General features: G+C 40.8%; 81 protein-coding genes and 1 pseudogene (1 of these 82 running past the window's edge). 31 read left to right on the forward strand and 51 right to left on the reverse strand.

The window, feature by feature from the left end:
* Positions 1-204 (reverse strand): annotated as a pseudogene (locus tag ACFEL9_RS01270) (30S ribosomal protein S12); the annotation flags it as partial.
* Positions 205-367: 163 nt separating this feature from the next.
* Positions 368-1,432, reverse strand: a complete 1,065-nt coding sequence (locus tag ACFEL9_RS01275) for a branched-chain amino acid aminotransferase (RefSeq protein ID WP_385885413.1) — start codon at positions 1,430-1,432, stop codon at positions 368-370.
* A 70-nt stretch (positions 1,433-1,502) separates the two neighbouring features.
* Here ACFEL9_RS01275 and ACFEL9_RS01280 point away from each other — a divergent pair, with 70 nt between their 5' ends.
* The 5 genes from ACFEL9_RS01280 to ACFEL9_RS01300 are packed head-to-tail and all read left to right on the forward strand — an operon-like array spanning position 1,503 to position 4,555.
* The gene (locus ACFEL9_RS01280) at positions 1,503-2,045 is read left to right on the forward strand and encodes a hypothetical protein (RefSeq protein WP_385885415.1); all 543 of its coding nucleotides are present in this window, start codon (positions 1,503-1,505) and stop codon (positions 2,043-2,045) included.
* Positions 2,046-2,093: 48 nt separating this feature from the next.
* A complete protein-coding gene (gene rdgB / locus ACFEL9_RS01285) occupies positions 2,094-2,672 on the forward strand; it encodes an RdgB/HAM1 family non-canonical purine NTP pyrophosphatase (protein WP_385885416.1) in 579 nt (192 codons plus the stop codon).
* A 10-nt stretch (positions 2,673-2,682) separates the two neighbouring features.
* Positions 2,683-3,252 (forward strand): RNA polymerase sigma factor, encoded by a 570-nt coding sequence (locus ACFEL9_RS01290; protein WP_385885418.1) that lies wholly within the window; start codon positions 2,683-2,685, stop codon positions 3,250-3,252.
* Between the two features lies 1 nt (position 3,253).
* Entirely contained in the window at positions 3,254-4,084 is an 831-nt protein-coding gene (locus ACFEL9_RS01295; protein ID WP_385885419.1) for a hypothetical protein, read from the forward strand.
* A gap of 39 nt (positions 4,085-4,123) precedes the next feature.
* Entirely contained in the window at positions 4,124-4,555 is a 432-nt protein-coding gene (locus tag ACFEL9_RS01300; RefSeq protein WP_385885421.1) for an acyl-CoA thioesterase, read from the forward strand.
* A 51-nt stretch (positions 4,556-4,606) separates the two neighbouring features.
* Here the strand turns inward: ACFEL9_RS01300 and ACFEL9_RS01305 are convergent, their stop codons facing one another.
* The 3 genes from ACFEL9_RS01305 to ACFEL9_RS01315 form a co-directional block, all read right to left on the reverse strand.
* On the reverse strand, positions 4,607-5,341 hold the full coding sequence (locus ACFEL9_RS01305; RefSeq protein WP_385885423.1) for a shikimate dehydrogenase family protein: 735 nt from the start codon (positions 5,339-5,341) through the stop codon (positions 4,607-4,609).
* A complete protein-coding gene (locus tag ACFEL9_RS01310) occupies positions 5,341-6,111 on the reverse strand; it encodes a phosphosulfolactate synthase (protein ID WP_276504267.1) in 771 nt (256 codons plus the stop codon). The genes ACFEL9_RS01305 and ACFEL9_RS01310 overlap by 1 nt, the downstream gene beginning before the upstream one ends.
* A 183-nt stretch (positions 6,112-6,294) precedes the next feature.
* Positions 6,295-7,716, reverse strand: coding sequence for a tetratricopeptide repeat protein (locus ACFEL9_RS01315; protein WP_385885425.1), 1,422 nt, complete (start codon positions 7,714-7,716; stop codon positions 6,295-6,297).
* Between the two features lie 263 nt (positions 7,717-7,979).
* Between ACFEL9_RS01315 and ACFEL9_RS01320 the strand changes: the two genes are divergently transcribed.
* Complete coding sequence (locus tag ACFEL9_RS01320) at positions 7,980-8,339, forward strand: hypothetical protein (protein ID WP_385885427.1); 360 nt, start codon at positions 7,980-7,982, stop codon at positions 8,337-8,339.
* Here the strand turns inward: ACFEL9_RS01320 and ACFEL9_RS01325 are convergent, their stop codons facing one another.
* The 3 genes from ACFEL9_RS01325 to pyrG all read right to left on the reverse strand — a co-directional run bounded on the left by ACFEL9_RS01325 (position 8,340) and on the right by pyrG (position 12,778).
* A complete protein-coding gene (locus tag ACFEL9_RS01325) occupies positions 8,340-8,999 on the reverse strand; it encodes a DUF4412 domain-containing protein (RefSeq protein ID WP_385885429.1) in 660 nt (219 codons plus the stop codon).
* A 123-nt stretch (positions 9,000-9,122) separates the two neighbouring features.
* The gene (yidC, locus tag ACFEL9_RS01330; RefSeq protein WP_385885430.1) at positions 9,123-10,967 is read right to left on the reverse strand and encodes a membrane protein insertase YidC; all 1,845 of its coding nucleotides are present in this window, start codon (positions 10,965-10,967) and stop codon (positions 9,123-9,125) included.
* Positions 10,968-11,128: 161 nt separating this feature from the next.
* The gene (gene pyrG, locus ACFEL9_RS01335; protein ID WP_385885432.1) at positions 11,129-12,778 is read right to left on the reverse strand and encodes a CTP synthase; all 1,650 of its coding nucleotides are present in this window, start codon (positions 12,776-12,778) and stop codon (positions 11,129-11,131) included.
* Positions 12,779-13,109: 331 nt separating this feature from the next.
* On the opposite strand from pyrG, the gene ACFEL9_RS01340 reads away from it, so the two are divergent.
* The gene (locus ACFEL9_RS01340; protein WP_385885434.1) at positions 13,110-14,216 is read left to right on the forward strand and encodes a hypothetical protein; all 1,107 of its coding nucleotides are present in this window, start codon (positions 13,110-13,112) and stop codon (positions 14,214-14,216) included.
* Here the strand turns inward: ACFEL9_RS01340 and ACFEL9_RS01345 are convergent.
* The 3 genes from ACFEL9_RS01345 to purL all read right to left on the reverse strand — a co-directional run bounded on the left by ACFEL9_RS01345 (position 14,182) and on the right by purL (position 18,127).
* Complete coding sequence (locus ACFEL9_RS01345; RefSeq protein ID WP_385885436.1) at positions 14,182-14,895, reverse strand: class I SAM-dependent methyltransferase; 714 nt, start codon at positions 14,893-14,895, stop codon at positions 14,182-14,184. The genes ACFEL9_RS01340 and ACFEL9_RS01345 overlap by 35 nt on opposite strands.
* A 54-nt stretch (positions 14,896-14,949) precedes the next feature.
* The gene (gene proC, locus ACFEL9_RS01350) at positions 14,950-15,744 is read right to left on the reverse strand and encodes a pyrroline-5-carboxylate reductase (protein WP_385885438.1); all 795 of its coding nucleotides are present in this window, start codon (positions 15,742-15,744) and stop codon (positions 14,950-14,952) included.
* 151 nt (positions 15,745-15,895) lie between these two features.
* Positions 15,896-18,127 carry a phosphoribosylformylglycinamidine synthase subunit PurL gene (purL, locus tag ACFEL9_RS01355; protein ID WP_385885440.1) on the reverse strand — a complete coding sequence of 744 codons (2,232 nt, stop codon included), beginning with the start codon at positions 18,125-18,127 and terminating at the stop codon, positions 15,896-15,898.
* 118 nt (positions 18,128-18,245) lie between these two features.
* On the opposite strand from purL, the gene ACFEL9_RS01360 reads away from it, so the two are divergent.
* The 5 genes from ACFEL9_RS01360 to ACFEL9_RS01380 all read left to right on the forward strand — a co-directional run bounded on the left by ACFEL9_RS01360 (position 18,246) and on the right by ACFEL9_RS01380 (position 25,040).
* Positions 18,246-19,640 carry a hypothetical protein gene (locus ACFEL9_RS01360; RefSeq protein ID WP_385885442.1) on the forward strand — a complete coding sequence of 465 codons (1,395 nt, stop codon included), beginning with the start codon at positions 18,246-18,248 and terminating at the stop codon, positions 19,638-19,640.
* Entirely contained in the window at positions 19,637-20,680 is a 1,044-nt protein-coding gene (locus tag ACFEL9_RS01365) for a hypothetical protein (RefSeq protein ID WP_385885444.1), read from the forward strand. Before ACFEL9_RS01360 ends, ACFEL9_RS01365 begins: the two co-directional genes overlap by 4 nt.
* Before the next feature lie 21 nt (positions 20,681-20,701).
* Positions 20,702-21,553, forward strand: a complete 852-nt coding sequence (locus tag ACFEL9_RS01370) for an HAD-IIA family hydrolase (RefSeq protein ID WP_385885446.1) — start codon at positions 20,702-20,704, stop codon at positions 21,551-21,553.
* A 162-nt stretch (positions 21,554-21,715) separates the two neighbouring features.
* The gene (locus tag ACFEL9_RS01375; protein ID WP_385885448.1) at positions 21,716-22,726 is read left to right on the forward strand and encodes a glutamine synthetase beta-grasp domain-containing protein; all 1,011 of its coding nucleotides are present in this window, start codon (positions 21,716-21,718) and stop codon (positions 22,724-22,726) included.
* Positions 22,727-22,850: 124 nt separating this feature from the next.
* Complete coding sequence (locus tag ACFEL9_RS01380) at positions 22,851-25,040, forward strand: glutamine synthetase III family protein (RefSeq protein WP_385885450.1); 2,190 nt, start codon at positions 22,851-22,853, stop codon at positions 25,038-25,040.
* Between the two features lie 74 nt (positions 25,041-25,114).
* On the opposite strand, the gene ACFEL9_RS01385 is transcribed toward ACFEL9_RS01380, so the two are convergent.
* The 6 genes from ACFEL9_RS01385 to ACFEL9_RS01410 all read right to left on the reverse strand — a co-directional run bounded on the left by ACFEL9_RS01385 (position 25,115) and on the right by ACFEL9_RS01410 (position 31,747).
* Complete coding sequence (locus tag ACFEL9_RS01385) at positions 25,115-26,269, reverse strand: dipeptidase (protein WP_385885452.1); 1,155 nt, start codon at positions 26,267-26,269, stop codon at positions 25,115-25,117.
* Positions 26,270-26,361: 92 nt separating this feature from the next.
* Positions 26,362-27,699 (reverse strand): acetyl-CoA carboxylase biotin carboxylase subunit, encoded by a 1,338-nt coding sequence (gene accC, locus ACFEL9_RS01390; RefSeq protein ID WP_385885454.1) that lies wholly within the window; start codon positions 27,697-27,699, stop codon positions 26,362-26,364.
* Positions 27,700-27,833: 134 nt separating this feature from the next.
* Positions 27,834-28,331 carry an acetyl-CoA carboxylase biotin carboxyl carrier protein gene (gene accB / locus ACFEL9_RS01395; protein ID WP_385885456.1) on the reverse strand — a complete coding sequence of 166 codons (498 nt, stop codon included), beginning with the start codon at positions 28,329-28,331 and terminating at the stop codon, positions 27,834-27,836.
* 182 nt (positions 28,332-28,513) lie between these two features.
* Positions 28,514-29,080, reverse strand: a complete 567-nt coding sequence (gene efp, locus ACFEL9_RS01400; RefSeq protein ID WP_385885458.1) for an elongation factor P — start codon at positions 29,078-29,080, stop codon at positions 28,514-28,516.
* A 360-nt stretch (positions 29,081-29,440) separates the two neighbouring features.
* Complete coding sequence (locus tag ACFEL9_RS01405; protein WP_385885460.1) at positions 29,441-31,360, reverse strand: M56 family metallopeptidase; 1,920 nt, start codon at positions 31,358-31,360, stop codon at positions 29,441-29,443.
* A 30-nt stretch (positions 31,361-31,390) separates the two neighbouring features.
* Positions 31,391-31,747: a BlaI/MecI/CopY family transcriptional regulator gene (locus tag ACFEL9_RS01410; RefSeq protein WP_385885462.1), complete on the reverse strand. Its 357-nt coding sequence runs from the start codon at positions 31,745-31,747 to the stop codon at positions 31,391-31,393.
* Between the two features lie 105 nt (positions 31,748-31,852).
* Here ACFEL9_RS01410 and ACFEL9_RS01415 point away from each other — a divergent pair, with 105 nt between their 5' ends.
* Both ACFEL9_RS01415 and mdh read left to right on the forward strand, forming a co-directional pair.
* Entirely contained in the window at positions 31,853-32,356 is a 504-nt protein-coding gene (locus ACFEL9_RS01415; RefSeq protein ID WP_385885464.1) for a thioredoxin, read from the forward strand.
* 181 nt (positions 32,357-32,537) lie between these two features.
* Positions 32,538-33,467, forward strand: a complete 930-nt coding sequence (gene mdh / locus ACFEL9_RS01420) for a malate dehydrogenase (protein WP_385885466.1) — start codon at positions 32,538-32,540, stop codon at positions 33,465-33,467.
* Positions 33,468-33,532: 65 nt separating this feature from the next.
* On the opposite strand, the gene ACFEL9_RS01425 is transcribed toward mdh, so the two are convergent.
* Entirely contained in the window at positions 33,533-35,959 is a 2,427-nt protein-coding gene (locus tag ACFEL9_RS01425) for a S8 family peptidase (protein ID WP_385885468.1), read from the reverse strand.
* A gap of 379 nt (positions 35,960-36,338) precedes the next feature.
* On the opposite strand from ACFEL9_RS01425, the gene ACFEL9_RS01430 reads away from it, so the two are divergent.
* Positions 36,339-37,148, forward strand: coding sequence for a M57 family metalloprotease (locus ACFEL9_RS01430; protein WP_385885470.1), 810 nt, complete (start codon positions 36,339-36,341; stop codon positions 37,146-37,148).
* Positions 37,149-37,199: 51 nt separating this feature from the next.
* Here ACFEL9_RS01430 and ACFEL9_RS01435 read toward each other — a convergent pair whose 3' ends face one another.
* Positions 37,200-38,162, reverse strand: a complete 963-nt coding sequence (locus tag ACFEL9_RS01435) for a class I SAM-dependent methyltransferase (protein ID WP_385885472.1) — start codon at positions 38,160-38,162, stop codon at positions 37,200-37,202.
* A gap of 70 nt (positions 38,163-38,232) precedes the next feature.
* Here ACFEL9_RS01435 and ACFEL9_RS01440 point away from each other — a divergent pair, with 70 nt between their 5' ends.
* The gene (locus ACFEL9_RS01440) at positions 38,233-39,624 is read left to right on the forward strand and encodes an exonuclease domain-containing protein (RefSeq protein WP_385885474.1); all 1,392 of its coding nucleotides are present in this window, start codon (positions 38,233-38,235) and stop codon (positions 39,622-39,624) included.
* Here ACFEL9_RS01440 and ACFEL9_RS01445 read toward each other — a convergent pair.
* Entirely contained in the window at positions 39,609-40,067 is a 459-nt protein-coding gene (locus ACFEL9_RS01445) for an acyl-CoA thioesterase (RefSeq protein ID WP_385885476.1), read from the reverse strand. The genes ACFEL9_RS01440 and ACFEL9_RS01445 overlap by 16 nt on opposite strands.
* A 75-nt stretch (positions 40,068-40,142) precedes the next feature.
* Here ACFEL9_RS01445 and bamJ point away from each other — a divergent pair, with 75 nt between their 5' ends.
* Positions 40,143-40,865: a BamJ family beta-barrel-assembly machinery protein gene (bamJ, locus tag ACFEL9_RS01450; RefSeq protein ID WP_385885478.1), complete on the forward strand. Its 723-nt coding sequence runs from the start codon at positions 40,143-40,145 to the stop codon at positions 40,863-40,865.
* Position 40,866: 1 nt separating this feature from the next.
* Here the strand turns inward: bamJ and cmk are convergent, their stop codons facing one another.
* Together cmk and ACFEL9_RS01460 are read right to left on the reverse strand one after the other, a co-directional pair.
* Positions 40,867-41,553 (reverse strand): (d)CMP kinase, encoded by a 687-nt coding sequence (gene cmk / locus ACFEL9_RS01455; RefSeq protein WP_385885480.1) that lies wholly within the window; start codon positions 41,551-41,553, stop codon positions 40,867-40,869.
* A gap of 151 nt (positions 41,554-41,704) precedes the next feature.
* Positions 41,705-44,230: an ATP-dependent Clp protease ATP-binding subunit gene (locus ACFEL9_RS01460; protein WP_385885482.1), complete on the reverse strand. Its 2,526-nt coding sequence runs from the start codon at positions 44,228-44,230 to the stop codon at positions 41,705-41,707.
* A 91-nt stretch (positions 44,231-44,321) separates the two neighbouring features.
* Between ACFEL9_RS01460 and ACFEL9_RS01465 the strand changes: the two genes are divergently transcribed.
* The gene (locus ACFEL9_RS01465; RefSeq protein WP_385885484.1) at positions 44,322-44,705 is read left to right on the forward strand and encodes an STAS domain-containing protein; all 384 of its coding nucleotides are present in this window, start codon (positions 44,322-44,324) and stop codon (positions 44,703-44,705) included.
* A 105-nt stretch (positions 44,706-44,810) separates the two neighbouring features.
* Positions 44,811-45,713, forward strand: a complete 903-nt coding sequence (locus ACFEL9_RS01470; RefSeq protein WP_385885486.1) for a ribonuclease Z — start codon at positions 44,811-44,813, stop codon at positions 45,711-45,713.
* A gap of 66 nt (positions 45,714-45,779) precedes the next feature.
* On the opposite strand, the gene ACFEL9_RS01475 is transcribed toward ACFEL9_RS01470, so the two are convergent.
* The 9 genes from ACFEL9_RS01475 to ACFEL9_RS01515 all read right to left on the reverse strand — a co-directional run bounded on the left by ACFEL9_RS01475 (position 45,780) and on the right by ACFEL9_RS01515 (position 55,531).
* Positions 45,780-46,091, reverse strand: a complete 312-nt coding sequence (locus ACFEL9_RS01475) for a protease inhibitor I42 family protein (protein ID WP_385885488.1) — start codon at positions 46,089-46,091, stop codon at positions 45,780-45,782.
* A 174-nt stretch (positions 46,092-46,265) separates the two neighbouring features.
* Entirely contained in the window at positions 46,266-46,682 is a 417-nt protein-coding gene (locus ACFEL9_RS01480) for a hypothetical protein (protein ID WP_385885490.1), read from the reverse strand.
* 12 nt (positions 46,683-46,694) lie between these two features.
* The gene (locus ACFEL9_RS01485) at positions 46,695-47,813 is read right to left on the reverse strand and encodes a C1 family peptidase (protein WP_385885492.1); all 1,119 of its coding nucleotides are present in this window, start codon (positions 47,811-47,813) and stop codon (positions 46,695-46,697) included.
* Between the two features lie 622 nt (positions 47,814-48,435).
* Positions 48,436-49,593, reverse strand: a complete 1,158-nt coding sequence (locus tag ACFEL9_RS01490) for an alpha/beta hydrolase-fold protein (RefSeq protein ID WP_385885494.1) — start codon at positions 49,591-49,593, stop codon at positions 48,436-48,438.
* Positions 49,594-49,652: 59 nt separating this feature from the next.
* A complete protein-coding gene (dapA, locus tag ACFEL9_RS01495) occupies positions 49,653-50,543 on the reverse strand; it encodes a 4-hydroxy-tetrahydrodipicolinate synthase (RefSeq protein ID WP_385885496.1) in 891 nt (296 codons plus the stop codon).
* 152 nt (positions 50,544-50,695) lie between these two features.
* Entirely contained in the window at positions 50,696-51,667 is a 972-nt protein-coding gene (locus ACFEL9_RS01500; protein WP_385885498.1) for an acetyl-CoA carboxylase carboxyltransferase subunit alpha, read from the reverse strand.
* A 139-nt stretch (positions 51,668-51,806) separates the two neighbouring features.
* Positions 51,807-52,556, reverse strand: coding sequence for a murein L,D-transpeptidase catalytic domain family protein (locus ACFEL9_RS01505; protein ID WP_385885500.1), 750 nt, complete (start codon positions 52,554-52,556; stop codon positions 51,807-51,809).
* A gap of 399 nt (positions 52,557-52,955) precedes the next feature.
* Positions 52,956-54,410 carry a hybrid sensor histidine kinase/response regulator gene (locus ACFEL9_RS01510; protein ID WP_385885502.1) on the reverse strand — a complete coding sequence of 485 codons (1,455 nt, stop codon included), beginning with the start codon at positions 54,408-54,410 and terminating at the stop codon, positions 52,956-52,958.
* Between the two features lie 8 nt (positions 54,411-54,418).
* Entirely contained in the window at positions 54,419-55,531 is a 1,113-nt protein-coding gene (locus tag ACFEL9_RS01515) for a sensor histidine kinase (protein WP_385885504.1), read from the reverse strand.
* A gap of 24 nt (positions 55,532-55,555) precedes the next feature.
* On the opposite strand from ACFEL9_RS01515, the gene ACFEL9_RS01520 reads away from it, so the two are divergent.
* On the forward strand, positions 55,556-55,897 hold the full coding sequence (locus tag ACFEL9_RS01520; RefSeq protein WP_385885506.1) for a response regulator: 342 nt from the start codon (positions 55,556-55,558) through the stop codon (positions 55,895-55,897).
* A gap of 21 nt (positions 55,898-55,918) precedes the next feature.
* On the opposite strand, the gene ACFEL9_RS01525 is transcribed toward ACFEL9_RS01520, so the two are convergent.
* Positions 55,919-56,353 carry a response regulator gene (locus ACFEL9_RS01525; protein ID WP_385885507.1) on the reverse strand — a complete coding sequence of 145 codons (435 nt, stop codon included), beginning with the start codon at positions 56,351-56,353 and terminating at the stop codon, positions 55,919-55,921.
* A 163-nt stretch (positions 56,354-56,516) separates the two neighbouring features.
* On the opposite strand from ACFEL9_RS01525, the gene ACFEL9_RS01530 reads away from it, so the two are divergent.
* The 3 genes from ACFEL9_RS01530 (at position 56,517) to ACFEL9_RS01540 (ending at position 72,876) form a co-directional block, all read left to right on the forward strand.
* A complete protein-coding gene (locus ACFEL9_RS01530) occupies positions 56,517-62,654 on the forward strand; it encodes a HAMP domain-containing protein (RefSeq protein WP_385885509.1) in 6,138 nt (2,045 codons plus the stop codon).
* Positions 62,655-62,661: 7 nt separating this feature from the next.
* Entirely contained in the window at positions 62,662-63,963 is a 1,302-nt protein-coding gene (locus tag ACFEL9_RS01535) for a response regulator (protein WP_385885511.1), read from the forward strand.
* A gap of 111 nt (positions 63,964-64,074) precedes the next feature.
* Positions 64,075-72,876, forward strand: coding sequence for a GH36-type glycosyl hydrolase domain-containing protein (locus ACFEL9_RS01540; protein ID WP_385885512.1), 8,802 nt, complete (start codon positions 64,075-64,077; stop codon positions 72,874-72,876).
* Between the two features lie 30 nt (positions 72,877-72,906).
* On the opposite strand, the gene ACFEL9_RS01545 is transcribed toward ACFEL9_RS01540, so the two are convergent.
* A complete protein-coding gene (locus ACFEL9_RS01545) occupies positions 72,907-73,143 on the reverse strand; it encodes a hypothetical protein (protein ID WP_385885513.1) in 237 nt (78 codons plus the stop codon).
* Positions 73,144-73,424: 281 nt separating this feature from the next.
* On the reverse strand, positions 73,425-74,306 hold the full coding sequence (locus ACFEL9_RS01550) for an AraC family transcriptional regulator (RefSeq protein ID WP_385886598.1): 882 nt from the start codon (positions 74,304-74,306) through the stop codon (positions 73,425-73,427).
* A gap of 109 nt (positions 74,307-74,415) precedes the next feature.
* On the opposite strand from ACFEL9_RS01550, the gene ACFEL9_RS01555 reads away from it, so the two are divergent.
* The 4 genes from ACFEL9_RS01555 (at position 74,416) to ACFEL9_RS01570 (ending at position 82,357) form a co-directional block, all read left to right on the forward strand.
* Complete coding sequence (locus tag ACFEL9_RS01555) at positions 74,416-75,861, forward strand: alpha-L-fucosidase (RefSeq protein ID WP_385885515.1); 1,446 nt, start codon at positions 74,416-74,418, stop codon at positions 75,859-75,861.
* Between the two features lie 245 nt (positions 75,862-76,106).
* Positions 76,107-77,339 carry an ROK family protein gene (locus tag ACFEL9_RS01560; protein WP_385885517.1) on the forward strand — a complete coding sequence of 411 codons (1,233 nt, stop codon included), beginning with the start codon at positions 76,107-76,109 and terminating at the stop codon, positions 77,337-77,339.
* Between the two features lie 58 nt (positions 77,340-77,397).
* Positions 77,398-80,742 (forward strand): SusC/RagA family TonB-linked outer membrane protein, encoded by a 3,345-nt coding sequence (locus ACFEL9_RS01565; RefSeq protein WP_385885519.1) that lies wholly within the window; start codon positions 77,398-77,400, stop codon positions 80,740-80,742.
* Positions 80,743-80,773: 31 nt separating this feature from the next.
* The gene (locus tag ACFEL9_RS01570) at positions 80,774-82,357 is read left to right on the forward strand and encodes a SusD/RagB family nutrient-binding outer membrane lipoprotein (protein ID WP_385885521.1); all 1,584 of its coding nucleotides are present in this window, start codon (positions 80,774-80,776) and stop codon (positions 82,355-82,357) included.
* 376 nt (positions 82,358-82,733) lie between these two features.
* On the opposite strand, the gene ACFEL9_RS01575 is transcribed toward ACFEL9_RS01570, so the two are convergent.
* The 3 genes from ACFEL9_RS01575 to ACFEL9_RS01585 all read right to left on the reverse strand — a co-directional run bounded on the left by ACFEL9_RS01575 (position 82,734) and on the right by ACFEL9_RS01585 (position 84,629).
* Positions 82,734-83,264, reverse strand: a complete 531-nt coding sequence (locus ACFEL9_RS01575) for an outer membrane beta-barrel protein (RefSeq protein ID WP_385885523.1) — start codon at positions 83,262-83,264, stop codon at positions 82,734-82,736.
* A gap of 486 nt (positions 83,265-83,750) precedes the next feature.
* A complete protein-coding gene (locus ACFEL9_RS01580; protein ID WP_385885524.1) occupies positions 83,751-84,230 on the reverse strand; it encodes a hypothetical protein in 480 nt (159 codons plus the stop codon).
* A gap of 3 nt (positions 84,231-84,233) precedes the next feature.
* Positions 84,234-84,629 carry a DoxX family protein gene (locus ACFEL9_RS01585; RefSeq protein ID WP_385885526.1) on the reverse strand — a complete coding sequence of 132 codons (396 nt, stop codon included), beginning with the start codon at positions 84,627-84,629 and terminating at the stop codon, positions 84,234-84,236.
* Between the two features lie 110 nt (positions 84,630-84,739).
* On the opposite strand from ACFEL9_RS01585, the gene ACFEL9_RS01590 reads away from it, so the two are divergent.
* Positions 84,740-85,399, forward strand: coding sequence for a MarR family winged helix-turn-helix transcriptional regulator (locus tag ACFEL9_RS01590; RefSeq protein WP_385885527.1), 660 nt, complete (start codon positions 84,740-84,742; stop codon positions 85,397-85,399).
* 309 nt (positions 85,400-85,708) lie between these two features.
* Here the strand turns inward: ACFEL9_RS01590 and ACFEL9_RS01595 are convergent, their stop codons facing one another.
* The 8 genes from ACFEL9_RS01595 to ACFEL9_RS01630 form a co-directional block, all read right to left on the reverse strand.
* Entirely contained in the window at positions 85,709-87,010 is a 1,302-nt protein-coding gene (locus ACFEL9_RS01595) for a glucoamylase family protein (RefSeq protein WP_385885529.1), read from the reverse strand.
* 436 nt (positions 87,011-87,446) lie between these two features.
* Positions 87,447-88,991 carry an acyl-CoA carboxylase subunit beta gene (locus ACFEL9_RS01600; protein WP_385885531.1) on the reverse strand — a complete coding sequence of 515 codons (1,545 nt, stop codon included), beginning with the start codon at positions 88,989-88,991 and terminating at the stop codon, positions 87,447-87,449.
* A gap of 11 nt (positions 88,992-89,002) precedes the next feature.
* Positions 89,003-90,481 (reverse strand): acetyl-CoA carboxylase biotin carboxylase subunit, encoded by a 1,479-nt coding sequence (gene accC, locus ACFEL9_RS01605; RefSeq protein ID WP_385885533.1) that lies wholly within the window; start codon positions 90,479-90,481, stop codon positions 89,003-89,005.
* Between the two features lie 155 nt (positions 90,482-90,636).
* Positions 90,637-91,128: an acyl-CoA carboxylase biotin carboxyl carrier protein subunit gene (locus ACFEL9_RS01610; protein WP_385885535.1), complete on the reverse strand. Its 492-nt coding sequence runs from the start codon at positions 91,126-91,128 to the stop codon at positions 90,637-90,639.
* A gap of 787 nt (positions 91,129-91,915) precedes the next feature.
* The gene (locus ACFEL9_RS01615) at positions 91,916-92,176 is read right to left on the reverse strand and encodes a hypothetical protein (protein WP_385885536.1); all 261 of its coding nucleotides are present in this window, start codon (positions 92,174-92,176) and stop codon (positions 91,916-91,918) included.
* A gap of 129 nt (positions 92,177-92,305) precedes the next feature.
* On the reverse strand, positions 92,306-93,148 hold the full coding sequence (locus ACFEL9_RS01620; RefSeq protein WP_385885538.1) for a hypothetical protein: 843 nt from the start codon (positions 93,146-93,148) through the stop codon (positions 92,306-92,308).
* A 471-nt stretch (positions 93,149-93,619) separates the two neighbouring features.
* Complete coding sequence (locus tag ACFEL9_RS01625; RefSeq protein WP_385885539.1) at positions 93,620-94,369, reverse strand: LytR/AlgR family response regulator transcription factor; 750 nt, start codon at positions 94,367-94,369, stop codon at positions 93,620-93,622.
* 136 nt (positions 94,370-94,505) lie between these two features.
* Entirely contained in the window at positions 94,506-98,114 is a 3,609-nt protein-coding gene (locus ACFEL9_RS01630) for a histidine kinase (RefSeq protein WP_385885541.1), read from the reverse strand.
* Positions 98,115-98,439: 325 nt separating this feature from the next.
* Between ACFEL9_RS01630 and ACFEL9_RS01635 the strand changes: the two genes are divergently transcribed.
* The 3 genes from ACFEL9_RS01635 to ACFEL9_RS01645 all read left to right on the forward strand — a co-directional run bounded on the left by ACFEL9_RS01635 (position 98,440) and on the right by ACFEL9_RS01645 (position 103,593).
* A complete protein-coding gene (locus tag ACFEL9_RS01635) occupies positions 98,440-99,846 on the forward strand; it encodes an FG-GAP repeat protein (RefSeq protein ID WP_385885543.1) in 1,407 nt (468 codons plus the stop codon).
* A gap of 295 nt (positions 99,847-100,141) precedes the next feature.
* Positions 100,142-101,326, forward strand: coding sequence for a phage tail-like protein (locus tag ACFEL9_RS01640; RefSeq protein WP_385885544.1), 1,185 nt, complete (start codon positions 100,142-100,144; stop codon positions 101,324-101,326).
* A gap of 2 nt (positions 101,327-101,328) precedes the next feature.
* Complete coding sequence (locus ACFEL9_RS01645) at positions 101,329-103,593, forward strand: hypothetical protein (protein WP_385885546.1); 2,265 nt, start codon at positions 101,329-101,331, stop codon at positions 103,591-103,593.
* A 514-nt stretch (positions 103,594-104,107) separates the two neighbouring features.
* Here the strand turns inward: ACFEL9_RS01645 and ACFEL9_RS01650 are convergent.
* The 6 genes from ACFEL9_RS01650 to ACFEL9_RS01675 all read right to left on the reverse strand — a co-directional run.
* Entirely contained in the window at positions 104,108-104,269 is a 162-nt protein-coding gene (locus ACFEL9_RS01650) for a helix-turn-helix domain-containing protein (RefSeq protein WP_385886600.1), read from the reverse strand.
* Positions 104,270-104,414: 145 nt separating this feature from the next.
* The gene (locus ACFEL9_RS01655; RefSeq protein ID WP_385885548.1) at positions 104,415-106,874 is read right to left on the reverse strand and encodes a glycoside hydrolase family 95 protein; all 2,460 of its coding nucleotides are present in this window, start codon (positions 106,872-106,874) and stop codon (positions 104,415-104,417) included.
* Positions 106,875-106,950: 76 nt separating this feature from the next.
* Complete coding sequence (locus ACFEL9_RS01660; protein ID WP_385885550.1) at positions 106,951-108,885, reverse strand: glycoside hydrolase family 97 protein; 1,935 nt, start codon at positions 108,883-108,885, stop codon at positions 106,951-106,953.
* Between the two features lie 10 nt (positions 108,886-108,895).
* On the reverse strand, positions 108,896-111,535 hold the full coding sequence (locus tag ACFEL9_RS01665; RefSeq protein ID WP_385885552.1) for a glycoside hydrolase family 31 protein: 2,640 nt from the start codon (positions 111,533-111,535) through the stop codon (positions 108,896-108,898).
* A gap of 18 nt (positions 111,536-111,553) precedes the next feature.
* Positions 111,554-113,116 carry a glycoside hydrolase family 43 protein gene (locus ACFEL9_RS01670; protein ID WP_385885554.1) on the reverse strand — a complete coding sequence of 521 codons (1,563 nt, stop codon included), beginning with the start codon at positions 113,114-113,116 and terminating at the stop codon, positions 111,554-111,556.
* Positions 113,117-113,241: 125 nt separating this feature from the next.
* Positions 113,242-115,343 carry the 3' portion of a beta-L-arabinofuranosidase domain-containing protein gene (locus tag ACFEL9_RS01675; protein WP_385885555.1) on the reverse strand. Its footprint extends 244 nt past the window's final position, so the window shows 2,102 of its 2,346 coding nt (coding positions 245-2,346); its start codon lies off the right edge, out of view; it ends in the stop codon at positions 113,242-113,244.

A 115,343-nucleotide genomic window follows, 5' to 3' on the forward strand; every position in this document is an offset into this window, starting at 1 on the left:
CGGAATATAGGCAATAACCTCAATTTTATTGGTCAAACGAACTTTCGCCACTTTACGCAAAGCTGAGTTTGGTTTCTTAGGAGTAGTAGTGTACACACGGGTACAAACTCCACGACGCTGTGGACACTGGTCAAGAGCCCTCGATTTACTCTTAGCCCTGATAATTTCTCTTCCTTTTCTTACTAACTGTTGAATAGTAGGCATTATTAACCTTTATTTTTGGGAGGGCAAAGGTAAAGGCCTGATGGTTAAATACCAAAAAAACGACCTTTTATTTATCAGTATAATTTTTGCCGCCCCGTTTACTAAATGCAAAAAATCCCGAACTTAAGACTTATCGGGATTCAAGGCTTTGTTATTTAAATAATTAGACTTTCCACATCCATCCGTATTTATCTTCTATTCTTCCTTCCCGGATATCTGTCAACCACCTTTTTACAGAGTCGGAGATTTTGTAATTGTCTGTATCGAAGATCATCGAATATCCCTTATAATTTAATTCTTTGATGGGGGCGATTACAGCTGCTGTGCCGGTTCCAAATACCTCTTTGATTTTTCCAGCCTTATACGCCTCAACCACTTCATCAATACTGATTTTTCTTTCCTCAACCGGAATGTTCATTTCAGCCAGGCCCTGCATCACACTTGCCCGGGTCACTCCTTCCAGTATAGTCCCTTCTTCCAATGATGGAGTAATAGCCACATTACCTATTATAAAGAACACATTCATCATACCTACTTCCTGTAGCCATTTGTGCTCAAACGCATCTGTCCACAACACCTGGTCATAGCCTTTTTGTTTGGCCAAACTAGAGGCAAGCATACTTCCCCCATAATTACCGGCATTTTTAGAAAACCCAACACCACCAGGTGCTGCCCGGGTATACTTTTCCTCGATTGAAATTTTCATTGGGGATGCAAAATATGGACCGGTAGGACTAAGGATAATAATAAATTTATATGTTTCAGAAGGTCTTACTCCCAATACTGCATCTGTCGAAAACATAAATGGACGGATATAAAGGGAATGGTCCTTTTGAGCAGGTATCCATTTTTTGTCCAGGGCAATCAACTGGCGCATGCCTTCCATGAATATTTCTTCCGGGATAAGCGGCATATTCATCCTCTCAGCCGACTTGTTAAAACGCCGGAAATTATCCTGTGGCCTGAAGATATACGCATTGTCATTACTATCCTTATATGCTTTTATACCTTCAAAAATGGCCTGGCCATAATGAAGAGCCGCAAGGGAAGGCTCCAGCAGCAAAGGTTGATATGGTTTTATTTCAACATTTGTCCACTCGCCATTTTCATAATCTGCCTCCAGCATGTGATCAGTAAAATATTTTCCAAATGGTACATTTTCCAGACTTATGTCCTGCAATTTGCTTCTTTCAGCTTTTGTAATTGAAATAGGTAACGCCTCCGTCATAATAGTTTACTTTTGAGCCGTCAAAGAAACGAAAAAAAGCTAACACTCATTTGTAACACTTGTAAGTTTTATGGGTTTAAATGATCTGCGATTATCTCCCAACCTGTTATCGGCGCTCTATCCTTCATCCCTAATAAATTCGGAAGAGCCGGTTGGTTCAAAGTCAGTACAAAAAACTGAAAGCAGAGCCGAAATCCCCGCTAAACCAGCAGTGGAAGAACCTTATTGGAAATATTTGGGGAACAATGGTAAAAATATCCTGATTGTAGTAAGCTATCCTGATGCCGTTCATCTACCCGATGATGAGCTGGGATTTTTAACAAACATGCTCACGGCTTGTAAGTTAAACTTGGGTGACGTTGCTATTATAAATAAAAATAGCTATCAGGACAGAGAGTATAAAGAGTTCCTGGAAAATTTTAAAAGCAAAATTGTGCTGCTTTTCGGTGTAGATCCTCTCGCCTTTGGACTACCGGTAGGATTTCCCCAGTTCCAGGTTCAATCAGTTGCAAACTGCAAGTTTCTATTTTCTTCTTCTCTCGAACAAACCAGGAATGATTCTTTGCTAAAAAGTAAGCTTTGGGTCAGCCTTCGGAGTATTTTCGGTATTTAACATTCACTGCTAATACAAGGGTAAATCGAAAACCCTTATCTTGTTTCCATGAAGTTGATTTTTGCTACCAATAACCAATATAAAGTAGATGAAATCCGTCACATTATCGGCTCACATTTTCAATTGCTGACGTTAAAGGAGGCAGGAATTGATATTGACATTCCTGAACCACATGCAACAATAGAAGAAAATGCGTCAGAAAAGTCACGTACAATTTATAAGTTGACTCACACCAATTGCATTAGCGAGGACACAGGCCTTGAAGTTACAGCCTTAAATGGCGAACCCGGAGTTAAAAGTGCCCGGTATGCGGGTGAGGATAAATCCTTCGATAAAAACATCGACAAGCTATTGTATAATCTGGAAGGCAAGACCGATACAACAGCCCGTTTTAAAACAATTATTTCTCTGATCATTGACGGAACGGAGCATCTCTTTGAAGGTGTTTGCGAAGGGAAGATAATTTTTGAGAAAAAAGGCAGCCAGGGTTTTGGTTATGATCCCGTTTTTGTTCCACAAGGATCAGACAAAACTTTTGGCGAAATGTCCCTAGAAGAAAAAACAAAATTCAGCCACCGTAAAAAAGCGACTGAAAAACTGGTAACATTTTTGAACCACCTGGTATAAAATAATAAACTTGAGCCTCCAAAGCAACCAAAATATTACCGAAAGCGACTTAATTAATGGATGTATTAATGGCAACCGGCGTATGCAGGAAGAATTGTACCGCCGTTTCTCTCCCCGCATGTATGCTGTGTGCCTTCGATATGCTGGTAATGCAGAAGAGGCAGAGGATATTTTACAGGAAGGTTTTATCAAGGTTTATAAAAAACTGGAAAGTTTCCGTAGTGAAGGCTCTTTTGAAGGTTGGGTGAGGAGAATTTTTGTCAATACAGCTATTGAACATTTTCGCCGTAAGCGTTATTTGCAACCGGTTACTGAAAAAGAGGAAAACACCCTGGAAGGAAATTACCTTTCCATTCTGGACAATCTTGCGGAAAGAGATATCATGAAATTGGTGCAGGATCTGTCGCCCGGCTACCGTACCGTTTTTAACATGTATGTGATAGAAGGATACACTCACAAGGAGATTGGCGATATGCTTGGCATTAGTGAAGGAACCAGCAAATCACAACTTTCGAGAGCAAAAGTGATTTTGCAGGATATGGTAAAAAAGTTTTTAGAAGAAAAAGAGATGCAACGATAAGATGAGCAGCCTGAAAAATAAGATGATTAGCTATGAAGTGACGCCGCCGGTGGATAGCTGGAAAAAGATCGCCGCTGCATTGGATGAAGCTCACACACCGAATCAGTTTCCATCCCGTATGTATAATATGGAAATCATGCCTCCGGCCACGGCATGGGAAAAAATTGAAGATTCTTTAAACAGCAGCACTGATACTCCTGTTATTGCCCCGGTAAAAAGATTGTCGCCCTGGTCTCGTTATGCAGCAGCGGCTATCCTGATAGGAGTTGTAGCTTTTGGCGTCATTCGGTTTACCATGACAAGCAATGATTCTATTAATAGTACTGCACGGGTTAACGAATCAAAAGATAGTAGTACGCCTCTAAATAATTTGAACATAACCGGCGGGACCGCGGGCACTGATCTGGATTCGGATAAATCGGCAAAACAGGATGTTGCAGTCGGGGAAAATAAGCCAACAATTACTAAGTCTTCATCTACAGTAAAGAAAACTCCAAGAACCATTCATACAGTAGCGACAAGACGCAATAACGTTATGAATGATGTGAGCGAAGATCTTTCACAAACATTATATGCCTACGCCGATCATATACCAACACTTGCGGACAGGTATGTTATGCTCATGACACCAGATGGAAATATTATCCGCATGTCCAAAAAATGGAGTGACCTGCTTTGTTGCGTATCGGGCGAAGAGCAGGACGCTGACTGCAAGGATCAACTAAAAAAATGGCAACAAAAAATTGCTTCTTCTGAATTAGCGCCATCTCCGGGCAACTTTATGGATATTTTGGGTTTGGTAAACTCATTGAATGAGAGCAATGGGTTGTAATCTGGCCTGTTTCACTAATTTTATTGCCAAACATTTTACATGCCAAGAATAAAAATTGACCTGCCTGCAAATTTGAATTTTCGAACTTCTATACCTGTTCGCATCACGGATATTAACTATGGAGGTCATGTTGGTAACGATGCTATTCTGTCCCTCATCCATGAAGCAAGAATGCAATTTTTAAAAAATATTGGGTATTCAGAGCTGGAGTTTTCGGGTGTGGGTTTAATCATGACGGATGCCGGAATAGAATTCAAAAATGAGTTGTTTTACGGCGATATCGTTCTTGCATCCGTCGGTTGTACCAATCTAAGCAAGGTTAGCTTCGATATATTTTACAAATTGGAAAAGACCGTAAACGATTTATCGCAATTGGTGGCAACAGCAAAAACCGGGATGGTTTGTTATGATTACACGAAGAAGAAGGTGAGTTCAATACCTGAAGATGCAAGAGAAAAATTAATTAACTAAAGAATAGTACAGGAACAGATTTTTTTGATGCAAATTGCTTGTCGCTCCCTGTTACTGATCGTTCCATATCCGCCAGCTTTCCTCAGCCTGTAACACCAACATTTCATAACCATTTTTTATGGCAGCGCCCTGCTCCTCTCCTTTCTGTAAAAACAATGTTTTTTCAGGATTATAGATCAGGTCAAATAAGTAGTGTTTGTCAGTCAGAGCATGATAAGGAATTTGAGGCGCTTCGACAATGTTAGGATACATACCAAGTGGTGTGCAGTTAATGATTAAAGTATACTCCTGCATCAATGATGGGGTCAACTGCTCATACGAAAAGCTTTGAGCGGATGGTTTACGTGAAACATAATGATACGAAATATTTAATTGTTGCAAGGAATACTCTACAGCCTTTGCAGCGCCTCCGGTACCCAATATCAGGGCCCTGGTATGATGTGATTTTAGTTTCTCTTTTAACGATTGCACAAAAGCCGGCGCATCGGTATTGTGTCCAATTAACTTACCCCCATTGATTTTTATGCAATTGCAGGCTTTAATTTTCTTTACCAGGGCTGTCTTTTCATGCAGGTACGACAGAACCTGTTCCTTATAAGGTATCGTTACATTAAGCCCGCAAAGTTCCGGGTTGCTTTTTAAAACAGCCGGCAAATCATCAATCGAAGGAATAGAAAATGTGTCATACCGACAATCTTTCAAAAGTTCTTTCTCAAATTTTTTGGTAAAAAATTTCTGAGAGAATGATTGTGACAACGGATATCCTATTAATCCAAATTGCCTCATCAGGCTTCTTTTTTATCAAGGTATAAGTCAAATGTATCGCCGCGAAGACCGATACGCATCGCTTCCAGTGGTATCACTTCGGTAGGCGCTATATTTCCCAGGTTTACATTACAACCGAGCAACTCTATAAAATATAATTGCTGTGCTTTTTGCGGAGCCTCCCAAATGATTTTTTCACCGGGGATCTGCGTCAAAATTTCCTGCACCAATCCTTCTCTCACTTCTCCCGAGCCGCGGTAAATACCTACATTTCCCGCCTCTCTTGCCTCTGCGATCACATAACTCGAACCCGCACTCAATTCAGCCCGCATCAATTCAATCCATTTATATGGGGGAATGATATGGGCGGCATCTTTACTACCCACCTCACTTAAAACCACACCATGCTTCGTCAGCTTTTCGATGTATCCGCACTTTTCAGCATGTGGAATAGTAATAGATCCATCACTTACTTCCATATAACTGATGCCAAAATCTTTACACACCGATATGTATTCGTCAAACTGGTTACGAATCAAAAAGGCTTCAAACAATGTGCCACCGAAATAAATGGGAAGATCATAAGAGCGATACAGTTCCAGCTTTTCCCTAAGATTAGGCGTAACGTAGGATGTACCAAACCCGAGTTTTATAATATCGACATGCGGATAAGAAACGCTAAGAAAGTTTTTTGCTTCATTTATGCTCAGTCCTTTGTCCATTACCATAGTGATACCGGCGGTACGGGGTCTTTGATTACGATCCGGCATCTGAGTGAGGTTAAAATTCATGCTCTCGAATTTTTTTTCTGATTTTGATGATACTTCTTCAGCGCTTTTACAGCTATTCTTGTATGCACTGCAAGAACCCAAACTTTACTACCAGGTAATGAGGCCGAAGCAATATTCATTCAGGCGGGCAAAAATAGGAAAGAATAGGTATAGAATTATTGATATGCCGCAATTAAAGCCCGTTTAAATGGACTTGTTTCGCTTAAATCTCGCCAATACATCGACCACTTGCTGGTTTTGCAAACTGGCTGGATTTAATTCTATAAACTTTTTAAGAAGTTTAGGCGCAGTTTCCATTCCCCGTTCAAGTTGCAGGATCGCTTCTTTTGTCTTCCGTTTCGATAGCAAAATAGCGGCCTTATAGAAATGAAAAATTGGTTTGCCATTGGTCACTTGCAAAGCGGCATTTGCCTGTTCGAGAGCTTCATCGCTAAACTCTGCTTTATATAAACATCTTATCAATGCCTCCCACCCTGCCACATTACGGGGTCTTACCCTCACCACGTTAGAAAAATATTGAACGGCATCTTTGTATAGGCCCAATTGCATTTTACATTCACCCATCAGCAAATTATACTCAGGCTGCGGACGATGAATTTTAATTGCATGCTCCAATTGCTTTATGCAACTCTCCCATTGATGTTCGTTAAAATAAGTGCAGGCGATTTTATAAAATATCTTGCTGTCATCCTGGTTTAGATGTGAAGCTTTTCTATAATAAAACCTGGCTTCAGCAAATTTTTTCAACCGATCATAGCAATGACCAATAGCTTCATAGATCACCACCTCAGGCTTTGATAATTCAGTCACTTTTTCTAATGCCTCTATTGCTTGCTTATATTTTCGCAGACGGATATATGCATCACCCATATTACGATATGCATAGTCAAATTTTTCTTCAATAGCAATCGCATATTGATAAGCATCTACTGCCTTCTCATACAATTTCAATCCCTGATAAGCGGCGGCCAGATTAAACCAGGCTAATTCATTGTATGGGAAATCGTCGATAATTTTCTGGTGAAGCCGGATACTCTCCTCGTTTCTACCGGTAAAATCTGTCCAAAAACAAATCTTATATAAAGCCTCTTCATTATTCGGATCTTCTTCGAGAATAATCTTCAGACAGTCGAAGACTTTTTCAAATTCTTCGTAATCATCATAGACATCTGCCAATTCAAATAACAGCTCAATTCGCTCTTCTCCTTCAAAAGTTGTCAAAGCCTCCTCCAAAAGAGCCACAGCATTTTCCTGTTCATCCAGGGCCAGATAGGCATCTGTTTTTAAGATATAAAGATTGATATCGCTGCTGTCAAATAAGGAAGCTTTGTCCAAAATGTCCAATGCCTCCCGGTAACGACGAATAGCCAATAATATATCTGCTTTGCGAATTAATAACAGTGAGGAAAATGGGTACTGTTCGATAGCAATGTTTGCCGCTTCTAATGCTCTTGATAATTCTTCTTTCTCCTCAAAATAGTTGACGATTTTTTCAAAAGCCTCTTCCTCGATAAAAGAGTGGCTGCGGCCATTTTTTAGATTTTCATATTGTCGGAGCAGTTCCCGCATTTGCTCCCGGTCTTCCTGGTAGGGGTTTTCTCTCATCAAAACTCTGCTTTAGATACAAAATAAAGATCCGTTTTACTCAATAATTCTAAGCGATGTACTGCTTGGTAAGTGATTGCTATCAACAAGTTATCCTAAAAAACGAAAAATTCCACCATTTTGTTTTCCCCATATGTGAAGAATAATCTTAAATTTTCCTGGATTTTGTGTAACAATTTTGTCGCCCGGGCGTTAAATAAGTACTAAAATTCTTGACAAGCGGTTTGACTTTATAGTTTCTTTTATGTTAAATTTGCTCTGAATTGAAAACTAACTATTTTATATCAGCGACATCTTTCAGAAAACTAGCCATCGTAATGTTGTTAGCAGCCTCTACTATCGGGGCATTTGCAACATTAGGAACAGGCAGGGATAAAAAAGGAAAAACAGGAAAATCCTCGCTTCTTTCTATCAAAACATATCAAAACCCTGGTTCATTCTCCTTACAATCTGGCTTTAACTTCCGTGGTAGCCAGGTAATTAGCCATCAGGAAAATAAATATATCAACCTGAATACAATGGTTTCTTACAAACAAGGACACACCACTTATATCATGCCCTTGAAGAAAAAGGTAGCGCTGAATGGCAGAGTTACTTTCAATCCCAATGCTGCAACCCGTTAATCAATTTCCCGCACTTTTTGTTTCCTCGTACGTCATCACCCTGTAACCGGATTTAGGCAGGTCGAATTTTGCTGCAGGCACCAGGTTGAAGTTTATGCTTGACACTGTATAGGTAACTTTTTGTTTTCCCATTGTGGCTTCGTATTGCATTGCCAGGCCGGGTAACTCTTTGTTCAAATATTGAAAGTCTTTGTTTACCGGCACGAGATCTTTTGTGAAATATACAGTGAAGGTGCTTCCATCTGCCAGCTTACCGATAGCTTTCTGGCAATTATAACCTGCAATAGTTTTATACTCATTTTCGTAAGTAAATGTGCTACCCTCATATTTTTTATTGGACGCCTTCCAATTTGCCGGTGTCATATTGATCATGTATTTCTGCTCACCATAATCCTTAAGAATAGTGACGTTGCCGGTCTTTCCATCAATAATGGTCGATTGAGTTCCCAAGGAGCTGATCATTTCGGAACGACTAGAATTTCCTTTTAAGTAGATAACGCTTACAGCACCATCCAGCAAATCTGCAGCTTTAGGTGTAGTATTATTGGTATTAATAACGATATCATAAGAAATAGTGGCCTCAGTCAGCTTCTTTTGCCCATATAGGTTAAAAGAACAAACACAAACGACTAACACAACTATTGAAAAAATCTTTTTCATTTTATTGAATGGTTTATTCACATTTATAAGACGAGCCAATTTATAATAAGTTGCGTTACAAAAAAAACCGGATTTCAATAAACTGAAACCCGGTCTGCATTAAGAGTATTTTAACTATACCAATTATTTTTTGGCTTTCTGTTGCATTTCTTTAAGTTTCTTCTGTTGTTCCTGCATCTGCTCCATTCGCTCCTGCCACTTTGATTTTGTTTTTGGTTTTTTCCGATTCTCTGCAATCTGCGCTATGATCTTGTCATGATCGATAATATAGTTCTGAATGACAAATTGCAAAATCAACGTGATGATGTTTGATACAGTATAATACCAGGTCAATGCCGAAGGAAGTTTGTTGAAGATGAATAAAAGAAACACAGGGAATATATACGGCATGTATTTCATTACCGGGTTGCTTTGATCCGGTGACATGCTCATGCTATAGACGGAGATCAACAAACTTGTCAAAACCGCCGTAATTGTAAACAAGCTTAAATGACTTCCAAGCAACGGAATATTAACGCCAAATTTTATGACATCATCAAAAGCCGAAAGATCCTTTGCCCACAGAAAATCGGCACCGCGAAGATCCACGCTGGAGCTGAAGAAGCTATACAAAGCAAAGAAGATAGGAATTTGCAATAGTGCGGGGATACAACCACCCAAAGGATTTACACCTGCTTCACGAAACAATTTCATCTGCTCCATGCTCATAGCCTGTTGATCGGCACCAAACTTTTCTTTCAAAGCAGCTATCTCCGGACGAAGAGCTTTCATTTTGGCTCCGCTTAAATAACTCTTGTATGAAAGTGGAGAAATAACCAAACGAATAAACAGGGTTAAGAAAGCAATAACCCAACCGTAACTTGTAATAAAGCTTTTGATAAAATCCCAAACCGGCAATACAATATACTTATTCAACGGACGAACAAAGGCATACATGCCTTGTCCCAGGTTAATAAGCTTACCCATTTGCTGATCGTACTTTGTCAGCAAATGATAATCGGCGGGACCATAAAAAATATTGAAATTAACTTTTGCAGCAGACGCAACCGGCACTTCCACCTTCATATCCGATATTGACTGAGCAAGAATCTTTTTTTCATCCGAAGGTATTTCCCAGTTCATTTTACCAGACGAAAAACTATTTTTTGTGATCAGGAAAGTATTAAAAAATCGCTGTCTCACACCGATCCATTTAACCGGCTTTGAAAAATTAACACTGCTGCGGCGACCTATCGTATGATAATCAAATTCACCATCTTCGACATATCCAATTTGTGTATTCTGTTTTTCGAAATCAATATCAGACTCCTGCTGGGCAGCCGTGTATTGCCAGTTCAAATTCATGACTCCGCCTGTTAACAATTTATCCGCTCCGTTCAACTGAACGTCGAAATCAAGCATGTAATCATTGGGCTTTAGCGTAAATTGATGATTGATTGAGTGAGTGCCTGCACTATCCGCTGATTTTAAAAGAAAAGAAACTGTTTGACTGCCGTCGGCATTTTTAACTATTGTTCCTGGCTCGAAGAAAAGATCAGCGGTCTGCGCACTCTGGTTATTGCCGGTGTTAATAGAGTAACTGATCTTATCAAAATCAGATGCGGCCAATCTTACATGGCCACTGTCCATATTTTTAAATTTCTTTAGCTCAACCCATTTCGGTTGAGCTCCTTTATTGGTAAAGGCAATTTTAAAAAGGTCATTGTCTACAATGGTCAATTGTTCCGTACCATTAGCCGCAGTTTGAAAATTGCCGGCTTTGGTTACTCTGCCGATTGAGTCAGCCTTTATTGAATCAATTTTTTGTGCTAATGTATCAGGTTTGGGCTTATTAGCATTTGTAATAGAATCAAGCCTCGCCTGCTCTTTTTTAAATGCAGCCTGTTCTTTGTTGTTATAATAGAAATACCCGAAAAAAAGCGCCGCCAGAACTACAAATCCAATGACGGTATTACGGTCGAAATTCATCAGCTATAAAAATTTAAAGAGCCGCAAAGATAGGGTAAAGCAGGAAGTCAGGGGGCGGAAGTAAGAGGCCGCAAAAAAGAAGTCAGAAGTGAAAGGTCAAAAAATAAGAGTAGGTCAGAAATTCGACTGCTGGCTCATGCTGTTGACCTCTGACTTCCTTTCTAAATCATCTCTTTTTGTAATACAGGTGTTTTTATATCAGCGGCTTTTTCCGCATAGCATTTTGCCGCTTTTATAAACCGCACAAATATCGGCTGTGGGTTTTCAACGGTACTTTTCAGTTCCGGGTGATATTGTACACCTATAAAAAATGGATGATCAGGCAGTTCAACAATTTCTACTAATCCCGTAGCTGGGTTTTTCCCGCTGGCGATCATACCTGATTTCTCAAACTGGGCCAGATATTTATTGTTAAACTCCCAGCGGTGACGATGACGTTCACTTACCATAGTAGTTCCATAAATCGAATGAGCCAGCGAATTTTCTTTTATTTCGCAAGGATAAGCTCCCAACCGCATGGTGCCGCCTTTTGCAGTTATTTGCTTTTGCTCCTCCATCAGGTCGATTACAGGATCCTTTGTTTGTGGATCCATTTCCGTTGAATTGGCCTGGCTAAGTCCAATAACATTTCTGGCAAACTCAATGACAGCCATTTGCATTCCCAGGCAAATACCAAAGAATGGCAATCCCCTTTCCCTGGCGTATTTAACAGCTGTAATTTTCCCTTCCACACCACGTTGTCCAAAGCCCGGTGCTACCAATAATCCATCCATGCCGGCCAGCTTTTCTGACACATTATTTTCTGTGATATACTCACTGTGCACATTAACGACCTGGACCAGGCATTCGTTTATTGCACCTGCATGAACAAACGCTTCAAGTATTGATTTATAAGCATCCTGCAACTCAAGATATTTACCGATCAAACCAATGGTAACCTTGCTTTTCGGGTATTTTAATTTATCCAGGAATTCTTTCCACTTTATCAGTTCAGCTTCCTTATAAGAAGTAATATTGAGCTTTTTAAGACAAATAAGGTCAAGCTTTTCCCTCATCATCATCAAAGGCACTTCGTAAATTGTCGGTGCATCCATTGATTCAATGACGGCTTCAGGTTTTACATTACAGAATAACGCAATTTTTCTGCGTAAATCAATCGTAAGCGGTTTTTCCATGCGGCATACGATGATGTCAGGATGAACCCCTTCCTGGCTGAGCATTCTTACGCTATGTTGTGTGGGTTTTGTTTTAAGCTCCTTTGCAGCTTTCAGATAGGGTATCAACGTAAGATGTATCACTACCGTATCTTCTTCAGGAAGCTCCCACTGCAATTGACGAACGGCTTCAACAAAAGGCAGACTCTCAATATCACCAACCGTACCACCAATTTCTGTGATGACAATATCGTATTTATCTCCCTGGCCCAGCTCCATCATCCGGCGTTTTATCTCATCTGTAATGTGAGGTACTACTTGTACTGTTTTGCCTAAATAAGCTCCTTCTCTTTCCTTATTAATAACTGTCTGGTAGATGCGGCCGGTAGTAACATTATTGGCCTGCGATGTATAGATGTTTAAAAATCTTTCATAATGACCAAGATCAAGATCTGTTTCGGCGCCGTCTTCTGTTACATAACATTCGCCATGCTCATAGGGATTTAACGTACCCGGATCAACATTGATATAAGGGTCAAACTTTTGTATGGTAACACGTAATCCTCTTGCCTGTAATAATTTGGCCAGCGAAGCGGCAATAATACCTTTACCCAAAGAAGAAGAAACACCACCGGTAACAAAAATATACTTAGCCATAAAATGGTCAATTTATCATCGTATTAAAAAAAGATGGAATAGGGCAAATACTAATTTGCTCAGCAACAACACCGTACTTAACCATTTCGTTCTACAAAAAGAAAGAAAAATCAGCCCCACCCAAACTGACCATCGGACATTTCGCTAAATTCAATGTAAAGGAAGAAATTTCCAAGAGGTCATGCAAAGCTAAGGCAATTTTTTTAGGTGCTGAAATTTGAAATTTTTGTTGGGGGAAAATTGAGGGTAATAATATTGGGTGGCTATGATAAATTCAAAATGCTTACTACTTTGTCAACGATTTTAAACCTGATTTAAAGTTCGTACCTATATGTACAACAAACTATTTCAACTAAAATCTACGTTGTTGCTGGTCGTACTAAGCTTACACTTTACCTGCCTTTCCCAAAAAGATGAAACCAAAATAGATATTGACAATTTCGATGTAAGCACTATTTCGATTTCCTTTCCCGACGAGAAGATTAAATTGCCTATTCCTGTTACTTCTATCCAGGTTTATGATAGCCGGTTTGATACATCCTGCCTGGGAATAATTAAGAATGGCGTTAGTAGCCGCCTGCGATTATTGAAATCCAGGAGAAACCTCAGACATGAGCTAAAAGCCTTTTACACTCATCTCGCTGATCCGATTTTAAAAGATAGCGTTGATGTTGAGCTCTGTTGCTTTGTTAAAAAGCTTATTTTATCGGATCATATTGTAACAGACATCAATGAGGGGCAAAAACTTTCCGCCAAAAAATATGATATGGAAGAAAATGGAGGCCTGCTTTTTATGGTAGAATTTTATGCAGGAGTCAATAATTATTATATCCCTTTATGCCGCTTCGATACGATACTGGCTGGTGATAAAAACATCGTAAAAGGTGGTGATCGATATTTGCAGGATGCGTTGAAGGCCAGTTTGCATAAAATAGCTACTGTTAACTGGGAAAAAACAATATCAAAAAACAAGAAGCTAAGCCGGGAGAAAATTTCCGAATACAATAATACCAGGTTTAATCTGGCTATTCTGAATAGTCATCCCACAAAAGGAATTTATCGCAATTTTGAAGACTTCAAAAACAATACTCCACTGCCGATAGAGTACACATTGGATAAAAATAAAACAGGCGATTTTTTATATGTAAAAAATGAGAAAGGAGAAGATACTCTTTATATGAATTTATGGGGTTATAGTGACGGCAAGGACATGTTTATTTTTTCAGCAAGTAATTTTTTTAAGCTGCATCGAAGTCACAACGGGTTCAAAATATATGGCGCAAAAGATTTTACCAGTAAAAGAAACCTTAGAGCCAATTTTGGTTTGATAGATTTGGTTTCACCTAACTCGAATTATTCTAAATCTCAAACACGAAGCAAGTATTACCTTATTAAAAGTTTTTTTATACTGGATATGGAAACAGGTGAGCTTTATTAGGTGAAACTGAATCTTTAGAAAAAATCATTCCTCTCAGGTTCATAATCCTGTAACTGTAGATGAGTTCATAACCCTTTTTTTCCAATGCATTTGCATGCTGCGGACTAGCATAAATGAAATAAGATTTCCTGGGAAATAACCTGCAGGATACTTCCAATTTATTCAAAAAGATATTTAAGGTCTCCTCCACAAAAGGATTGAACATAAAAAATACCGAATCATCCGGTTGAATGGCATAATCGACAACGTCAGCATTTATCACCTGCCAATTGATTCCCGGAATAAGCACTTGCGTTTTATTCATATTTAAAATGGCTTCCTGGCAAAGTTCTTTGGCAAAATCAATCCCGGTAATATGGGTAAACCCGAAATATGCCGACACTGCCATCACTCTCCCTTTACCGCAACCGAGATCAACAATAGAATGAGAGTTCGAAAATTTGCGAAAGGCTTTCAACAGCATTTCCAGCATATAGTAATTCACCGCTTCGTAAGGCGACGACTTGCTGATATCAGCATTTTGAATACTGAGATGTTTTAATGCAACAGGAGAAAAAGTGCGAATCTTGTATTTAATACCTCCGCGAATGTCATGGTACAACGTAAAAAAAGCCAGCCAGATATTCCAACTGATGGCGATATAAAAAAAGAAGCGGATGTATTGAACAACAGTTTTCACGGCAAACATGTTGCTATTTCCTGTTACAGAAATTTGTAACTGACTGGTATCCTATTAGTCTTTCGCAATCTTTTTATAGCTAGCCACGACACCGCGTATTAATGAAGAGCTGAACCCCCGATGCTCCATTTCATTTAACCCGGCAATGGTACAGCCTTTTGGTGTTGTTACTTTATCTATCTCCTGTTCAGGATGAGTTCCTTTTTGTAATAGTAGTTCCGCAGCGCCTTTAACGGTCTGGGCGGCTATCAAAGAAGCAGTGGCAGCGTCAAAACCAATTTCAATTCCTCCCTGGATATTAGCCCGGATATATCGCATAGCATAAGCAGTACCACAAGCGGCCAGGACAGTAGACGCCTCCATCAATTTTTCATCTATCGAAACGACCTTACCAACAGTGCTGAATAAATCATTTACATATTTAGTGGTGGCTCCGTCAGCATCTTTACTGCAAATACAGGTCATGCTTTCCTGGATGGCGATAGCCGTATTGGGCATAGCCCTGAAATAAGAAATATTTTTCTTAACGATCGTTTCCATCTCGTTAATCAGGACGCCAGTCACTACAGAAATCAATATTTTGCCTTTGCTTAACTCTTTTGAAATACCACCCAACACCTCTGCTACCTGAAATGGTTTTACTGCCAATATTATCACTTCACTTTTTTTAACAGCAGCAGCATTATCATCAGTCACCTCCACTCCCTTTTCTTTAAATGATTTAAGTGTAGCTGTGTTGCGTTTTGTGATAATGATATCGGAAGGCTTGCTGAATTTACTTTTTAATAACCCCTCGGCAATAGCTGTTCCAAGGTTGCCTCCGCCTATTATAGCGATCTTCTTTGCCATTTATACAATTTTGATAAAGATACAATTCGTTTGCAATGAAAAAGGGAGCAGGTCGGTTGCTCCCATTGATAATTAAAAATTTTAAATACAGAATCGCTAGTTCGTGTGCCACAGGAATACGGCGACTTTTTTTACTCTCCTCTATTTCCTGCTAAATAGAGCTCAAGGCTGACCCTGCTTCTTCTTTTGCAAGATAATTTTCAATAGCTGTATCATATTTTTCTTTCCACCAGTCGATGGTTCCCCAAAAGTCACCATCGATCACTATCTCGCCGGTTGTAACAACGCCAATCTTTTCATGCGGGAAGCTGCCCAGCAGTTTTTCAAAATCATTTACTTTGTCCAGTGATACGCTCACCAATACCCTGCTTTGCGCTTCGCCAAACAACCAGGCATCTTTTCTGAATTCGTTATTAGTAATAATTGAAAACCCAAGCTCACGATTGAAACCACTTTCGCATAATGTAACAAACAAGCCTCCCTCGCTTACATCATGTGCTGACCCGATCATTTTTTTGCTGATGGCTTCAGCAATTTTTTGCTGAAGAGCATATTCTTCCTCCAACGAAAAATAGGGAGCCGGAGAAAATTTAGCCCCGGCAATTTTATGAAGGTATTCAGACCCATTGATATCATTTTTCGAACTTCCCACCAGGTAAAGAATATCACCTTCTTCTTTCAGGTCCAATGTCATTTTATCCGAAACATTTTCCAGCAACCCTACCATACCGATAGTAGGTGTAGGATTTACCGGACCATCAGGATTTTGATTGTAGAAACTCACGTTACCCCCTGTTACCGGTGTATCAAATTTTCTACAAGCATCTCCCATGCCTTTTATAGCATTTACAAACTGGTAGTATACTTCCGGATCATATGGATTTCCAAAATTCAGGCAGTTAGTGACTCCCAATGGCTGACCTCCGCTGCATACAATATTTCTTGCAGCTTCACTCACTGCAATCATGGCTCCTTTGTAAGGATCGGCATATACATAGCGGCTGTTACAATCTGTAGTGACAGCGAGACCTTTTTTCGATCCTTTTACAACTACAACGGCCGCATCGGTGGGTGTATTGGTTGATGTATTCACGGTACCCACCATACTATCATACTGGGTATATATCCAACGTTTCGATGCAATGGTTGGTAATTGTATGAGTTGTTCTGCTGCAGCTTTTAAATTTTCGGACTCAGCAACTGAAGACAGACTGAACTTTGCGATTTCAGCTAAATAGGCCGGCTCACGGTACTCCCGATCGTATTGAGGAGCACCTCCGCCTAATACTAACTCGTGAGCAGGTATTGAGGCTTCCAGCTCTCCATGCATATAAAAATTCAATATCCCGTCATCGGTCACCTCTCCAATTACTGAGCAGGGCAAATCCCATTTTTCAAACACTTTTCTTACAATGTCTTCCTTGCCTTTTTCCGCTACCATCAACATCCTTTCCTGGCTTTCGCTCAAAAGCAACTCCCAGGCTTTCATATTTTGTTGTCTTGTGGGTACCTTATCAAGATCAATTCGCATACCTACTTCACCTTTGGCACTCATTTCCGCAGTGGAACAAATGATACCAGCTGCCCCCATGTCCTGCATGCCGACCACGGCACCTGTTTGTATTACTTCAAGGCAGGCTTCAAGCAATTTTTTTTCCTGGAAAGGATCACCAACCTGTACAGCTGGCAAATCCTGAGCACTTTCCTCCGTAATATCAGCCGATGCAAAAGACGCCCCGCCTATCCCATCTTTTCCGGTCGCACTTCCTACAAACATTACGGGATTTCCTTTACCAAGCGCTGTTGCTGAAACCGTTTCACCGGCTTTTACAATACCCACACTCATAGCGTTTACCAGTGGGTTGGTATGATAACATTCATCAAAATATATTTCGCCGCCGACCGTAGGCACACCAAAACAGTTTCCATAATGGCCGATACCGTGAACCACTCCTGATAACAGGTGCTGGGTTTTATCTTCCTCCAGGTTTCCAAAACGAAGAGAGTTCAACGATGCAATAGGCCGTGCACCCATGGTGAAAATATCACGATGGATACCGCCAACACCGGTAGCAGCTCCCTGGAAGGGCTCGATCGCAGATGGGTGATTGTGCGATTCAATCTTAAACACTACGCCAAGCCCATCACCAATATCCATCAATCCGGCATTTTCTTCTCCCGCCTTCACCAGCATCTTCCCGCCCTCCCTTGGCAAGGTCTTCAGCCATTTAATAGAATTTTTATAACTGCAATGCTCACTCCACATGGCGGAGAAAGCACAGAGTTCATTAAAATTGGGCGTTCTTCCCAGTTTCTTTTGTATCAGTTCAAATTCTTCTTCGGTAAGCCTGAGCTGCTGAGCTGTTTTAAGCGTTATTTCCATGAAAAATGTAATAGTTGATTGAAGGTGGCAAAACTACGGAAATACAAAGTAAGAGGCCGCTGGGGGAAGTGAAAAGTGAAAAGAAAGAAGTCAAAAAATCGGTTTTGCCTTTTCACCTTTGATTTTTGCAGACCTGCCCAATCGCTTACCGCAGGTTTCGGCCACTTATACTTCTGATAATAATGTCTATTTTGCAACCTCAAAACCCTACCGTTTGGATTATTTCTTTTTTGCAGGCTACCTTGTCCTATTTTCATGGTTAGTAACCAAAACCGGCTTTTTTAACAAATCAGGATTAAGCAAATCACAGCTCGTTATTATTTTTTTACTGAAAGTAATTGCTGGTATTTTTTATGGCTGGATGGGTCATTTTTATGGCGGTTTTGCGCAAATGATAGATACGTGGAACTATCATAATAATGGTCTGGCAGAATTTCACTTGTTGCAAACAAATCCACATCAATATTTCACCAATATTTTCCATGACCCGTATAATAAAGAAGGGGTCGATAGTTTTTTTGGTTCTAAAAACTCTTATTGGAACGATTTAAAAGGAAATGTATTCACCAAAATCGTTTCCATTTTTCACATATTCAGCTTTGGACAATACTATATTAATGTAATATTCTACGCTTTCATTTCACTTTTTGGACCGATAGCCATTTACAGGGTAATGATGGATGTGTTTCCGGATAGAAAAAACCTGCTGCTCTTAGCAATTTTCTTCACCCCCTCTTTTTTCTATTGGTCAAGCGGCATTCATAAGGAAGGCCTGATTTTCACAGGCATCGCATTAATTGTTTATCACGTTTATTATGGTTTTAAAGAAAAAAGATTTGCAATAAAAAGATGGTTAGCGATCTTATTAGGCCTGATCATTCTTTTACTATTAAGAAATTTTGTGCTGGTTATCATTCTTCCGGCTCTTTTTGCCTGGCTACTTGCTAATAAGTGGCCGAAGTATTCGCTGGCTTGTTTTAGTGGGGTCTATCTTTTTTGCCTGCTCTGCTTTTTTGGGTTACGCTTTATAGACTCCAGGCTCGATTTTCCACAAGCGGTTGTAAGCAAACAACAGGCCTTTATTGAAAATGTAGGAAAATCAAGCGTCCCCATCAAGGAGTTGGAGCCTACTGTATTGAGTTTTGTTGAAAACACGCCGCAAGCAATTACACTATCTGTTATAAGACCCTACCCAAGTGACGTTAAGCATTTACTTTCTCTCGCTGCCGCGGTTGAAACAGATGTATTATTATTGATATTTTTATTATACCTGCTATATCGGCGAAGGGAAAAGATCATTTCAAAAAACATTCTTTATTTCTGCGTATTTTTTTCATTGACATTGTTGCTGGCTATTGGCTTTAGCGTAAACAACCTGGGCGCCATAGTTCGTTACCGGAGCATAGTGCTTCCTTTAATAATACCTTTAATTGTGGTACAAACGGACTGGAAAGCTATCGCAACTACTTTTGCCGGAAGAAACAAAAAGGACTTTGCAACGACTAAAATATGACCTACTATACTGAGATAGTAAAAGCAGCATGGAAAGGATATGACGCTTCCCGGAAGATCATGACCATTGAAGATATCAGTCCAATGGTTTCAACCAATCACGTTTATAAGGTCACTTTTACCGACGAAGACTTTATCATCGCAAAGTTGTCAACCTTCGGTAAATACGAGCATTTCAAGGAAGATCACCGAATCATTCATTCACTGGCAAATAACCTGTTGTATCCCTTCGAAAACCTTTTGGCAAAAAGTCTTTTAAAAAACAACCGGGTCTACACGTATCGTCACCGAAAAAGCAATATAGATGCATGGGTCGTTTTTTATAATCCAAGCCGCGTAATGCAGGTCATGCCACGTCGCTTACAGGAAGGACATATCCGCAGTTTTGGAAAACAAATCGGCAAATTTCATCTTGCCTGTAGCAGGATACGCAATGTATTGCCCAAAAGCAGTAAGACACTAAGAACGGACATTAATACATTACTTGATCAATTGGAAACAGATGAAAAAAGATTTAACAACAAAGAACATGTTAAGCTGATAAAGCATCATTGTGAAATGTTTCTGAAAAACAGGAATAAATGCAATGCCGGGAGTTTCGAAACCATACCTGTTTTTATTGATTGGAATATTGGTAATTTTTCTGTGGTTGATAATTTTCAACTATTCAGCCGCTGGGACTACGATTGGTTCAGGATGAGTAGCCGGATGATGGACTTTTATTTTTTTAGCCGGGTAGTGAGTGATGCGGGTGACAGAACCGTTTGGAGCTATGTAATCGGACCGATGATGGAAGACCGGTTCATGATTTTCCTCAGTGAATATCATTCTATAAATCCATTAATGGCCGATGAAATACGTTTTTTACGGGAAGTGTATCGCTTTTTTATTTTGAATTACGTAATCAAGAATGGCGTTTACTTTTTCAGCGAACATTTTTCAAAAAAACTATACAACGAAGCTATTGAAATATATCTGCCATCGGTAGACCGGGATTTCGATCCCGATAAAATCATTGATCACTTAAAGATCAGTAAGTAGCTGGCGGATAAAAAAATTGTTATGACAGATTTCAAATCCCTGCTGGAAAATTATAAAGTCATCTTGTTTGATGCTTACGGCGTCGTAAAAAATTACAAGGGCCTGATCCCAGGCATTGAAAACACCTTTAACTGGCTGGACGAGCAACAAAAAGCCTACTATATCCTTACCAACGATGCCAGCCGCAGCCCCGAACTTTTGGCAGAATCATATTATAAAAGTGGCTTGAATCATATTACACCCGATAAGATTATTTCATCGGGCATGCTGGCAAAAGAATTTCTTGATCTGAAAGTAAAACAGGGGCTTGTAGCTTACCTGGGAACAGAAAATTCGGCCCATTATATCGAGCACCCCGGTTTGGAAACTTTGCCACTGCAAAAAATGACCGAGGATAACATCAATGACATAACAGCCCTTGTATTACTCGACGATGAAGGATTTGACTGGATGGATGGATTAAACAAAGCCGTCAATTTACTTCGCCGGCGAACAATACCGGCCATCGTTGCCAATCCAGATGGAGCTTATCCCATGTCTAAAAGGGAGATCGGTATCGCCATTGGCGGACTGTCTTATATGATCGAAAAAATAACCGGCCGAAAATTCATCCGCTTTGGCAAGCCTGATTCTCAAATATTCATGTTTGCCTGGGAATATATTTTATCGCTTTACCCGGGCATCACTAAAAAGGATATCTTAATGGTGGGTGATACGCTCCACACCGACATCCTGGGTGGGAACAAGTTCGGCCTCGATACCGTGCTGGTACTTACGGGCAATTTGCTGCCGGAGGATTATGAAACCCGGATTATCTCTACGGGCATTGCTCCTACTTTTATCTGTGAAAGCGCCGTTGTATTTGGAATGTAATTATAAAAAATGCTAATCTGAAGGAATCGTTTCGAAATTGGCCATAAATAATGATCGTTAGTGTCAAAATATCCACTTTTTTCAACAGACTGTCCTGATTTTTGCCTTTATTGTTGTAAAATTGCAAATTATTTTATTTATCAATAAACAATCCTTCGTTTTATGGCAGTAAAGTTAGAATACGTTTGGCTTGATGGTTACAAGCCCACCCAAAGTCTCCGCAGCAAAACAAAAATTGAAAAAGAATTTAGTGGCAAACTGGCCGATCTACCAATGTGGAGCTTCGACGGTTCTTCAACTGAACAGGCGCCAGGCGGATCATCTGACTGTTTATTGAAACCAGTATTTGTTGTCCCCGATCCGCAGCGTAAAAACGGTTACCTGGTAATGTGCGAAGTTTTGAATGCTGATGGTACTCCTCATGCATCAAATGGCCGTGCTTTGATCGATGATGATGACAATGATTTTTGGTTTGGATTCGAACAAGAATATTTCCTTTGGGATAATCAAACAAATAAGCCTCTTGGCTTTCCTGCCGGTGGTTTTCCTGGCCCGCAGGGCCCATATTATTGCTCAGTTGGAGCAGCTAATGCTTTTGGCCGTGACATCATTGAAGAGCATTTGGATGCATGTCTCGAAGCAGGTCTGAATGTTGAAGGTATCAATGCCGAAGTAGCAGCTGGCCAGTGGGAGTTTCAAATATTTGCTAAAGGTGCTAAAGAAGCCGGCGACCAAATCTGGCTCGGTCGCTACCTTCTCGAGAGAATTGGCGAGAAACACGGAGTTTCTGTAAACTGGCATTGTAAGCCTTTGGGTGCCCTGGATTGGAACGGAAGCGGTATGCATGCTAACTTCTCAAACAGCTTGTTGAGAAATGGAGGCAGCAAAGAAATATTTGATAAAGTGTGCGAAGCTTTCCGCCCTGTTGTAAAAGAGCATATCGAAGTTTACGGAGCTGACAACCACTTGCGTTTGACTGGTAAACACGAGACAGCAAGCATCCATGACTTCAGCTATGGCGTTTCCGACCGTGGTGCATCTATCCGCATACCTGTGATGGTTCCGGCAAAAGGATGGAAAGGATATTTGGAAGATCGTCGTCCAAACTCTGCCGCTGATCCTTACAAAGTGGCAGCACGCATCATTAAAACAGTAAAATCTGTAAAAGCATAATTTTGGAAAAGGCATGTCTTCGGGACATGCCTTTATTCTTTTCGGTTTTTATTGTCAATAATTATTTGATCCCTTCCGTCTTTGTATGAGAGGGATTTTTTTTCTTTGCCAAAAGTATACAACTATGTCACTAAGGTTTCATGCATTAGAAGAGCTGACAGCCAATGGTCAACTTGACATCGATAGTTCCAAAAAAATCACCGGTGTTTTTGGCAGCAATGTTTTTACCCTAAAAGTTGCCCGTGAATATTTGAGTGATGAGGCATATAAAAGTCTTGCCAATTCAACAAAGTCAGGACAAAAGATTGACAGAACTGTTGCCAATCAAATTGCCACTGGTATGCGGGCCTGGGCCGAAAACAAAGGAGTCACCCATTTTACTCACTGGTTTCAACCCTTAACCGGAACTACTGCCGAAAAACATGATTCGTTTTTCACCATAAAAGGCGATGGTACATCGATTGAACAGTTTGAAGGCGATGCATTGATACAGCAGGAACCCGATGCTTCTTCATTTCCAAGCGGCGGATTACGTGCCACATTTGAAGCAAGAGGTTATACTGCATGGGACCCTTCTTCCCCTGCTTTTGTCATGGAAATTGGTAATGGCAAAACACTTTGTATTCCTACTATCTTTGTTTCTTATACCGGTGAATCATTAGACTATAAAGCCCCCTTGCTGAAAGCGGCAGAAGCTTTGAACAAAGCCGCGGTAGATGTTTGCAATTATTTTGATAAAAACATAAGCCGTGTTACTTCTACGCTGGGATGGGAGCAGGAATACTTTGTTATCGATGAAGCTATGTTCAATGCCCGTCCTGACCTTGTTATGTGTGGCCGTACGGTGTATGGACATAACTCTGCCAGAAACCAGCAACTGGAAGACCACTATTTTGGCTCCATACCTGAAAGAATTTATGCTTACATGCGGGACTTCGAAACCGAATCTTATAAATTAGGTATTCCCTTGCGGACAAGGCACAACGAAGTAGCCCCGGCGCAATTCGAATGTGCTCCTATTTTCGAAGAAGTAAGTGTGGCGGTAGATCACAACTCACTTTTGATGGATGTGATGGATCGTGTAGCACGGCGTCACAGCCTTCGTGTATTACTGCATGAAAAACCGTTTGCAGGTATCAACGGAAGTGGAAAGCATAATAACTGGAGTATGTCAACCGATACGGGAGTAAATCTTTTAGGCCCCGGTAAAACTCCAAAGACGAACCTGATGTTCCTGACTTTTTTTGTTAACACAATAAAAGCGGTGCACGACTACTCCGATCTTTTAAGAGCATCCATTGCATCAGCGCCCAATGATCATCGCCTTGGCGCCAATGAAGCACCGCCTGCTATCATTTCTGTTTTTATCGGTCAATACCTGACCAAAGTATTGCAGGATGTAAAGGAAAGAGTGGGCGACAAGTTTGATGAGCAGGATGAAAGCATGCTGAAAATCGATATTCATAAAAGCATTCCTGAACTGATGATGGACAACACGGACAGAAATCGTACATCGCCATTTGCTTTTACAGGAAACAAATTTGAATTCCGTGCTGTGGGATCGTCGGCGAATTGTGCGAATCCCATGACAGTGCTGAATACCATCATGGCTGATACATTGAAGAAATTTAAAGACGATGTCGATGCATTAATCGAGAAAGGTGAGAAAAAAGAGATCGCTATCATGCATGTGATCCGTGAATATATAGTTGCCAGCGAAAAAGTATTATTTGAAGGTGACGGTTATAGTCAAAGCTGGGAAAAGGAAGCTGAAAAAAGAGGTTTACCTAATGTGAAGACTACTCCCCTGGCCCTGGATGCAATGGTTACCGACAAAGCAAAACGGCTTTTTGAGAGCAATGATATTTTTACACATTCCGAACTGGAAGCCCGTCATGAAATAGAGCTGGAAAAATACATCAAGAAAGTGCAGATCGAAAGCCGCATCATGGGAGAACTGGCTACCAGTCATATTTTGCCACCCGCTATCCGTTATCAAAATTTATTAACTAATAATATCCGCGGATTGAAAGAAGCTGGACTTCCCGAGTCGGCTTACAGCAACCAAAAACAAATTCTCGATAAAATATCAGAGCACATCAACAAGGCAAGCGACCTGGTTGAAAAAATGATCGAAGCCAGAAAGATCTGCAACAACATAGAAGACACAAGAACAAAGGCCATCGCTTATCAAAGCCAGGTAAAGGATGCGTTCTTCGATAAGATCCGTTATCATGCGGATAAATTGGAATTGCTCGTTGATGACAGGGAGTGGTATTTGCCAAAATACAGGGAAATGCTATTTCTCCGGTAATTTCTAAGACCACCTTGAAGAACTGTTATATTTTTTAAACCCTCCCTATCCGGAGGGTTTAAATTTTTGTGGCGCTAAAAATTTTCCTTCATTACCCGCAACACATTTTCACCCAATATTTTTTTTATTGACTTTTTTGAATATCCTCTTCGTAGCAACTCCTCCGTTATTTTTGGATAAGCAGTCACATCATCCATTCCAACCGGCAATGAACTTACTCCGTCATAGTCTGCACCGATGCCCACATGATCGTCGCCGATTAATTTTACAACATAATCAATATGATCAACCAGGTCGGCTACAGTGGGCCGAATCTTTTCCAGCTCAGCCTTTGAATATTCCTGGAGCCTGGATTTCATGGTCGCCGAGTCTTTGTATATTTTAAACAGCGAATCCTGCAAACCATTTTTTGCTGCATTTTTGAAATATTCCGATCGTTCTTCAAAGGCTTTACTTATAAAACCCGAATAAAAATTAATGCAGATCACACCGCCATTTTTTTTCAATGCCCTAAGTTGATCATCTTTTACGTTGCGAAATACCGGGCATATATTCCAAACCGAGCTATGCGATAGCAAAACCGGCTTCGATGAAATGGCAATGGCATCATAAAATGTTTGCTCACCTGTATGAGAAAGATCAACTATTACTCCTAACTCATTCATTCGTTTCACCACTTGTTTACCAAAACTGGTGAGCCCTTTTTGTTTCAAGCTACCGGGATGTAAAGTTTCATCCATGGCACTGGAAGCCCAATCCGTACTGTTGTTCCAGGTGAGTGTCATGTAACGCATTCCCCGCTTATACAAAGCTTCCAGTTTTTGCAAATCATCTTCTATCATATGCCCACCCTCCACTCCCACAAGAGAAACCAGTTTTCCTTGCTTAATTCCTTTTTTTGCATCGGCATATGTTCTTGCCATCAGCATTCTGTCTTTGTTTCTGGCCACAATGCTTTCAAGAGAATCTATTTCCTGGTTAGCATCTTTATATACCCCTTCTTTATTCCTGGGTTCCGGACCGGTGAATACTGAAAAGAACTGCACGTCTACTCCACCCAATTTAAACCTGTCAAGATCGCTATGCCCTTCACCGATCCGGTGTGAAATATCCTTACCGTCCAACACGGCAGAGGAAAGAACATCATTATGCGTATCAATTAAAACAGCTTTTGAATGCAATTTTTTATATCCTTGTGAATATCCAACACTACATGAAATCAACAGCATTGAAAAACAGATCCATTTTTTCATCATTCACTATTTCAGATTAAGAAAAAAAAAATCCCAGCTACGAGCCGGGACCTTTTTTGTAAACACAATTATTTCAATTCAAAACTGTCTAAAAACTTCGTATTAAAATCACCCGCACGGAAGCGTTCGTTTTGCATCAATTGCAAATGAAACGGTATCGTTGTTTTTACTCCTTCTATTACATATTCACTTAAAGCCCTGTACATCGTATCAATCGCTTCATTTCTTGTACGGGCAATGGTAATGAGCTTACCGATCATAGAATCATAATACGGGGGAATGGTATAACCGGCATATACATGGCTATCCACCCGCACGCCATGTCCACCGGGCTGGTGCAAGGTTGTAATTCTTCCAGGCGAAGGACGAAAATCATTGTAGGGATCTTCTGCATTGATCCTGCACTCGATGGAATGCATTTGCGGGAAATAATCATTGCCTGAAATGCGTTCGCCGCCGGCAATTTTTATTTGTTCTTTGATCAGGTCAAAGTTGATCACTTCTTCGGTTACGCAATGTTCTACCTGGATACGGGTATTCATTTCCATAAAATAGAAATTGCGATGCTTGTCCACGAGGAATTCAATAGTTCCAACGCTTTCATAATTGATGGCACCGGCAGCTTTTTTAGCCGCCTCCCCCATTTGCATTCTTAGCTCATCGGTCATAAAGGGCGAAGGTGATTCCTCTACGAGCTTTTGATGCCTGCGCTGAATAGAACAATCTCTTTCACTCATATGGCAAACAGTACCGTATTGATCGCCAGCTACCTGTATTTCGATATGCCGCGGCTCTTCAACAAATTTCTCCATGTAAATGCCGTCATTCTTAAATGAAGCAGCGGCTTCGGCCTTAGCTGTATCATAGGCCTTTTCCATTTCGCTTTCTTCCCAAACAATCCGCATTCCTTTACCACCACCACCGGCAGTCGCTTTTAAAATGATCGGATAGCCCATATTCCTTGCCAGTCCTTTTGCTTCATCAAGGCTTTGCAACAGGCCTTCGCCACCGGGAACTACAGGTACACCGGCTTTGATCATCGTTTCTTTAGCCGTTATCTTATCGCCCATGCTGTTGATCATATCAGGCGTTGGACCAATAAATTTTATCCCATGGTCATTACAAATACCCGCAAACTTTGCGTTTTCAGCCAAAAAACCGTAACCTGGGTGTATGGCGTCGGCATTGGTGATTTCGACTGCCGCCATTAAATGAGGAATATTGAGGTACGAATCACTGCTTTGAGGTTTTCCGATACAAACAGCTTCATCGGCAAACTTTACATGCAAGCTGTCGCGGTCGGCAGTGGAATAAACGGCTACCGTTTTTATACCCATCTCACGACAGGTTCTTATAATACGGAGAGCAATTTCTCCCCTGTTAGCAATTAATATTTTTTTGAACATGGATTTAATTTGAAACTCCCGAATCAAGTCCGGGACTGGTTTGAAAATGTGTTGATTTGAAAATCAAAAACTCAATTAAAGTGAAAATGAAATATTAATTCATTTTCAAATTCTCAAATTGACTTATTTTCAAATTATGCCGGGTCTACCAGGAAAAGAGGTTGATCATACTCCACTGGCGAAGCATCCTCTACCAATACTTTTACTATTTTACCGCTTATCTCACTTTCAATTTCATTGAACAGCTTCATCGCTTCTATTATACAAACCACTTTACCTTTTGTTACCTCATCACCCGGTTCAACAAAATTGGGCTTGTCAGGCGCTGCTTTGCGATAAAATGTTCCAATCATAGGACTCTTGATCGTTACCAGATTGGTTGCTGGTGTTTCTGCCTTTGGTTTTTCGGCTGAAGAAGCAGCGGCAGGTATAGAAATGGGCTGTTGTGGAGCTGCAATTGCCTGGTGTGTGGGTGGTGCGAAAGATGTGGAGGATGGAGATGATAGTACTTGTGTAATATGTTCTTCTTTCTGTTTTATGGTCACTTTAAAATCCTTTTGCTCAATAGTCAACTCGCCAATATTTGATTTGTTGATCATTTTGATCAATTCCTGGATTTGTTTGAAGTCCATGTTTTTCAATTTAATAGACAATTTAATTAGTAAGAAAATGGAGGGCTAAGGTAAGGAAATCAAAATCAGATAATCAAGATTTTTTTGGGCATTTTGGCCAAAAATGGGTCAAATTCAATCAAAAATGGCCTAAAATCGGGGGATTTCGGGCCATTTTCTACATATTTCGCTGTCGCAAAAAATTACTCTTTTACTCTTTCCAGGTATTCGCCTGTTTTAGTATTTATTCTGATGAATTCTCCTTCATTCACAAATAAAGGAACATTGACGGTAGCGCCGGTTTCAACAGTAGCGGGTTTTAATGTACGGGTTGCTGTGTCACCCCTTAATCCTGGCTCTGTGTAAGTAACCTGCATAACAATTTTATCAGGAAGTTCCACACTCATCGGAAGTTCCGTCTCTGTATTGATGAGGAGAGAAACAGTCTGACCTTCTTTTAAAAACTGGGGAGCGTCAACCAGGTTTTCCTGGACAGCAACCTGTTCAAAGGTTTCAGTATCCATAAAATTATAACCAGTGTCGTCCCTATATAAAAACTGGTAATCCTTTCTTTCAACACGTACCGGGTAAATGGTATCGCCAGAGTTCCAGGTTTTTTCGATGGTACGATTGTTATCCACGCCTTTCAGCTTTGCCCATACTTTAGCAGCGGCACGGGCTGTTTTGTTTTCACCAAATTCCACCACAGAATATAAGCTGCCATCTAATTTGATGATAAGGCCACGGCTGATGTCTGCTGTACTTGCCATAAAAATTTGAAAATTTGAAAATATACTAATTTGAAAATGACCCCTGATCGCAAAAGCTCCACAAGGCGGCGGCAAAGATAGGGAAATGTGGAAATGTGGAAATATGACAATATGCTAATTTGAAAATACCGTAACCTGGCGTGACAATGATTTTGATCAAAGTATTTGAGCCGGGGCATTGCAACTATCAGCTTTGGTTGCATTCTTCAGCGTTCCGTCACGATGCGGCAGAGCCGATCGTAATACCGACATTTATCGTCCGCATGCAATAATTCGACATTGCCGAAGTGGTTTATTAAATTCAACCCTTTCTTAATCAAAAAAGATAGGAGGCTTCGCCACCCATCTTTTATTAGCCTATTAACATTGATCCTTTTTCTTTCCGGGTAATACATTTTGTATATCCCAGGGAGCTGGCACGTGTTTCTCACTATAGTTGATCGCTGAAGTAATTGGAATTGTAATTTCAATTACTCCATTTTTTCCTTTTTCACCATATTTCTTTTCGGCACTCTTTCCTTTCAGCACATCAATCGACTGAATTTTGGTTGGATCGATTAACTCAACAGCTTCTTTGGATGATTCCTGTCCATTGATATAATAAAGCATGTTATCCATATCGGCATCAATCCGCCGTATTTCTAATTCAGCGCCAGGCTTCCTGTCTGTTTGCTTCTTAGAAGTAATAATGATAACACCATTTCTTCCTTTATCCCCATACTCTTTAACCGACTCCGCGTCTTTCAATACAGTCAGACTCTCAATTTTCTGGGGGTCAATAATATTCATATCCAGCTTACCCGGCCATTCTACTTTATCAACAATTACCAGGGGTTTACTATCCTTATTTTTGAGATTTCTGATATTCATTGTCGACTCAATGGGGCCATCAAAAGAATTATCAGGCTGAACTTTGACAGAGGGAATTTCTCCATATAAATTCCGGTAATAGGCTTCATTCGAGTTCCATTCTGTCAGCAATAATTCCCTGAGCAGTTTTTGCTCTTTATTCTTAATCACAACCATACAATTACCATTGTTATCCTTAATATCAATGATATATCCTTTCGGATTAGAATAAGGTTTCTTTGATATTTCTATTTTCTTTTCAACAGAACCGTATGGTTTTGGCAATTTCCCATATACCGATTCAAACTTTTTCATGTCAGCGGAAGTGTAAGAAGAAATCCTTCCATTTTTCAGGTAGACCTCGACTCCCCCATCTGCTTTCCATCGCAACAAATTGACATTAGAGTTTCTTTTAAAAAACTGTCGGTGATCGTCATTCATACCGTCATCACGATGAAGAGAATAAGACATCCCAGGCTCTGCCATAACAACTTTTCCTTTAGGAATAGTGTCCAAAAATGACGGACTGATATTGATAGTGGCTTTTTCAGACTTAAGTATACTTCGAAACGATAAAAGCAGGATGGCCAAAAGAGGCAAAATGAAAAGAAACTTCACCATATGTATCCTGGCTGTTTTCATTTTATTCATCATAATTATTCTTTTTTTAAGTGAAGAAAAATTGAATTGACTGGCAATACTGAAATGGTTATTGCCGATGACTTTTAACAAGAGGTATTGATAGCGTTTTTTATCCATCCCCTTTTCTAACACTTTGCTATCAGCAATAAACTCCAGGTTTTGCCGGATCGCTTTCCTGATCAGCCAGGCAAAAGGATTATACCAATTAAGTATGCATAGAACTTCCGCCCATATAATATCGGCTGTATGCCGCTGTTTTACATGAACGAATTCATGCTTTATTATTTCTTTTAGTTCAACCTCAGTATGCAGATGCTGGTTGATAAATATGGAATTACCAAATGAAAACGGAATAATGTTTTTGTTAACCTGGTAAAATCTTATCTCCTCATCTGTGATTAGCCTGGCGTTTTTCACCATTCGTTTGAAAGACACTAGCTGAATACACAAACGCAGCAACATGACCAGGCACCCTGCCGCAATTATAGCCAAAAGCCAATTCCAGGTTGACCAGTTGTTTGGATTCGTCAACACGGATGTTGGAGTTGGCGTGGTAAGCTTTTCAATCGCTGGAAAAAATAACAGGATATCATGCCCCTCCATTTCACTCTTCTCCAATATAGGAGAGATATTGATAGCTGCAACTACAAAACATAAGACCGAGTAGCCAAACAAGTACCAACGGTTGTGATTATAAAAAGTCAGCTGCCGAAGTATCAGCTGGTAAAACAAATACATGATCGCAAAACTTACGGAAAGTTTTATGATGTATTGAAACAGTATTGGCATATAATTTTCGTTTAAGCCCGTTATTAGTTCCTACTTCTTTTTTTCGATAAGGTCAATAATTTCTTTTAACTCTTTTGCTGAAAGCTTTTTTTGTTCTATAAAAAAATTGACCAGCTCTTTGTAGGAGTTATCGAAATACTCTTTCACCACATTGCCCATAAATTTCTTCTTATAGTCAGCTTCAGAAATGACCGGCTTATATAAGTAGGCATTACCTACCAGCCTGCCGGACAGGTATCCTTTCTTTTCAAGATTTTTGATGACAGAAGCTACAGTTGTATAGGGTGAAGGTTCATCCATATTTTCCATGAAGGCTTTAACATTGCCTTCTCCTGTACGCCAGACAGCCTGCATTGTTTCTTCTTCAACATGGGTCAATCTTTCCATTTCTACGAAATTTTCGTAAACCTACGAATTTTTCGTAATTGACAAAATCTTTCTTTAAAATTTTTAATTAGCATCCCGCCGGTTATAAAGTTGTTTCTTTGAACAATGAAAAAAATGATCTTCACTATAGTAGCAATAATTATTTATTTGTCAGGCATGGCACAAACCGATTCAGTTCAATTAGCTCCTTACAAACGTTTTCCGTCGGTGCCTCCATTCAAATTATTGCTTACCGATAGCAGCACTCATTTTACAAAAGATGACCTGGCTAAGAAGAAAGCGGTAATGTTTATGTTGTTCAGCCCCGACTGCGATCATTGCAAACATGAGACAGAAGAGATCATCAAAAATATCAATGCTTTTGACAAAGTACAGATCCTAATGGCTACTACTATGCCCTTTGATAAAATGGTGGATTATTACAACAAATATGATCTGAAACGTTTTGACAATATCATTGTAGGAAGAGACCAGGCCTACTTCCTTCCCGTCTTTTACGATATTCATAATTTACCTTTTCTTGCCTTTTACAATAAAAAGAAAGAATTGATTTCGGTATTTCCAGGCGCATTGCCCATTCAGAAAGTGATTGAAGAACTTAAGAAATAGGCCCGTTTCTCCGTCGCGACGGAAAGGCCGCACCCTCGTTTGAGGGGATAGAAAAGAGAAAATGAGGCCTTGCCCCGCTTCAACCAGTTACAAAAACAATCATTCGTACAACGATAGAGTTTAATGTCAAGCATTATCTTTGCCCCGCAAAATAATTTCCTCATTCCATAAATTTTCGCAAATGAAAGTAACTGTTGTAGGTGCCGGAGCTGTAGGGGCTACCTGTGCTGATAACATTGCCCGTAAAGAATTGGCAACAGAATTAGTCTTACTGGATATCAAAGAAGGTATAGCTGAAGGTAAGGCGCAAGACATGATGCAAACCGCCGCCCTTTTGGGTTTTGACACCAAGATCACCGGCTCTACCAATGATTATGCAAAAACAGCCGGCAGTGATGTCGTAGTGATAACTTCCGGGCTTCCCCGCAAACCTGGTATGACGAGGGAAGAGCTAATCGGTGTAAATGCAGGTATTGTAAAAGCAGTTGCTGAAAATATTTTGAAGCATTCTCCCAATGCCATTCTTATCGTGATCAGCAATCCGATGGACACGATGACTTACCTGGCATTACAATCAACTGGTCTTCCTAAAAACAGGATCATTGGTATGGGCGGAACACTTGACAGTGCCAGGTTTAAATACCAGCTTAGCCAACATTTGGGTTGCAGCCCTGCAGACCTGAATGCCGTGGTTGTTGGTGGTCACGGTGATACTACAATGATACCATTGATTCGTTTGGCAACATGGAACTCCGTGCCAGTCACGAAATTTTTAAGTGCTGATCAACAAAAACAGATCGTAGCAGATACCATGGTTGGTGGTGCTACATTGACGAAACTCATCGGTACTTCAGCCTGGTATGCACCCGGAGCTGCCGGAGCAGCATTGGTAGAAGCGATTGTAAGAGATGAAAAGAAATTATTTACCTGCTGCGTTGCACTTGACGGCGAGTATGGTCAAAAAGATATTTGTCTTGGTGTTCCTGTAATCATTGGAAAAAATGGTTGGGAAAAAATTCTCGACTTTGAACTGAATGAAGCAGAACAGGCAGAGTTCAATAAAAGCGCAGAAGCTGTTAGAAACATGAATGACGTGTTGAAGACGCTTTAATAACAAACACTATAAAATAATAGAAACCGGGTAACACCGGTTTTTTTTATTCCAACCGACGTACTTTAATTGACCAATAATTTGATAACCGTGGCGGTATTATCTTTTTTTACAAAGCGGATAAAGTATAATCCCCTGCTCAATTTTTCCACCGAAACGGTATTAATCAAATCGAAAAGAATTTCCTCATGCACTTTCATACCTGCTGTATTATAAACCTGCATTCGCACTTCTTCCGACTGATTGCTGAGAATAGTAACAGGTTCTGCTCGTTCAACAGGATTTGGGAAAACATGAAAATCAGCTTTACCAAGGTAATAGATATTTACCGGTTCGCTATATACTACTCTGCCTCCACTAAGTTCAATTTTTACCCGGTAAATATTGATGCCGTTGATTGGCAAAGCATCGGTGAATGAATAGAAAGTTCCATTGATAAACGTTACGATTTGAGTAGGCTGAAAGTTATCCTGAAAAAACTTTTCCACGGTAATTTGTTGCACCTGGTATATGGAGCCCAACTGCAATTCCAACTGCACTGCATTAACAGATGACGAACCCAAAAAACTTTTTACATAGCAATCCACACCCTGTGTATGATAGTTGATCGCAAAACTTTTGAGAGCAGCCCTACCATTCACCACGGGTGCAACAGAATAATGCATTGCTGTATTCAAATTTTTTCCAAGTACCAGGGTCGTGTCTCTTGTGATCAACATGGATTCCAGGTAACGATCACCCAGTTTATAAACCTGGAAGCTATCCACACTGGCGGGCCTGTTCCAATACAGCAAAAAGGAGTCGGGGCAATTGAAGCCTACAGAAACATTGATTCGATTTGAAATGGTGAAAGTATCGGAAATATATTGTTGCCCTTGAATAGTCATGCGTAGCAAAGCAGTGGCAAAAGTATCCGGTGCCTGCCACTTATAATAACCTGTACCTAAATCAACTGAACTATTGACCTGTTCCCAGGTGCTGCTGTTATTAATACTATATTCCAACACTCCATTCTCATTTTCAAAACTGTTTTCCCAACGCAGCGTATTGGAAGTACCGCTGATTACATTGTCCAGCCTTGATGGCCAGGCCCAAACAAAATTATCCTTCTTCTCAAACTGGAAAGCGACAGCATAAGACTGCGACGCAAGAACGTTAAACCCTCTTATCCTGATAATATAATTTCCTGCACCAGGATTGTCTATTGATACTTGTTCAATATTGTTTAAGCTATCTCTTTTTCTTACTGGCAGCAAGCTCAATGAATCTTTATTCGGGAAATGATTTAGCACCCAGGGTTGCCAAACCTGGTTTGTTGAAAGCTGCACCAATTCCAGGTCAAGATCATTGATCAATGCTTTCGGTGCGTTTGCTGCTGCTGCAGGGTCGTTCCAAACCAGCGTAACCTTCACCGAGCGGGTATTCGCCGGAATAAAAATGTCATGTTCATTTGTTGACCCTGCTGTAATAATATTTTGAAAATAAGTACCGCCAGCTAACTCCTGCATTGCTTTATGTGCATTGACGGAACCATAGCCAGATACAAAATCAATTCCCTTGGTGTGGACGTCATCTGCGCTGTTTAAAAGAATCGCTTTTACCAAGTCGGAGGAAGGAACTGTTCCTTTTAATTGTTTGTAGGCATCCTGTAATACCAATCCGACACCCGATACAATCGCCGTTGCCCCACTGCTCCCGTCTAATGCAAAGGCTGCCAGTTCAGGCTTCACCCTTCCATCGTAGGCAGGTCCTCTCGAACTGGCAGGCAGCACCGTTCCAAAAGAATCAATATGACCGACAGTAAGAATGTTCTTTGCCATCTTGAAACTTCCGGTGAGATTAGCATATCCGGCTATCCCGGCATATTTGCCCGTATTGCTGGTGAGCGTTCCGGAATTACCAGCAGAAAATACGTGCAGCAACGGAGCCCGAACAGAAACGCTTGCGTCATAAGCAGCAGCGTCAGCACCGTAATAGTTTTCTATCTCTGTCCCGTAGGAATGATTTTGCACGGTTATATTGTATTGCTGGTAATAAGCGCCAGGCTCGGGCAATAAATTGGAAAAATTAGTCGAGCTTATTCCGGCGGCCGTCGCAACCCCTTTGCCTTCATAATAAGTATTGCCAGCTCCTGCAATAATTGTTGCCATGATAGTTGCATGGCCACTCAGAGTTGGAGAGGTTGATGACGTAGAAATATATCTTCCTTTAAAATCGATATCAGCTGTATCGGGTTTGTTCTCTTTTACGGAAACCACAAGCGACTGCCCGTTGTAAAAAGGAAATTCACTGTGAACAAGATTGACCTTATTAGCACTCAGATCCAAATTACTAACTGCCACTTCTTCTTTCGGAGCTCTTTGTTGTTCAATAAATAAAACTTCGGGGCGATCAGCTATCTTCTCAACTATATCTTTCCAACTACTCCGAACTACGATTACCCCTGCCTCATCGTATTCGTAAATCGTAGAAATACGGGAAAACATACTCATGAACTCTTTAAATGATTTTTTATCAGATACAGCTATAGTAAAGGTGGAAAAAGCAGAAGTATCCTTTGAGGCGTATCTTTGAAAAAACTTCGGTGAAAATTTTCTAACGTTCTTTTCCCCTATTTGAGAAAATGCTAATGAAAACGTAAAAAGACTAGATAACAATAAAGAGTACTTACAAATAATTGACCATTTTTTTATACCAAGTACAGACTGCATGCCTTTAATTTGCGATCTCTCAAAAGTATTGAATAAAACTCACGACAAAATTTTTATGCCTACCATATTGCTTTATCAAAATGCTTCGTATATTACTAACGCCTGTTTATAGATATCAGGCTTTTTATTTTTCAACCACACACTAAAACCCTAAAACTGTATGAAACTGGTAAAAACTACTACCGCATTACTCTGTGTAATGTCTCTGACTGTTATCTCCTGTAAGAAAAATGTTAAGGATGTTCAGCAAGAAGAGATATCCCAGGAAACTCTCACCAAAATTTACAACCACGGCTTTGGTACCTCTAATGTACAGCGAACTGAAGACGGTTATCTTGTAGAAGGTGACATCATTTTGACAGAAGAATTCTTAAATGGTAAACCTGGTGGCACATTTTTACGCATTGCCAATAATGAGCAGTACCGTACCAACAACCTGGTAACGGCTCTGCCCCGTACTATCAAAGTTGCCCTGGATAACAAACTGGCTGCAAAAGCCGGATACTCTGCGGCGCTTGCTGAAATGGCTAATCGCTATAATGCCCAAAACCTTCAACTTACTTTTTCAGTTGTTAGCTCCGGTGCTGATATCACTTTTGTAAATGCCAATGGTAGCTACCTCGCTTCTGCCGGCTTTCCAACCAGTGGTGGTCAGCCTTATGGCCAGGTAAAAGTAAATTCAAGAGCAATTGGTACAGGTACTTCATCAACCTTCATTAATTACCTGGCTACTATCCTGGCTCATGAAGCAGGTCATTGCATAGGCTTCCGTCATACAGACTATATGGATCGTTCATTTAGCTGCGGCGGTGCAACCGCTAACGAAGGTGCTTCTACGGTAGGTGCTGTACACATTCCCGGAACTCCAACAACAGCTGACGCTGGTAGCTGGATGCTGGCTTGTATCGGCAGTGGCGTTAACCGTCCGTTTAATAACAATGATAAAACAGCATTGGATTATTTATATTAATTCAAAACAAGTTATTTGGAAAAAACTCCGGGCTTACCCGGAGTTTTTTTATTACTTGACTATTCTAAAACAATAACGAAACAACTTGCCTTCAAAATCGAAAGGTGTTGTCGCCCTGGTAATATCTTTTACCGAATCAGTATTGATTTTTTCCTTATCCAAAACAAACCTGCGAAAATTGGTGCTGAAGTAGAGAATGCCTCCATCCTTCAACGTGTGCAAGCAGTCATTAATAAGTGAAGCATGATCTCTTTGTATGTCGAGAAAATCATCCATTCGTTTGCTATTGCTAAAGGTGGGCGGATCCATAATGATCAAATCAAATTGATCTGGCGGCAACTCTTTCAAAAATTGTAATACATCAGCATGAATAAATTTGCCCCCACCTGCAGTGGAAGTATTATTGACCCGGAATCCATTTAATTCAAAATTTCTCTCAGCCCAATTCAGATAGGTTTTGGAAAGATCTACAGTAACCACCTCCGAAGCGCCACCTGCCGCGGCATAAACCGAAAAAGAACCGGTGTAGGCAAACAAGTTTAAAACCTTTTTGTCCTTTGCTTCCTTTTGAATCCGTTCCCTTGTTAATCGATGATCGAGAAACAGGCCGGTGTCAAGGTAATCGCTAAGATTGACAATAAATTTCAATCCATTTTCCTCTACTACAAATTCATGCTGCACAGCATCAAGCTTTTGATACTGCCCCAGTCTGCCGGGCTTACGCTGGCGAAGTTTTAAAAAAATATTTTCCTTTTCTACCGATAAAACATTGCAGATAATTTCCAGGCATTTTTCCATCCATTCATCATGTTCCTCCTCACTCATGCTATGTCTCCGCTTATACTCTGCTATATATAATTTATCACCATAAAACTCGATGCAAAGGGGAAATTCAGGCAAATCATGATCGTACACCCGGTAACAACTTACTCCTATTCGTTTAGCCTGTTTGCCTACATGTTTGAAAACTTTTGTCAGCCTGTTTTTAAACATTTCCAGTTTTTCTTCACTCATATTTCCGCATAATTTTTACGAAATTCGTATTTCTTCTGGTAGCGGCAGGATCAAAGCCGGATATTAATTTATGTATGCAATTGTAGATATAGAAACGACAGGAGGATATGCATCTGCCAACGGTATCACGGAAATTTCTATCCGGGTATTTGATGGCAGCCGCGTGGTACAAAAATTCGAGACATTAGTCAATCCACTTCATTCGATTCCTTACTACATTCAATCAATGACAGGCATTACGAATGAAATGGTAAAAGACGCTCCTCTTTTCAGCGACGTTGCAGAACAGGTCTATGAGATTTTACACGATAAAATTTTTGTTGCCCACAATGTGAACTTTGATTATTCATTTGTCAAAAGCCATCTCGCCGCCAGCAACTTTGCTCTTAATACCAAAAAACTGTGTACCATCAGGCTGAGCCGAAAAATATTTCCTGGTTTTAACTCTTACAGTCTTGGCAATCTTTGTCATTCCCTGGATATACCCATTAACGACCGGCACAGAGCCGGTGGTGATGCAGAAGCTACGGTGAAAGTTTTTCAATTGCTTTTACAAAACGATAAAGAAAAACTGATTGAAAAAAGCCTGCTTCGTAATTCGAAAGAACAGGTGTTGCCGCCCAATGTTCCAAAAGAACATTTTGACCAACTGCCCTACTCTCCCGGGGTCTATTATTTTCACAATGAAAAGGGCAAGGTCATTTATGTGGGTAAGGCGAAAAATATCCGTTATCGTGTCAATAGCCATTTCAGCAATAACTCAGAAAGCAGGCAAAAACAGAATTTTCTAAAGCATACCTATGGTATATCCTATCAACCGTGTGCTACGGAACTAATGGCTCATATATTGGAGTCAACCGAAATAAAAAAGATATGGCCGGCGTTCAACTATTCGCAAAAAAATGCAGAACGGGTTTATGGCATTTTTTTATATGAAGATCAAAAAGGTTATTACCGGCTCGCTATAGAAAAAAATAAAAAGCAGCTCAGGCCTGTTCATACATTTCACTACCTGGTGGATGGTCATTCTATTTTACGCAGGATGATCAGGGAATATAACCTTTGTCCCAAACTGTGCTTCCTTCAAACCACTCATTCGCATTGTGAGGGAATAGAAGAAAATTATTGCTACGGCGCCTGCGAACTAAAGGAGAAGCCAGCAGAATATAACAATCGTGTATTAAAGGCAATCGAATCTTTTGCCGATCAACCAACTTTTGCCATCATCGATAATGGTCTTTCTGCAGAAGATCAGTCCTGCATATTGGTATGCGAAGGGAAATTTTATGGTATGGGTTATATTCCGTCAGACATACAGGTAACCGAACCGGAAATGTTGAAAGATTTGCTGACCCCGTATAAAGAAAACCTTTTTATCCGCAATCTCGTCAATGGTTATGCAGCAAGATTCCCGGAAAAAGTAAGATTATTTTCCCGTGTTATCGTTCAATCAAGCCATTGAAAATTTTCAGCTTTTGGCATTTGAGCCAGCACTGCAGAAACTTCCTGTGGCGGGATCGCTAGTTTTCTTTTGGCAATATCAAGCCATGCGCCATCCACGGTGATGATAGCTGAAACAGTATCAGTATTTTTTATAACTGTATGCCGGATTGACCAACGTGAGTAATCTTTTTTCGAATGGAGAACTTCCAAATTGATCATCACCTTATCGCCTAATCTAATCTCCCGTTTAAATACACACTCCTCACGAAACAATATCGGGCCAATCTGCAATCGTTGCAGTACTTCCGTTGACAACTGATGTTCATCAAAAAAAGCAATGCGGCAAAAAGCCCCCCAGTCATAATAGACTGAATGCCTTAGATGTACATTCGGGTCAAGATCTGCCCATCTTACCTGTATTTCCTTTATAAATTTTCCCATCCTGCTAATATACTTCAACAAGGGTTGAAATTAACAGCTTCATTGCTCAAAATACCATCAGCACCCATTACTTTTGCTTCTCAATTAAAAAGCATAATGAAAAAAATATTTCTAGTTATCCTGACGGTTGCTGTTGGCGCCACATCATGGGCACAACAACCTGCTAAAACCAAGCCTGCGGGAAAGCCGGCAAAACCCGTTACTCCGGCAACTACTTTGAAAACAGTGAATGACTCTGCGAGCTATGCGATCGGTGTCAGCGTTGCCAGTTTTTATAAACAACAAGGCATTACCAGTATCAATACCGCTATTTTATCGAAAGCTATCAGTGATGTAATGGGCGGTAAAAAAGCGCTACTGGATGACATGACCTGCAATACTGTAGTGACCAAATTGATCAGTACTGCACAGGAGCAAAAATCAAAACCGACTATTGAAGAAGGCAAAGCTTTTCTTGCAAAAAATAAAACAAAACCCGGCGTAAAAACTACCGCCAGTGGATTACAATACGAAGTGATCACAGAAGGAACGGGAGTCAAACCGTTAGCAACAGATAGTGTAACGGTAAATTACAAAGGCACTTTGATTAACGGAACTGAGTTTGATAACTCTTACACTCGTGGTGAACCAATCACGTTTCCCTTGAATCGGGTGATCGCAGGCTGGACCGAAGGTTTACAACTGATGAGCGTAGGTTCAAAGTATAAACTTTATATTCCGTACACACTTGCTTATGGTTCTAACGACCAGGGGCCTATTCCCGGTGGTTCTACCCTGATATTTGAGGTTGATTTGTTAGATGTGAAAAAGGCCCAATAAACTATTTGAAAGCCTTTCTTTCCTTGGCCCATGCCAGGGCTTTTTGAAATTGTTGCTCAGGAGTAAGGTTGGTGTTGTCTAATACTATGGCATCATCAGCCTTTCTTAATGGGCTTACCTCACGGTGTGAGTCGATATAATCCCGCATCTCCAAATTGTTTTTTACTTCTTCAATCGTGATGTTGGGATTCTTTTCATACAATTCTTTGAACCTGCGTTCAACTCTTACCGCATTGTCCGCTGTCATAAATATTTTTAGCTCCGCATTGGGAAAAACAACTGTCCCGATATCCCGCCCATCCATTACAATACCTTTCTTCACGCCCATTTTTTGTTGCTGGGCTACGGCAAATGCCCTCACCTCTTTTATCGCTGCCACCTCACTTACCTTCTCGGCTACTACCAGGTCCCTGATCACATATTCCACGTTTTCATCATTCAGGTATATTTCACTTGTCTCATTTTTTTCGTTGAAATGAAAATCGAGATGAATTTCTTTTAAGGCTGCCTGCACTTCTTTTTTAGAAGTCCAGTCGACATGATTTCGCAGAAAATATAAAGTTATAGCCCGGTACATAGCTCCACTGTCGACATACACATAGCCAAGCTTTTTCGCCAGCCCTTTTGCTAATGTGCTTTTACCACAACTTGACCACCCGTCTATTGTAATTATTATTTTTTTAGCCATAACTGGTATGCCGTCAACAAGCGGGCTGCTAGTAGATTTCGGTATTGAAAAGGTAAGTTCCCGATTTTCCATAAAATTCTACTTCCTGCAAAAATAAAAAGGAGTGCTGTATAAAAGCACTCCTTAGTCAATTATTATTATTGCACTTAATTTACGCCTTTGATTTTGTTTCCACTTTTTTAAAGGAGAAGACAATTTTGGCTTTTTCTTTATCCAGGTCGGCTTCCAGCACATCCCCGGCTTTCACATTCATATTTAATATCTCCTCAGCCAGCGGATCTTCAAGGTATTTCTGGATAGCCCTGTGCAAAGGTCTTGCGCCGAACTGGACATCATATCCTTTTTCGGCAAGGAATGATTTTGCCTCTTCTGTCAATGTAAGATTGAAGCCAAGGTTAGCCAATCTCTTCATGACGCCTTTCATCAAAATATCGATGATACTAAAGATATGTTCTTTGGTCAGGCTGTTGAAGATTACTACATCATCAATACGGTTGAGAAACTCCGGCGAAAATGTTTTCTTCAATGCTTTTTCTATTACCGCTTTATTAGCTTCATCCTCATGCTCAATCCTGGAAGAAGTAGCAAAACCAACACCGGCTCCAAAATCTTTCAATTGACGAACGCCAATATTAGATGTCATGATGATCAGTGTATTCTTAAAGTTCACTTTTCTTCCCAAACCATCTGTCAATTGCCCGTCATCCAGCACCTGTAACAGAATATTATAAATATCCGGGTGTGCCTTTTCAATTTCATCTAGCAGGATAACACTATATGGTTTTCGGCGAACCCTTTCAGTTAATTGACCACCTTCTTCATATCCTACATATCCGGGAGGCGCACCAATCAAACGGCTGACAGTGAATTTTTCCATGTATTCGCTCATATCGATGCGAACCAATGCATCTTCTGAATCGAACATATATCTCGCCAATGCACGGGCCAACTCTGTTTTACCAACACCGGTTGGTCCCAGGAAAATAAATGTGCCAATTGGTTTTTTGGGATCTTTCAATCCAACCCTGTTGCGCTGGATGGCTTTCACCACTTTTTGAATGGCTTCGTCCTGGCCAATTACCATTTCCTTCATATCATCCATCATCTTCCGTAACTTTTCAGTCTCGGCCTGCACCATACGTTTAACAGGAATACCCGTCATCATACTTACCACTTCAGCAATGGCCTCTTCATCTATCGGGTAGCGTTTATGCTTGCTTTCCTCCTCCCAATCTTGTTTTGCTTTTTCCAGGTCTTCAGCCAATCTTTTTTCTGTATCACGCAAAGAAGCAGCTTCCTCAAATTTCTGACTCTTTACAACTTTATTCTTTTCATTTTTTACATCCTCAATCTTTTTTTCGAGATCCACGATGTTTTGAGGAACGTTGATGTTCTTCAAATGCACCCTGGCACCCACTTCATCCATCACGTCGATTGCTTTATCCGGAAGAAGACGATCGGTAATGTAACGATCACTCAACTTAACACAGGCGTCAATTGACTCATCATTATAAGTTACGTTGTGATAATCTTCGTATTTCGACTTGATGTTATTTAAAATCTGAACTGTTTCTTCAACACTTGGAGGATCAACGATCACTTTTTGAAAACGACGATCCAATGCACCATCTTTTTCGATATACATTCTGTACTCATCCAACGTAGAAGCACCGATGCACTGGAGCTCACCTCTTGCCAAAGCAGGTTTGAAGATATTGCTCGCATCCAGTGAACCACTCGCTCCACCTGCTCCTACTATTGTATGCAGCTCATCAATGAACAGGATCACATCACGATTTTTTTCCAGCTCATTCATGATGGCTTTCATTCTCTCCTCAAACTGGCCACGATATTTTGTACCGGCTACCAAAGCAGCCAGATCAAGAGAGATCACTCGTTTATCGAATAAGACTCTCGATACTTTTCTTTGAACAATGCGAAGGGCCAGGCCTTCAACGATCGCTGTTTTACCAACACCGGGTTCACCAATAAGAATTGGGTTATTCTTTTTACGGCGTGAGAGAATTTGTGATACTCTTTCGATTTCTGATTCACGGCCAACTATCGGATCCAATGATCCTGATTCAGCCAGTTTTGTAATGTCCCGTCCAAAATTGTCAAGAACGGGAGTTTTGCTTTTCACGTTAGCTCCTTGTTTGGATCCCTTTTGTTGTGAATACTTTTTCTCATCTTCAAAATCATCATCATTTTCATCGGTGAATTCAGCACGGGGATCACTTGATTTTACAATGCCTAATTCCTGGCGAAAAAGATCGTAGTCCACGTCAAATTGATTTAAGATTTGAGTTGCAATATTTTCTTTATTCTTTAAAATAGAGAGCATAAGGTGCTCTGTTTCTACCGTCGTACTCTTTAAAGCCTTTGCCTCCAATACTGTCACTCTAATCACCTTCTCAGCTTGCTTCGTCAATGGCAGGCTATTGATGTTAGCGATGTTTTTTCCTGTTTTATCTTTTACAGCCAGCTCAATCTCTTTTCGAAGCTCGTACAAATCGACATTGAAGCTTTTTAAAATGCGGACAGCTGTATTATCACCTTCCCGGATTAAACCAAGAAGCAAGTGTTCGGTACCGATAAAATCATTTCCCAATCGTAGCGCTTCTTCCCTGCTGAACGAAATGATCTCTTTTACCTGGGTTGAAAAATTATTATCCATATTAGATAATTGGTTGTGTTACAATATTAACAAATATATTTGGTATCAAGTTCTCCGTAATTATAAACGGATTGTTGATAAACTTAGTTGTATGAAGGTCAAAATAGATACCAAAGAAAGATTTCATGCCATCACGCTGCCGGGCGACTCCCTTTCTGCTACTATGACAGAGGAACTGGGGGCATGTCTACTTCCTTACCTGCAAAATGACGTTAAAAACATTGTACTCAATCTTAAAAACATCCAAACTGTGGATAAGGTTGCAGCCGAAAAGCTTGTTTCCATACAACAAAGCTTCTATGAAAGTAATGCATCTTTTGTGATCTGCGAACTACAAAAAAGCGTCGAAGATTTTTTGGACAAAAATGAACTTTTAGAGCTGATGAATGTTACTCCGACTGAAAGCGAAGCCTGGGACATCGTTCAGATGGAAGATATCGAACGGGAGCTGATGGATGACGAAGAGGGACTGTAACTCAACGATTCACCTTTTTAAGTGCCGGTCAGTTTTCATCGCTGTTAAAATCTTGCCGCACTCACTATCTTTTGTCACAAAACTCATTGTTCGTATTTTTAGAACATGCTCGCTGTAACCATCCTTGGAAATAACTCAGCCGTACCGGCATTTGACCGGCATCCGACCAGCCAGGTAGTCACACTGGATGCCTTTAGCTTTTTGGTGGACTGCGGGGAAGGCACGCAGATACAAATGATCAATTACAAGATCCGCCGCAGCCGTATTTCGCATATTTTTATCTCTCATCTCCACGGCGATCATTATTTTGGACTTATCGGTCTTATTAATTCGTTCAGCTTATTGGGCCGCCAGCAGGAGTTGCACATTATCGGACCCGCGCCGCTTCAACAATTAATCGAACTGCAATTAAAAGTAGCCGACACCACCCTCTGTTTCGATCTGCACTTTCATACGATCAGGAATGAAGGCGTTTTGATTGACAATGATAAGTTTTCGGTAAAATGTTTTCGAACCAATCATCGTATAGAATGCTACGGCTTTGTGTTTGCGGAAAAAAAGAAACCCCGCCGGTTGATTCTCGAAGCTGTCAGGGAAAACAATATTCCCTTACATTTTTATGAACGATTGAAAAACGGTGAGGACTTTGTTTCCAGTGTGGGTGAAATTATTAAAAATGAATGGCTTACTGAGGCAGCCCCCAGGGGAAAATCGTATGCTTTTTGTGCGGATACAAAATATAATGAGGACATGATAGCCCATATCAAAGATGTCGATATGATCTATCATGAAACTACGTACCTGGATAATTTCCGTGACAGGGCGGAACTGCGATTTCACTCCACTACCCGCCAGGCTGCAATGATCGCTCAAAAAGCAGGCAACAGAAAACTGTTAATTGGCCACTTCAGCAGCAAATACGACACTCTCGAAGAGTTTGAACAGGAAGCAAGGGAAGTTTTCCCAAACACAGATTTGGCACTTGAAGGAGTAACTTACAGAGTTTAAGGAGTTTCAGAAGTTCAAAAAGTTTCAGAGGTTGTGTTCTTGAAACCTATTAAACTTTTAAACCCGTCAATCAGCATGCACATTCACCTCAAATTTCTGGTAAATGTCCCCACTCCACCGTTGTGAATTTTTTAATTTGATCCTGCCATTACCTTGTCCATCCACCAGGAAGATCATGGTACGTAACCCACCACCTCCGATCCCCCCTTCGTTATACAACTTGTAGTCGCTTGACTGCAGTTCAAATATATTGGTATCCATATTGTCGATCTCCCAGGAATAACCGGCAGTTGGAGTCTCCTCCAGTTGAATCTCGATAGTGTCCCCTTTATGCACTGCGATGTTCGTATTGCTACCGGCAAAAACTTTATGATGCATATGAAGTGTTTTAAACCCGTTTAAAATTTTAAAATTTACCGGGAGCCGATTATAGAGAGGTTTTAAGCGGTTTGAAAAGTTTCAGAGGTTCAATAGAATGGAACATTCAACTTCTGAAACCTCTTGAACTCCTGGAACTTTTTAAACCCTTCACAGCTCCCGGTAAATTCATGTTTACCACACATACATTTCAGTGATAACACCGTTTTCCTCGGAGAAATCAATCCTGCAGTTTTTTTCCCTGCAGTGAGCGGCCAATTGTGTCATTGCCTCACAAGCTGAATCATTGGCTGTAGTCAATTTCTTCCATCCAACGCCGGCTATACTCATCCAGGAATTACGGGCATGCAAAGTAGTATACAAAGCATTTACCCTTTTATCTGAATTCCATACGGCGGCTTCTGCAGCTGTCACTCCTTCTTCCATTTCAGGAGGGGCGAGCTGTGGAGCATTGGCAGAAGTAACAAGTGTTGTATAAGCGGCAGCTTGCTGCTGCACATTGACAGTGGGGGCATTTGCACCTGTGTTTCCATTAGCAAAGGCTGAACCGGCAGGTGGTATTTTTTCGGGTGATTTCATTTTTCTACTCATTTTAATGATTTTTTAAAATACATAAATAGTGTCGATAAGACCATTGTCAACATGCACATCCACACTGGCATTGGTGGCTTTTGCCGCAGTCAATTGACGAACGGAATTGATGAACCCATCATCATTGTTGTTGCTTATTTTTTGCCATCCTTCATCGCTCAGGTAGGCCCAGGCATTTCTTTCCTGTGCATTGGCCCACAAGCCGACCACTTTTTTTCCACGTATCCAGCGTGTATTCAGGATGCCATTGATACCAAATGATTCTGCATCGATACCAGCCTGGCCATAGCCAATTCTAAAGTAGCCCGATTCGCCCCAAGCGGTACCCCAGCTATTTTTACAAATCCAGCATTGCAAATTGTCGTCATAGCCAACAATCGTTACGCAGTGGCCGCCAATCACTGTAGCATTAGCAGTTTTGCGGTAAACTCCGCTTGAATAGTAATAATAAAAATCGCTATAGACGGTGAAGCATGCCTGAACGGGCCCTTGAGAAGAAACCCAATCCCTGGTGGCCTGTACGCCACCAACTTTAGTATAGCCTGTTGTCCTTATGATCCTGTTTTGCCAATCGGAACAACGGTTGGTGCAGTTTTGATCGCCTGCAGTATAAGGGTAACAAGCTTCATCACAAACGCCAATATCACGGAAGCCAACTTGGGATGGTTCGGGCCACCAACCGCCGGAACTGCCACCGCATGTTCTGCCCTGCGCCCGGGCTATGCAATAGAAAAGATGCGCCTCAGATAAATCGATGGCGTAACCGGCGCCACGCAAAATTTTTACTTTGCTTTCAACGGCGGCAATGGCCCCAAACGCAACGCAGGAGCCGCATCCACCCTGATTTTTTACCGGCGTAACAAAATTCTGACCATTGATATTCCTCCAGTCAATTGCAGCAGGCGCAGCAAAGGCACTGGTATCAGGGCTTGTGGACAAATAAGCTGCATACTGATCAACGGCCGTTTTTTCCCTTGCTTCTAATGAGAGTTCATCCCCTCCGGGTGTATAACCCAGGTATTTTTTTCCTTCCTCTTCCGACAGGTTGGCCAGAAAAGTGGGCGATGCATGCCAGGTATGACCTTCATGGGCAATGGCATCTTTTACGGTTTGAAATTCTTGTTTAGCCATACGATTGAGGTTTAATGTTTGCCTACTCTGTTCAGTTTTCGGCGTCCCTGCTGCATACTTTTTTATTTAATGTCGCTGTTCTGCATACGACGACAACAACTAACCAGGCCGGATATAATAGGTTGGTCCGACATCTGAAAAAATAACCCCGGAGGCGTATGCATAAGTAGATTTTACACAAGTGATTTACTTCTGAAGGTCATACTGCAGGTGGAGTGTTGAACAGACCTTAGAGCAACTCAATACAAATCATTTTGCCAATTAGAATATAAAGAATCAATTAAATCCATGCAGATATACAAAAGCCTCAAAGGGTTCCGCCATTACATAACCAGAGCTTTTAAAGCATAGGGTATTTTGTACGAAATCAGAACCAGATACTAATTGAGCTTTGATAGTTGGAGAAAGAATGCTAATCCCGGAGGTGAATTATCCTGTTTGAAGACAAATCCTGATTGAAGTAATTTTTAGAATCGGACGTTAAAGGTAATGTAGAAACAAACCCAAACAATAGTTTGAGACATTATTTTCGGAAGATTTTCTACGCAAAATTTTTGCAGCAGAAATTACGGATTGAACACCGTTAATTTACGATCGGCATATTCCGCGTTTTATTAAAATTTCAATTCCCGGTATTAATCCATTTATAAAATAATGGGAATTCTTTTCGCCAGGTTGCTTCATTATGTTTACCATCATCACGGATGACTGCCCGTATTTTTGACTTCGATACTTTGCTCATCGCTTCATAGGCCTTCAGCATGTCGGGCACCATCCTTTCCCCTTCCAACTTGCCTGCAAAAAAATAGATTTTGGAATTAACCTTTTTGCCTTTTGCTTTGATATCATCAAAGATTGCTGGCGCTACCCAAAATGCCGGAGAGAATACACCGGCCGCCCCAAAAATCCGTGGATACTTAAGCACCGCATACAGCGAGATCAAGCCACCCATCGAACTACCAGCAATAGCAGTGTTGGCTTTGTTTTTTACGGTTCGATAATTTTTATCAATGAATGGCTTTAATGTCCTGACGATAAAATCAACGTAGGCGTTACCTTCTCCTTTATTTGAAGTACTAAGTGTCCCCAATCCATCAAGATTAAAATCATAGGGAGAATATTCGTTCACTCGACTGGTGCCATTATCAATAGCTACAACAATGCACTCGTTGGCACTCATGCCTGGCGAATCAAGGTATTCATCCACCCCCCATTCTCCGCTATAAGAAGTAGCATCATCAAAAACATTTTGTCCATCCTGCATATAAATAACCGGGAAGCGTTTCGAACAGCTATTGTAACACCCGGGCAGATAGATCCAAATCCTTCTTGTACGCTTGAGTTGAGGTATTAAAAATGCGGTATCAATTACCTGTACATTTTTGCTAGCCGTACTTTTCTTTGGAACAGCTGGAAAACGATCAGCCCATTCTTCAATTTCTAACTTTATGTGTGTATTTTCTTCCACTTTTAATAACCGGTTTTCTATTCCTGCACCTGCTTTTTTGCATTCTACCTTGCTCCACCCACCACGGGTAAGTTTATACTCATATGAGCCCTTATCCAGTTTCAAGGCGAGGTAGTAAGTTCCTTTATCATCCCTTTTAAATTTATAGCCTTCGTCCTGTGGATTCCAGCCATTGAATGAACCGGCAACATAAATACTGCTGCTGGAAGGATGAAATTCGGGCAAAGCTTTTATCTGCAACTGAACTGTATGTTGTGCCATAGCCGCAGCGGTTAAGAACATTCCGGGAATAGCAAAGGCAATCCTATTCATACGTGCAGAGTCGTTGAAATTTAAAATAGGCAGTTCTCCTCTATGGACCGGAGAAATTATTACAGGTCACTGCCCTTCATTAATTCTTTGATTTTTGCATGATGAGCCGCACTCACCGGCCATACCGGTTGCCGGAAAGTATTTTGACAAAGTCCTATTTCCCCTAAATAAGCCTTTACGCCGCTGGGACTTCCTTCTGCAAACATAGAATTGATAATATCTGTATAACGGTAATGAAGTTCTCTTGCTTCGGCAAATTTTCCGTCAAGGCAAAGACGAACCATCGTTGAAAAACCCTTTGGATAAGCGTTGGCAACAACAGAGGTAACGCCTTCAGCTCCTAATGCAATCATTGGTAGCGTAATGCCGTCATCACCACTGATCACCATAAAGTCAGTGGGCTTGTATTTTATGATCTGCATCACCTGGTCAAAGTTTCCACTTGCCTCCTTGGTAGCGAAAATATTCTTGCACTGGTGAGCAATGCGCAACTGGGTTTCTGCTGTAATGTTTTGGCCGGTACGTGAAGGCACATTGTACAGCATGATGGGAAGCGGCGCATGATCATTCAATAATTTATAATGCTGAAATATCCCTTCCTGGTTGGGCCTGTTGTAGTAAGGACCTACAGAAAGTATAGCATCATATCCTTTGAGATCAAATGATTTAAAATGTTTCAGCACTTCACCTGTATCATAGCTACCGATACCTGCTACCAATGGGAGCCGTCCGGCATTTACCTGGTTCACGAAAGAAAACACCTGCTGCTTCTCTTCTCCATGCACGGTTGCACTTTCACCCGTTGTACCCAACACCACCAGGTACTCCACCTTGCCTGCAATCCAGTATTCTATCAGCTTCCTGAAGCTATCCCAATCGATTGTTCCATCTGCATTGAAGGGTGTAACGATAGCAATACCTGTTCCGGTGAATTTCTTTCTGAGTGACATTTTAAATTAAAAATTGAAGATTTAAGACTACTATTTAGAAAATTTGTTTTGTTGAATAATGAACAGAACGATGAAAGGAGCCCTTCGACAAGCTCAGGGTAAACTGCAACGAAGATGCCATGAAAAACAATGGTTCGGCTTCGCTCACCACCCTACACTTCATCCCAGAATCCCATCTTACCAAACTTCTCAATCCGGTCATTCACTCTTTGTTCGGGGGATTTTTGCTTTAATTCCTTTAACACAGGTATGAGGTAACCGCGAAGAATTTTTGCTGATTCATCATAATCCCAATGCGCACCACCAATTGGCTCCGGTATAATGCCATCAATGAGCCCAAAACCCAGCATTTTATCGGCAGTCAGCCGGAGTTGTTCAGCAGCAATTTCCTTATTTTCCCAGCTTCGCCACAAGATAGAAGAGCAGCTTTCGGGGCTAATTACCGTGTACCAGGTGTTCTCCATCATGAATACCTTGTCTCCCACGCCAATCCCTAATGCGCCACCACTTGCACCTTCGCCTATGATAACACAAATGACAGGAACTTTTAACCGGATCATTTCATAAATATTCCTGGCAATGGCTTCACCCTGACCTCTCTCCTCAGCTTCCAGGCCGGGAAAAGCGCCGGGTGTATCAATCAGCGTGATAATAGGTTTATTAAATTTTTCAGCCAGCTTCATCAATCTCAGCGCCTTTCGATAGCCCTCGGGATTAGCCATACCGAAGTTTCTTAACTGGCGCATTTTTGTGTTGATGCCTTTTTGCTGGCCTATAATCATTACCGTTTCACCCTCCAGCGATGCAAAACCGCCAACCATTGCCTTGTCATCCTTGACATTCCTGTCACCAAACAATTCCACAAAATTCGTCGTCATCTTTTCGATGTATTTCATCGTATAAGGTCTGTCCGGATGACGGCTCAACTGCACTCTTTGCCAACTGCTGAGATTTTCCGTAATGGCCTTTCTTTTTTCCAAAATATTCTGATCCAAACGCTGGATCAAATCGCTCATATCAATCTTTGTTTTCTCCTGCCTGTGTTTCGCATTTTCAATTTCTTCGATCAGATCCTTTACGGGTTTTTCAAAATCCAAAAACTGTCTGTTGGCATTCGTTGGCATAGTCAGTAAAATGAGCGGCTAAATTAAGGATTATATAATAATGAATTGGACGGTATTGAAATACCCAAAAACAAGATGTTCAGGTAGTGGTGAATTACCTGAACATTTAAAAAAAACGTTTGTCTGTATATGGCTGGTTTTATCCGTTCACGGTATCAGCCAGCATGGAGGAGCGAGAAAGATATTTTTGATCGGGAGCGTAGATATATAAACAAGCCCCATTTTTTAATGTGTTGATGATAGCCTTTGCATTTTTCAGCGGTATGGCCGGGCAGCCCTGGCTTCTTCCAATATAACCACGGGAAGCAATGTAAGATTCATTTACATAATTAGCTCCATGTATGACGATAGCTCTAGAAAGGGCATTGTCATTTATTCCTTTTTCAATTCCGTCCAGTCGCAAAGAATAGCCATTACTTCCATTGTATGTATCGCCGGTGATGTAGAATCCCGGGCTGCTTTTATAAGATGAAGTTCTATTTGAAAAATAAGTAGCTGTTTTTTTGCCCGAATTTCTTCCATGTGCTACCAGTGTATTGTAAAGCACTTTATAGTTGTTCATATCCAGCACATACAACCTTTTTTGACTGCTTGGCTGACTGAAATCGACGATCGCAATAACAGATTGGTTGAGCAACCTTCCCTGGTCTTTGAGTTTTTCCCACCCGCTTTTAGCAAAATCAAATGCCTGACGGCTGAGACCAGCCAGATCCAGCTTTAAACTGTCGTAAACAGACTTATGATTGCCTGCATTAATTGATGCCAATACGGCATTTTTCTCTTTCACACGTCTTTCTGTCGCCGATTTACCAAAGGCAAACGGTAAATGTAAAAGACTGATAAACAATGATGATAAAATGAGATAAAAAGATTTCAGGTTTCTATTCATAGCTGATAAAGTCGTTATTTAAAATCAGCCGTAGTGCACCAAAATCATGCCTTTTGGGGCATTTTTTACCCAATTAACATTTCTGAAACTCACATCCCAGGTAACTATAAATCAGTACAATAATGTTTGCAGAGATAGTAAAAGGAAAGAAATTTGAAGATTGTCACAGTAGTGCCAGAAAACAGAAACCATAAAAAAGAAAGGGGTGGATGGAAATCCTCCCCTGTTTTTAAAATCCAATATCCTATGAAAATCTAATAAAGAGGTTGCAAAAGCAATACCAATATTTTTAAACGGGAAATCGAAATAAAGTGTGTATTTAATTACTCAACAATCCGTTATTTACAATCGGTCCTAAAAAAGTGTGGAATTTATGCGTCTCCAAACCATCCCAATTAGCTAATCTTCTCTCTTAAATGTGATGATAAAACAGGTTCCCTGGTTTAGTTTGCTTTCCACATGCACCTTGGCTTTGTGCGATTGAAGGATTGTATAAGAAGTTGCCAATCCCAGGCCCATCCCATTCTTCTTTAACGTAAAGAACGGTTCAAATAACTTAGGCAAATATTCCTCCGGAATTCCCTTGCCATTATCGCAGATAGTCACCACATAACTGTCCGGTGTCTCGACAAGTTTAACGGTTAGTTCCCCCTTGCCTTTTTCCATTGCTTCAATGGCATTGATCATAATATTGGTAAAGGCTAAAACAAGTTTTGATTCATTAGCGGCTATTACCAGTGGGCTGTTGGGGAAATATCTCTGTAAGGTAATTTTTTGCAAGTTGATCCGGTCTGCCGCATAATTGATACTCTCGTCGAGTAAATGCTGCAGGGAGTATCTTTTAAATGCCATCTCCAATGGCCGGGTAAGATCAAGCAACTCCGTAATGATGTGGTTGATGCGTACACAATTTCTTTGCATAATATCCACCAGGTTCTGATGACGTTCCTCTTCGTCCTCATCTTCTTCAGGAATCATGAATTGATCAAGCGAAAGCCCGATGTTATTTAATGGATTTCTTATTTCATGTGCCAGGGTCCGCATCAGGCGCTCATTCGAAGCCAGTTTTTGTGCATGCAGGTTGGCCAACTCAGCCCGCTTTATTGCTGTGATATCATGCAATACGGCATGCACAATTTTTTTGTTCTCGCCATCTCCAATAAATGACAGAGAAAGAAGACATGGCTTTACTTCACCTTTTTTATTAACGATCTCCAATTCGAGGTCGTTTATATCCTGATTCTTTTCAAAAAAAACCTGCACCAATTTTTTTTGCGAGTCATCACGGATAAAAGAAAATAAATCACAATTGGCCAATTCTTCGCCGCTGGCAGCGAACAAAAGTGTGGCTGCATGGTTAGCCTCTTTTAACTCCAGGTGATCATTACCGATAAACACTGCGTCTTTTGAATTTTCAAAGAGTGCCCGGTATTTATTCTCCCTTGTTTTTAATTCTTTGAGGTCGGCGGCACGATCAAGCGAATACCGAATGCAGCGTTCCAGCTTTTCTGAATTAAGTTCCGATTTGACCAGGTAATCAGTAGCGCCTCCCTGCATGGCTTTAATGTCAATATCACGGTTACCCTTACCTGTTAATAAAACGACAGGATTGTCGAGCTTCTTACCAGCTGTCTCTTGTAAAAGCTCCAGTCCTGTATGGGTTCCTAAGCGGTAGTCGACAAAGTAAATATCATACTGGCCGGTTTTAATTTTCGTAACTGCCTCGTCATAATTATTGCACCAATCAATAATAAACTTATCCTTTGCAATATTTTGTATGTAATCAGCAATGATGAAATAGTCATCTTCGTCGTCATCAATAACTGCAATTCTGATCTTGCGGCCTGTAAGCATATTCCCTCTTAGGTTTGTGGTAAAATTAAAGTAAAACTTGCCCCATTGTTTTCATGTCCCTCTGCATATATGATGCCGTTATGTTTTTCGGCTATTTTTCTGCAGATCGCCAATCCCATTCCGCTACCGGGATATTCCGATTTACCATTTAGCCTGACAAAAGGCCGAAAGATTTTCTCAGCATCTTCATGAGCAAAACCGATACCATTATCCCGAATGGTGATCTTAAAGAAATCTTTTGCCGATAATGATTTGTATCGCTGCTTTTCCTCCTTGCTCAGCATTTCTGTATTCACTTCCACCACCGGTTCCACTTCTTTGTTACAATAACGAAGGGAATTTTCCAGCAAGGCCTTCAGCAATAGCTTTAATTGCTCCCTGTTACCAATAACTATGGGAAGTGAATTGATGTTAACTGACGCATTTTTTTCCGCAATGATCTGCTTTAATTCTCCTTTAACCTCACCAGCAATTTTGTAGAGGTCGCAGGCATGCATTTCCGAATCATCTGCATCAATACCTGCATAGGTCGAAAGGCTATCAAGCATTGCACGCATGTCCGATAAACAAGCTTGAATGCGGGTTATATGTCCCTGCAAATCTGCTGAACCGCCAATCTTATCAACAACACGATCAATAAGCACGGAAAGCTTTCGCAATGGCGCATCCAGGTCATGAGCAGCTAAATCAATAAATTCGGCATAATCTTTTTGATGATTGCGGGACGAATTACCGGAAGAGGCGTCACCATTTTGTGCAGCTGATTTTTTCCCATGAATAAACAGAAGGAGTGAGTCTGAAAAAACAGGAAGTTTTATTCCCTGGGCATTGATAGTATATGTAGGTGAGCCTGGGGTGCTATCTGTTTTATTAAAAGAAAAACTATGCGACTGATTTTCTTTTAAGCCAAGACATGCTTCCCATTGTTTTTTTATATTTTCCGTATAATCGGAGGAATCGAATATAGCCGCGAAATCATGATTTAGATCAAGTGAAGATGATTCAAAAAAAAGTGGACCAGGCACACTTGAGAATAATATTTTTTTATTTTTAGTATCAAATAAAAAAAATGCATCTGAATACGAATCTTTGTTGCGCTCAATAGATTCTGTTGTGCTCATTATTTTTATTTTTAAACCGATGGAATGTTAAAGTTAAAAGTTTTAATTATTGACGATGAGGTAGATTACTGCCGTATCATGGAAAACTATTTTAAAAGAAAGAATTATGAAACAATTTCAGCTTACACGTTGAAAGAAGGTTTACAATTAATTGAAGATGCTCAACCGGATATACTTCTTTTGGATAACAATTTGCCTGATGGGCAAGGCTGGACACATGTGGACGCAATCGTAGAAAAAAATCCACACTTGCGGGTTTACCTTGCCAGTGCCTATCATCAAAGAGGTGATTTTTTTCCGAATTCACCGCAGGTTACAGTTTGGGAAAAACCAATTTCGATGAAGCTATTGAACAGTACTTTTTAACCAGGCCGTCTTTAGCATATATTAGCATAAAGCAACCAATCGCAGGACAGTCGCCGTCAGATCGTTTATGCTCGAAGGTTTGATAACATATTCCTTTGCTCCCAATTCAAGACATCTTTTTTTGTAAACATCCGACCCCGACGTACTCCAAATCACTTTCGGAATATGATCGTATCGCGGGTTATCTTTTAATATTTTCAATATTTCCGCGCCATTTAGCTCGGGCATATTATAATCCAATACAATCAGTGAAGGTAAATGGCGGGAAGACATAGCTTCCAAAGTGGACAGCACTTTGCGACCGGTATTAATGAACTGAAGTGCTATGCTGTTATCGATGTCTGAAAAAATTTCTTTCAGCAGATCTTCATCGTCGATATCATCCTCACCAAGCAGGATAAATTTAGGGAACAAATCGGGGGCAATGGCTTTTTGATCAGGTGGAGTTAATGGCACAGTTTTATTACTTAAGTTAGTTTGCTGTAAGTTAAGGATAATTCCATTTTGCAAATTTATCAGTAACTTTTTTTGATTTTTTCTTTGTAATTATGTGACTAACCCGGTGCTTTTTCAAATTTTATTAATTAGATACACTTAACTTTCAATATAAGTTCAAGCTATGAAAAAAAAGCCAAGCTCTCTGCGTCCATCGGCTCCGGCAAATTTTACTGAAGACGTAATTTCTCCTGCTGATACTACTACCATTGTGAAAAAAACAAACGGCAAGGCAAAAAAAACATCGCCGAAAAATGTTGAGTTTTCTGATGAGCTCGACAACCGGGAATTACTTAAAATATTATCCGAGGTAAGACAAGGAAATTTCAGTGTACGCATGCCTATTGACAAAATTGGCTTAAGCGGAAAAATATGCGATACGCTCAATGAAATATTTTCTTTAAATGAAGCTTTAGTAGAAGAGCTAACCCAGGCAAGGCATACGATAGGTAAACAAGGGCACCTCAATCATAGGGTTTCTTTACCGAGATATGCAAAAGGGTCCTGGGCTACCAGCGTTGATTCCATTAATAGTCTTATTTCTGACCTGGTACACCCGACCATTGAAATAGCTCACGTAATCAGTTCGGTGGCGAAGGGAAATCTGTCACAACAAATGCCTTTAAAAATTGGCGATCACCTGTTGCAGGGTGAGTTTGCCAATATCGCTGCGGAGGTGAATGACATGGTAAAGCAATTGAATTTGTTTTCCATGGAAGTGACCCGTGTGGCACGTGAAGTAGGTAGTGAAGGTAAGCTAGGCGGGCAGGCGAAAGTAAAGGGTGTTGCAGGTGTATGGAAAGACCTGACAGACTCCGTAAACCAGATGGCGGGTAATCTCACCGCACAGGTAAGAAATATTGCCGAGGTAACTACAGCGGTGGCAAAAGGTGATTTGCGTAAAAAAATCACGGTGGACGTACAGGGTGAGATCCTTGAATTAAAAAATACCATCAATACGATGGTGGACCAGTTGAACTCTTTCTCCTCCGAGGTAACCCGTGTGGCACGTGAAGTAGGTACGGATGGTAAACTGGGTGGACAGGCAGAAGTGCAGGGTGTTGCCGGCACCTGGAAAGACTTAACGGATTCCGTAAACCAAATGGCATCCAACCTTACCGGCCAGGTAAGAAATATTGCGGAAGTAACCACTGCGGTGGCGAGAGGCGACTTGTCAAGAAAGATCACCGTGGATGTAAAAGGTGAAATTCTTGAGCTGAAGAATACAATCAATACGATGGTGGACCAGCTCAACTCGTTTTCAGTCGAAGTAACCCGTGTGGCAAGGGAAGTGGGTAGTGAAGGAAAGTTGGGCGGACAGGCTACAGTAAAGGGTGTGGGCGGTACCTGGAAAGATTTGACCGACTCGGTAAACCAAATGGCGGGTAATCTTACCGCACAGGTAAGAAATATCGCCGAGGTAACTACAGCGGTGGCGAAAGGTGACTTGTCGAGGAAGATTACCGTGGATGTAAAAGGTGAGATCCTCGAGTTAAAAGTAACCATCAATACGATGGTGGACCAGTTGAACTCTTTTGCGTCCGAAGTAACCCGTGTGGCCCTGGAAGTAGGTACGGAAGGGAAACTCGGCGGCCAGGCAAAAGTGCAGGACGTGGGTGGTACCTGGAAAGACTTAACAGAGTCTGTAAACCAAATGGCATCCAACCTTACCGCCCAGGTGCGTAACATCGCCGATGTAACAACAGCCGTGGCAACGGGTGACCTTTCGAAAAAAATTACTGTGAACGTGGCGGGTGAGATCCTCGAATTGAAAAATACAATCAATACGATGGTGGACCAGTTGAACTCCTTTGCATCAGAGGTAACCCGTGTGGCATTGGAAGTAGGTACGGAAGGGAAGCTCGGCGGACAGGCGAAAGTGCAGGGTGTGGGTGGTACCTGGAAAGACCTTACCGATTCAGTAAACCAGATGGGGTCCAATCTTACAGCACAGGTAAGAAACATTGCCGAGGTAACAACCGCGGTGGCAAAAGGTGATCTGTCAAGAAAAATCACGGTGGATGTAAAAGGCGAAATTCTTGAGTTGAAGAATACCATCAATACCATGGTCGATCAATTGAACTCATTTGGTTCGGAGGTATTCCGTGTAGCACGTGAAGTGGGTTCCGAAGGTAAATTAGGTGGGCAGGCTGATGTACCGGGCGTAGAAGGTCTCTGGAAAGACTTGACCGATTCGGTAAACAAGATGGCATCAAACCTTACTTCGCAGGTAAGAAATATCGCCGAAGTAACGACAGCTGTGGCGAATGGTGACCTGTCACGCAAAATTGAAGTGGATGTAAAAGGTGAGATCCTTGAATTAAAGAATACGATCAACACGATGGTGGAACAGCTTCGTGCCTTTGCCTCTGAAGTAACCCGTGTGGCTCGTGAGGTAGGTACGGAAGGTAAGCTCGGCGGACAAGCAAACGTACCGGGTGTAGGTGGAACCTGGAAAGACTTAACAGATTCAGTAAATCAAATGGCCGGTAACCTGACGGCACAGGTACGTAATATCGCCGATGTGGCGATTGCCGTGGCCAATGGTGATATGTCCAGGAAAATCACGGTGGATGTAAGAGGAGAAATTCTCCAGTTGAAAGAAACATTGAACACCATGGTGGACCAGCTTCGTGCCTTTGCCTCCGAGGTTACCCGTGTGGCCCGTGAAGTAGGTACGGATGGTAAACTGGGTGGACAGGCATTCGTACCGGGTGTCGCTGGTACATGGAAAGATTTGACAGACTCCGTAAACCAAATGACCGGTAACCTTACCGGCCAGGTAAGAAATATTGCCGAGGTGACAAAAGCCGTGGCCTCCGGTGACTTAACGAAAAAAGTAACCATCGACGTAAAAGGTGAGATCTTCGAATTGAAGAATACCATCAATACGATGGTGGACCAGTTAAACTCCTTCGCATTCGAGGTAACCCGTGTGGCCCGTGAAGTAGGAACGGAAGGTAAGCTCGGTGGCCAGGCAGAAGTGCAGGGTGTGGCAGGTACCTGGAAGGATTTGACCGATTCCGTAAACATGATGGCGTCCAACCTTACCAACCAGGTAAGGGGTATCGCCAAAGTGGTAACAGCAGTTGCGACTGGTAATCTGAAACAAAAATTATCGATTGTTTCCCGTGGTGAGGTAGCCCAGTTGATTGATACGATCAATGAAATGATTGATACCCTCGCCCTGTTTGCCGACCAGGTGACCAATGTGGCCCGCGAGGTGGGTGTAGAAGGAAGATTAGGTGGCCAGGCTTCGGTACCAGGCGCATCCGGTATCTGGAAAAACCTGACTGAAAACGTAAACCAGCTGGCAGAAAATCTGACCACGCAGGTACGGGCTATTTCTGAGGTGGCATCTGCGGTAACAAAAGGTGATCTTACCCAGATGATCCGTGTAGAAGCAAAAGGTGAAGTAGAAGAACTGAAAGACACGATCAACCAGATGATTGCTAACCTGAAACAAACCACCCTGCGTAACCAGGAACAGGACTGGCTGAAATCCAACCTGGCCAAGTTTACCCAAATGCTCCAGGGTCAAAAGGATCTGAATACGGTAACACGCCGCATCCTTTCAGAGCTGGCACAGGTGGTAAATGCGCAGAAAGGAATGTTCTACATATTGGAACAGGATGATAATTCAAAAGAATCCAAACTGAAATTATTTGCGGCTTATGCCTACGGGGATGAAGTAAAAACATCCAAAGAATTTTCACTGGGTGAAGGCCTGGTGGGACAATGCGCACTGGAAAAACAACGTATCCTGCTATCCAATGTTCCTAAAAACTATATTAAAATTGGTTCTGGCCTGGGTAAAGCCTCCCCTGTTAATCTGGTCGTGTTGCCGGTGCTTTTTGAAAAAGAAATCAAAGCGGTAATTGAACTGGCTTCGTTTGACAATTTTACCGATATACACCTCGACGTATTAAGTCAGCTCACCGAAAGTATCGGGATCGTGTTGAATACGATTGAATCGAATACCCGTACAGAAAGCCTGCTGGTGCAGTCACAATCACTGGCGGATGAGTTAAGACGAACGAACGAAGAACTACAGGATAAAGCACACCTGCTGGTAAAACAAAAAGAAGAAGTGGAAGCCAAGAATAAAGAGGTGGAAGAAGCAAGGCTGTCCCTTGAAGAAAAAGCGGAGCAATTACAGATCACTTCAAAATATAAATCCGAGTTTTTGGCCAACATGTCGCATGAGTTAAGAACGCCATTAAACTCGTTGCTGATCCTTGCGCAACAACTTTACGAAAACCATGATGGCAACCTGAATGAAAAACAGGTAAGCTATGCCAAGACCATTCATAGTTGCGGCGATGATCTTATTCAACTGATCAATGACATCCTCGATCTTTCCAAGATTGAATCCGGCTATATCTCAACAGATTTCGGAAGCCTGCCATTTCACGAAATCACCACGTTCGTTGAAACAACATTTAAACACATTTCTGAAAATAAAAATCTCCGGTTTAGTATTGACCTTGATGAAAAACTTCCATCAAGCATGGAAACTGATGCGCAGCGACTTAACCAGATTCTTAAAAATCTGCTGTCAAACGCCTTCAAGTTTACAGAGAAGGGAGAAGTCAGACTTCATATCTACGAAGCGAAACATAACTGGCGCCAGGCTAATCCAAACCTGGAAGCAGCCAAACGGGTTGTAGCCTTTGAGATCAGGGACACCGGTATTGGTATCTCAAAAGATAAACAGAATATCATCTTTGAAGCATTCCAGCAAGCCGAAGGTTCTACGAGCCGTAAGTATGGAGGTACTGGTTTAGGACTTTCCATCAGCCGTGGTTTGGCCGACCTGTTAGGAGGTTCGATTGAACTGCAAAGTGAAGCAGGGCATGGCAGCACCTTTACACTCTTCCTGCCGATTGATTACAATCCGGCCATGATGAAGAAGGAAAAACAAAGCACATTGCAGCCAAGTGTCTACACATTGGCCGAAGGTTCAGAATCAACTATTGCCTTGCAATCTGTTCCTACTATTAAAGTAAATGAGACCAAGGACCTGGAAGCACTCAATGAGATCATCAACGAAATGGGTGATGACCGGAATAATATCGTCAGCGGTGATAAAGTTGTATTGGTCATCGAAGATGATGTTCGCTTTGGAAAAATTATGATCGAAAAAGCGCATGAATTGAACCTGCGGGTAGTAGTTGCCGCCAATTTTGCCAGTGTGTTTGACCTGGTTAATAAACACAATCCTATTGCTGTAACGCTGGATGTAAAACTACCAGACGCAAGCGGATGGCGTATTCTCGACCTGTTTAAAAATGATATCAACTTCAGGCATATTCCTATTCACCTCATTTCGGGTGAAGAAAACCGCCTGCTCGCCATGCAAAGAGGCGCCCGGAGTTTTCAACTGAAGCCATTAACCAATACTGCCTTGAATGAGTTATTTGCTGACATTGTACATTATAATGGTGTGAAGCAAAAGAAACTGCTGATCATCGAAGACAATGAACTGGATTCATCACAGGTGGCAAAAATCCTGGAGAACGGTGATTTGATCAGGATTGAAATTGTGAATTCGGGACTGCGAGGATTGGAATTAATAAAGAAAAACGACTACGATTGTGTAATAGTTGATTATATGCTGCCCGACATTGGCGGGCTGGAACTGATCACTGAAATAAGCAACATGCGGAAGACATTGACAACGCCGATACTTATTTATTCTGCCAGGGATTTTTCACCGAAAGAAAAAACACAACTTAAACAATATGCCAACCGCATTTTGCTGAAAGATGTTACTTCGCTTGATTTGTTATTAGAAGAAACAGTCATGTTGCTCCATATCGATCACAAAGACCTTTTACCGGAAAAAAGAAAGCTGATAGAAAATTTGCGCTCAAAGAACGATGTTCTTACGAATAAAAAAGTATTGGTGGTAGATGATGATGTTCGTAATTTGTTTGCGCTAACCACGGCTTTTGAAAAGTATAATATCAACACGATAACAGCTGAAAGTGGTAAAGAGGCTATGAATATCCTGGAGGAGAATCATAACATTGATATTGTGTTAATGGATATCATGATGCCGGAGATGGATGGCTATGAAACCACTCAAAAGATCAGGCGGGAGCACAAGAATACCACCTTGCCGATTATTGCTGTTACAGCAAAAGCCATGAAGGGTGACAGGGAAAAATGTATTGAGGCTGGTGCGTCTGATTATATAACCAAACCTGTAAAAATTGATCAGCTATTGTCGCTTATGAGAGTGTGGTTATATAAATAAGAATTGAATGAAGCCAAACAACTCACAATATCCTCTTTCCAAATCGGAGATCAAGATTCTTGTTGTGGATGACAGGACAGATAATCTTTTCTCCATAGAAGCCATTTTGGAAAAAGACAACTATACGGTTGTAAAGGCAAATTCCGGAAGAGCAGCGTTGAAAATTTTATTGACCCAGCATGACTTCTCACTGATTTTAATGGACGTCCAGATGCCGGACCTCAACGGATTTGAAACAGCTGCCATCATCTACGAAAGGGATAAGCTAAGGGATATACCTATCATCTTCATCACTGCGCACAATTATGACGAAGAAATTATCTTCAAAGGCTATAAAACCGGGGGAGTAGATTATATTTATAAACCTATCAACCCCGATATGCTCCGGGTCAAGGTTAGTGTATTCGTTGAACTGTATCGAAAAAATTTGCAGCTTCTTCAACATGAAAAAAAATTATTAGCTGCCAACCGCACATTGCAAAAAGAAATAGAAGAAAGGAAAGCATCAGAAGAAAAAGTCCGGCTCTTAAATGAACAATTGACACAAAACAACGCACACCTTAAAGCGGTAAACGAAGAGCTTGATCAATTTGCCTATGTGGCCTCACATGATTTGCAGGAGCCATTGAGAAAAATACAGGTCTTCAGCGATAAAATCTTATCGAACATCGGCCACGATGAAGAAACCCAAAAATATTTCAAAAAAATCATCAGCTCCTCCAAAAGGATGCAGTCACTCATCAATGACCTGCTTAGTTTTTCAAGACATTCGGTCAATCCTACTGATTTTAAGAAAACTGACCTGAATGTTTTGGTACATGAGGCAATGGGCGAACTGGAAATAGAAATAGAAAAAACAAACGCCCGGATACACGTTCAAAAATTACCGGTAATCAGGGTTATTCCTAACCTGATGCAACAGCTGTTTTACAACCTGATTGGTAACGCCATCAAGTTCAGGAAAAAGAATGTTCCCCCGGTTGTAAATATCTCTGCAAAAAAAATGACCCCGGTGGAAGTAGGTGAGTATACCAATGCACCAGAGGACGCCGATTATTATAAAATTTGCGTCAGCGATAACGGGATTGGCTTTGACAACTCCTATGCCGATGAAATTTTCATGGTCTTTAAGCGATTACACAGTTACCATGAATTTGAAGGAACAGGTGTAGGTCTTTCCATTTGTAAAAAAATTATAGAAAAACATAACGGTTTTATTAAAGCCGAAAGTGAAACGGATAAAGGAGCCACTTTTATTATTGGCCTCCCGGAAAAAAAAGTTGAGGAAGAACAGCCTGTCAATTCTTAAAAATATCCCTCCTCCCCTAAGGTCTGCGATAAACAAATATCTCCCTGATTTTGTTTATTAACTGGGTACTAAAGTGATTGGCCGACACCTTATTTCCCAAGAAGGTAAGGCATGATATTGGCTTATAAAAAGCAAAATAATCCAACCTATGATTCATTAGATAACACTAATTCAATAAAGTTTTTACAAGCAATGAGAGCAGATCAAAGAAAAAGAAAGCAAACTGACCTCTTTGAAATGCTGCCGCAGGCAATTTCTAAGTTCAAAAAAAATATCATTGAGCCATTTTTCACCGATACCCGTAGTTCGAAAAATGCTAATGAGAGTCAACCGCTCCGTTCTGAAATATATACCGAAGAACAGTTAGAACAATTGGCAAGGACGCTTGCTGCCAAACACTCTCTCATCACGCAGGAGCCATCTGAACATCTGTTAAAACGGCTCGCAGAAAACGAAAGTATTTTGTTAGAAGCTCATGCGGTGATCACGCAAACTGTAAAGGAAAATAACCGGATCGTTCCGGCAGCTGAATGGTTACTTGACAATTTTTATTTGATAGAGGAGCAGATCTATACTGCAAAAAAGCATTTACCCAAAGGATATAGTAAAGGATTACCGCAATTAGCCAAGGGAATGTCTGCCGGGTTACCCCGTGTATATGATATTGCTGTAGAAATTATTTCCCACAGCGATGGTCATGTGAATCTCCAAAATCTTTCAAGTTTTGTAAAAGCCTATCAGACCATTACACCGCTGAAGCTAGGTGAGTTGTGGGCCATTCCTATCATGCTGCGGCTGGCACTTCTTGAAAATCTCAGACGTTTATCTATCCAGATATCTATCGACATTGCCAATAAGGCAACCGCAGAAAATTGGGCCGATCAACTGATTAATATAGTAGAAAAAGATCCCAAAAACCTGGTATTGATTATTGCCGATATGGCGAGAGCCGATCTTTCCATGGACAGCTCTTTTGTAGCAGAACTAACAAGAAGGCTGCAGGAAAAAGGAAGCTCACTAACCTTAGCCATTAATTGGCTGGAGCAAACTTTATCGGAACAGGGCGTGAGCAGCATGGAGCTAATCCATCATGAGAATCAAAAGCAGGCGGCTGACCAGGTTTCGATCAGTAACAGCATCAGCAGTCTTCGTTTTTTGGGAACGAGTGATTGGCGTGAGTTTGTCGAATCAACCAGCCTTGTTGAATATACGCTCAGGCAAGATCCTTCGGAAGTTTATCCGAAAATGGATTTTGTTACCAGGGACCATTACCGGCATGTGGTAGAAAAGATTGCCAAATACAGCGATCTCTCAGAACAACAGGTAGCAAAAATTATCATAGATCTCGCAAGAGAAAGCCAGGAAAAAAATGGCGAATTGCGAACAGTACATGTGGGTTATTACTTAAGCGGGCCCGCATTAAAAAAAACGGAAAAGCTGGCGAAGATGCGTGTCACCTATAAAGAAGGCGTACGCAAGCTGGCAAGACGTATCCCTCTCCTGATCTATGCCGGGTCAATACTGTTAATAACTGCATTATTATCCTGGATTATCTATTCAAAAGTCAGCAAAGAAGGGTTTGAAAAATGGCCCATTATTGCAATTACCGCAATAGGAATCTTTGCGACCAGTCAGCTGGCCGTCGCAATTGTAAATTGGCTGTCCACCATTCTTACAAAACCATTTTTATTACCCCGGATGAATTTTTCCAAAGGAATTCCGGATGAGTATCGAAGTATGGTAGTTGTACCCACTATACTGACAAGCAGTGCTGGTATTGCCGACCTGATTGAACACCTGGAGGTTCGGTTTTTGGCCAACAGGGATGCTAATCTCTCTTTTGCATTATTGACCGACTTTAAGGACTCCAACCAGGAGAAGATGGAAGAAGATGATATTTTATTACAATATGCTTCTTCAAAAATTATCGAGCTAAATAAAAAATACGACCGGCCTGGTAATGATACATTTTTTCTTTTTCACCGCCCCCGCTTATGGAATAAGCGGGAGAAAAAATGGATGGGATTTGAGCGTAAAAGAGGAAAGCTTGGTGACTTAAATACCCTGATACTAGACGGAGATAAGAGTCCGTTTTCACTTATTATTGGTGATGAAAATATATACACCAAGGTTAAGTACGTAATCACGTTGGATACCGACACCCAACTACCCCGTGATTCGGCCTGGCAAATGGTAGCCACCATGGCTCACCCGTTAAACCATCCTGTTTATTCAACAAAGAAAAAAAGAATTGCTGAAGGATATACCATTTTACAGCCCAGGGTATCGAATAGTTTAAATACAACGGGCAGTACTTTTTTTTCCAACATTCACGGTAATGAACCTGGTACCGACCCCTATACAAAAGCTACATCTGATGTATACCAGGATATGTTCCAGGAAGGCTCGTTCATAGGGAAAGGCATCTACGATGTTGGAGCTTTTGAAAGAACATTAAAAAACCGGTTTCCTTTAAACCGGATATTAAGTCATGACCTTTTAGAAGGAGCCTATGCAAGAGCCGGGTTAATTACAGATGTACAACTCTATGAAGAATATCCATCCTCTTACCTGATTGACGTTTATCGCCGCCATCGGTGGATAAGAGGTGATTGGCAAATAGCAAGCTGGTTGTTTCCGTTTGTTTCGGGTGTCGGCAAAAAGATATATGGCAACCCCCTTACGCTACTTTCGAAATGGAAAATTTTCGATAATCTCCGCAGAAGCCTTGTCCCCATCGCCTTATTACTATTATTACTGTTTGGCTGGATCTTTTCTTCCAATCCTCTTTTTTGGACAGCCATCGTCTTATCGATACTTTTCCTTCCTTCCATTATCAGCTTTGCCTGGCAATTGAGCCGAAAACCAGCTGACTCTGTTTTTGTTCAGCATTTTATTTATACCGTCCGGTCATTAAAAGACAGTTTGGCCAAGCATACAATTGATTTCATTTGTTTACCCTTCGAAGCATACACCAATGCAGATGCTATTTTAAGAACGATTTGGAGAATAACCATTACCAGGAAAAATCTATTGCAATGGAATCCTTATTCGAATACCAGTTCGGGGCAAAAAACGGTTGGAGCATTATACAAAATCATGTGGTTTGCCCCGCTGTTGGCTATGGCTATTTTCATTTATCTCGCCGTTTTCAACTCTGTTACACTTTTAAAAGTATTGCCGCTACTCATCCTTTGGTTTGCTTCACCACTTGTCGTATGGTATATTAGCCTTCCTTATGAAAAGGAAAAAGTTGATATTTCCAAAGAGCAAACAATTTACCTGCGAATACTGGCAAGAAAAATTTGGGCTTTCTTCGAAACCTTTGTAGGCGAACAGGACAACTGGCTCCCACCCGACAACTACCAGGAGCAACCGGTTGAACGTATCGCTCATCGCACTTCTCCTACCAATATTGGTTTGTCGCTGCTTTCAAATCTCACAGCCTACGATTTCGGTTATGTAACTGCCGGTGAGTTAATAGAACTTACCAACAATACACTGACCACCATGCAACGAATGGAAAAGTATCGGGGGCACCTTTATAATTGGTATGATACGCAAACATTAACGCCATTAGCTCCCCGGTATATTTCAACCGTGGATAGTGGTAACCTGGTCGGGCATCTGATAACGCTGAAACAGGGTCTGCTTTCGATCGTTGACAAAAGAATAGTCAGTGAAAATATGTTTGAAGGAATTATTGATGAGTTAAGAATTCTTTCAAAAAAAATCAAGATTTCTTCCCTGCAAAAATTTCAAACCGAATTGTCGAATAACTATCTTCAAAATATTGACACTCCTGAAAGCATAAAAAAATATCTCGATCAGCTCGAGGTGTCACTAACCAGCATTTTTGTTGAGCTTGATACCGATCCCGAAACAGAAGCCGACTGGTGGATACAAAAGATTTTTGCACATATTAAAAACATAAAGAACGATCTGGGCATCTTCGTGCCCTGGCTGTATTTATCATCACCACCTGCCAGGTTCGAACAACTGATCCCTTCGCTACCCGGCATTCCAACGCTTAGTCAACTGGCAAAGATTGAGCAAATACTATTGCAAAAGATCAATGAACTTTTTTCATCAGAAAATACGGAAGAAGAAAATCGCTGGCTTACCAATTACAGGGCTGCCATTACAGAATCAGGGAGAAGAGCGAAAGGAATGCTCATTATGATCGAGCAGTTAGTATCGAAATGTGATCAGCTTTCCAATATCGACTATGACTTCCTGTATGACAGGTCCCAACATTTGTTTACAATTGGTTATAATGCCGATGATCACCGAAAAGATAATAGCTACTATGATTTGCTCGCCTCCGAAGCAAGGCTCACCACTTTTGTGGCCATAGCACAAGGCAAACTGCCGCAACAAAGTTGGTTCGCATTAGGACGCCAGCTAACCAATATCGGCACCACACCAATACTTCTCTCATGGAGTGGCTCTATGTTCGAATACCTGATGCCCTTGCTTGTAATGCCCAATTATGAAAACACTTTACTGGATCAAACTACCAAAGCCGTTATTCAAAAACAGATTGAGTATGGCCGCAAACGCGGCGTACCCTGGGGCATTTCTGAATCCGGTTATAATATGGTAGACGCAAACCTCAATTACCAATATCATCCTTTTGGTGTTCCTGGTCTTGGCTTTAAAAGAGGACTGAGTGAAGACCTCGTAATATCTCCGTATTCGACCGTCATGGCTTTAATGGTAGCACCACAAGAAGCGTACGACAATTTGCAGGTATTAAAAAAGGAAGGCTTTGAAGGAAAGTTTGGTTTCTATGAAGCAGTAGACTATACAGCGGGTCGGCTGTCCAGGAAACAAAACAAATCGGTGATTAGTTCCTTTATGGCGCATCACCAGGGAATGAGTTTTCTATCGATCGCAAATTTCCTTTTAGCTCAACCGATGCAGCAGCGTTTTGAATCCGATGTACAGGTAAAATCAGCTTTGCTATTGTTGCAGGAAAGAATACCCCGTGTCACTACATTCTATTCACCAAGTGTACATGAAGCAGATACCAGCATCATCCCCGGTGGCGATGGATTTATGCGGGTGCTCGACACTCCTTTCACTCCAATTCCCGAAGTTCAATTACTGTCGAACGGCCGCTATCATGTAATGGTATCAAACTCCGGTGGCGGATATAGCCGTTGGAAAAATTTAGCCCTGACGAGATGGCGCCAGGACAGCACTTGCGACAATTGGGGTACATTTTGTTTTATCAGGGATCTTGATAACAACTCATCGTGGTCCACAGCTTTTCAGCCCACATTGAAAGAGGGAGAAAACTATGAAGCTGTCTTTTCACAGGGACGTGCCGAATTCAGGCGAAGAGATTTTGCACTGGAAACGCATACGGAAATTGTTGTATCACCTGAGGATGATATAGAATTAAGAAGAGTACATATCACCAACAGGTCAAGAAAAAAAAGAACTATAGAAGTTACCAGCTATGCAGAAGTAGTGCTGGCAGCAGCTATTGCAGACGAAATGCATCCGGCGTTCAGCAACCTGTTCATTCAAACAGAGATCAATGAACAACGCAATGCCATTACCTGCACACGCAGACCAAGATCCGAGGAAGAACACAATCCGTGGATGTTTCACCTGATGAAAGCACATGATGTCGATATCAAAAATGTGTCGTATGAAACAGACCGCGACCAATTTATCGGTCGTGGTAATTCTATACACGCTCCAAAGATCATCAACCAATCTACGCCCTTGTCAGGCAGTAGCGGGTCGGTATTAGATCCCGTTGTATCCATACAATATCGCATTGTGCTGGAACCGTATGAGTCAGCAACTATTGACATGATATTTGGAATTGCCGACACAAAAGAGCTTTGTACAACGTTGATCGAAAAATACCAGGATCGTTATCTCATTAACCGTATACTTGAATTAGCCTGGACGCATAGCCAGGTAATACTAAGGCAAATAAATGCAACCGAATCGGATGCACAGCTTTACACCCGTTTGGCAGGCTCCATCATCTATGCCAATGCATCGTTACGCACGGAGCCCGGTATCATCCTGAAAAACACGAGAGGACAATCTGGCCTGTGGAGCTCCTCTATCTCAGGTGATCTGCCCATCGTATTGCTGCAGATAGAAGACTCCTCCAATATTGAATTGGTAAAACAATTAGTACAGGCACATGCTTATTGGCGATTAAAAGGCTTGTTGGTTGATCTTGTTATCTGGAACGAGGACCATGGAGGCTACCGCCAGGTATTGCACAATGAAATACAAGCTTTGGTAACTCCCGGTATTTTGATTGACTCCAACCAACCCGGGGGAATTTTTATCCGTTCCGCTGATCAAATATCCAACGAGGATAGAATATTATTTCAAAGTGTAGCTCATGTTATCATCGCTGACAGACTTGGTTCATTGGAAGAACAGATCGCCGGTCGTACAAAATTGAAAACAACGGTTCCCGCTTTTAGCCCCAGTAAATTCTCATCCTCACTGGATACTACACTTGCACCGCCCAGTGATTTGCAGTTTTTTAACGGGTATGGTGGCTTTTCAAAAGATGGTAAAGAATATGTGATAACAACTACTGCTACCCGATCTACGCCGGCTCCATGGATAAATATCCTGGCTAACCCCGATTTTGGAAGCATCATTTCAGAAAGCGGTCAGTCCTACACCTGGATAGACAATGCACATGAATTTCGCCTGACTCCCTGGAACAACGATCCGGTAACTGACCTGAAAGGTGAAGCATTTTACATTCGTGATGAGGAAAGCGGTCGTTATTGGTCCCCTACTCCACTGCCTTGCCGCGGCAAGTCGATTTATATTACCCGTCACGGTTTTGGCTATAGCATTTTTGAACACAGTGAAGATGGAATTGAAACATCTTTTTGCATTTATACAGACATTGCCGCCCCTATCAAATTCTTTGTTCTAAAAGTGCGCAATAAATCAGGAAGACTTCGTCGCTTGTCGGTGACAGGTTATATTGAGTGGGTGTTGGGTGACCTTCGCTCGAGGTCATTGATGCATGTAATTACCGAAATGGATTTGCGTAGCGGCGCCTTACTTGCCAGAAATTCTTATAATACAGAATTTGAACAACGTGTTGCCTTTTTTGATGTAGACGGCCTCAATAAATCATTTACAGGTGACCGCACAGAATTTATCGGAAGAAACGGAGCAATGAGCAGTCCTGAAGCTATGCACCGGACCAAACTTTCGGGCAAAACGGGTGCAGCTCTTGACCCTTGTGCCGCTATTCAAACAGCGTTTGACATTGCAGATGATGAAGAGCATGAAGTTATTTTTAGGTTGGGAGCCGGTAAAAATATCACGGTCGCTCAAGCGCTGATCAAAGATTTTGAAGGAAGAGGCACTGCACAAAAAGCATTGGAAAAAGTAAAGCAATATTGGGAAGAAACATTAACTGCCGTGCAGGTGCAAACTCCCGATGCAGCCACAAATATTTTAGCTAATGGGTGGCTAAATTATCAGACACAGGCCTGCCGCATTTGGGGACGAAGTGGTTTTTATCAGTCAGGTGGTGCATTTGGATTCCGCGATCAATTGCAGGATGTTCTTTCATTAATGCATACAAAACCAGAGTTCGCCAGGGAACAAATATTGGCAAGTGCTTCCCGGCAATTCAAAGAAGGCGATGTGCAGCATTGGTGGCATCCTCCTGCCGGCCGCGGAGTAAGAACAACTTGCTCCGACGACTTCATGTGGCTGCCACTGGTAACCAGCCGTTATATCGCTACCACCGGCGATGAAAAATTGCTTGACGAACCCATCCATTTCCTGGAAGGCCGGCCATTAAACGCCGGGGAAGAATCATATTATGATCTCCCGATCCGCTCGGATGAAACAGCTACACTGTACCAGCATTGCGTAAAGGCAATTGAACATGGATTCAGATTCGGAGCCAATGGCCTGCCTTTAATGGGCTCGGGCGACTGGAATGATGGGATGGATAAAGTGGGACAACATGGAAAAGGTGAAAGTGTGTGGCTCGCCTTCTTCTTTTACGATATCCTGATTCGTTTTATCGAAGTCGCTAATTTGAAAAATGATATTGCTTTTGCGGATAAATGCCGAAGCCAGGCGGAACAACTAAAAAATAATATTCACCTGCATGCATGGGATGGCGAATGGTATCGGAGGGCTTATTTCGATGATGGCACCCCGCTGGGTTCCGCGATGAATGACGAATGTAAAATCGACTCCATTGCACAAAGCTGGTCGGTGCTGTCCACAGCAGGCGATACGGTTCGATCATTAAAGGCCATGCAATCGGCCGATAAGCACCTGGTGCGTAAAGATGACCATATCATCCAGCTTTTCAATCCCCCATTTGATAAATCAAAACTCAACCCCGGTTATATAAAAGGATATGTGCCTGGTGTCCGGGAAAATGGTGGTCAGTATACCCATGCCGCTATTTGGTTGATTATGGCCTTCGCTAATCTTGGTGATAAAAAGAAAACCTGGGAATTATTGCAAATGGTAAATCCGATTAATCACGGAGCCGATCTTTCATCTATTACACAATACAAAGTGGAGCCTTATGTGATAGCAGCTGACGTATATGGCGTGAAAAGGCACAGGGGCCGTGGTGGATGGACATGGTACACAGGTTCGGCGGGCTGGATGTATCAATTGATCATCGAATCCTTTATTGGCCTCAAAAGAAAGGGCAATTGCCTCAGCTTTGCTCCCTGCATTCCGGCAGACTGGAGCTCCGTCAGGATCAACTATCGGTACCAGCAAACTATGTATAGTATTGAAATCATTCAATCGCAGGAAAAAACCAGTGGTTCAAAAATGACAATTGACGGAGCACCCCGGCAAGATCAGTCTATCCATCTGAAAGATGATGGCAATCCGCATGACATAAAAATATTCATCTAATAATAATAAGGAAGAAAATAAATAAGCTATTTAGCGCATTCTAAGAAATGTGTAGGATTGAAATTCGTAGGAAGGAGTTTTCAAGAGGTGGGAATTTGCACTATCCTTTTCCTGGCGGAACCCGTAAAGGGAAACAGGCTGTTTCTTATTTTGAATTTTATCTTTTATCGCCAGTTTATTTTGATTACCGGAACTTTCTTTTTTATCTTTTTGATATTGATGAAAAATTAACAGGTGTATCGCCAGCAACAAAATGACTTGCTTCATAGAAGTGATTTACTCATAGTAAATAAAGAAATAAACATGCCATTAGCATTGTGGCACATTTATTTAATTATTAACAAGGCCTGCCAATTATACTTCATATTTTATGGAGTGATCTTAACCCGCTATACATATTTTTTAAAAAATCATACTGTAATAGAGCAAAAAACCCGTCCCGGGTTAAGTAAGTGAACACTCCTGTTGAAAATTATAAAACTGAGGAAAAACCCGTGTAGAGAAGTTTACACAACCATGGCTGTTTTTTCCACGACTAAAGAAAAATTTTAATGGTGCATTTCCTTGTATTTCTTCGGTGTTACTGATGTTAGCGATTTAAATATTTTATTGAAATTAGAAATATTATTAAACCCTGAATCGAAGGCAATTTCGCGGATAGTCATTTCCTCATTTTCTATCATCAATTTTTTGGCATGGCTTATTCTGAATTCGTTTAAAAAATCGATAAACGTCTTCTGCGTTCTTTTTTTGAAAAAACGGCAAAACGACTGAGGCGTCATGTTGCAATTTTTGGCTATGTCTTCCAGGCTAATATCGTGACCGAAGTGTTGACTCACATACTGAAACACCGAATCGATCTTATGATTATCTATTGTATCATAGGTATTATGGTAACCAATGCTCGCCAGCAAATCATATTCTCCACCTGAAGAAATGGTTTCCAATATCTGCAACAGGACGATGATGCGGTTCAAATCTTTTGCACCTAGCATTTCCCGCATCAAAGCCGCAACTTTTTCATTGGTACCGCCATTTATCTTCAATCCCCTTTCTGCTTTGTGGTATAATTGTTTTAAATGCTGGGTTTCATGAAGACTATAAAAGTTGCTCCCAAAAATATCTTTATTGAAGTATAAAACGATAGCGCCTGATCGCAGGTTAGGGTTTCCACGGTGATAGATTTCATCACTATACCATACATGTGAAATATTAGAACCTAATAAAACAAGTTCACCGGGATTAAAAGTTGCAACACTATCGCCTACAATTCTTTTTCCATGGCCTTCCAGGATATAGACCATCTCCAACTCTGGATGAAAATGGAAGGGAGTGTTGAAATAAGGGACATTCCTCTCAACAATTATGATTTGCTCATGGGGTGAATGACCAATATGGGTAAAAACTGGCTTGATATTGCTACTATTTATTTATAGGCCCCTAACAATATTAATAAAATATCAGCATGTGGTAAAATAGAAGCATCCCATACAGGAAAGAAAGCGGAATTTCATTTCTTTGTTACAAATCACTAATTCCATGTCAAAAAAAATCCAGCTCATTTTCATTTGTTTGCTCCTGCAGAGCCTTTTAATGGCTCAACAAAATGTTCACCCCCAATCCGCTACCTACGAATGGCCAACGGATCCGGCCGTCAAAGCCAAATTGGAAAAATGGCAGGATCAAAAGTTTGGTATCATCATCCATTGGGGGCTTTATGCTGTTCCAGGCATTATGGAATCATGGAATCTTTGTTCGGAAGAATGGATTGACCGCGATAGTACCATTGCCTATGAGGATTATAAAAAATGGTATTGGGGACAAAGCAAAAACTTCAATCCGGTAAACTTTAATCCGGAAGACTGGGCCAAAGTAGCCAAAGAGGCCGGTATGCGTTACCTGGTGTTTACTACCAAGCACCATGATGGCTTCAATATGTTTGATACCAAACAAAGCGATTTTAAAATTTCCGCAGGACCTTTTAAGGACAATCCAAAAGCTGATGTTGCGAAATATGTATTCGATGCGTTTTCAAAAAATGGATTTATGATCGGTGCTTATTTTTCCAAACCCGATTGGCACTCGGAATATTATTGGTGGCCAAAATATGCAACGGCGGATCGCAATAATAACTATGATATCCGAAAGTTTCCCTGGCGCTGGAACAAGTTTAAAGAGTTTACCTATAATCAACTTAGCGAACTGATGCATAATTACGGCCCCGTTGATATCCTATGGCTGGACGGTGGTTGGGTTCGGCCACGTGAAACTGTGAATGCCGAAGTGCTTTCCTGGGGAGCAAGAATTCCTGAATGGAGCCAGGATATTGATATGCCCCGCATAGCCGAAATGGCCAGGGAGGCCCAGCCCGGCTTATTGATAGTAGACAGGACTGTGCATGGAAAATTTGAAAACTATCAAACCCCCGAACAACGAATTCCTGAGCAACAACTGGATCATCCATGGGAAAGTTGTATGACGCTTGCCAATAACTGGGGTTATGTGCCGGAAGATAAATACAAATCGTCGCGGCAGGTAATTCATTCGTTGATCGAAGTAGTAGCCAAAGGAGGAAGTTTATTGCTGGGTATTGGTCCAAAACCCGATGGCGTTCTGCCCGACGAGGCCGTGGAAAGAATGAAAGAAATAGGCAAATGGATGGACAAAAACAGCAAAGCCATTTATAATACGAGGATTACCAAAAACTATCACGACGGCAATATTTGGTTTACGCAAAATCCCAAAGAGGGTAGCCGGTATGCCCTGGTTTGTCTCAAAGAAAATGAACCGATCTCAAAAGAAATAACCTGGCACAACAACCTGCCCAAAAAAGGTAGCAAAATCAAATTGCTGGAAAGTGGGAAAACAATAAAATGGAAACAAGACGGAGATACGGTAACACTTACACTCCCCTCTTCACTAATACAATCCCAAAAAAATAATCCGGCACTCGCCTTTTCATTTATCCCTGCCGGCGAAAACTAATTATACTATCACTCAACGTGCAGAGCCATGAAGCAAAACTTCATGGCTTTTTTTTTTCTGATATCCATAAGGATTTGGCAGCTTGTATTTTCTTAAAGTATGTTAATATTTCATTATAATCGGGTAAAAGTGTTGGATTTTATTTAAAAGGCTAATCCTAATTTTAAAAATAATATTTAGCTTTTGAATTATTTTAAAAACTAAATTTACATTTCTAACTTTTTGAGAAAGTCAACCAAAGCTGGATGGGTAAAAAATGGTTTTATAAAGGCCTGATTTTAAGAGAGTTTTATTTCTCTAATGTGCTTTCTTGTGCGGAAGTGAGTGAGCGGATCAATAAAAGCCTTCCGTTCACTGCCAAAATTCTTGATGAATTGATTAAAGAAGGGCACCTGACCGAATCAGGTTACGCTCCTTCAAGTGGCGGTCGTCGCCCATTGCTTTATACTATCAATTTTGATACGACTTACATTCTTTCGGTTGCAATGGACCAGTTGATAACCCGTATCTCCATTATGAATGTTCAAAACAAGCACGTTGGGGAGGTACAGGCTTTTGAACTTCCACTCCAAAACAATCCTGAAGCCCTCAGCATTTTAGCTGAAAAAATGAACTATGTCGTCAACAAATCGGGCATCGACAAGAAAAAGATCATTGGCGCCGGCATCGGCATGCCCGGCTTTTTAGATTATGAAAAAGGGATCAATTATTCCTTTTTACAAACAAAGGACATAACAATCGTACAATACCTCACCGAAAAACTGGAACTGCCGGTATATATCGACAATGACTCGAGTCTCATAGCATTGGCTGAATTAAGATTTGGCGCAGCCCGAAACAGAAAAAATGCAATGGTCATCAATATCGGCTGGGGAGTCGGATTAGGAATGGTGTTGAATGGCGGATTATTCAGGGGACACAACGGATTTGCAGGAGAATTCAGCCACATCCCGCTATTTAATAATAATAAATTATGCAGTTGTGGCAAGACCGGTTGTTTGGAAACAGAAACATCCCTACTGGTAATAATAGAAAAAGCGAAAATGGAATTAAAAGAAGGTCGCTTATCAAGTCTCAGCAAAAATTTTCCATCAGGACATTTCGAAAAGGATTATAAAGCTATCATCAGCGCTGCTTTGAAAGGCGATCAGTTCGCGGTGGAATTGCTGTCCGAAGTGGGCTTCAACATTGGAAAAGGTGTCGCTATTCTGATTCATTTAATGAACCCTGAATCGATTATTATCAGCGGTCGTGGCGCCATGGCAGGCAAAATGTTACAGACCCCTATTCAACAGGCGTTGAACAAAGATTGCATACCATGGCTTTCAGCTAATACGGAAATAGAATTATCCACCCTGGGTCACGATGCAGAATTAATTGGTTCTGCCGCATTGGTAATGGAAAGCCAGGTAAAGGAAAAAGCAACGATGATTGAAAAAAGAAAGATGAGAAAAAGGCTTTTGCAGAACATCAATTGAGTTATTCTTAAATAACATATAGTAATTCACTTTTTATTAAAACAAAAAATCAACTGCAATGAAGAAGAGAAACAAACGATTCTTATTGGTACTGTTGGCTCTTGTGGTTAGTAACACTATGTTGCTGGCACAGGTAAAACGTACCATTACCGGTGTTGTTACGGACAGTAATGGAAAACCGGTGCCATCGGCAACGGTGAGTGTGAAAGGCACTACCCAATCAGTGGTCACTGATGAAAATGGCCGGTACAGTATTTCTGTGGACAAAAGCAATCCAGTGCTGGTGATCAGCTCAGTAAGTTTTGCGCAGCAGGAAGTGCCTGTTGGCAATTCCACTTCGTTAACAACAACACTGCAGGGCACGGCCAGTGATCTTACTGAAGTAGTAGTGACTTCACTGGGTATTACCAAAAAACAAAAAGCTTTGGGTTATGCGGCTACAACCATCAAGGCTGAAGAACTTACCCTTACGGGCTCACCCAACTTCGGTGCAGCTTTGTATGGTAAGGCGCCCGGTGTTCGCATTGGTGCTACACCAGGTGGTGCTACCAGTGCTGTTAATATCACCATTCGTGGTATTAACTCTATCACTGGAAAAAATCAGCCATTGATAGTGATGGATGGTGTACCTATCCGCGATGGCGAAGTAAGAAACAACAACTACTGGGATGATCAGCGTCTTAGAGGTAATGGATTACTGGATATAAACCCCGAGGACATCGACAACATCTCCATTCTGAAAGGAGCATCTGCTGCTGCTCTCTACGGATCGGAAGCAGTGAACGGTGTAGTGTTAATTACAACGAAAAGTGGTAAAGGCAAAAAAGGATTTAGTATTGACGTCAATGCCAATACAAGCTTCGACAAAGTAGCCTATTTGCCCCGCTATCAAAACGTGAGAGGTGCGGGTGCACCACTCAATATCAGCAATGGAGGTCAAGATGATGCAGGGTTTGTTTACTACGATGTGGATGGCGATGGTGTAAAAGAAACCAGGGGTATTCTTGGTTATAGTATCAACTTCGGTCCAAAATTCGATGGCAAGCCCACAATGGCCTGGGATGGTATCATCAGACCTTATGAAGCACAGAAAGACAATTATGCCGGTTTATTCCAAACTGCACAAAACTCCAGCATTAACGTTGCCTTGACGCAAGCATCTGAAAATTCTAATGTCCGGTTTTCTTTAACACGCCAGGACAATGAGGGTGTGAGTCTGGGTGCAAAAAACAGCAAGAACATCGCTAACCTGAACAGCACATTCCGGTTAGGTAAAAAATTCTCAACAGACCTTTTGATAAATTATGTGAATCAGCATACGAGCAATCGTCCTTATTCAATAGACAGGATGATGAACAACTTTACCGGTATGATGGGAAGATTTGATAATGCTGATTGGTATTTGAATAAATATAAAACCAGCAAAGGTTATCGTTATGTAACCGGCACTAACCAGAGTTTAACGCCAGCTGAAAACATCAAGTACAATGGCTTTAAAGGTGACATTGCTGATTATGTATGGAGAATAAAAGAACATAATGAAGACGAGTACAGCAACCGGGTAATCGCAAGCCTTACCAATAACTGGCAAATCATTAATAATCTTAAGCTGCGTGCCAGGATTGCTACTGATTTTACATCTCAAAGAACTGAAACACGTCAATCTACAGAGATTCCATTGGCTTTTGGGAATTCAGGATATTATGCATTAGGTACTTTTGTAAATACAATTTTTTATGGTGATGTATTATTAACATATACTAAACAGCTTACTCCTGATTTTGAATTAAATGTAATGGGAGGGTATATGGCAAATAAAGAGGAAGGAACCACTACTAATGTAGGCACGAGTGGAGGATTAAGTGTGGAAAATTTCTTTGATATTGCTGCATCTGTTAACCCAGCAACCTTTAATAGAGCGGCTAAGTATCGGAGTAAACTGATAAAAGACGCATATATAGGCACCATTAACGGAAATTATAAGGATTATCTTTTTGTGGAAGGTACTTTTCGCCGCGATGCTACATCTACTATGCATCCTGATAGAAACGATTTTGTGTATCCTTCAGTAAATTCAGGTTTTGTATTTACGGAGGCCTTTCAATTACCTTCTTTTATCAATTATGGTAAAGTGCGTGCCTCTTGGGGTATTGTAGGTAACTATCCTGAAATTTATCAAGCCAATATTGCTTATGATCAAAACACATTGGGTGTTCAGGAAGTAGGAGGTAAACCGGTTCTTTATACGACACTCCCTTCTGCTTTTGGTAATGATGCAATCAAGCCAGAAGAAAAGCATGAATTTGAGTTTGGTTTGGAAGCGAAATTTCTTAAAAGTCGCATAGGTTTAGATGTGTCCTATTATAATGGTCAGATCAGGGATCAGATATTGCCGTTAACCATTCCGGCAAGTTCCGGCGCTACTTCCGTTTTAACTAACATTGGAACATTAAGAAATAAAGGTATTGAAATTGCTATAACAGGTACTCCGGTTATTACCAATAATTTCAAATGGGAAACTGGTATCAATTTTTCTCAAAACAAAAATGTAGTTGAAAAACTCGCTTCCGGTTCAAATGAACTTTTGCATGCCGATTATGATGGTAACGCTGCTCAGTTAAAATCGATAGTAGGACAACCCATGGGTGATTTTTATGCTCACCCCGTTGCTACAGATTCCAAAGGCCAGATGATAGTTGATCCGAATGGCTTGTACAAAGTTGATCCAAGCAAAATGGTAAAGATTGGCAATGCAATGCCAAAAGTGGTAGGTGGTTTCTTCAATACATTCAGCTTTAAAGGATTCACATTAGATGCCTTGATGGACTTCAGATTGGGTGGCTATGTAATGCCTACTGCTATCAATTGGATGATCAGCCGCGGTCTGTTGGAAGAGAGCACCAACTTTATGGACAAAGCACATGGTGGTCTTACCTATTACGAAGATGCAAGTGGTAACAGAATTCAAACTACTGCTGCGCAAGGTCCTAATGGCGAAAAAGTATATGAGGACGGTATGTTATTGTCTGGTGTAAAAGCTGATGGTACACCTAATGATTATATTGCTTCTTCTGCAGATTATTATTGGACTGTATACAATTGGGGTGGTCCTCAATATAGCCCCAATACACGTTATGAACTGTACATCAAAAAGAACTCGTATGTGAAGTTCAGGGAAGTCTCACTCGGATATGCATTGCCAACGAATATTGCAAGCAAAATTGGCGCTAAAAAAATTCAATTGTCTGTATTCGGAAGAAACCTGTTTTACCTGTACAGAACATTGAAAGACCTGGATGCGGAGCAAACAGTAGCTGGTTCAAGATGGTTCCAGTCGCTTACCAATGTAGGTACTAATCCATCAACAAGAACCTTCGGTGTAATGTTAAGGGCCACTTTCTAAGTATTATTAAGAATTATCTAAAAATTATTTTATGAAGAAAATATTGTTCATACTTAATCTGTTGCTGGCGACGGTTTTTATAGCCTGCACAAAATCAGATTTTAAAAACAGCTATGCTGATCCGTCCAGAATTTCAGGAAGCTCTGTGGAAAAGCAATTCACTGGTTTTCTTGTATCCAATAAAGGTTATGTGTTACCGGATTACTGGAATTATTTTGTTGTGCTGAGAACAACAGTTAATCGTTATACCCAAGCCGTTGGTTGGATCAATTCAAACAATCAATATGTTCCCGGTGCCGCAGGTATTGGTGATCGTTGGAACAGCTATTACAATTTTTTAGCTCAATACAGGGAGTTTGAAATTGTGTATAATAAACTAGCCGCTGATGACCAGGCTGACAGGCGTATTTACAAGATTGCCTCAGCCATTTATTTCTACGATCATACCCAGAAAGTGGTAGATCTGCATGGCGATATTCCCTGGACTGAAGCAGGTAAATTAAGCGCCAATGGAGGCGACTATGCCAACTCCCTGCCAAAGTATGATGGAGCTGATGCGATCTATACTAAGATGCTGGATGACTTAAAAGGCTTTGCTGATGAATTGAGCACCGTTTCTGTAAAATCAGCTATTCAAACAGGTTTTAAAACTCAGGACATTATCAACAAAGGTGATATTGAGCTTTGGAAAAAATATTGTAATTCACTTCGGCTTCGGATACTAATGAGAGTGTCAGATGTTCCGGCATTCCAGGCAAGAGTAACCAGTGAAATTGCAGCGATATTAGCTAATCCTGCAAAATATCCGTTGATCAGTAGTAATGCTGACAACATCCAAATAAATGTACACGATCTTAGTACAGATATCAATTCCAGAGGCTTCAGATCCGGCCTTGAAGATTGGGACGGAAACATAGCTGGTAAAGTGATGATCGATCATATGAAGACAAATGCCGATCCTCGTTTGAGAGCTATGTTTGAAACCGGCGCTAATGCTGGTGGTGTTTACAACGGTTTGGATCCATTGGCAACTTCTTCTGTACAAACGGCACTCATTGCCGGAGGAACTCTTTCCATCTACAACCGGTCAACATTAAGCCGCAATGAATATTTCCCTGGCGTTTTAATTAACGCTCCTGAAGTAAGCTTTTTGTTAGCTGAATATTATTTAAAAGCTGGTAATGATGCTGCTGCTAAAACAGCTTATGAAAAAGGCATTACCCAGTCAATTGAATTTTACTATTGGCTAAGAACAAAAAGCAACGACAATACGGCCATTGCTTTAGTTCCAACGACACCTGCAGAAATCGCGGCGTATACCAGTACAGCTGGAGTAAATTGGGCTACTGCAACTACCACAGCCGACAAATTAAAGTTGATCGCTACGCAAAAATGGATACACTTCAGCGTAGTACAACCGCTGGAAAATTGGGCTGAGCTTAGGAGATTGGATGCGCCTGCGCTGAGTTTTGAAGTGGATAATGCAAATGCTCAAAAACAACCCCCGTATAGATGGTTGTATGCCGGCAGCGAACAAACATATAACACAGAAAACTACCAAACTGTACAATCAAAAGACAATTTGACTACCAAAATCTTTTGGGACGTCAAATAAATTGAGTAAATTCAGGAAAGACAAAATAGACCTTGAAAATCTCTATAGAGCGATAGAATAAGAGGATGGAATTGACAATATAAGTTCTCGTTAAGCAGTTGTTTTCGGCCGGTTGTTTATACAGCCGGCCTTTTTTATTGTGCTTATCAATAACTTCTACCGTCAGAAAACTTTCCTAATATCATTTTCATGTACCCGTGATTTTTGATCATTTTGGCGATCAAAAAGATTATACATGCCGTTCGGAAATGACGCCTATCATTAAATCAAATTTTCACCTCGTCCCATGCATTAATTCCTCCCCTGCAGCAATGAATAATGCAACAAACAAAGGGAGTTCGCAATGAACACCCTTTACTAAAACTAAAACTGCTTTTTAAAAAACGAATGAAACACCCAACTGCAATGGCGAAAGGCCATATCCTATTTCTGCATAAGCGCCAATATTATCGGCAAACATATAACGGGCCGCCGCATGAATGCCTACACTGATATCTCCATCTGTAGCTTTGTATTTTTCGCCACCGGCCTCATACTTCAGCGTAAAGCCACGGTGAAAAACAGCGACGCCACCATATACATCCAGCTTTGGTTCCGTAATTTTTAAAAGTTCATTGAAGTGATATGAGCCTCGTACACCAATGATTCTATAGCTGTACTTCCAGTCATCAGCATACTTTCTGCCAACATAACCTAAATAAAGACCTGCACTAATCTGATCCGTAAAACCATGCTCATAAGAAGCGGTAATGGGCAAGCCGCCTGTGCCATGCAGGCCGTAAGTACCGATACCAATGCCGGCATTTACATAATTCTTTCCTTTTACACTTTGCGCATTTGCCGAAGTGGTTGCGGCTGCTGCAGTCATCACTAAGATCATCGACAGGATCAATTTTCCTTTGTTCATAATATATTTTTTGATTGATTACTGGTTTGCAATAAGAATCGTCAGCGGGATTGTTTTTAAAACGATACACTACTTCAACAGAAAAACCTCAATAACTCACAACTCCTTTTGTGCTTATCCCTGGATCAAAACTAACAAGTGATTATTGCTTCAATTAAAAGCAAGCGCTGAACCGGATTTTCTTTTGCATAAACTGTGATTTTCACTGACTGAATCGCATAAGATTTTTGGTATATGCTAAAAAAAATTCACAGCTATTTTAAATTGAAAACAATAGAAGGTACTTCAAAGTGATCTCCTTCGTCGGCTTATCTTTAAACGCTCTACCCTACCAACAACGCAAACATTTTAATTTGCAAATAATTCTTCCGGAGTTTTTTTCAGATGCTTCAAAAAATAAGTCATGCCATATGTTTGGCATTTTTTAAAGATTTACCATAGAAGAAATTTATATGCCCTCGTCTGTAATTCAATCTCCAGCCCTGATTAATTAAACTTAAAAACACTTAAAGTGAAAATGATCAGAAATAAAAACAGCTGGATAACGTGCACTGTAGTGACATTGGCTTTGAGTTTAATCAGAGTATTATTATACCCGTTTTCTAAAGATGGTTGGAGGAGTAATGTCCTAAGTTTTAAACCCAATCTCCTTCTGATACCCAATCCATTAATGATAATAAGCAACAGCAGAACCATTTTTACCCGAAACCACATTTGCTGACCCCAGACCTCGTGCAGGTAATACATCATGGTTAAACCGGACAAAATAATGATCAGCATTCCAATACCCATGTAACGCTGCAGCGTATTTAATATGTTGTCTAAGACCAGGCTTTTGCTTTTGTCAAGTGATAAATTTTTCCAGAACTGCCTGAAGTAAATAAAATCTATAAAAGTAGCTCCTGCCATCAAAGTCAGCCCAACGATGTGTGTAACCAATGCAGCAAAATAAATTTCTTGATTCATACCCTAGATTTTTATTTTTTCAATGATAGAAAGATCTGCTTTTCGCTGTTCGTACCGATAAACATACTGCACACATACCGTAATCAAAATCAAATCAACAGAAACAAAAATTATTTGTCCAATGGGATCATTGCTGCAGATATGCGCTATTAATGCAGAAATCATCGCGATACCGAAACCCGCATAAATCCACTCTTTAATTCTTCGGGGGACTTGTGGAATTAGTAACAAAATTGCCCCGCATACTTTAGCTACCACCAACTCATACCTGAAATAGTCGGGAAATCCTAGCTTTAAGAGCGCCTCTGCATGTGAATACGAATAGTAGGCGCTGAATAACATAAAAAAACTGATAAAACCTTTTGCGGTCCAATAAAGGGCTGCCTGTTTCTTTTCCATAATTATTTTATTTCGTTTACGATATTTATTATGCAAATATACTACGTTTACGATATTAATAACGGAGCCCGAAGTTTTTTTTTTAATATTGCTTCGAAACCGAAGTATATATGAATAAGACTGTGCAACTTGTCAACTTATGGGGGAATTTTGAAAGCCTGCACCCAACCGGCAGTATCGAAGATTTTTGCAGGTACTTTCTTGCTACGCAGCAAAGGGCAGAACCAGGCGGACCGCTGGTTGGAGGCGTGGTGCCCAATTTTAGTGATGGCTTGCTATTAAAAATTATAGGCAGAATCAGCAAACTGAATATGTCCTATGCGAATATGGCTCTTAAAGGAACGGATCTGAATCAAATCGAAGAGTTTGGAATGTTGGTGACAATCCAACAAGAGAAAAATCCAAAGAAGACCGAAGTCATATTTGCAAATTTATTTGAACTATCGAGCGGAACAGACATGTTAAACCGGCTGAAAAAAAGAGGCCTCATAAAAGAATTCGATGATGAAGAGGACAAGCGTTCAAAACGCTTGTCACTGACCCCCAAGGGTGAAAAAACCGTTTTGATCTGCTATGAACGGGTAAAGAAAAACGCCAGGATGATGTTGCATGGCCTGGCTGAAGATGATAAGTTGCTTTGCATACAGCTATTAAAAAATATTGAAATAAATCTATCCGGTCTATGGCCGCAACACCGGGGTAAATCTTTCGAGGAAGTATACAATAGCCTGGTTACTGAAAAAAATAGAAAAGTAAAAACAAAGGCATAAACTGTGCTGTGGCAGGACGCCGATTTGAGAAAGCATCAATGGTGGAACAGGAGAGTTATTATTAGCAGATAGTTGACATATCACCCATTTTTTAAAAAATTCCCCTGGATTCTCATCCATTCCGTGATCTTAGCTTTTTCATCAATGGTAATTGAACCCCGTTTATTTACTTCTAATACTGGTGCTTTCTTGTTTCTGTATCCGGAAACTGCCAATGTAAATTGTTTCACTGCAAGCATGGAAGACCTTCCCATCATGGACAATTATGATCTCTTCTAGTACATCAACGTTTTAAGGAGAAGATGTACTTCATGACAACCAGCCATTACTAAAACCTGCACGTTGCAATCCCTTAATGAGGTAAGGACACTGCTTCATCAATCCCCAGAGGAAACCTGAGCGATAATTCTCAATCATCAGGATAATCGGTCCCTGGTTAAGTCCGAAATGCCAGGGCGAAACCCACCAACCATAAGGATTACCGTAGCTGCCGGGGTGGGACGGATTGAAGGATGCCTTGAACCCATAGCGATTAAACTTTGTCATCCTGGCTTGATGAATGCAATGGTTGAGCGAAGGCAGGACAATTTCAGGTGCAAATGGAAGTGATGCCACCAACGCCCAGGGAGCAAGCGTACCATCGTCCGGCCCGTACGGCACACCTCGTCCTACATAATCGAAAAACTGCCGTTCGATGCCGTCTATTTTGATGGTATCGGGGCCGGGGCCCTCGCTTGCGGTAATTCCCCAGCAACAGGGTCCATAATCCTTGAATCTTAGAGGGTTCGTGATCGCATACTGTTGTTGTACATAAGTTGCACGGCGACTGTTCTCAAAGTAGTCAATACCTTTATCACGCATAAAGGCGTCCTGGATACCACGGAAGTCGATCCAAATATGCGAGAGCTGATGAATGAACAACGGGCCGGCATAAAGATATTCATATCCGTAACAGTGTTCCCAGCGGTAAGTAGAAGTCCAGGTGGTATAGCTGCTTGCTTGCAACGGATGAGTCGGAGAGCCCAAGGCCAGTATATATAGTAGCAGCGCTTCATCATATCCTTCCCAGTGATAGTTGAGAAATCCGCTTTCGGGTTTCCAGCCGTGTGATACGCCTGCACCCTGGTTTTGCGCCCATTGCCAATCCACACGGCGATAGAGTGCATCGGCCAGGGTGCGGATTTCAGTCTCACTGGCTGTAACTCCGTTAAAATAAACTCCTGCAGTCAATGCCCCAGCCAATAAAAAAGAACTGTCCACCGTCGAAAGTTCGCATTGCCAAGCACGACGGCCGGTCTGCATATCGAGAAAATGGTAATAAAACCCCTTATACCCGGTTGCGTCAGGCTCCGGGCCTTGTGGGCTGTACCGGAAAAAACGCAAAGTGGCAAGTGTGCGTTCGACAGCTGCTTCCCTTGACATGAATCCTCTTTCGACAGCAACCGGATAACAGGCTAATGCCAGGCCCGTAGCGGCAATGCTGGAGGGCCAATTCGGCGCAGTCTTGTCCTTCACCAAACCATTGGATGGGTTAGTCTCGTGCAAAAAAAAATCAAATGTTTCTCGCTGAAGTTTATCCAGTGTTTGGGTGTCCTGAGTCTTATGATTCATACCTGAACGCCTCCTCTCGCCCATTTGGAAAACAACTTGACTGCAATGGCTGCCACCGGGTGAAGCGGCAGATCAATGCGTGATAAAAGGGTTCCTATAACTTATCTAAAGGTAAACGGTATGTTTATTAATTCGAAATTTTTCCAGTAGTGGCGTGAATGAGAATGAATTTGATTTTTCTAAAGAGCTTTGTCAAAAAATCGTATTAAATAGACAAGAATTCCTGAATAAATTAGGCTCATTATTATTCCATTTTGTTTCCCTGGGTGATTTTTTTGTATTTATTCATTTCAGCTAATGTTTAAATCATACCATGTCAAAGCCGGTGAATTATTGGGTATTTCTTTATAATCAAATTCCCACATTATCGTAATGGCATTTTAAACATGGTCTCACTTTCAGTTTCTTTCCTGATTTTAACACAACACAATAGTTTTCACAAAGGAATATTCCCATGCTTCTTCCTGGGTAGTTTAGCCACTTTATTCTCCAGCATGGCAAATGCCTTGATCAGTTTTATTCGTGTTTCTTTTGGTTCTATTACTTCATCAATAAAACCTCTTTCGGCAGCCAGGTAAGGAGTGGCGAATTTTTCCCCATACTCCGCTTCCTTCTCTGCAAGTTTTTGGATCGGATCGGTCGCTTCGGCGATTTCTTTTTTGAAAATAATTTCACTGGCCCCCTTCGCTCCCATTACGGCTATTTCCGCTGTGGGCCAGGCGAAATTCAGATCAGCGCCGATATGTTTTGAATTCATCACATCATAAGCGCCGCCGTATGCTTTCCTTGTAATAACGGTGATACGTGGAACGGTGGCCTCGCTTAATGCATATAGTAGTTTTGCACCATTGGTAATAATGCCATTCCATTCCTGGTCGGTACCCGGCAAAAAGCCCGGCACATCCACCAATACCAATAAAGGAATATTGAAACAATCACAAAAGCGGGTAAACCTTGCCGCTTTTTTAGAGCTGTTGATATCCAGCACACCGGCCAGGCTCATGGGTTGATTGGCCACAATGCCAATACTCCGGCCCGCCAGTCGTGCAAAACCAACCACGATATTTGTCGCATACTCTTTATGTATCTCAAAAAATGAATCGTCATCACAAATCGTTTCTATCACTAATCGCATATCATAAGGCTGGTTGTTACTTTCGGGAATGATCTCTTCCAATGACTCCCTTGTTTCATCTCCCGGCACATATGGAAATTTGGGTGTAGTGTCCTCGCAGTTTTGCGGCAGGTAGCTTAATAGTTTTTTTACCTGTGCAATGCACTCCATATCGTTGGCCGCCGTCAGATGTGTAACGCCTGATTTAGAAGAATGTGCAGAAGCTCCACCCAGTTCTTCCGAACTTACTTCTTCATTGGTAACTGTTCTCACCACATTGGGCCCGGTAACGAACATATAACTGGTGTGCTCAACCATCAAGGTGAAATCAGTCATGGCAGGTGAGTACACTGCACCGCCGGCACAGGGACCCATGATAGCTGATAGCTGCGGAATAACACCAGAAGACAACACATTCCTGTAAAAGATATCCGCATAGCCTCCCAGTGATCTTACACCTTCCTGTATTCTTGCGCCGCCCGAATCATTCAACCCGATCATAGGTGCACCCATCTTTATAGCCAGATCCATTACCTTACATATTTTTTCCGCATGCGTTTCAGACAGGGCGCCACCGAACACGGTAAAGTCCTGTGCAAACACATAAGCGAGTCGTCCATTGATAGTACCATAACCGGTAACGACACCATCGCCATAAAACTGTTGGTCTTCCATCCCGAAATCTTTGGTACGATGAAGCACCAGGGCGCCAATTTCTTCAAAGGATCCGGGATCCATTAGCAGTGTAATACGCTCCCTGGCAGTCAATTTTCCTTTTTTATGCTGCGCAGCATTTCTTGCCGCACCCCCACCCTGCTTTCCATCCTCAATCTTTTTTCGTAATATTTCTGACTTAGCTTTTTTCATGAATCTTATAATTATTTTTCCAAAAGCCGGTTTTTCCAATTGGTAAAAACGGATTCAACAGGTTTTATTTTTTTTTGTTGATCAAAAAAAAATTTCAATGCAATGATGGACGCCAGTTCGGCATTGGCTCTTTGTTTGTCTACCAGCTTTTCCGGTGTATAATATTTTTTTACAAAATGCGTATCAAATTTCCCGGATACAAAAGCTGCATGCTCAAAAACAAAATTACCGAAGGGCAATGTAGTGGCTATGCCTTCAATTTTATATTCCTTAATAGCCGTTTTCATTTTTTGAATAGCCTCATTCCTGTCTTTCGCATGTGTCACCAGCTTGGCGATCATCGGGTCATAATACACAGGAATGGCCATGCCTTCTGAGTATCCATCATCTATTCTTATTCCTTCGCCACCAGGTTTTATATATTTGGTCAATGTGCCGATAGAAGGTAAAAAATCATTCAGCGGATCTTCAGCATACACCCGCAATTCAAGAGCATGCCCATTGATAACAATATCATTCTGTGTGAAACTTAACTTCTCCCCTCTTGCTATTTTTATTTGTTCTTCCACCAGGTCAATGCCTGTTATCATTTCGGTAACGGGATGTTCAACCTGCAAGCGGGTATTCATTTCCAAAAAATAAAAGTTCAACTGATCATCCACCAAAAACTCTACAGTGCCGGTGCTGGTATAGTTACAGGATTTGGCAACTAGCACGGCTGCCTCGCCCATTTTTTTTCGAAGTTCAGGAGTCAGAATGGAGGAAGGAGATTCTTCCACCACTTTCTGGTGGCGCCGTTGTATACTGCATTCCCGTTCAAACAGGTGAACAGTATTGCCATATTTATCCGCCAAAACCTGTATCTCTATATGGCGTGGCGAGTTCACATATTTTTCAATAAACACAGCACCATCGCCAAAAGATGATCTTGCTTCGCTGATGGCCCTTTGCATCTGCTCTTCCAACTCGTTTTCTTTTTCCACCACTCTCATTCCTTTGCCACCACCACCCGCAGATGCTTTTATTAAAATTGGATACCCTATTTTGTCTGCCACTTCTTTCGCAATGGTAATATCTTCAATCGCCTTATCAATGCCCGGCACCATTGGGACATTATATTTTTTCACCGATTCTTTGGCAGCCAGTTTCGAGCCCATTATCCGCATAGCTTCGGGGCCGGGCCCGATAAAATTGATGCCGGCCTCTTCTACTTTCCTGGCGAATTCCGCATTCTCACTCAGGAAACCATAGCCGGGGTGAATGCCGTCTGCACCCAACTCTTTGGCAACAGCAATTATCTTATCACCGTTAAGATACGATTGATTGGAAGGTGCAGGCCCGATACAGACAGCCTCATCTGCAAATAACACATGCGGTGCACTGCGATCAACTTCGGAAAATACCGCCACGGATTTGATACCCATCTTCCGTATGGTTCGCATGATCCTTAAAGCAATCTCCCCGCGGTTGGCAACTACTATCTTTTGCATCGTTGGCCTATTGAATATTAAAATTGAGCATTAATGCCTTTACTTAAGGAAACCTGATTGAGCATTGATCCCGATAAATATCGTTGAACATTTCTCTGTTGAATTACTATTCAATGCACAATTTTCCCTGTCGACATAAAAATAATGACGGCTTATTATTCCAGCTCTACCAGCACCTGGCCTTTCTCAACAGCCTGCCCAGCCGATACCGATACTTTTTTGATGATGGCATTGGTTTGGATCATAATACTGTTCTCCATCTTCATAGCTTCGAGTATTAAGAGTTTATCGCCTTCCCTTACTTCCTGGCCATCAGTTACGGCAATTTCCAATACCAGCCCCGGCATGGGTGCTTTAATCTCTTTCACTTGCTTATTACTTGCTTTGCCAAAACCCATCCGTTCCAGCACCTGGTCAAGCTCATCTTTTATTTCAATGTCGAATGTTTCCCCTTCTATTTCAATTGTTAGTCTTTTAGCTGTTGCATTGGCCTCGAGCAGTTTTGCATTACTACAGCGATGATCTTTTATAAGATTGAATGATACAGGAGATAGTGCAACCAGGTCTGTCTTATCTATTTCATCTTTTGTAAAAGAAAATAAGAACCCGTTTGTTTTTACTTTGTACGTTTTAACGTCATTAGGCATATACCAGGTTTGTACTCTAAATTAAGTAATCTGGAAATTGAATTAGAAAAAGGCCGTATTTCAAATTTTAGCACGGTTCATGTGACCATTCACGAGTGTCCCCGGCAAAAGTGAACCAGGATTGAAGCATTAATTACTCCTGGCAAATTGCCTGATTTTTTTAAGGTAAAGAGCTGTATGAATCAAGGTCAAGCCTCCTCAAAATTACGCTGCAGTCAAAAGTACAGGATCAGTTTTATCTAAACGTACCGGTTCGGCGGCTTACCAAATTGAAAAAATTTGGAAGGAAAGGGAACTGATGACGGCGATATAAAGGGAAGTTATGTTTTTTAGTAAGATACTCAGATTACACCGGAGGCAAATGATATGAAACATAAGACGATGGTTTAGCTGATTGAGAAGCAGTCAACGATTTTCGCTAATTGCCCTAATCCTGTGACAAAAAACGCCCAGAATTGCCTTATTTTATGACATGGGTGGATGTTTGTAGTATATACTGCTCATAATGGACCATCTTGGATCTTCGTTGCATAATGATGCATCATCCAAAATCCCAAACGATGGTTCATTGTCGCTAATTCACTGAGCTTATTTCTGATCTTCTGGTCTTCTGTTTTTTTGGTTTTGCCTGATAATAATAAACAGGCGGTTGAATATTGAACAATTTAAAGGCCTGCCGCAGACTGATGCCAGTTTGCTGGTGGCTATAGTTAGTTTGGCTAAGGTCCAGATGAGTCTTGCATAATCCACCCATTGGGTTGCAAAGCTTTAGCATTGGTGCCAAGTCTCACAAATTGTCAGATAATACTGTCTGCTGAATCATCGCACCCGTCATATATAAAAAGTTCACACCGGAGAAGTTTTCTAACAAGCGATGTTTATCACTCAATCCGGGGGAATTGTATAAGTCAAAAATATTCTTATAGAGGTTAGAAATATGATTGATTTCAATTTCCAAATTTCCTTTTTCAGTTGATAATTTGATGCGCCACTTTATAAGCGCCGAATCAATTTCTTCATTTATCAATAGCTCTTTTAATTTCTCCAATTTCTTTATTGCAGCATTTAAGTTTTTAGTTTAATAAAAACAGAGACAACAAAGCCACAAAAGACCACCGCTCTCCTGATAACAAGAAAAACCTCTCCTGGGAGAGGTTTTTTAATTGAAAGCGCAGGATTAATTGCTGTATGAGAATGTGTGCGTATACTTAAGTGTCCAGTTTGCCGGGTCGTAGCCGGGATCGTTTGTTGCGTCGTACACATTAACTTTTGTGGGATATCCATCTCTGTCGTAGGTAAACACATGGTTTTCCTTAAAGCTTGATGCAGGTGAAAGGAAATAGCTCATATTTTCGCCAGTAGATACAGTGGTGCATTGCACGCCGAAAATTTTCAGGTATGGATCAAGCGTGGTGCGTACTGAATTTAGTTGGAGCTTATCAGCCGGTCCCTGACCTCCACGTTGGAACTGAAGAGTAGCTGTGTGCTGATTGACAGCGCTATAAAATTTTACCTGCGACAAGTTGCCAGGACCATACCAAACAAACTTTATTCTTTCCGCAGTGTTGTCTTTGTTGTATTTCTCTGTCAGCAGCCCGTCAACACTGTAATCGTACCACCATGTTTTGGTTACTCCTACATTTGATTCGTAGCTGGTGTGTTTTGATTGGGTAGTTCTGCCATTGGTGATCGTATATTCAACTTTCAATTTTAATACATTGTTTTCAAAAGTGCTCGCTGTAAGCGTATTGCCCGATTTTACGTAAGCAACATATTTAGCGGGGCTGTAAATTACTTTAGTTAAGGTGCCACCTGCATTGTACAGTAGCGAGTCTGTACCCTTTTTAACAAGGTTGCGTGCCTCTTTGAAATTGAAACGTGCAGCTTCAATCTTATTACCTGAACCTGCTGCAATTTCAGGACTAATTGAATCATTTGGTTGAAGACCTTCTTTTTTACAGGCCGTTAAACCCGCAACTGCGACCATTACGATAACTGTAAGTTGAAATAACCTTTTCATTTTTTTTTGATTTTGTTGGTGATTGTTTTTTGTTTCAACAAAGAAAGCATCATCAAAGACCTGTTTGCAATTCCAACTTTCTAAAGGCAGGTTGGAATTAATGAAAGGAAAACACTCAGTGTATAATGCCACAAAGCGGGTATATAACTACGGGAACCTTTATAATGTTTATTCATTTACCGGTTGATACAGCCTGTTACAATCGCCATGAATTACTTATAAGTGAAACACAATATTTATCTGGCAGCAACTCTTGAAGGAAGTTTATTTGCCCGGTATTTATTTCGTAAAAGAATTGAGAAACTTAAACCAGGATTTAATTGGAAGTATAAACGTACAGGAATAAACACGTGCTAAATGATCCCTGGTAGTTTTATGTGCAGGTGGTATGATTAATTCTATTGACGGTTCCTGAGATTCGTAAAAAGATTGACAGCCGGTCAATGACTTTTTTTGTAATACTTAATCTTATTATCGCAGCTTTAATTGTTGCAATACTTCCTCTTTTTTTCGGCGGGACACCTCCACCCTGGAGCCATCTGATAAAATGATCTGTTCGTTATCACTGCTGATGCGTGTAATATGTTTTGGATTTACAAGGTGTGACTTGTGTGTGCGAATAAACTGGAAATCTTCCAGCATTTCTTCAAAATGCTTTAATGTTTTAGAAGCGAGAAAGGGCCGTTTTTTCGTAAGGTGAATATGAGTATAGCTTCTGTCGGCTTCTAATCTTAGTATTTCGTCGATGGTAAAAAAATAAACACCTTCTGCAGAAGGCACTGCAATTTTAAAATCCTTTATCTCTTTTTTTTCAATATTGCTTACCAGGTTATCGTATAGTGCTTTCTTTTCTTTATCGTTCTCTTTTTTTTCAATATGGCGCAGAATGGCTCCTTTCAACTCGTCAGGGTCTACCGGCTTTAAAAGATAATCCAATGCGCTGAAGCGGATAGCCTGGATGGCGTATTGGTTATAAGCAGTTGTAAAGATGACATCAAAAGAAGGATCTTTTATTTCCATTAATAACTGAAAGCCATTTTTATACGGCATTTCCACATCAAGGAAAACAATATCGGGTTGATAAACATTCAGGATCTCTAAACCGGAGTCAACCGATTCTGCCTGGCGGATTTCTGTAACTTCCGGTACAAAATTTTCAAGGTAATGCTTTAACACATTGCGGGCTTTTACCTCGTCATCAATGATCAATGCTTTTATCATGGCAGAAAGATTGAATATTTTTCAAATACTAAACTACAATAAAGGTTAGCCATTAAACAGCATCAGCAAAAATAAAACAGTGAACGGCTGGTCTCATTCAATTAACGGTATAAATTATCTTCTCTGCTGCATCAGGTTATTTCAAATAGGACGAAAGTTCAATGATTACTTTTGTTCCTGTTGCTTCACCGGCATCATCGTATTTGTCAATTATTTGCAGGACAGCATGATGTCCCTGTTTTTGCAGGAGTTCAATGCGGTCTTTACAAATACTCATGCCTTTGGATACATGCCTCTTTGTTTTGCTTTGCTCTTCTTTTAATTCCAGCGCTTTTCTTCGCCCGATGCCATTATCATCTACTATACATTGAAACACATCATCACTCAACTTTTTAAAACAAATATTTAGTATCCTGTCGGTTGGTTTATGCATCAGTCCATGCCATAATGCATTTTCAACAAAGGGTTGTAACAGCATAGAAGGAATTAGTATCTCATCCGTTTCCAGGTCTTCGGCTACATGTATATTATATTGAAAAGATTTTTCAAACCGCATATGTTCAAGTGTAAGGTAAAGCTCCAGCACTTCAATTTCTTCAGTAAGGGTGATCATGACCTTGCTGGAGTTATTTAACACCAGACGAAACAGCTTCGAAAACTTGTTCAGGTACAAACTGGCTTCGCCATACTTTTCGGTAACGATGCATTCCTGTATACTGTTAAGGCAGTTAAAAACAAAATGCGGATTCATCTGTGCCCTCAATGCCATCAACTGTGTTTCAGCTAAAAGTTTTTGTATTTCCAGCAATTGTATTTCACTTTCTTTAGCTGTCTCCTGTGCTTTTGCTTCAGCAATTTTGTTGGCACTGATAGCCGCAATAGTTGATAATGCTTTTACATGATCTTCTGTGAAAAATTTTTTTCGGGAATGTTCTGAATCAATCACTCCAATTGTTTTTCCTTCGTGAATAACAGGAACAGCCAGTTCGGATAAGCGATATTTATCATCAGGTATATAACGGTCATCCTTTGTAGTATCTTTTATCATAACAGGTTTTTTTGTCAATGCTGCAGCTCCTACAATGCCTTCACCGTTTTTAATTTCAATTGGATTAATGATCTCGTGTTCTTTCGGGTTCTTCAGTCCGTATGCAGCTTTTTGAACCAGCACATTTCTTTTTTCATCAAGCAGGTAAACAACACAGTCTTCAAGTTTGAGTTGCGAAATACAATTGCGGGCTATGTCCCAGCAGATCTCTGTTATGGAATTTTCACCATACAAAGAATTGGCGAAGTAATCAATAGTGCTGTCAATCCGTTTATTTCTTTTTCTTTTTTGAACAAAGCGATAAGCTGCATAAAATAAAAATGCAAAAAGAACAGCAACTGCAGATAAAAACCACCATGTTTGCCAAAAGGAAGGCTCTATGTAAACAGCAATAGGATTACTTTCTATCCACTTGCCTGTATGGTCCTGCATTCGCAGATGAAGAGTGTAATTTCCCGGGGGTACGTTGGTATATGTTGCACTATTTTTAGAAGCTGATCTCCAGTCTTTATCAAAATCTTTTAATTGATAAGAGTATTTAGCAGTCTGATGAAAATCAAGAGAAGTAAAATCAAAAGAGAAAAAGTTTTCGTTATGCTCAAGTTTAATTTCTGTAAGATCGAAGCAGGGCCGGTCAAATGTTTTACGCTTATCAAAAACAGAGAAACTAACGAGGTGCGGCGGCGATGTTTTCTTATCGGTTTTAAATTTTTTAGTGTCAACAATACAGAAACCTTTATCGGTTCCTAACCAGAGATTGTTTTGTGCGTCTTTCCACAAAGAGTTCTGAATAAAACCTGCATACGGCAAAAGCACATGCAGATCAAACACATTGAATTGGCCGGTTGAACGGTTTAGCCGGATAATTTCCTTGGGTGTGGTTAGCCAGAGAATCTCCCTTCCTTCTGTTGAAATGTTGGTGATGTGTTGGTAGTTTGAAGGAAGTGTAATTGTACGGCTGCGTTTGTTTAATGAGTTGTATTCAATTAATCCTTTCAATGTACCAATCAGCAACAGGCATGATGAGTCAATGTGTATCGTAGAAATGGATTTTATCGCCGTATCGTTTGTATAGCTGTGACGCACCGCATTCTTCGAAACAACATCGTACTCGTACAACCCGCCATTATTTATCTCTAACCAAAGTTTTTTTCTTTCCGGATCATAAGCTGTTGCATCAATGCCTGTGAATTGGAAAAGAGTATCTACGGTTTGTGTGTTTTGCCTGTACCAGCATTTTTTAGTTTTTAAATCGACACGTGCCGCATCGCCGTTAATAAGAATAAGTTCGTCCTTATTAATTACATGAACATAGCTTATTGCTTCATCAAAAAAAACGTTAGCGTCGCTGGTTTCAAATTTTGAAAGGCGGCCATTCTTTTTGTTGTAGACGCATAAGCCGGCTCTGGAAGCGATATAAACAAAATTGCCGTTATTACTCATTTGTTTTATAAGTACCGAAGGAAAATTTCCTGATGAATTGTTTTGTGAAAACAGGTTATTAAATTGATTGGTTTGTGTATTGAATTTGCTTAAGCCTTTATTGGTGCCCACCAATAGTTCATTAGCCGAAACCGGCAGGAAGGAGAAAACTCCGTTACCTCCCAATGAATTTGTTTTGGAATAATCCCGATGATATAGCCTGATAAAATCAAGGTCAGGCTGAAACCACACCACACCCCGCAAAGACGACCCATACCAGATATTGCCGTCCTTATCTTCAAATGCACTCATGCCCTTGCCTTCCTGCTCCGGGTAGGGATATGGATAAGAGGGATCGTTTTTTAATGAATATATTTCGTTGGTTGAAGGAAAATATTGAAGAAGTCCGAAGGTGGAATTGGAAATCCAGATCCTTCCTTTTTTGTCTCTTACTACGCAGCCGCTTTCGGTAAAGGTTTTAGAAGTGGAAGGGTTTAAAAAAGATGGTGCAGGACGAAATTTCCATGTTTTGGTATTAAAAAAAACAAAGCCGGATCTTTCCATGGTAATGAGCATTTCTTCATTATTAATAAACTTACCATCATGCATACCTGCCTTGCCATAGCCAAGCTTTTTCTTGTCAAATGGCACATGCTGAATGTTATTTTTCAAAAGATCATAGCAGAATAAACCAATATCAGTAAGCACCCACAGGATATTTTTTCCCTGGGGAACGAACATGGCTACACCATAATCATCGATCTCTCCTTTAAACAGAGTTGTGAGGTCTTCAATTTTGTTTGTTTGTTTTGAAAAACGGTAACAGGCGCCACCACAAGCCAGGTAAATCCTTCCCATTTGGTCGCCGCCGACTCTCCAAACCGGCGAACCGTATTTGCTCTTTTTAACGGATTGGTATTGGGGCAATTTTTCGAAGCAATCTTTTGTGTAATTGTATTTTACAACGCCTTTTATTCCGCAGGCAAACCACATATCACCATCCTTATCTGTGTAGATCCAGTACACAATATTTCCCGGCAATGAAGTAGAATCCTTGGGATCATTGAAATATTGTTTCACTGAATGTCCGTCGTAGCGGTTAAGGCCATTAGCGGTGGCGATCCAGATAAAACCGTATTTGTCCTGGCCAATGCTCCATACTATCGGGCTGGAAAGGCCTTGTTCTATTCCAAGTGTAAAAAAATGGTGTTGCGACTGGCTATGAACAATAGCCGGTAATAGCAGAAGAAACCAGATGCAACAACGAATCAGCATGTTTTAAATAAGAAAGAAAGATAGGGTGTTAAATTAGAAATTGTTTATACAAACAGCAAACGGAAGATTTGAAACAACGAACGGCAATGGTTGTGAAAGAAACTTTATCAACCTGAACGAACTGTAAGATGTTACTATGATTTCAGGCCTTCAAATCAATTCATTTTTTTCATACCAGCCTTTCGTTGGCTGAATTTGCTGGAACCCCTCCAAGAAAAAATCGAAAACGGAACGTTTACGCCGTTTGTTTATCCAAACCTTCCAATCGCTAATCTTTTTCTTTCTTCAAAAGGCATGTCGTACATCTTACATCAAAATTAATAAAATGAAAAAGCTTTTACACTTAACGATTTTTTGTTTCACCGTTCTTTATTGTTCATCCCAGGTAGCAATCAATAACAATGGTAATAATCCTGCCACTACTTCTATGCTCGATGTAAGTTCAACAACAAAAGGAATGCTGATTCCCCGCATGACATCGGTGCAGCGTAAAGCTATTAGTAACCCTGAAATGGGCCTGCTGGTGTACGATACAGACAGGCAAACCATTTATTTGTTTGATGGTGTTAACTGGAAACCTATGATGTTCACAATTGATGGCAGTCTGCCGCCGATATCAAGACAACCTGATGGCCTGGCTTATGCATCTTACTTTGGTTCATCGGTGGATATTTATGGTAATTATGCAGTAGTTGGTGCACCGGGAGACACTGTTGGAAATGAAATATGCGGAGCGGCCTACATTTATGCAAAAGAAAGCGGCACATGGAAACAAATGGCAAAGCTGAAGGCTTCTAACGCAGCTGCCGGTGATAAGTTTGGCACTTCTGTTTCTATCTATGATGACTTAGTGGTGATTGGCGCACCGGAAAAAGCTATATCGGGTATTTATGGAAGGGGAAGAGTGTATGTATTTAAAAGAACTGGGAATGTATGGTCTCAGCTTGCAGGCCTCCAGGCTTCTAACGGACAGGCCTATGACCTGTTTGGAACATCTGTTGCAATTGATGGACAAATGATTATTGCCGGTGCACCTTTCACGGACCATACCGGAAAAACAGATGCAGGCAGTGCCTATGTTTTCAGGTTCGAAAACAACAACTGGGTTGAAAAGAAAGTGCTTAATCCCGCCGATGCTACAAACACTGGTCTGTTTGGATCTGCAGTAGATATTTCGGGCGCAACTGTCGCTATAGGAGCTTATAATACCACGGCCAGTTTTGTAGCTTATACTGGTGCTGTTTATACGTATAACAATACAGACTTTACCGGAACTAACTGGGTATTTGGTCAAAAGCTGGGGCCAGACATCAAACAGGCAGAAATGCAATTTGGATATTCCGTCGATATAGAAGGTGATCGTATGTTAGTTGGTGCTCCTTCCTATAATGAATCAGGTGCTCCCGGAGCCGGCAGGGCCTTTGGATTTAAAAGAACAGGCGGCCAGTGGAGTTCTGACTTTAATTTAAATTCTTTTACGGCAGGCGAACAAGCTGGCAAAGCTGTTGCCATTGATGGCGACTATTCGTTTTTTAGCTATCCCGGTTACAACAATGAAAGTGGGCGGGTGATGATTTATAACATGAATTCCATTACAAAATACCTCTACGACGAAAACAAAGATATTGGCCGCCAATTTGGAAGGGTTATGGCCGCACACAATGGACAATATATTATTGGCGCCTCCGGGTTCGCCCAGTATGGAGCTGTTTTCTTTGGTGTAGTGAATTAATGAATTGTATCTCCCATATTTCAGCAAGTGTATTTATTAAACGCAGCATTAGTTCTTCGTTATTAATACACATGAGTACAAGTTTGCTTAAACATCAGCAGGCGTATCATACAAAAGCAAATAAAAAATTCTTTATAGCTATTTGTTTGCCTGTATGCATTTTGAATTTGTAATTGTTTAAACAGATAATTGACTAAGCTAAATATCCTTTCGTTAATTCGAAGTTGCCACTGGTTGTTTTCTTTCTTCTTCCTGTATTCTGCTTTATAAAATTTGTCTTATTAAATCAACACACATGAAAAAGATTCTCTTTATTCTGATTATTATCATTACAAAAAATGTGATGTATGCTCAAGGTGTAAAAATAGGAGCAGTAGGAAACCCCGATCAACATGCCATACTTGAATTAGATGGAAGTGCAGGAAAGGGATTATTACTGCCCCGCATTACCGATGTTCAAATGAACGCCATGGCTGCACCCGATGGAATGATCGTTTATAACAGCACCGATGGTTCTATCTATTTAAGAAAAAGCGCTGCGTGGGTAGTGGTAGCAGCAAACAATAACAACGGAGGTTTTAGTTTGCCTCTTACCGCTTCTCACAATGTAGATGGTGGTTATGTTTTAAATCTTACTAACACTTCGGTGAATGGTGTTAATGGTGCTATAAAAGGATACAGCAGCACAAGTGGCTACGGTGTTCATGGCAGTTCTTTTACAGGAATTGGTGGATACTTTAAGTCTGATCTTGGACCTGCACTTGTAACTGGTACAGGTGATGTAGGTATTGGAACAGCAATGCCGGTAGCTAAAATTCATGCTGTTAACAACAATTCCAACCTTTTCCAGTTGGAAAATACCACTGCATTAAACCCAGGCATTAACACAAGAGCGTATTTTAAAACCGGCGCTTTTTACACCGGCGGAATCGGAAGCACCGGCATTGGCAGCCTTAATGCGAGGATGTCTTTTTTTAGCGGAGTGACGGCTTCGGGAGATGCACTTATTGAAAAAATGTCCATACTTGCCAATGGGAATGTAGGGATTAATACGACGGCACCTGCCTCTAAACTGGATGTAAATGGAAAGGGTACATTTAGCCAGGGCGCCGGCGAAAATGCAGCGATAGAAATAAAAGGCAATATCAGAGTATCAGGTGTTAATGCGCCGGCCTTTACGGTTACTCTCACAGGGCCAGATACAAAAAAAATAGTGATTGATCATCCTTCCTGTAACGGCGATCCAAATGCGCTTCTTTTCATAACACAAACAAGTGGATTATTGATGCCTTATGAAGCAAAGTGGGACGCTGGCCTTCAAAAATGGACGATAATCACAGGAGGTCATATTATAGCACTCAGATTTGATTACAACCTTAAAAATTGTAGCGACGAATGCATTTCTGTCCCCGTAGGGGTCCCCACCGAAAGTCTATTCTATACAGGACATCAATTTAATGTACTCGTTATAAAACAATAAATATGAAACAACTTTTATTTACACTGTCTGCATGTATTTGTTGTTTGATAGCAATCTCCCAGCAGTTAAAAATTACTCCTGGTACTTTTCTAACAAATAACAATGCTGCTATTACTGTTTACAATACCAGTATTCAAAATGATGGTTCATTATCCGGAAGCGGTGGAACAATTGTTTTTACCGGGAGCAACGACAACAGCATTTCTGGTAATGGCAGTACCAATTTTCACAACATTCAACTATCTAAACAAGCTGGCAGCAAACTCATACTTCAAAAAAACATTTCCGCATCCGGTGCAGTTACATTTAACAGCGGGCTGATTGACCTTGGTAATCAGCAATTCGAATTAAACTATCCTGGTGGGCTGCTGCAAAACGAAAATGAAAACAGCAGAATATTTACAGCGGGCACAGGAGAAATTTTCATCACACAAAATTTAAATGCCCCAAACAACAGCAATCCCGGGAACCTGGGAGTTATTCTTTCCAGTACCGTTAACCTTGGAATGACAACAGTGCGCCGGGGGCATGCCATTCAAACAAACTTAAATCAACAACAAAGCATCAACCGCTATTTTAATATTCTGCCTGCTGTTAACAGCAACCTCAATGCACAGTTACGTTATACTTATTTTGATGCCGAACTGAATAATCTTACTGAAAGCAGCCTTGATTTGTTTGAGAAAGTTGGTGCAGATGATTGGAAACAATCAACAGTCAATGGCACCAGCACACAATTAAACTATAAGGAAGTTTTCGGGCTTGCACAATTACATAAGTATAGTTTATTTCCATTGCCAGATCAATCTACAGGCGATGTACAAATTGTATGTCCCGGTGATGTTACTGTAAGCACAGGATTAACACAGCAACAAATAAACACCGCTTTTGCAGATTGGTTAGATGATGTAACGGCAACGGGTGGTTGTAATGTTAGTATCACTAACAACAACACCGGCGCACCTCCGGCTTGCGGAGGTACGGTAAGCGTAACATTTACAGCAACCAATACTTGTGGAAATGGAGCTTCATGCACCGCCAGCTTTACTGTTCCTTCTACAGAAAATATACAACTTAGCTGTCCGTCAAACACCACTGTAAATGCATGTCAAACACAAACAGAGGTAAATATTGCATTTGCCAATTGGCTTGCATTGGTAACCAGCAGCGGTGGCACTATAACCACTACTCCTGCAAATCCAATTGCACCTTCTGCCTGTGGCGGATCTATAACTGTGGAATGGAAAGTGACAGGTACATGTTCAAGCAAAACATGCAGTGCCACATTTACAGTTGCTGCAGCTGGGAATATAGTTATTGATTGCCCGGATAACGTAACTCTGAATGCCGGATTAACACAGCAACAAATAAATACAGCTTACGATAGCTGGCTTGCATCTGTCACAGCATCCAGCGTATGTGGACTGAAGATTACCAATAACAGTACAGCCTATCCGGTATGTGGACAAACAGCAACTGTTACCTGGAAAGCAACCAGTTCTTGTGGAGATGAGACTACATGTAGTGCCACGTTCACTGTGCCTGCTTGCGATGTACCGGTTGAAACAGGAGAAGGATGCACACCGGGATATTGGAAAAACCATCCGAAAGCCTGGGGCTGTGGCTATACAACTAAGAGCAAGTTTTTTGATGTGTTTACGGTAATAACAAACTACCGGGGTTTGCCACAAAAAACAACAATGCTTGATGCGTTGAACCAAAATGGCGGTGGATACAGTGCATTGGCAAGACACGCTACAGGTGCTTTACTTAATGCTTGTCATAATGCTGTAGACTATCCTTATACGCCGGAAGAAATAAAAGCTGCAGTAGTGAGTATGTTCAACTTTGGAAATGCAGTGATAGGCAACAAAACATTCATAAATGTGGATACATTGAAGAATGAATTTGAGCGTGCAAATAACCTGGGGTGCCCATTGAATAATTCTAATAATCAGCCTTCGGCCGCAAGAGAGGCGACAAGCTCTTTACCAGAAAGCTTTACGCAGCTTAAAGTGGCAGCTTATCCTAATCCTTTTGTTGATGTGGTACGATTCACAATTCAATCTGACGTATCGGGCCAGGCAAGGTTAGATATTGTGAACATGATGGGCCAAAAAGTTGCAACTGTTTATAGTGGATTTATTGTAGCCAATCAAAGTAAACAAGTGGAATACAGATCTGCGACAAGAGTACAGGAAAATCTGATCTATATTTTCACAATTGGAGGCAAGCAGGTAACTGGTAAATTATTACAGTCACACTAATCGTTTTTCTTCATTCAAATTGGCTGTTCTTAATGGAACAGCCAATTTTTATTTTTGCCTGTCCTTTTTGCGCTACCTCCAGGCAACAATTTTTTATCGGGGGCTTGATCACAAATAATGAAGTCAGATTTTTTGGGATATTGTCGGGCGCCTCTCCCATTTTTATAGTAGAAAAGAGGAGGCTGCCAGAACGACATTGAACAGAAAAAACCGGGACGGATGGCAACAGCAATTGTATTCTCATAAACAATAACCTTTCGCTTGAAACAGTGCAGTAAAACTATACACTTGCAACCTGAAGGAAGGGCATCAAATAGATATTATAGGGGTATGAAATGTTCAGTAATGCTGCTTTTGACCAGGTCTTATCAAAAGGGTACCTTTTTTGAACATTATTGACTCTTAAAGATTGCTTGCACAATCCTTTATTGTTCCTAAAGATGATTTGGTCAGGCTGTTGGTATGTAAACACAAGCTCTATGAAATTCTGACAGGTCATTCCACGAATACACTCTTATCGAAAACCAGTAAAAAGGGAATACGGCGAAGGCAATACTTTAAATTCTTCTTTGAAGTATTTCGTGAAGTTCTTCGGATTATTTAATCCTGCTTCGTAAGCAATTTCAGCAATGGTCATCCTTTTTTCTAAAAGTTTCGCAGCTCTCTTTATTCTTATTCTGCTCTTTTAAACGATGACCGGGAACGGTAAGCAAAGAATAATGCACAACTCCGTTGTGCATTATTCTAAAATAACTTATTGCTGCAGACACTTCAAAAAGATGAACTATCGATCAGAAGTTTATCATGATCATTTTTTCTCTTTACTGTGCAACAAACGTATATGTCTTGCCTGCCTGTGTTGGGAAATCGTAGAGAAATGTTGGCTTTAATTCCGGCGATGTAACTGTTGCTTTTTCTGAAACAATTGGCGCCGGTATTTCTTCAACCTGGTAAAAGAGGTTCACATTTTTCCCGGTTGCTTGTTTTAATAAAGCACCTGTACCTGATTTCATTTCATTAGGAGCACGGAAGCGAAGATTACCTCCTAAAGTGGCTTTAATAACCAGTTTCACAAGCTTTCCATTTTTCCATTGCAAGCTTACAATTTCGAAACCACCTCTTGCACGAAGTCCGCTAACAGTTCCTGTTTGCCAAACATCAGGAAGCGCCGGAAGTAAATGAATGGCTTCATCAGCACTCTGCATCAACATTTCTGTAATACCTGAAGTGCAACCAAAATTGCCATCAATCTGAAAAGGAGGATGAGCATCGAAAAGATTATTGTAAGTACCTCCGCCTCCAGGATTGGTGCCTACGGGTGTCAATTGATTTTGAATCAGCTTATAAGCATGATTGCCATCCAGCATTCTTGCCCACCAGTTCACTTTCCATCCCATACTCCAGCCCGTTGACACATCGCCTCTTTGAATAAGTGTATTTTTTGCAGCACTATGCAATGCTGGTGTTCTATAGGGAGATATTTGATTGGAAGGAAACAATCCATAGAGATGAGAAATATGCCGGTGATGATCATTCGGATCATCCACATCATCAAGCCATTCCTGCAATTGGCCATATTGACCGATATGCATCGGAGGAAGACGTTTACGCATTAGTTTTAATGTATCAGCAAATGCAGCATCCTGTTTCAAAATTTCTGCGGCCTTTATTGTGGTGCTGAATAATTCAAAAACAATTTGATTGGTCATGGTAACACCTGCATCAAGTGCAGAACCCTGGTGTGCTGCCGGTGTATTTTCCGGTGATTCATCGGGATTAACTACCAGCCAATGATACTTTGGATGTTCTACCAAATAATCAACATAAAAAGTGGATGCGCCTTTTAGTACAGGATATATGGAAGTAAGAAAATTTTTATCGCCGCTATATAAATAATGCTCCCAAAGATGTTGGCTGGTCCACCCGTTTGATGCATTCCATAAACCCCAGTTAGCACCATCAATGGCACCGGTGATTCGCCAGATATCGGTATTGTGATGCGCTACCCAACCCCTGGCTCCATACATATCCTTTGCTGTTTGTTGCCCTGTAACAGACATATCTTTTACCATTTGCAAAAACGGTTCGTGCAACTCCGCAAGATTTGTTTTTTCTGCTGGCCAGTAATTCATTTCTGCGTTGATGTTGATGGTGTATTTGCTATCCCATGGCGCATTGATTCTATCATTCCATATTCCCTGCAGATTGGCAGCCTGACCGCCTGGTTGTGATGAAGAAATTAATAAGTAACGGCCATACTGGTAGTAAAGTGTTGCAAAAGAAGGATCATTGGTCGAACTAAAATTTTTCAACCGCTCATCTGTTGAAAGTTTGGCTGCATCAGTGGTGCCTAAATTTAATTTAACACGATTAAAATATTTTTGATAAGCAGCAATATGTGCAGGCAAAATGGTTGCGAAGGATTTTGGATATGCCTTGTTTAAATAATCTGCTGCTCTTTTATTTTCATCACCACTGATGTCGTGATAGTTATTGAAGTTGGTAGCAATAGAAATATAAACAGTAACAGCATTGGCATCTTTGATAATAAGCGAAGTATCATTTGCATTTAAACTTCCGCCTTCCAGTTTCATACGAACAATGCCTTTGTAATTCACCATGCCTTTCACCGTCTCGTGGTCAGAAGTTGTTCCGAAAATGGTTAGTTCTTTCGATGGCGTTGTTTTTATCGTTGCTCTTTTTTGTGGTGTTGTAAAAAATGCTGTGAAAGAAATACTTCGGGTTTTGTTTGCAGTTAATCTTATTACAACAACCCGATCAGGAAAAGAGGCCAAGGCTTCACGGGTATAGGTTACACCATTAACGGTATATGAAGTTTTGGTGACGGCTCTTTCAATATCGAGTTCTCTATAATAGTTTGAATAATTTTTATGCCCGTCAAAAGCCAATTGCAAGCTACCTACCGGTTCAAATTTTTGCCCATGAGATTTTTTAGTGATGATTGACTTGTTAACAACTCTTTCTGCTTCTTTCCTCTTGCCATCATATATGAGTTGCCTGATGAGAGCTAACGAATCCAATGCTAAAGGATTATCATTGCGGTTGGGGCTGCCGCTCCAAACTGTATGTTCATTTAGTTGTATCATTTCAGTTTCAACATTCCCATAAATCATAGCTCCCATTCTTCCGTTTCCAATGGGCAATGCATTTTCCCAGGTATTGCCGGATGGCTTGGTATACCAGAGTCTTAAATCTGTTCTGCTTTGTGAGAAACCATCGGTCACTACAAATAACAAAAGAGCAAAGAATATTTTTTTCATGAATTGCAATTGATTATTTAATAAAAATCTGTTTTCAATTTTTTTGCTACGATTCAAAAAAAGGTTTTTAATGGATTTACTGTACAGGAATTAATGATGCAGCAAACCCGCCCCGGCGAAGCAACTTAACATTCACCGAACTTGTTTTATCAACAACTAAATATTGCATTGCAAAATCTTTATCGTGTTTGCCATCTGCTATCAAAGTGAGTTTATATTTTACTCCGTCAGGTAAAAAATCAAATTTTACTGTTTTTGTTTTTTCTCTTTGTTCTGCGTTGACACCGCCAATATACCAATCATTTCCTTTGCGGCGTGCAATGATCACATCTTTGCCGGGATAACCATCCAGTAATTTGGTATCATCCCATGCATTGGGCACATTCTTCAAAAATGTTCTGGCAGCATCAGGTAATGCATAATAACCTTCAGGTCTGTCAGCCATGTGTTGCATGCCGGATTCAAACAACACACTCAATGCCAGCTCATGTCCATACGAAGTAATATGCGGATATTGTGAATTGGTAAATGTAACGGGTGTATAATCCATTGGTCCTACAACGTTACGTGTAAATGGAAGCGTTGCATTATGTTCAGGTGCAGGCATTGTAAAATCAGCTGTGTTGTTGTACCACTCGGCACCACGTACTGCTTCGTGCGTCATCAGGTTTGGATAGGTTCTCTCCCAACCTCTCGGTACAATGCAACCATGGAAGTAAACCATCATTTCAAATTGAGCGGCATCTTCTAAAATGTCCAAATAATATTTGATCATATCCTGCTTCTCGCTTTCGAAGAAGTCCACCTTCACGCCGGCAAATCCCATTTTTTTCAGCTTGGTAAATTCTTCTACACGGTTTTCATGCGTGAGCATGCGATCACGGGGTGTTGCCATAACACCTGTATGAGGTCCGCCGGAGTTGTACCAGATCAATGGCTTTATGCCTTTTGACTTAATGTACTTTACTGCATCTTCCAAATTACCACCGTTGCTCATTACATCCCATTCCCAATCGAGCAATGTGTAAGGCCAATTCATTTCAGCAGCGAGATCAGCAAACTCACAAACAGTTTTATAATCTTTTGTTCCGTGATTACTCGACCAGTAATTCCATGAGGCAATTCCCGGTTTGATCCAATCTTTATTTTTTATTAGGGATGGAGAAGATATATCATTAACCAAAGTTGATTCAACAATATCTGCAAGTGCTCCCATAATAACCACACGCCACGGTGATTTCCAGGGAAGTGTTATGGTTGGGGTTGATTCCCCAAGGCCTCTTCCATCTTTTGGGTTTGGAAAGGTGAGTTTGTATTTAGATGAATCGGTTGCATTATTCAATTTGGTACCACAGTAATTTCTGTTTACATCAGATTCGTGCAATAAAAACCAACAATCCTTATTACTGGTATTGAAAAGTGCAGGATAACCCCATTCACCAGGGAGCACTTTATCATTACTCATGGTCGTATAAAGACCTTCATTTGCAGTATTCCACTTCTCCATCCACCTTGTGGTTTCTGATGGAATGGAATAAGATGTCAGTTCATCTTTTACAACAAAACTTCCCTGCTTTTCAGGAAACTCATATCGAAAAGCAATACCATCATTATAAGCCCTGATGATGATATTGAATTTTGCTTTAGACGGATTTTCAAAGGAGATTACTACTTCATTTGCAGAATTTTTGCAAACCGATTTTTTACCATACAAGGCGCTGTATTCTTCGTTTATTAAAACCGGCTTTCCTGCTTTCAAAAATTTTAAACTCTTTGAAAAATCCTGGTCGCTGCGCAACAGTCCTAAAGCAATACGTGGAATGGCTTCTGTAATTTTCCCATTGCTGTTGTAAGATGCCCTGATGTACCATTCACCCACATCCGTATTTTGCTGACAAAAAACAGCAGCATTAATTTTTTGATCAGGCGATTGAATCTGTACTTTTTGTGCAAATGCCAGGCTGCTAATGAAAACCGGAAATAGAAGAGTAAGAATCCTAAGCTTTGTCATTGTTTATTTCTTAAAGTTTTACTGTAACTTTTTTTCCTGTGTAGGTTATTACCTTATCAGGTTGGCTGACCGTGTTTTCTCCTGCGCCTTTATTTTTATCAACCAAAACAATGTTGAATTTTCTATCGGTAAGCATTCCGGGAAAGGAACCATTTCTGTCGCCGACAGTTAACGTTTTCTTTTTATCATCCCAGTTAAAGCTGATAGTTGAATAAATTCCTTTTTCATAATTGTAATTGTCATTCTCATCTTCATACAATACAAATGTTCCATTTGCTCCGGGATAAACTCTTATTTCAAGATTGTCCCATTTTTTTTCTGTAGCATATTGAACATTTGGGCCAACAGGAATAACAGAACCTGCTTTCACATAAAGCGGAATCTTGTCTTGCGGCGCATCTGTTTTTATGGTTTGTCCGCCGGTGAAACGCTTGCCTGTCCAGAAGTCATACCATGTTGTTGATTTTGGCAAGTAAACATTCCATTCGTTAACGCCTGCTTCTGTGACGGGCGCAACAAGAAAAGACTTTCCAAACATGTATTCGTAAGATTGTACAATAGCTGTTGCATCATTTTTAAAATCCATCACCATTGGTCTCATAATAGTCGACCCGTTTTTTGAAACCTGCCATGCTTCGGAATAGATGTAAGGCATCAAACGATAACGGAGATTCAGCATGCTCCGCATATCTGCTTCAACCGTATCGCCATATTTCCATGGTTCTGTTTCTGTTTGATAACCATGAATGCGAAAGATGGAATTGAACGTCCCCCACTGAAACCATCGTGTGAGAAGGTCATGATATTTTGGATCGGTGTATTGAGATTTACCGGGGCGGAAGAAACCACCGATATCTGTTGTCCAGTAGGGCATGCCGGTTAAATTGTAGTTCAGTCCGGCAACAATTTGTCTTTTATAAGAATCCCATGTCCCACCAATATCGCCTGACCAATTAATCGTTCCGTAACGCTGCTGACCTGCAAATGCAGAACGTGTGAGAATTGCAACTCTTTTTTGAGGATCTGTTGCACGTTGACCATCATAAATTGCTTTGCTTACAAAAAGCGGATAAGTGAGGCGATAAAAATTTCCCAAACCAAAATATGTTTGTTTGCCTGCCAGTGCATCATTCTCCGGTTCTGTTGCATCCATCCACCATGAGTCAACACCTTTGCTGAAAAGATTTGTGTTTAGTGCATTCCAGTGTGTGTTTCTTGTTTCAGGATTAAAAATATCGATCCATGGACTGTTGGGTATGTAAAGATTCTTTTCAAGATAGGGTTTTGCAACATCAGATTTTTTATCGAGATTTTCCCAAACAGAAATAGAAAAACGTGCATTCAAATCATGCAGTTGTTTGATGAATTGTTCAGGGTTAGGATAATTGGTGGTATCAAATCTCGGAACACCCCAACCATTCTGTCCCCAGTATTGCCAATCCTGCACAATCACATCCACCGGCAACTTTCTTTTCCGGAATTCCTCCATTGTTTGTACCAAATGTTTTCCCGAAGTGTAACGTTCGCGGCATTGCCAGAAACCATAAGCCCACAATGGAAGCATGGGCACATTCCCCGAAAGATTTCTGTATGTACTGATCACTTCATCTGCATTCTTTCCATAGAACACAACGTAATCCAGGTCTTTTGCATTGGGCGAACGAAATGTTGTTGTATTGTCTGTTTTCTTCCATGATAATTTTGGCGTGTTTGATGATTTACAAACCACCTGAACATTATGTTCACCTGCTTTTAATTTTACGACATTACTTACCGCAGGTGGAAGCCAAAAGTTGGATTGATCAATAACAGCATTACCATCAACCAAAACCAAATGCCTGTTGTCCATATCACCCAAATCAAGCATTATTGAATACTCGCCATCAGCAGGAACAGAAAATTTTCCTTTATACAATGATTGCTGTTGCGAAACTTTTTGAGTACCTGATGATGTTGTTACTTCCTCTGTCTTGTTTTCTGCTGAAGAATTATTTTGTTTCGAGAGCTTTATTTCATTGTCCGCAGGATTAAAATAAGTAAGGCCATATTGATGCCATAGAATTCCATAGCCTTTGCTTGAATAAACAAAGGGAATTGAAATTTGCGAATTGACCTGGGTAAGTTTTCGTGCAAGGTTTCTTAAATTATAATGACCATCCTGGAATTGGCCTAAGCCAAATAAATATTCATCCGCAGGTGAATCAAAGCTTTGTTCTGCTACAAAACAATTTTGCCCTTCAACTGTATCTGCAATTAATCTTCTGCGTGCAGGTTTTTCTCTTAAAAATATTTTACCTGTATTATCACTATAATTGATTGCGCCAGTTTGTTTGTCGAATAAAACTGTGATTGCTTTTGTACTCAATTTCAGTTTTGAAGAAGTTTCAGAAAACTGAAATGCCGGGACAGGAAGTTTATTGACCAAAACAAATTCTCTTTCTTCTCCGATCCCTTTTTTCCATTGTACTCTTATTGCTTTATCCGATAAAGGAGTAATATTCAAAACACCTTCAGAAAGTTGTATCGAAAGATGATCTTTCTGCAAACTGTACTTATTATACACCTGTGCAAATGCAAGTGCTGGTATCAGAGCGACAATAAAAAATAAGCTTCGTACAGGAACTGAAAGGATAAGATGTTTAAATTTCATACAATTATTTATTTGTCTTTAATTCTTATTGTTATTTTTTCCAATCACCTCATAGTCATACTGAAACCAGTCAACATCCACGTAACCCTTATCTCCTTCAGCATTGAAATTAAAAATCCCGATACGGTCTCCCCGGTAGCTGCCCCATGTTAATTGATATGTGGTTCCAAAAGATTGATAAGACTTACCATCAGTACTAAAAGCATAATAACTGACTCCATTGGCATCCCATGTTGAGCGAAGCCAAACAGATTTTCCAGTAATCTTTATTTCCGAAGAATCTTTTTCATTTACAGAATAAACCAACCTGCGTATTCCATTTACCTGTTTGATTCCAAACAAACTATTACTCGTGGTTGAAAAATGTGTCAATCCACAGAATTGACCATCAGCTATGTGGCTGATATCCATTTTTACAGTTACTACATTGGAAGAAGTACGCATGCTGCGTTGTGTGATGGTATTTCCTGCACGAAGTATAACACTCTTTTGTCTGTTTGATTGAATGGGTTGAAAAGCATAAAGCCTCAGAAAACCTTTACGTTCTGTTAAAGACCATTTATCAGCCCTTGGCTGATAGTTCCATTCCCATTGAACGTTTAGTTTGTTCGTTTTGAAATTATCACTGCTTTTAATAGAAAGTTTCTTTTTGTATGCTATTGGTTTTGCTCCGCTCCAAACCATGCGGCCGATTGTATCAGCTTCTGGTTTACCAATGATCGGCCATTCATCAATCCAGTGAACAGGTAACAGACTGGCAGGACGTCCTTCCCAATCTCCGCTACCATGATGGGTGAAGAAATACCATTTGCCTGTTGGTGCCTGCAATAATCCGCCCTGGTTAGGTTCCCTATCCAGCTTCTGATTAACATGATTTAATTGCCTGATTTCCCAGGGGCCGTAAATGTTTTTCGATCGTTCCATCATAATCACACGACCTTCTGGTTTCACTTCGCTGAAATAATGGTAATAAAATCCATTGATCTTATAAAGCTTATTCGCTTCGCTTCCCTGCGATTGATGTATGATGGAGTCAGATTCCATGATCAGGCTTCTTCCATCAGGTGCCATTTTAAATAAATGAATGTTGTACTTCTTGTTGGTTTTCGGATCCAAAGCAAAATTGGTAGCAATAAAATAGAGCTGGCCATCATCATCACAAAACGAACAGCAATCATCCCATCCGCTTACCTTCCATAATTGATGAAGAGGTTCCCAGGGGCCGGCAGGATTGGTAGCAGAACTCATAAAAAAACCATTATCCGGCGTACCGAAATACACCCAAAACTTATTCTTATAATATCTTATGGAGCCAGCCCAAATACCTTTACCATAACAATTCATACGATCCCAATTCAATTGCGGACTGATGCGTGTGAGATCATCAACCACATGACTGATAATTTCCCAGTTCACAAGATCTTTGGAATGAAGCACTACCATGCCCGGCGAAAATTGCATTGTAGACGATATTGCGTAATAATCATCACCTACACGTATGGCATCAAGATCGCTGTAGTCTCCCGGAAGAACAGGGTTAACATACGTTCCATTTCCCTGGTCGCCCCACTTGCCAGTCATTTGAGCATGTAAGCATAAACTAGCCAGTTGCCAACAAAACAAGAGCGATAAAAATCTGAGATGAATCATCTGAAAATAAAGTCGTTTTCTTTTTTAATAAATATTTGTAAAAGAGATTATAAAAATCATTTCATCAATCGCACATAAAATATTCTTGGTGTCCTTGAATTTTCCGAAGAAGAAAACTTCACTTCATCAAATCCAGTTGAAGAATTAAGAAAATTATCCGGTATGACATAATCAACATCAAAGAAAGAATTTCCTTTTCCTCCCGCTAAATTTTCTTTTTTCAACAAAGCTCCATTCATGAAAACATCAAAACTGCTTTTATCAGCTCCGTAATAAGTGACTCTTAATTTCTTTCCTGCACTTTGACTATGTTTTAATTGATAACTGAACCATCCACTTGCATTGCGCCAATGTTTGTCTTTAAATATTCCTGTTTCAGTTTTATCGCCTTTGAACTGATGATCGACTTCGGATTGTTGTTCTCCGGGAGCGACCTGGTCAACTGTATTATTTTCGAGTTCAATTTTTTGTTTTTCTTCCTGCTTTAATTTTTCCTGGATTTGCTTCAGTTCTTTTTCATCAGTTATTCTCCAGTAAATTATGTACCGTGCATCATGGATAGTGGAGAAAGGTTGAAGAATTAAATTTTTAAATGAAGATGGATAAATCAAATCAGCCGCAGTGAAATGAAGTGGTTCATCTTTCACCGCTTTCAATTGCAAGGCAGGATTGCTTCCAGAAGAACCAATCATTGGCGCTTTGTCAATTGGATAGAGAGGACCGCTTGCTACATGTCCCATTCTGCTTCCATCAGCTTTTAACCCAACCATATTTGATGCATCAGTTTTTGCGGCTAAAACAATCGGACCATAAACAAATGAAGCCCAGGGTGAGCCATCTGGCAAATACTCCATTGTAGCTTGCATCGGTAAACGAATAGAGACAATATCACCCGTTTTCCATGTTCTGTTTATCACTACAAATCCATTCGCATTTTTTGAAGCTTTTAACTTCTGACCATTTACTGTTACCTGCAATTGTCCATCTTTCACCCAGGAAGGATAACGAAGATGAACTCCAAATGATTTGGATTGCGTGACTGTAAACTTTAATGTTGATACTTGTTGATAAGGAAAGTTTGTTTGTTGAATTAACGAAACTCTTTTTTCTTTCCAATCCAGTTTTGATGCAATAAACAAGTTGACAAAAAGATCATTTGTATCATGAGCATAAATCAGGTCACCATACTTGCCGTGATTTTCCATTCCGGTTCCGACACAGCACCAAAAACATTCCTGCGGTTGGGAATACACACGATAATGCTGAGGCCTCATTGGCGTGAAATAAACAAAACCGCCTTTGGGATTCTCTGAAGATAAAATATGGTTGAATACGGCCCTTTCGTAGTAATCGATGTAAGAAGCTTTTGGATTGGATAAAAACAATTTCTCTGTCAACCGCAACATGTTGTAAGTGTTGCATGTTTCAGGTCCCTGCACATCATCAATCATGGAAGAGAAATCTGCCGAGGGATTGAAATGTTCACGAACGCTATTGCCTCCAATGGAAACCGTTCTGTGTTGAACAACCGTAGTCCAGAAAAATTCAGCAGCATTCGCCCATGATGTATCTCCATCAATTTCTGCGATGCGTTTGAAGCCGATGACTTTGGGAATTTGCGTATTGGCATGTAGACCGTTCAGTGAATCTTTGTCTTCAAGAAGCGGTGATAGTATGGCTTTATGTGAAAGTTTCTTAGCCATCACTAAATATTTATTGTCGCCGGTGATCGCTGCTACGTCTGCAAACACTTCATTGATTCCACCCTGCTCACTCCTGAGCATTTGTTGAATCTGATCGTCGGAGAGATTTTTGGTGAGATCAATAAACCAATCGGATAGTTTGACAAGAATTTCTTTTGCTTCTTTATTTCCTGCAATCAAATGGGCATCACGAAGCCCGGCAAATAATTTATGAATATTGTAAAGGGGCACCCATTTGCGAGAATAACTGCCACCAATGATTTTACCTTGCGAAATCTCCTGCCACATGGCTTTTCCACCGGGCACTCCGCTCACATATCCATTCCCATTTTTTCGCTGACATGAATCGAGCCAACCAACCATGTAATTTAAGCGACGCAATGCTTCTTTGCTGCCGGTTGCTGCATACATATTTGCAAGTGCAGATAAATAATGACCGCCGATATGGCCGTCCA

The sequence above is a fragment of the Terrimonas alba genome (assembly GCF_042434975.1).
Classification (GTDB): Bacteria; Bacteroidota; Bacteroidia; order Chitinophagales; family Chitinophagaceae; genus Terrimonas_B; species Terrimonas_B alba.

What these genes read in the sequence shown, in the direction of transcription:
- ACFEL9_RS01380 (WP_385885450.1), top strand. Translation starts at nt 22,851, where the DNA reads ATGTCACTAAGGTTTCATGCATTAGAAGAGCTGACAGCCAATGGTCAA.
- ACFEL9_RS01585 (WP_385885526.1), bottom strand. Translation starts at nt 84,629, where the DNA reads ATGGAAAAGAAACAGGCAGCCCTTTATTGGACCGCAAAAGGTTTTATC.
- ACFEL9_RS01620 (WP_385885538.1), bottom strand. Translation starts at nt 93,148, where the DNA reads ATGAAAAGGTTATTTCAACTTACAGTTATCGTAATGGTCGCAGTTGCG.
- ACFEL9_RS01300 (WP_385885421.1), top strand. Translation starts at nt 4,124, where the DNA reads ATGCCAAGAATAAAAATTGACCTGCCTGCAAATTTGAATTTTCGAACT.
- rdgB (WP_385885416.1), top strand. Translation starts at nt 2,094, where the DNA reads ATGAAGTTGATTTTTGCTACCAATAACCAATATAAAGTAGATGAAATC.
- mdh (WP_385885466.1), top strand. Translation starts at nt 32,538, where the DNA reads ATGAAAGTAACTGTTGTAGGTGCCGGAGCTGTAGGGGCTACCTGTGCT.
- ACFEL9_RS01575 (WP_385885523.1), bottom strand. Translation starts at nt 83,264, where the DNA reads ATGAACAAAGGAAAATTGATCCTGTCGATGATCTTAGTGATGACTGCA.
- ACFEL9_RS01570 (WP_385885521.1), top strand. Translation starts at nt 80,774, where the DNA reads ATGAAGAAAATATTGTTCATACTTAATCTGTTGCTGGCGACGGTTTTT.
- ACFEL9_RS01505 (WP_385885500.1), bottom strand. Translation starts at nt 52,556, where the DNA reads ATGAATAGAAACCTGAAATCTTTTTATCTCATTTTATCATCATTGTTT.
- ACFEL9_RS01340 (WP_385885434.1), top strand. Translation starts at nt 13,110, where the DNA reads ATGTACAACAAACTATTTCAACTAAAATCTACGTTGTTGCTGGTCGTA.
- pyrG (WP_385885432.1), bottom strand. Translation starts at nt 12,778, where the DNA reads ATGGCTAAGTATATTTTTGTTACCGGTGGTGTTTCTTCTTCTTTGGGT.
- ACFEL9_RS01365 (WP_385885444.1), top strand. Translation starts at nt 19,637, where the DNA reads ATGACCTACTATACTGAGATAGTAAAAGCAGCATGGAAAGGATATGAC.
- ACFEL9_RS01280 (WP_385885415.1), top strand. Translation starts at nt 1,503, where the DNA reads ATGGGTTTAAATGATCTGCGATTATCTCCCAACCTGTTATCGGCGCTC.
- ACFEL9_RS01370 (WP_385885446.1), top strand. Translation starts at nt 20,702, where the DNA reads ATGACAGATTTCAAATCCCTGCTGGAAAATTATAAAGTCATCTTGTTT.
- ACFEL9_RS01510 (WP_385885502.1), bottom strand. Translation starts at nt 54,410, where the DNA reads ATGCTTACAGGCCGCAAGATCAGAATTGCAGTTATTGATGACGACGAA.
- ACFEL9_RS01560 (WP_385885517.1), top strand. Translation starts at nt 76,107, where the DNA reads ATGGGTAAAAAATGGTTTTATAAAGGCCTGATTTTAAGAGAGTTTTAT.
- ACFEL9_RS01375 (WP_385885448.1), top strand. Translation starts at nt 21,716, where the DNA reads ATGGCAGTAAAGTTAGAATACGTTTGGCTTGATGGTTACAAGCCCACC.
- accC (WP_385885533.1), bottom strand. Translation starts at nt 90,481, where the DNA reads ATGCAAAAGATAGTAGTTGCCAACCGCGGGGAGATTGCTTTAAGGATC.
- ACFEL9_RS01305 (WP_385885423.1), bottom strand. Translation starts at nt 5,341, where the DNA reads ATGAGGCAATTTGGATTAATAGGATATCCGTTGTCACAATCATTCTCT.
- cmk (WP_385885480.1), bottom strand. Translation starts at nt 41,553, where the DNA reads ATGGCTAAAAAAATAATAATTACAATAGACGGGTGGTCAAGTTGTGGT.
- ACFEL9_RS01625 (WP_385885539.1), bottom strand. Translation starts at nt 94,369, where the DNA reads ATGATAAAAGCATTGATCATTGATGACGAGGTAAAAGCCCGCAATGTG.
- ACFEL9_RS01465 (WP_385885484.1), top strand. Translation starts at nt 44,322, where the DNA reads ATGAAGGTCAAAATAGATACCAAAGAAAGATTTCATGCCATCACGCTG.
- ACFEL9_RS01600 (WP_385885531.1), bottom strand. Translation starts at nt 88,991, where the DNA reads ATGAAAAAAGCTAAGTCAGAAATATTACGAAAAAAGATTGAGGATGGA.
- ACFEL9_RS01310 (WP_276504267.1), bottom strand. Translation starts at nt 6,111, where the DNA reads ATGAATTTTAACCTCACTCAGATGCCGGATCGTAATCAAAGACCCCGT.
- ACFEL9_RS01470 (WP_385885486.1), top strand. Translation starts at nt 44,811, where the DNA reads ATGCTCGCTGTAACCATCCTTGGAAATAACTCAGCCGTACCGGCATTT.
- ACFEL9_RS01490 (WP_385885494.1), bottom strand. Translation starts at nt 49,593, where the DNA reads ATGAATAGGATTGCCTTTGCTATTCCCGGAATGTTCTTAACCGCTGCG.
- ACFEL9_RS01520 (WP_385885506.1), top strand. Translation starts at nt 55,556, where the DNA reads ATGTTAAAGTTAAAAGTTTTAATTATTGACGATGAGGTAGATTACTGC.
- ACFEL9_RS01500 (WP_385885498.1), bottom strand. Translation starts at nt 51,667, where the DNA reads ATGCCAACGAATGCCAACAGACAGTTTTTGGATTTTGAAAAACCCGTA.
- ACFEL9_RS01610 (WP_385885535.1), bottom strand. Translation starts at nt 91,128, where the DNA reads ATGCCTAATGACGTTAAAACGTACAAAGTAAAAACAAACGGGTTCTTA.
- ACFEL9_RS01555 (WP_385885515.1), top strand. Translation starts at nt 74,416, where the DNA reads ATGTCAAAAAAAATCCAGCTCATTTTCATTTGTTTGCTCCTGCAGAGC.
- ACFEL9_RS01405 (WP_385885460.1), bottom strand. Translation starts at nt 31,360, where the DNA reads ATGCCAATACTGTTTCAATACATCATAAAACTTTCCGTAAGTTTTGCG.
- ACFEL9_RS01440 (WP_385885474.1), top strand. Translation starts at nt 38,233, where the DNA reads ATGTATGCAATTGTAGATATAGAAACGACAGGAGGATATGCATCTGCC.
- ACFEL9_RS01640 (WP_385885544.1), top strand. Translation starts at nt 100,142, where the DNA reads ATGAAAAAGATTCTCTTTATTCTGATTATTATCATTACAAAAAATGTG.
- ACFEL9_RS01630 (WP_385885541.1), bottom strand. Translation starts at nt 98,114, where the DNA reads ATGCTGATTCGTTGTTGCATCTGGTTTCTTCTGCTATTACCGGCTATT.
- ACFEL9_RS01435 (WP_385885472.1), bottom strand. Translation starts at nt 38,162, where the DNA reads ATGAGTGAAGAAAAACTGGAAATGTTTAAAAACAGGCTGACAAAAGTT.
- ACFEL9_RS01530 (WP_385885509.1), top strand. Translation starts at nt 56,517, where the DNA reads ATGAAAAAAAAGCCAAGCTCTCTGCGTCCATCGGCTCCGGCAAATTTT.
- ACFEL9_RS01430 (WP_385885470.1), top strand. Translation starts at nt 36,339, where the DNA reads ATGAAACTGGTAAAAACTACTACCGCATTACTCTGTGTAATGTCTCTG.
- ACFEL9_RS01545 (WP_385885513.1), bottom strand. Translation starts at nt 73,143, where the DNA reads ATGAAGCAAGTCATTTTGTTGCTGGCGATACACCTGTTAATTTTTCAT.
- ACFEL9_RS01275 (WP_385885413.1), bottom strand. Translation starts at nt 1,432, where the DNA reads ATGACGGAGGCGTTACCTATTTCAATTACAAAAGCTGAAAGAAGCAAA.
- ACFEL9_RS01475 (WP_385885488.1), bottom strand. Translation starts at nt 46,091, where the DNA reads ATGCATCATAAAGTTTTTGCCGGTAGCAATACGAACATCGCAGTGCAT.
- ACFEL9_RS01415 (WP_385885464.1), top strand. Translation starts at nt 31,853, where the DNA reads ATGAAAAAAATGATCTTCACTATAGTAGCAATAATTATTTATTTGTCA.
- ACFEL9_RS01515 (WP_385885504.1), bottom strand. Translation starts at nt 55,531, where the DNA reads ATGAGCACAACAGAATCTATTGAGCGCAACAAAGATTCGTATTCAGAT.
- ACFEL9_RS01645 (WP_385885546.1), top strand. Translation starts at nt 101,329, where the DNA reads ATGAAACAACTTTTATTTACACTGTCTGCATGTATTTGTTGTTTGATA.
- yidC (WP_385885430.1), bottom strand. Translation starts at nt 10,967, where the DNA reads ATGAATTTCGACCGTAATACCGTCATTGGATTTGTAGTTCTGGCGGCG.
- ACFEL9_RS01535 (WP_385885511.1), top strand. Translation starts at nt 62,662, where the DNA reads ATGAAGCCAAACAACTCACAATATCCTCTTTCCAAATCGGAGATCAAG.
- accB (WP_385885456.1), bottom strand. Translation starts at nt 28,331, where the DNA reads ATGGACTTCAAACAAATCCAGGAATTGATCAAAATGATCAACAAATCA.
- ACFEL9_RS01655 (WP_385885548.1), bottom strand. Translation starts at nt 106,874, where the DNA reads ATGAAAAAAATATTCTTTGCTCTTTTGTTATTTGTAGTGACCGATGGT.
- ACFEL9_RS01635 (WP_385885543.1), top strand. Translation starts at nt 98,440, where the DNA reads ATGAAAAAGCTTTTACACTTAACGATTTTTTGTTTCACCGTTCTTTAT.
- ACFEL9_RS01315 (WP_385885425.1), bottom strand. Translation starts at nt 7,716, where the DNA reads ATGAGAGAAAACCCCTACCAGGAAGACCGGGAGCAAATGCGGGAACTG.
- ACFEL9_RS01670 (WP_385885554.1), bottom strand. Translation starts at nt 113,116, where the DNA reads ATGACTGGCAAGTGGGGCGACCAGGGAAATGGAACGTATGTTAACCCT.
- ACFEL9_RS01410 (WP_385885462.1), bottom strand. Translation starts at nt 31,747, where the DNA reads ATGGAAAGATTGACCCATGTTGAAGAAGAAACAATGCAGGCTGTCTGG.
- dapA (WP_385885496.1), bottom strand. Translation starts at nt 50,543, where the DNA reads ATGTCACTCAGAAAGAAATTCACCGGAACAGGTATTGCTATCGTTACA.
- ACFEL9_RS01480 (WP_385885490.1), bottom strand. Translation starts at nt 46,682, where the DNA reads ATGAGTAGAAAAATGAAATCACCCGAAAAAATACCACCTGCCGGTTCA.
- efp (WP_385885458.1), bottom strand. Translation starts at nt 29,080, where the DNA reads ATGGCAAGTACAGCAGACATCAGCCGTGGCCTTATCATCAAATTAGAT.
- ACFEL9_RS01590 (WP_385885527.1), top strand. Translation starts at nt 84,740, where the DNA reads ATGAATAAGACTGTGCAACTTGTCAACTTATGGGGGAATTTTGAAAGC.
- purL (WP_385885440.1), bottom strand. Translation starts at nt 18,127, where the DNA reads ATGGAAATAACGCTTAAAACAGCTCAGCAGCTCAGGCTTACCGAAGAA.
- ACFEL9_RS01325 (WP_385885429.1), bottom strand. Translation starts at nt 8,999, where the DNA reads ATGAAAAAGATTTTTTCAATAGTTGTGTTAGTCGTTTGTGTTTGTTCT.
- ACFEL9_RS01595 (WP_385885529.1), bottom strand. Translation starts at nt 87,010, where the DNA reads ATGAATCATAAGACTCAGGACACCCAAACACTGGATAAACTTCAGCGA.
- ACFEL9_RS01460 (WP_385885482.1), bottom strand. Translation starts at nt 44,230, where the DNA reads ATGGATAATAATTTTTCAACCCAGGTAAAAGAGATCATTTCGTTCAGC.
- ACFEL9_RS01425 (WP_385885468.1), bottom strand. Translation starts at nt 35,959, where the DNA reads ATGAGTATGTTTTCCCGTATTTCTACGATTTACGAATACGATGAGGCA.
- ACFEL9_RS01665 (WP_385885552.1), bottom strand. Translation starts at nt 111,535, where the DNA reads ATGAAATTTAAACATCTTATCCTTTCAGTTCCTGTACGAAGCTTATTT.
- ACFEL9_RS01540 (WP_385885512.1), top strand. Translation starts at nt 64,075, where the DNA reads ATGATATTGGCTTATAAAAAGCAAAATAATCCAACCTATGATTCATTA.
- ACFEL9_RS01580 (WP_385885524.1), bottom strand. Translation starts at nt 84,230, where the DNA reads ATGAATCAAGAAATTTATTTTGCTGCATTGGTTACACACATCGTTGGG.
- accC (WP_385885454.1), bottom strand. Translation starts at nt 27,699, where the DNA reads ATGTTCAAAAAAATATTAATTGCTAACAGGGGAGAAATTGCTCTCCGT.
- ACFEL9_RS01565 (WP_385885519.1), top strand. Translation starts at nt 77,398, where the DNA reads ATGAAGAAGAGAAACAAACGATTCTTATTGGTACTGTTGGCTCTTGTG.
- ACFEL9_RS01385 (WP_385885452.1), bottom strand. Translation starts at nt 26,269, where the DNA reads ATGCTGTTGATTTCATGTAGTGTTGGATATTCACAAGGATATAAAAAA.
- ACFEL9_RS01485 (WP_385885492.1), bottom strand. Translation starts at nt 47,813, where the DNA reads ATGGCTAAACAAGAATTTCAAACCGTAAAAGATGCCATTGCCCATGAA.
- ACFEL9_RS01660 (WP_385885550.1), bottom strand. Translation starts at nt 108,885, where the DNA reads ATGACAAAGCTTAGGATTCTTACTCTTCTATTTCCGGTTTTCATTAGC.
- proC (WP_385885438.1), bottom strand. Translation starts at nt 15,744, where the DNA reads ATGGCAAAGAAGATCGCTATAATAGGCGGAGGCAACCTTGGAACAGCT.
- ACFEL9_RS01295 (WP_385885419.1), top strand. Translation starts at nt 3,254, where the DNA reads ATGAGCAGCCTGAAAAATAAGATGATTAGCTATGAAGTGACGCCGCCG.
- bamJ (WP_385885478.1), top strand. Translation starts at nt 40,143, where the DNA reads ATGAAAAAAATATTTCTAGTTATCCTGACGGTTGCTGTTGGCGCCACA.